At 66.2% G+C, this 115,343-nt stretch carries 98 protein-coding genes, 1 tRNA gene and 1 other RNA gene (2 of these 100 cut by a window edge); 64 read left to right on the top strand and 36 right to left on the bottom strand.

Translation table 11 applies throughout. From position 1 onward, the window contains the following. From putA to FHW94_RS23685, 6 genes are all read right to left on the bottom strand, one after another. Positions 1-2,441, bottom strand: partial view of a trifunctional transcriptional regulator/proline dehydrogenase/L-glutamate gamma-semialdehyde dehydrogenase gene (gene putA, locus FHW94_RS06925; protein ID WP_168554937.1) — the 5' portion only. 1,222 nt of this gene lie to the left of the window's left edge; only the first 2,441 of its 3,663 coding nucleotides appear in the window; it begins with the start codon at positions 2,439-2,441; its stop codon lies beyond the left edge, outside the window. A 104-nt stretch (positions 2,442-2,545) separates the two neighbouring features. Further along, on the bottom strand, positions 2,546-2,896 hold the full coding sequence (locus tag FHW94_RS06930) for a RidA family protein (protein WP_168554938.1): 351 nt from the start codon (positions 2,894-2,896) through the stop codon (positions 2,546-2,548). A 26-nt stretch (positions 2,897-2,922) separates the two neighbouring features. Continuing rightward, positions 2,923-3,340, bottom strand: an RNA gene (gene rnpB / locus FHW94_RS06935) — RNase P RNA component class A. 10 nt (positions 3,341-3,350) lie between these two features. Then, positions 3,351-4,055, bottom strand: a complete 705-nt coding sequence (locus FHW94_RS06940; RefSeq protein ID WP_168554939.1) for an N-acetylmuramoyl-L-alanine amidase — start codon at positions 4,053-4,055, stop codon at positions 3,351-3,353. Between the two features lie 15 nt (positions 4,056-4,070). After that, positions 4,071-4,712, bottom strand: coding sequence for a histidine phosphotransferase family protein (locus FHW94_RS06945; protein WP_168554940.1), 642 nt, complete (start codon positions 4,710-4,712; stop codon positions 4,071-4,073). Between the two features lie 75 nt (positions 4,713-4,787). Beyond that, positions 4,788-5,597, bottom strand: coding sequence for a Mov34/MPN/PAD-1 family protein (locus FHW94_RS23685; RefSeq protein ID WP_349237453.1), 810 nt, complete (start codon positions 5,595-5,597; stop codon positions 4,788-4,790). 58 nt (positions 5,598-5,655) lie between these two features. Here FHW94_RS23685 and FHW94_RS06960 point away from each other — a divergent pair, with 58 nt between their 5' ends. Next, on the top strand, positions 5,656-6,600 hold the full coding sequence (locus FHW94_RS06960; RefSeq protein WP_168554941.1) for an RluA family pseudouridine synthase: 945 nt from the start codon (positions 5,656-5,658) through the stop codon (positions 6,598-6,600). Positions 6,601-6,715: 115 nt separating this feature from the next. Then, positions 6,716-7,630 carry an RNA polymerase sigma factor RpoH gene (gene rpoH, locus FHW94_RS06965; RefSeq protein ID WP_349237454.1) on the top strand — a complete coding sequence of 305 codons (915 nt, stop codon included), beginning with the start codon at positions 6,716-6,718 and terminating at the stop codon, positions 7,628-7,630. 119 nt (positions 7,631-7,749) lie between these two features. On the opposite strand, the gene FHW94_RS06970 is transcribed toward rpoH, so the two are convergent. The 4 genes from FHW94_RS06970 to FHW94_RS06985 all read right to left on the bottom strand — a co-directional run bounded on the left by FHW94_RS06970 (position 7,750) and on the right by FHW94_RS06985 (position 14,823). Next, a complete protein-coding gene (locus FHW94_RS06970; protein ID WP_168554942.1) occupies positions 7,750-10,926 on the bottom strand; it encodes an error-prone DNA polymerase in 3,177 nt (1,058 codons plus the stop codon). Beyond that, positions 10,923-12,521, bottom strand: a complete 1,599-nt coding sequence (locus FHW94_RS06975; protein ID WP_168554943.1) for a DNA polymerase Y family protein — start codon at positions 12,519-12,521, stop codon at positions 10,923-10,925. The genes FHW94_RS06970 and FHW94_RS06975 overlap by 4 nt, the downstream gene beginning before the upstream one ends. Then, entirely contained in the window at positions 12,406-13,161 is a 756-nt protein-coding gene (locus tag FHW94_RS06980; RefSeq protein ID WP_168554944.1) for a hypothetical protein, read from the bottom strand. Before FHW94_RS06980 ends, FHW94_RS06975 begins: the two co-directional genes overlap by 116 nt. 159 nt (positions 13,162-13,320) lie before the next feature. After that, entirely contained in the window at positions 13,321-14,823 is a 1,503-nt protein-coding gene (locus FHW94_RS06985; protein ID WP_168554945.1) for a CoA-acylating methylmalonate-semialdehyde dehydrogenase, read from the bottom strand. A gap of 103 nt (positions 14,824-14,926) precedes the next feature. Here FHW94_RS06985 and FHW94_RS06990 point away from each other — a divergent pair, with 103 nt between their 5' ends. Further along, entirely contained in the window at positions 14,927-15,817 is an 891-nt protein-coding gene (locus FHW94_RS06990) for a LysR family transcriptional regulator (RefSeq protein WP_210425468.1), read from the top strand. Between the two features lie 74 nt (positions 15,818-15,891). Continuing rightward, positions 15,892-17,934, top strand: a complete 2,043-nt coding sequence (locus tag FHW94_RS06995; protein WP_168554946.1) for a M3 family metallopeptidase — start codon at positions 15,892-15,894, stop codon at positions 17,932-17,934. Between the two features lie 75 nt (positions 17,935-18,009). On the opposite strand, the gene FHW94_RS07000 is transcribed toward FHW94_RS06995, so the two are convergent. The 7 genes from FHW94_RS07000 to cyoA all read right to left on the bottom strand — a co-directional run bounded on the left by FHW94_RS07000 (position 18,010) and on the right by cyoA (position 25,002). Next, on the bottom strand, positions 18,010-18,603 hold the full coding sequence (locus FHW94_RS07000; protein ID WP_168554947.1) for a response regulator transcription factor: 594 nt from the start codon (positions 18,601-18,603) through the stop codon (positions 18,010-18,012). Continuing rightward, positions 18,603-19,907 carry an ATP-binding protein gene (locus FHW94_RS07005; RefSeq protein WP_246865910.1) on the bottom strand — a complete coding sequence of 435 codons (1,305 nt, stop codon included), beginning with the start codon at positions 19,905-19,907 and terminating at the stop codon, positions 18,603-18,605. Before FHW94_RS07005 ends, FHW94_RS07000 begins: the two co-directional genes overlap by 1 nt. Continuing rightward, positions 19,904-20,617 carry an SURF1 family protein gene (locus FHW94_RS07010; protein ID WP_168554948.1) on the bottom strand — a complete coding sequence of 238 codons (714 nt, stop codon included), beginning with the start codon at positions 20,615-20,617 and terminating at the stop codon, positions 19,904-19,906. Before FHW94_RS07010 ends, FHW94_RS07005 begins: the two co-directional genes overlap by 4 nt. A gap of 2 nt (positions 20,618-20,619) precedes the next feature. Further along, positions 20,620-21,027 carry a cytochrome o ubiquinol oxidase subunit IV gene (cyoD, locus tag FHW94_RS07015; RefSeq protein ID WP_168554949.1) on the bottom strand — a complete coding sequence of 136 codons (408 nt, stop codon included), beginning with the start codon at positions 21,025-21,027 and terminating at the stop codon, positions 20,620-20,622. After that, positions 21,024-21,686, bottom strand: coding sequence for a cytochrome o ubiquinol oxidase subunit III (cyoC, locus tag FHW94_RS07020; protein ID WP_168554950.1), 663 nt, complete (start codon positions 21,684-21,686; stop codon positions 21,024-21,026). The genes cyoD and cyoC overlap by 4 nt, the downstream gene beginning before the upstream one ends. After that, positions 21,683-23,728 carry a cytochrome o ubiquinol oxidase subunit I gene (gene cyoB, locus FHW94_RS07025; protein WP_168554951.1) on the bottom strand — a complete coding sequence of 682 codons (2,046 nt, stop codon included), beginning with the start codon at positions 23,726-23,728 and terminating at the stop codon, positions 21,683-21,685. The genes cyoC and cyoB overlap by 4 nt, the downstream gene beginning before the upstream one ends. A 71-nt stretch (positions 23,729-23,799) precedes the next feature. Further along, a complete protein-coding gene (gene cyoA / locus FHW94_RS07030; RefSeq protein WP_168554952.1) occupies positions 23,800-25,002 on the bottom strand; it encodes a ubiquinol oxidase subunit II in 1,203 nt (400 codons plus the stop codon). Positions 25,003-25,169: 167 nt separating this feature from the next. Between cyoA and FHW94_RS07035 the strand changes: the two genes are divergently transcribed. Continuing rightward, complete coding sequence (locus FHW94_RS07035; RefSeq protein WP_168554953.1) at positions 25,170-26,483, top strand: MFS transporter; 1,314 nt, start codon at positions 25,170-25,172, stop codon at positions 26,481-26,483. Positions 26,484-26,663: 180 nt separating this feature from the next. On the opposite strand, the gene folD is transcribed toward FHW94_RS07035, so the two are convergent. Together folD and FHW94_RS07045 are read right to left on the bottom strand one after the other, a co-directional pair. After that, the gene (gene folD, locus FHW94_RS07040; protein WP_168554954.1) at positions 26,664-27,515 is read right to left on the bottom strand and encodes a bifunctional methylenetetrahydrofolate dehydrogenase/methenyltetrahydrofolate cyclohydrolase FolD; all 852 of its coding nucleotides are present in this window, start codon (positions 27,513-27,515) and stop codon (positions 26,664-26,666) included. A 448-nt stretch (positions 27,516-27,963) separates the two neighbouring features. Next, entirely contained in the window at positions 27,964-29,601 is a 1,638-nt protein-coding gene (locus FHW94_RS07045) for an FAD-dependent protein (RefSeq protein ID WP_168554955.1), read from the bottom strand. 92 nt (positions 29,602-29,693) lie between these two features. Here FHW94_RS07045 and FHW94_RS07050 point away from each other — a divergent pair, with 92 nt between their 5' ends. The 19 genes from FHW94_RS07050 (at position 29,694) to FHW94_RS07140 (ending at position 50,424) form a co-directional block, all read left to right on the top strand. Continuing rightward, positions 29,694-30,893 (top strand): dipeptidase, encoded by a 1,200-nt coding sequence (locus FHW94_RS07050; protein ID WP_168555531.1) that lies wholly within the window; start codon positions 29,694-29,696, stop codon positions 30,891-30,893. A 69-nt stretch (positions 30,894-30,962) separates the two neighbouring features. Continuing rightward, positions 30,963-31,157, top strand: a complete 195-nt coding sequence (locus FHW94_RS07055) for a hypothetical protein (RefSeq protein WP_168554956.1) — start codon at positions 30,963-30,965, stop codon at positions 31,155-31,157. Next, complete coding sequence (locus FHW94_RS07060; protein WP_168554957.1) at positions 31,154-32,518, top strand: AtzE family amidohydrolase; 1,365 nt, start codon at positions 31,154-31,156, stop codon at positions 32,516-32,518. Before FHW94_RS07055 ends, FHW94_RS07060 begins: the two co-directional genes overlap by 4 nt. Beyond that, a complete protein-coding gene (locus tag FHW94_RS07065) occupies positions 32,515-33,840 on the top strand; it encodes an NCS2 family permease (RefSeq protein WP_168554958.1) in 1,326 nt (441 codons plus the stop codon). The genes FHW94_RS07060 and FHW94_RS07065 overlap by 4 nt, the downstream gene beginning before the upstream one ends. Continuing rightward, on the top strand, positions 33,837-34,799 hold the full coding sequence (locus FHW94_RS07070) for a 5'-methylthioadenosine/S-adenosylhomocysteine nucleosidase (RefSeq protein ID WP_246865911.1): 963 nt from the start codon (positions 33,837-33,839) through the stop codon (positions 34,797-34,799). The genes FHW94_RS07065 and FHW94_RS07070 overlap by 4 nt, the downstream gene beginning before the upstream one ends. A 5-nt stretch (positions 34,800-34,804) precedes the next feature. Further along, complete coding sequence (locus FHW94_RS07075; RefSeq protein WP_168554959.1) at positions 34,805-36,394, top strand: gamma-glutamyltransferase; 1,590 nt, start codon at positions 34,805-34,807, stop codon at positions 36,392-36,394. Beyond that, entirely contained in the window at positions 36,388-37,617 is a 1,230-nt protein-coding gene (locus FHW94_RS07080) for an allantoate amidohydrolase (RefSeq protein WP_168554960.1), read from the top strand. Before FHW94_RS07075 ends, FHW94_RS07080 begins: the two co-directional genes overlap by 7 nt. A 43-nt stretch (positions 37,618-37,660) precedes the next feature. Further along, positions 37,661-38,854: an alanine--glyoxylate aminotransferase family protein gene (locus FHW94_RS07085; protein WP_168555533.1), complete on the top strand. Its 1,194-nt coding sequence runs from the start codon at positions 37,661-37,663 to the stop codon at positions 38,852-38,854. Beyond that, positions 38,851-39,747 (top strand): allantoinase PuuE, encoded by an 897-nt coding sequence (gene puuE / locus FHW94_RS07090; RefSeq protein WP_168554961.1) that lies wholly within the window; start codon positions 38,851-38,853, stop codon positions 39,745-39,747. Before FHW94_RS07085 ends, puuE begins: the two co-directional genes overlap by 4 nt. Then, positions 39,744-40,124 carry an oxalurate catabolism protein HpxZ gene (gene hpxZ / locus FHW94_RS07095; RefSeq protein ID WP_168554962.1) on the top strand — a complete coding sequence of 127 codons (381 nt, stop codon included), beginning with the start codon at positions 39,744-39,746 and terminating at the stop codon, positions 40,122-40,124. Before puuE ends, hpxZ begins: the two co-directional genes overlap by 4 nt. Further along, on the top strand, positions 40,121-40,561 hold the full coding sequence (gene uraD / locus FHW94_RS07100) for a 2-oxo-4-hydroxy-4-carboxy-5-ureidoimidazoline decarboxylase (RefSeq protein WP_168554963.1): 441 nt from the start codon (positions 40,121-40,123) through the stop codon (positions 40,559-40,561). Before hpxZ ends, uraD begins: the two co-directional genes overlap by 4 nt. Further along, positions 40,558-42,012: an NAD(P)/FAD-dependent oxidoreductase gene (locus FHW94_RS07105; RefSeq protein WP_168554964.1), complete on the top strand. Its 1,455-nt coding sequence runs from the start codon at positions 40,558-40,560 to the stop codon at positions 42,010-42,012. Before uraD ends, FHW94_RS07105 begins: the two co-directional genes overlap by 4 nt. Then, complete coding sequence (gene uraH, locus FHW94_RS07110) at positions 42,009-42,335, top strand: hydroxyisourate hydrolase (RefSeq protein ID WP_168554965.1); 327 nt, start codon at positions 42,009-42,011, stop codon at positions 42,333-42,335. Before FHW94_RS07105 ends, uraH begins: the two co-directional genes overlap by 4 nt. A 1-nt stretch (position 42,336) precedes the next feature. Further along, positions 42,337-43,767 (top strand): xanthine dehydrogenase small subunit, encoded by a 1,431-nt coding sequence (xdhA, locus tag FHW94_RS07115; RefSeq protein WP_168554966.1) that lies wholly within the window; start codon positions 42,337-42,339, stop codon positions 43,765-43,767. After that, positions 43,760-46,075, top strand: a complete 2,316-nt coding sequence (gene xdhB, locus FHW94_RS07120) for a xanthine dehydrogenase molybdopterin binding subunit (RefSeq protein WP_246865912.1) — start codon at positions 43,760-43,762, stop codon at positions 46,073-46,075. Before xdhA ends, xdhB begins: the two co-directional genes overlap by 8 nt. Next, positions 46,072-47,025 carry a xanthine dehydrogenase accessory protein XdhC gene (gene xdhC, locus FHW94_RS07125; RefSeq protein ID WP_168554968.1) on the top strand — a complete coding sequence of 318 codons (954 nt, stop codon included), beginning with the start codon at positions 46,072-46,074 and terminating at the stop codon, positions 47,023-47,025. Before xdhB ends, xdhC begins: the two co-directional genes overlap by 4 nt. Beyond that, entirely contained in the window at positions 47,018-48,328 is a 1,311-nt protein-coding gene (guaD, locus tag FHW94_RS07130) for a guanine deaminase (RefSeq protein WP_246865913.1), read from the top strand. Before xdhC ends, guaD begins: the two co-directional genes overlap by 8 nt. After that, positions 48,321-49,334, top strand: a complete 1,014-nt coding sequence (locus tag FHW94_RS07135; RefSeq protein WP_349237455.1) for an adenosine deaminase — start codon at positions 48,321-48,323, stop codon at positions 49,332-49,334. The genes guaD and FHW94_RS07135 overlap by 8 nt, the downstream gene beginning before the upstream one ends. Continuing rightward, positions 49,318-50,424: a nucleoside hydrolase gene (locus tag FHW94_RS07140; protein WP_168554971.1), complete on the top strand. Its 1,107-nt coding sequence runs from the start codon at positions 49,318-49,320 to the stop codon at positions 50,422-50,424. The genes FHW94_RS07135 and FHW94_RS07140 overlap by 17 nt, the downstream gene beginning before the upstream one ends. Before the next feature lie 8 nt (positions 50,425-50,432). On the opposite strand, the gene FHW94_RS07145 is transcribed toward FHW94_RS07140, so the two are convergent. Next, positions 50,433-50,954 carry a phosphoribosyltransferase family protein gene (locus FHW94_RS07145; protein WP_168554972.1) on the bottom strand — a complete coding sequence of 174 codons (522 nt, stop codon included), beginning with the start codon at positions 50,952-50,954 and terminating at the stop codon, positions 50,433-50,435. Between the two features lie 94 nt (positions 50,955-51,048). After that, the gene (locus FHW94_RS07150; RefSeq protein WP_168554973.1) at positions 51,049-51,966 is read right to left on the bottom strand and encodes a LysR family transcriptional regulator; all 918 of its coding nucleotides are present in this window, start codon (positions 51,964-51,966) and stop codon (positions 51,049-51,051) included. Positions 51,967-52,152: 186 nt separating this feature from the next. Here FHW94_RS07150 and FHW94_RS07155 point away from each other — a divergent pair, with 186 nt between their 5' ends. The 7 genes from FHW94_RS07155 to FHW94_RS07185 all read left to right on the top strand — a co-directional run bounded on the left by FHW94_RS07155 (position 52,153) and on the right by FHW94_RS07185 (position 62,529). Next, the gene (locus tag FHW94_RS07155) at positions 52,153-53,247 is read left to right on the top strand and encodes a purine nucleoside permease (protein ID WP_168554974.1); all 1,095 of its coding nucleotides are present in this window, start codon (positions 52,153-52,155) and stop codon (positions 53,245-53,247) included. Next, a complete protein-coding gene (locus FHW94_RS07160) occupies positions 53,244-54,833 on the top strand; it encodes an adenosine deaminase (protein WP_210425470.1) in 1,590 nt (529 codons plus the stop codon). The genes FHW94_RS07155 and FHW94_RS07160 overlap by 4 nt, the downstream gene beginning before the upstream one ends. 109 nt (positions 54,834-54,942) lie before the next feature. After that, positions 54,943-57,435, top strand: a complete 2,493-nt coding sequence (locus tag FHW94_RS07165; protein ID WP_168554975.1) for a TonB-dependent receptor plug domain-containing protein — start codon at positions 54,943-54,945, stop codon at positions 57,433-57,435. A gap of 56 nt (positions 57,436-57,491) precedes the next feature. Next, a complete protein-coding gene (locus tag FHW94_RS07170) occupies positions 57,492-58,625 on the top strand; it encodes a purine nucleoside permease (protein ID WP_246865914.1) in 1,134 nt (377 codons plus the stop codon). Next, the gene (locus FHW94_RS07175) at positions 58,622-59,974 is read left to right on the top strand and encodes an 8-oxoguanine deaminase (RefSeq protein WP_168554976.1); all 1,353 of its coding nucleotides are present in this window, start codon (positions 58,622-58,624) and stop codon (positions 59,972-59,974) included. Before FHW94_RS07170 ends, FHW94_RS07175 begins: the two co-directional genes overlap by 4 nt. Positions 59,975-59,998: 24 nt before the next feature. Then, positions 59,999-61,378: a nucleobase:cation symporter-2 family protein gene (locus FHW94_RS07180; protein WP_168554977.1), complete on the top strand. Its 1,380-nt coding sequence runs from the start codon at positions 59,999-60,001 to the stop codon at positions 61,376-61,378. An 80-nt stretch (positions 61,379-61,458) separates the two neighbouring features. Further along, the gene (locus FHW94_RS07185) at positions 61,459-62,529 is read left to right on the top strand and encodes an aromatic ring-hydroxylating dioxygenase subunit alpha (protein ID WP_282599558.1); all 1,071 of its coding nucleotides are present in this window, start codon (positions 61,459-61,461) and stop codon (positions 62,527-62,529) included. On the opposite strand, the gene FHW94_RS07190 is transcribed toward FHW94_RS07185, so the two are convergent. Beyond that, positions 62,530-62,617: transfer RNA gene (locus FHW94_RS07190), tRNA-Ser, on the bottom strand. A 255-nt stretch (positions 62,618-62,872) separates the two neighbouring features. Between FHW94_RS07190 and FHW94_RS07195 the strand changes: the two genes are divergently transcribed. From FHW94_RS07195 to mazG, 10 genes are all read left to right on the top strand, one after another. Next, positions 62,873-63,889: a lytic murein transglycosylase gene (locus FHW94_RS07195; RefSeq protein ID WP_168554978.1), complete on the top strand. Its 1,017-nt coding sequence runs from the start codon at positions 62,873-62,875 to the stop codon at positions 63,887-63,889. Further along, positions 63,873-64,973 carry an SPOR domain-containing protein gene (locus FHW94_RS07200; protein ID WP_168554979.1) on the top strand — a complete coding sequence of 367 codons (1,101 nt, stop codon included), beginning with the start codon at positions 63,873-63,875 and terminating at the stop codon, positions 64,971-64,973. The genes FHW94_RS07195 and FHW94_RS07200 overlap by 17 nt, the downstream gene beginning before the upstream one ends. 42 nt (positions 64,974-65,015) lie before the next feature. After that, entirely contained in the window at positions 65,016-66,206 is a 1,191-nt protein-coding gene (locus FHW94_RS07205; protein ID WP_246865915.1) for a D-alanyl-D-alanine carboxypeptidase family protein, read from the top strand. 5 nt (positions 66,207-66,211) lie between these two features. Then, the gene (tmk, locus tag FHW94_RS07210; RefSeq protein WP_168555538.1) at positions 66,212-66,847 is read left to right on the top strand and encodes a dTMP kinase; all 636 of its coding nucleotides are present in this window, start codon (positions 66,212-66,214) and stop codon (positions 66,845-66,847) included. Then, positions 66,847-67,812, top strand: coding sequence for a DNA polymerase III subunit delta' (locus tag FHW94_RS07215; protein ID WP_168554980.1), 966 nt, complete (start codon positions 66,847-66,849; stop codon positions 67,810-67,812). The genes tmk and FHW94_RS07215 overlap by 1 nt, the downstream gene beginning before the upstream one ends. 17 nt (positions 67,813-67,829) lie before the next feature. Further along, complete coding sequence (gene metG, locus FHW94_RS07220) at positions 67,830-69,398, top strand: methionine--tRNA ligase (protein ID WP_168554981.1); 1,569 nt, start codon at positions 67,830-67,832, stop codon at positions 69,396-69,398. Next, complete coding sequence (locus tag FHW94_RS07225) at positions 69,398-70,183, top strand: TatD family hydrolase (RefSeq protein ID WP_168554982.1); 786 nt, start codon at positions 69,398-69,400, stop codon at positions 70,181-70,183. The genes metG and FHW94_RS07225 overlap by 1 nt, the downstream gene beginning before the upstream one ends. Continuing rightward, positions 70,180-70,947, top strand: a complete 768-nt coding sequence (locus FHW94_RS07230; RefSeq protein ID WP_168554983.1) for an MBL fold metallo-hydrolase — start codon at positions 70,180-70,182, stop codon at positions 70,945-70,947. Before FHW94_RS07225 ends, FHW94_RS07230 begins: the two co-directional genes overlap by 4 nt. Positions 70,948-70,957: 10 nt before the next feature. Next, the gene (locus FHW94_RS07235; protein WP_168554984.1) at positions 70,958-71,134 is read left to right on the top strand and encodes a hypothetical protein; all 177 of its coding nucleotides are present in this window, start codon (positions 70,958-70,960) and stop codon (positions 71,132-71,134) included. 106 nt (positions 71,135-71,240) lie between these two features. Next, positions 71,241-72,059, top strand: a complete 819-nt coding sequence (gene mazG / locus FHW94_RS07240; protein WP_168554985.1) for a nucleoside triphosphate pyrophosphohydrolase — start codon at positions 71,241-71,243, stop codon at positions 72,057-72,059. Here mazG and hflX read toward each other — a convergent pair. From hflX to dusB, 7 genes are all read right to left on the bottom strand, one after another. Beyond that, positions 72,021-73,358, bottom strand: coding sequence for a GTPase HflX (gene hflX, locus FHW94_RS07245; RefSeq protein ID WP_168555539.1), 1,338 nt, complete (start codon positions 73,356-73,358; stop codon positions 72,021-72,023). The genes mazG and hflX overlap by 39 nt on opposite strands. Next, entirely contained in the window at positions 73,355-73,957 is a 603-nt protein-coding gene (gene hfq, locus FHW94_RS07250) for an RNA chaperone Hfq (protein WP_168554986.1), read from the bottom strand. Before hfq ends, hflX begins: the two co-directional genes overlap by 4 nt. Before the next feature lie 201 nt (positions 73,958-74,158). Beyond that, positions 74,159-75,544, bottom strand: a complete 1,386-nt coding sequence (locus FHW94_RS07255; protein WP_168554987.1) for a sigma-54 dependent transcriptional regulator — start codon at positions 75,542-75,544, stop codon at positions 74,159-74,161. Positions 75,545-75,599: 55 nt separating this feature from the next. Then, complete coding sequence (locus FHW94_RS07260; protein WP_168554988.1) at positions 75,600-77,861, bottom strand: ATP-binding protein; 2,262 nt, start codon at positions 77,859-77,861, stop codon at positions 75,600-75,602. 74 nt (positions 77,862-77,935) lie between these two features. Beyond that, positions 77,936-79,381, bottom strand: coding sequence for a sigma-54 dependent transcriptional regulator (locus FHW94_RS07265; protein WP_168554989.1), 1,446 nt, complete (start codon positions 79,379-79,381; stop codon positions 77,936-77,938). A 4-nt stretch (positions 79,382-79,385) separates the two neighbouring features. Then, positions 79,386-80,492 (bottom strand): ATP-binding protein, encoded by a 1,107-nt coding sequence (locus FHW94_RS07270; protein ID WP_246865916.1) that lies wholly within the window; start codon positions 80,490-80,492, stop codon positions 79,386-79,388. An 8-nt stretch (positions 80,493-80,500) separates the two neighbouring features. Beyond that, the gene (gene dusB, locus FHW94_RS07275; protein ID WP_168554990.1) at positions 80,501-81,517 is read right to left on the bottom strand and encodes a tRNA dihydrouridine synthase DusB; all 1,017 of its coding nucleotides are present in this window, start codon (positions 81,515-81,517) and stop codon (positions 80,501-80,503) included. Positions 81,518-81,647: 130 nt separating this feature from the next. On the opposite strand from dusB, the gene FHW94_RS07280 reads away from it, so the two are divergent. From FHW94_RS07280 to FHW94_RS07290, 3 genes are read left to right on the top strand one after another with little or no spacing between them, the layout of a single operon-like run. Continuing rightward, positions 81,648-82,835, top strand: coding sequence for a bifunctional 2-C-methyl-D-erythritol 4-phosphate cytidylyltransferase/2-C-methyl-D-erythritol 2,4-cyclodiphosphate synthase (locus FHW94_RS07280; RefSeq protein WP_168554991.1), 1,188 nt, complete (start codon positions 81,648-81,650; stop codon positions 82,833-82,835). Then, complete coding sequence (locus tag FHW94_RS07285) at positions 82,832-83,386, top strand: hypothetical protein (protein ID WP_168554992.1); 555 nt, start codon at positions 82,832-82,834, stop codon at positions 83,384-83,386. Before FHW94_RS07280 ends, FHW94_RS07285 begins: the two co-directional genes overlap by 4 nt. A gap of 20 nt (positions 83,387-83,406) precedes the next feature. Continuing rightward, a complete protein-coding gene (locus FHW94_RS07290; RefSeq protein ID WP_168554993.1) occupies positions 83,407-83,934 on the top strand; it encodes a CinA family protein in 528 nt (175 codons plus the stop codon). A gap of 32 nt (positions 83,935-83,966) precedes the next feature. Here FHW94_RS07290 and FHW94_RS07295 read toward each other — a convergent pair whose 3' ends face one another. After that, positions 83,967-84,431: a type II toxin-antitoxin system RatA family toxin gene (locus tag FHW94_RS07295; protein ID WP_168554994.1), complete on the bottom strand. Its 465-nt coding sequence runs from the start codon at positions 84,429-84,431 to the stop codon at positions 83,967-83,969. Between the two features lies 1 nt (position 84,432). Beyond that, entirely contained in the window at positions 84,433-85,380 is a 948-nt protein-coding gene (gene lipA / locus FHW94_RS07300) for a lipoyl synthase (protein WP_168554995.1), read from the bottom strand. 67 nt (positions 85,381-85,447) lie between these two features. On the opposite strand from lipA, the gene FHW94_RS07305 reads away from it, so the two are divergent. Beyond that, positions 85,448-86,101, top strand: coding sequence for a carbonic anhydrase (locus FHW94_RS07305; protein ID WP_168554996.1), 654 nt, complete (start codon positions 85,448-85,450; stop codon positions 86,099-86,101). Between the two features lie 78 nt (positions 86,102-86,179). On the opposite strand, the gene FHW94_RS07310 is transcribed toward FHW94_RS07305, so the two are convergent. Beyond that, complete coding sequence (locus FHW94_RS07310; RefSeq protein ID WP_168554997.1) at positions 86,180-87,520, bottom strand: hypothetical protein; 1,341 nt, start codon at positions 87,518-87,520, stop codon at positions 86,180-86,182. 302 nt (positions 87,521-87,822) lie between these two features. On the opposite strand from FHW94_RS07310, the gene gyrA reads away from it, so the two are divergent. The 3 genes from gyrA to trmFO are packed head-to-tail and all read left to right on the top strand — an operon-like array spanning position 87,823 to position 92,299. Continuing rightward, positions 87,823-90,609, top strand: coding sequence for a DNA gyrase subunit A (gene gyrA / locus FHW94_RS07315; RefSeq protein WP_349237456.1), 2,787 nt, complete (start codon positions 87,823-87,825; stop codon positions 90,607-90,609). Next, positions 90,606-90,956, top strand: a complete 351-nt coding sequence (locus FHW94_RS07320) for a DUF952 domain-containing protein (protein ID WP_168554999.1) — start codon at positions 90,606-90,608, stop codon at positions 90,954-90,956. The genes gyrA and FHW94_RS07320 overlap by 4 nt, the downstream gene beginning before the upstream one ends. A gap of 5 nt (positions 90,957-90,961) precedes the next feature. Then, the gene (gene trmFO, locus FHW94_RS07325; protein WP_168555000.1) at positions 90,962-92,299 is read left to right on the top strand and encodes a methylenetetrahydrofolate--tRNA-(uracil(54)-C(5))-methyltransferase (FADH(2)-oxidizing) TrmFO; all 1,338 of its coding nucleotides are present in this window, start codon (positions 90,962-90,964) and stop codon (positions 92,297-92,299) included. A 111-nt stretch (positions 92,300-92,410) separates the two neighbouring features. On the opposite strand, the gene FHW94_RS07330 is transcribed toward trmFO, so the two are convergent. From FHW94_RS07330 to FHW94_RS07340, 3 genes are read right to left on the bottom strand one after another with little or no spacing between them, the layout of a single operon-like run. Next, entirely contained in the window at positions 92,411-94,201 is a 1,791-nt protein-coding gene (locus FHW94_RS07330; protein WP_168555001.1) for an acyl-CoA dehydrogenase C-terminal domain-containing protein, read from the bottom strand. A gap of 15 nt (positions 94,202-94,216) precedes the next feature. After that, on the bottom strand, positions 94,217-96,535 hold the full coding sequence (locus tag FHW94_RS07335) for a 3-hydroxyacyl-CoA dehydrogenase/enoyl-CoA hydratase family protein (RefSeq protein ID WP_168555002.1): 2,319 nt from the start codon (positions 96,533-96,535) through the stop codon (positions 94,217-94,219). Continuing rightward, entirely contained in the window at positions 96,535-97,668 is a 1,134-nt protein-coding gene (locus FHW94_RS07340; protein WP_168555003.1) for a thiolase family protein, read from the bottom strand. The genes FHW94_RS07335 and FHW94_RS07340 overlap by 1 nt, the downstream gene beginning before the upstream one ends. A gap of 322 nt (positions 97,669-97,990) precedes the next feature. On the opposite strand from FHW94_RS07340, the gene FHW94_RS07345 reads away from it, so the two are divergent. The 4 genes from FHW94_RS07345 to FHW94_RS07360 all read left to right on the top strand — a co-directional run bounded on the left by FHW94_RS07345 (position 97,991) and on the right by FHW94_RS07360 (position 102,026). Then, complete coding sequence (locus tag FHW94_RS07345; RefSeq protein WP_246866017.1) at positions 97,991-98,359, top strand: DUF2147 domain-containing protein; 369 nt, start codon at positions 97,991-97,993, stop codon at positions 98,357-98,359. Between the two features lie 46 nt (positions 98,360-98,405). Beyond that, positions 98,406-99,707, top strand: a complete 1,302-nt coding sequence (locus tag FHW94_RS07350) for an outer membrane protein transport protein (protein ID WP_168555004.1) — start codon at positions 98,406-98,408, stop codon at positions 99,705-99,707. Positions 99,708-99,844: 137 nt separating this feature from the next. Next, a complete protein-coding gene (locus tag FHW94_RS07355) occupies positions 99,845-101,482 on the top strand; it encodes a long-chain fatty acid--CoA ligase (protein ID WP_168555542.1) in 1,638 nt (545 codons plus the stop codon). 79 nt (positions 101,483-101,561) lie between these two features. Next, positions 101,562-102,026, top strand: a complete 465-nt coding sequence (locus tag FHW94_RS07360) for a MerR family DNA-binding transcriptional regulator (protein ID WP_168555005.1) — start codon at positions 101,562-101,564, stop codon at positions 102,024-102,026. On the opposite strand, the gene FHW94_RS07365 is transcribed toward FHW94_RS07360, so the two are convergent. Then, the gene (locus FHW94_RS07365; protein ID WP_168555006.1) at positions 101,992-102,930 is read right to left on the bottom strand and encodes a DMT family transporter; all 939 of its coding nucleotides are present in this window, start codon (positions 102,928-102,930) and stop codon (positions 101,992-101,994) included. The two genes, FHW94_RS07360 and FHW94_RS07365, sit on opposite strands and share 35 nt — an antisense overlap. A gap of 175 nt (positions 102,931-103,105) precedes the next feature. Here FHW94_RS07365 and FHW94_RS07370 point away from each other — a divergent pair, with 175 nt between their 5' ends. The 12 genes from FHW94_RS07370 to FHW94_RS07425 all read left to right on the top strand — a co-directional run. After that, a complete protein-coding gene (locus FHW94_RS07370; protein WP_246865917.1) occupies positions 103,106-103,417 on the top strand; it encodes an STAS domain-containing protein in 312 nt (103 codons plus the stop codon). Beyond that, entirely contained in the window at positions 103,414-103,782 is a 369-nt protein-coding gene (locus FHW94_RS07375; RefSeq protein ID WP_168555007.1) for a response regulator, read from the top strand. Before FHW94_RS07370 ends, FHW94_RS07375 begins: the two co-directional genes overlap by 4 nt. Then, positions 103,779-105,806: a chemotaxis protein CheA gene (locus FHW94_RS07380; protein WP_168555008.1), complete on the top strand. Its 2,028-nt coding sequence runs from the start codon at positions 103,779-103,781 to the stop codon at positions 105,804-105,806. The genes FHW94_RS07375 and FHW94_RS07380 overlap by 4 nt, the downstream gene beginning before the upstream one ends. Before the next feature lie 3 nt (positions 105,807-105,809). Further along, the gene (locus FHW94_RS07385) at positions 105,810-106,313 is read left to right on the top strand and encodes a chemotaxis protein CheW (protein WP_168555009.1); all 504 of its coding nucleotides are present in this window, start codon (positions 105,810-105,812) and stop codon (positions 106,311-106,313) included. Positions 106,314-106,348: 35 nt separating this feature from the next. Continuing rightward, positions 106,349-108,016: a methyl-accepting chemotaxis protein gene (locus FHW94_RS07390; protein ID WP_210425471.1), complete on the top strand. Its 1,668-nt coding sequence runs from the start codon at positions 106,349-106,351 to the stop codon at positions 108,014-108,016. A gap of 114 nt (positions 108,017-108,130) precedes the next feature. Continuing rightward, positions 108,131-110,062 carry a methyl-accepting chemotaxis protein gene (locus FHW94_RS07395; RefSeq protein WP_168555011.1) on the top strand — a complete coding sequence of 644 codons (1,932 nt, stop codon included), beginning with the start codon at positions 108,131-108,133 and terminating at the stop codon, positions 110,060-110,062. Further along, positions 110,059-110,604, top strand: a complete 546-nt coding sequence (locus FHW94_RS07400; RefSeq protein ID WP_168555012.1) for a chemotaxis protein CheW — start codon at positions 110,059-110,061, stop codon at positions 110,602-110,604. The genes FHW94_RS07395 and FHW94_RS07400 overlap by 4 nt, the downstream gene beginning before the upstream one ends. 74 nt (positions 110,605-110,678) lie before the next feature. Next, positions 110,679-112,511 carry a methyl-accepting chemotaxis protein gene (locus FHW94_RS07405; protein WP_168555013.1) on the top strand — a complete coding sequence of 611 codons (1,833 nt, stop codon included), beginning with the start codon at positions 110,679-110,681 and terminating at the stop codon, positions 112,509-112,511. Then, positions 112,508-113,005: a chemotaxis protein CheW gene (locus FHW94_RS07410; RefSeq protein WP_168555014.1), complete on the top strand. Its 498-nt coding sequence runs from the start codon at positions 112,508-112,510 to the stop codon at positions 113,003-113,005. The genes FHW94_RS07405 and FHW94_RS07410 overlap by 4 nt, the downstream gene beginning before the upstream one ends. Positions 113,006-113,009: 4 nt before the next feature. Continuing rightward, the gene (locus FHW94_RS07415; protein ID WP_248290314.1) at positions 113,010-113,879 is read left to right on the top strand and encodes a protein-glutamate O-methyltransferase CheR; all 870 of its coding nucleotides are present in this window, start codon (positions 113,010-113,012) and stop codon (positions 113,877-113,879) included. A 4-nt stretch (positions 113,880-113,883) separates the two neighbouring features. Beyond that, positions 113,884-114,990 (top strand): chemotaxis response regulator protein-glutamate methylesterase, encoded by a 1,107-nt coding sequence (locus FHW94_RS07420; RefSeq protein ID WP_168555015.1) that lies wholly within the window; start codon positions 113,884-113,886, stop codon positions 114,988-114,990. Between the two features lie 11 nt (positions 114,991-115,001). Beyond that, a protein-coding gene (locus tag FHW94_RS07425) for a hypothetical protein (protein WP_168555016.1) crosses the window boundary here: on the top strand, positions 115,002-115,343 show its 5' portion. The gene runs 1,458 nt beyond the window's last position; the window shows 342 of its 1,800 coding nt (coding positions 1-342); the start codon lies at positions 115,002-115,004; the stop codon falls past the right edge of the window.

Consider the following 115,343-nt stretch of genomic DNA (forward strand, 5'->3'; position numbering starts at 1 on the left):
TGTTCGGCCAAGGCCGAGGAATCGACGATCATCGCGTTCTGGCCGCCGGTTTCGGCGATCAGCGGGATGGGGCGGCCCATGGCGTCGCTGCGCGTGGCCAGGGTGCGCTGGATGATGCGCGCCACTTCGGTCGATCCGGTAAACAGCACCCCGGCCACGCCCGGCGCTTCCACCAGCGCGGCGCCGATTGCGCCGTCGCCGGGCACGAGTTGCACGACATCGGCCGGCACGCCGGCCTGGTGCAACAGGGCAACCATCTGCGCGGCGATCAGCGGGGTCTCCTCGGCCGGCTTGGCCAGCACAGGATTGCCCGCCACCAAGGCAGCGGCCACCTGTCCGGCAAAGATCGCCAGCGGGAAATTCCACGGCGAAATGCACACGACCGGGCCGAGCGGGCGGGTATGGGCCAGGCCGCTGCGGGCCTGCACCGCGTAATAGCGCAGGAAATCGACCGCTTCACGCACTTCGCCCACGGCGTTGGCGGCGGTTTTCCCTGCTTCGCGCATGATCAGCCCCAGCAAGGCGCGGCCTTGTTCTTCCAGCAAGGTGGCCGCGCGCTCCAGCATGGCCGCCCGCGCGGCCACGGGCGTTGCTGCCCACACCGGCGCGGCACCTTGCGCGCGCGCCACTGCGGCGGCCGCCGCCTCGGGCGTGGCTGGCCAGACATGCCCCACCACGTCGCGGCGATCGGCAGGGTTGCACACGGCCTCGCCGCCGTCCTGGTTGGCCGGGGTGCCGGCCTGCCAGGCCTGCCTGGCCGAGGCGTCCAGGCGGGGCGCCAGGTCGGCCAGCACCGCTTCGTCGGCCAGGTCCAGCCCGGCCGAATTGCGCCGATCGGCAAAGAGGGCAGTGGGCAGGGCCACCGCCGGATGCGGCGCGCCGGGATCGGCACTGGCCGCAACCAGCGCCACCGGGTCGGCAGCGAGTTCTTCCACCGATACCGCCGGATCGTTGATGCGGTTGACGAACGAGGAATTGGCCCCGTTTTCCAGCAAGCGTCGCACCAGATAGGCCAGCAGCGTTTCGTGCGTGCCCACGGGGGCATAGACGCGGCACGGGCGGTTCAGCTTGTCCGCGCCCACCACCTGGTCATAAAGCCCTTCGCCCATGCCGTGGAGGCACTGGAACTCGTAATCCCCGATGGCAAAGTCCGGGCCGGCCAGGTGCAGCACCGTGGCGACCGATTGCGCGTTGTGCGTGGCAAACTGCGGAAACACCACGTCGCGCGCCGCCAGCAGCTTGCGCGCACAGGCCACATAGGCAAGATCGGTATGTACCTTTTGCGTGTAGACCGGGAAATCGGGCAGGCCATCCACTTGCGCGCGCTTGATTTCCGCGTCCCAATAGGCGCCCTTGACCAGCCGCACCATGATGCGCCGGTTGCTGCGCCGCGCCAGGTCCACGATCCAGTCGATCACGAAGGGGCAGCGCTTCTGATAGGCCTGCACCACAAAGCCCAGTCCGTTCCACCCCGCCAGTTCAGGATCGAGCGCCAGGGCTTCGAGCAGATCGAGTGACAGTTCCAGCCGGTCGGCCTCTTCTGCGTCGATGTTGAGGCCGATGTCATGCCCCTTGGCCAGCAGGCACAGTGCCTTCACGCGGGGCAGCAGTTCCGCTTTCACCCGCTCCACCTTGGCGCGGGCATAGCGCGGGTGCAGGGCCGACAGCTTGATCGAAATGCCCGGCCCGGCGTGGATGCCGCGCCCGGCGCTGGCCTGGCCGATCGCCGCGATCGCCTGCTCGTAAGATGCGTTGTAACGGTCGGCATCGGCCGCCGTCATCGCCGCTTCGCCCAGCATGTCATAGGAAAAGGCAAAGCCCTTGGCCTCGCGCGGCGCGGCGCGGCGCAGCGCTTCCTCGATGGTTTCGCCGGTCACGAACTGCTCGCCCATCATGCGCATGGCCGCGTCCACCGCGCGGCGGATCACTGGCTCGCCCATCCGCGCGATGAGCCGCGTGAGGCTGGCACCCAGGCCTGCCTCATCTTCGGCCTGGACCAGACGGCCCGTCACCAGCAGGCCCCACGACGCCGCGTTCACGAACAGCGGGCGGTCTTTGCCCACGTGGCCGCGCCAATCGCCCGGCGCGATCTTGTCGCGGATCAGCGCGTCGCGCGTGGCCACGTCGGGAATGCGCAGCAGCGCTTCGGCCAGACACATCAACGCCACGCCTTCCGGGCTGCTCAGCGCATATTCCTGCACCAGCGACTGCACGGCGCCCGGTCGCGCGTCGGCGCGCAGGCTGGTGATCAGCGCAGAGGTGGTCGCGGCGATCGGCGCTTCCAATCCGGCCGGCACGCGCGCCTGTGGCAGCAGCGCGGCGACGCAGGCGCGCTCAGGCCGGCGCGTGGCAGCCGTGATTGCCTTGGACAACGGCGATTGTCCGGCAAGCGGCGGGGCAAAGCTGGCAAAGGGGCGGGCGGCAGGCGCGGTCTGATCCATGGCGCCATGGTATCATGGTGCTGGCAGGCCATTGGCCTTATTTCGTGCTCGCACCAATCCAGATAGCCTGAAAATGGCGGGTCAAACAGACCGCCTGGGCGCGTTCAGGCAACCGCCGCGGTCACCACGATTTCCACGCGCCAGGCTGGGTCGGCCAGGCTTGCCTGGCCCGTGGCACGGGCAGGGGGTGGCACATCGGCGACAAAGGCATCCCAGGCGCGGTTCATTTCGTCGAAATCGGCCATGTCGGCAAGCCAGATCATGGCTGACAGCATGTGTGCCTTGGTGCTGCCTGCCAGGATCAGCAGCCGTTCGATCTCGGCCAGGGCGGTGCGCGTCTGGTCGAACACGCTGTCGCCAGCCTCGCCCACCTGGCCGGCCAGATAGACGGTGCCGTTGTGCACCACGGCCTCGCTCATGCGGGGGCCCGGTTCGATGCGGATGATGGTGGACATGGCTGCGGCCCCTTGAACAAATGATACGCGCCGGGAAGCCTGTAAGCCGGGTTCTGTCGCACCGACGGTATCCCACTGGTGGACCGTATCGGCGCGGGCAGCCATTCCTCTCGGCGACCTGTTGCCAGGCCGCTCCAGCAACCAACCCGGGCAACTGGCGCGAAACCCGCCTGCATCCTTTCAGATGCGCGTTGCCCCTATTCGGTCTTGCTCCGGGTGGGGTTTGCCATGCCGCTTCCGTTGCCGGTCGCGCGGTGCGCTCTTACCGCACCCTTTCACCCTTGCCCGGGGCCCGAAGGCCCCGTCGGCGGTTTGCTCTCTGTGGCACTTTCCCTTGCCCGGCTTGCACCGGGCCGGCGGGCGTTACCCGCCACCCTTGTTTCGTGGAGCCCGGACTTTCCTCGGCATCAGACGAAGTGATGACGCGGCTGCCCGGCTCCCCGGCGCGAGGCGGTCACCTAGCATGGCCCAGATCGCGCGCCAACAGCAGTTCGAACAACAATGCGCCGATTTGTCCGTCCACCTGGCCATCGATCTTGTGCGGACGCCAGCGCCGCTGGAATGCCGCGACTGCGGCTTCCTTGTCGGTCACGTCATAGCCAAAGCGTTCCAGTGCCAGGAAAAACGCGCCTTCGTTGTCATAGAGCAGGCGCATCTTAGGGCGCGGGCGGGGCAGGGTGAGGTTGTACCGCGCCAGCATGTCCCAATCGAACAACTCACCCGGATCGGTCTTGCGCGCCGGCGCCACGTCGGAATGGCCGACCACGTTGGCGCGGGGAATGTCGTGCCGGCGGACGATGTCGCCCAGCAGCGGGACCAGGGCTTCCATCTGCGCATCGGGAAAGGGGCGATAGCCGAACTCGTGCCCAGGGTTGACCAGTTCGATCCCCACGCTCGCCGAATTGACGTCGGTGATCCCGCGCCAGAAACTGCGCCCGGCGTGCCAGGCGCGCTTGGCTTCATCGACCAGGCGCACCACCGTGCCGTCTTCGTCGATCAGATAGTGCGCCGAAACTTCGGCTGTCGGGTCCTTCAGCCGCTCCAGCGCTTCGGCCCCGCTTTGCATGCCGGTATAATGCAGCACGACCATGGACACCGGCAGCCGCCGCTCGTTGAAATTGGGCGACGGTTCTTCGCGATGGACCAGCCAGCGGTTCATGCCTGCCTGATGCGCTCAGCGAACCGGCAGCACCGCGCCCAGCACCAGGGCATCGGCAGCAACGTGGGTCTGGAAGCCGCCGCCCAGGCCCTGCGCCAATTGGTAGAGCATGGCGGCCGGTGCCGTGCGGCTGGAAAGATCGGCCGGGGCCAACGTGCCGGCCAGGGCCTGGCCGACCAGCGGATCGAAGGCGATGCGCGGCCCGCTCGCGCGGATCACCAGTTCGGTCGCGCCACCTCTTACTTCGCCCGCAATGTCCAGGTTGCCGCCGCGCACCAGCGCTTCGATCCCGATCAGCGACAGATTGAGCAGCGTCTTGACCGCCGCCTTGGGCAGCATGTCGTCGGCCAGCGCCCAAGCCACTGAAATGCGAGGGTTTGCCGCCACCAGCGCGTCAACCAGCGCGCGCGGTTCGTTCACCGGCACCATCTCGCCAAAGCCACCCGCCGCGCCGAATGCCAGGCGGAAAAAGCGCAGCTTGTTGGCCGAACTCGTCGCGCTTTGTTCCAGCAATTCCATGCACTTCTGGCGCATTTCCGGGTCGCGTTCCTCTGCCAGCAGTTCCAGCCCGTTGGTGAGCGCGCCCACCGGGCTCAACAGGTCGTGGCAAAGCCGCGAGCAGAGCAGGCTGGCAAGATCGAGGGTGGCGATGGTCATGGAACGTGGACAAGCCTTTACCAGATATGTGCGCGGGATCACGTGCCTGATGCACCCTCTCCCCGGCCAATCGCCTTAACCGTCTGCGACGCGATAGGAAAGCGCTTGAAATGCGGATGGCGCATCCCGCCACAACGTCACTTGCGCACCGGTCACGATTGCCCAGATCCGCCCGTCGCCAGCCCGGCTTGCAGAATCGGTGGCAGAAGGTTTTGCTAAGCCATTGGGGTGGCTGTGAAAATAGCCCAATATCGCGGGCCCTCCGGCGCGCGCCGTGCGGTGCGCGGCGATCAGCGCCAGGGGATCGATCTCGAAATGATGCAACGGATCTGGTGCCACATTGGTGCATTCCTGCGCCCGGCCGATGTGCAGGCCGGTACCCAGCAAGAGCCCGCACGCCTCGCTTGGGTGGGCCTGCGCCGCCGCGGCGAGCATCGTCGCGTGGGCGGCGGGCGAAAGGGTGATGTCAGGCGTTGCGCTGGCGCCCTTCGACAGGCTCAGGGCGAACGGAGGTTGGGACGCAGAAGAGGCAGACGGTTTCCCATCACTCCCACCCTCTCCGTTCGGGCTGAGCTTGTCGAAGCCCCCTCGCGCGCCGGAGCCAGCTTGCCGATTGCGCGCCAAGACCGTCAATCGATCCCAATCCCCATCGATCAAGGCCTGTTTTTTCGCCCGAGACCAGCCCTTGATTCGCAATTCGGCCGAAAGCGCTTCCTCCCGCGTGGCAAAGTCCTGCTGCCACACCAGCCGAACCGGACGGCGTTTGGCGGTAAAGCCGCCGAGCTGACCACTTTCGTGCTGCGCCATCCGCCGGGTCAGGTCATCGGTGTGCCCCGCATAAAACGATCCATCGGCGCAGCGCAGAAGGTAGGCATGGAAGGCCATCGGCCAGGCAATACACCCCCTTGTCGCAGGCCGCAATCGTTCCCATATCGGCCTTCCAATGGGGGGAACCGACGACATTCTGACCGGCACGATCGCCGCGCCCGGCCGCCTCGACAAGGCACTGGCCGACGCAAGCGGGCTTTCGCGCGAGCGGGTCAAGGCGCTGCTCGACGATGGGCGCGTGACGCTCGATGGCCAGGCCGTGTGCCAGGCCTCGCTCAAGGTTGCGGCCGGCGCCGCGTTTGCTGTGCAGGTTCCGGCGGCCATTCCGGCCGAGGCCGTGGCGCAGGACATTCCGCTGTCGGTGACGTATGAAGACGATGCGCTGATCGTGGTGGACAAGCCGGCCGGCCTGGTGGTGCACCCGGCGGCGGGCAATCTCGATGGTACGCTGGTCAATGCCTTGCTGCACCATTGCCGCGGCCAGCTTTCCGGCATCGGCGGGGTGGCACGGCCGGGCATCGTGCACCGGATCGACAAGGATACCTCGGGCCTCTTGGTCGTGGCCAAGAGCGATGCCGCGCACGAAGGGCTGGCGCGCCAGTTTGCCGACCATTCGATCATCCGGGCCTACAAGGCGGTTACGGTGGGGCAGCCGATCCCGGCCGCCGGCACGATTACCGGCGCCATCGCCCGGTCGGTGCATGACCGCAAGAAGATGGCGCTGGTGGCCGATGGGCGGGGCAAGCACGCCGTCACCCACTATCGCACGCTCGCGCGCCTCGACGGTGCGGCCCTTGTGGAATGTCGATTGGAAACAGGCAGAACCCACCAGGTGCGCGTTCACCTTGCATCAATCGGGCATTCGCTATTGGGTGATCCTGTCTATGGACGCGCGCCCGTCAAAATTCGCCCTATCCTGGCCCGGATCGGCTTTGCCCGACAGGCGCTGCATGCGGCAGAATTGGGTTTCATTCACCCGATCAGCGGCGAAGCGCTCCATTTCACCAGTTCGACGCCCGTCGATATGACGGAACTGATTGTCGAACTGGGCGGTTCTTGAGTTCGATCATGGTATAAATCGATTACTGTGTATCAAAAGGATGTGTGGCCCCACCGGGGAATGCTCGCTAGAGGTTCTCCATCGGGGAACTGACGCGACGAAAGGATGTGTTCAGGTGAGCAACAAGACAGCAGTGGCCAAAGCCCCCGCGACCGTTCCGGCCCTGGGCGGGGAAGCCAGCCTCAACCGCTATCTCTCTGAGATTCGTAAGTTTCCGGTGCTGACGGCTGAGCAGGAATACATGCTCGCCAAGCGCTACCAGGAACATGCCGATCCCGAAGCCGCCGCCCAGCTGGTGACGAGCCACCTGCGACTCGTGGCCAAGATCGCCATGGGTTATCGCGGCTATGGCCTGCCCGTGTCCGAGCTGATTTCCGAAGGGAACATCGGCCTGATGCAGGGCGTCAAGAAGTTCGAGCCCGATCGTGGCTTCCGCCTGGCGACCTATGCCATGTGGTGGATCAAGGCCTCGATGCAGGAATTCATCCTGCGCTCGTGGAGCCTGGTCAAGATGGGCACCACCGCGGCGCAGAAGAAGCTGTTCTTCAACCTGCGGCGCATGAAGAAGAACCTCGAAGCGTTCGAGGATACCGATCTTTCGCCTGAAGACGTCCGCAAGATCGCAACCGACCTCGGCGTGCCCGAGCAGGAAGTGATCAACATGAACCGGCGCATGATCATGGGTGGCGATGCCAGCCTGAACGTGCCGCTGCGCGAAGACGGCGAAGGCACCTGGCAGGATTGGCTGGCCGACGATCGTCCGCTGCAGGACGAAACCGTGGCCGACGCCGAGGAAGCCCATTTCCGCCACGACATGCTGGTGGAAGCCATGGGCAGCCTCAACGAGCGTGAGCGCCATATCCTGACCGACCGCCGCTTGGTGGACGATCCCAAGACCCTGGAAGAACTGAGCCAGGTCTACAACGTCAGCCGCGAACGCGTGCGCCAGATCGAAGTGCGCGCCTTTGAAAAGCTGCAAAAGGCGATGCAGCGCATCGCCGGTGAACGGCACCTGCTGCCGGCGGTTTGAGCCTCTTTGCCTTGAAAGCAAAAACCCGGTTATCCAGCAGGATAGCCGGGTTTTTTGTTTGAGGTTTCAAGAAGTGGGACCCCGGACTTGATCTGGGGGCCCACGCAACGCTCGCCCCCTCAATGAAAATCCCGCGACCGCGGCAATACCCGCACTTGGCGCGGATGGCGGGCCATGGCCGGATCGGGCGTGGGCGCCGCGCCATCCTCGTGCAGCTGCGCCAGGGCCTCGCTGGCATCGTGTACCAGCGCGGCCATCAAGTGCACCACGCCTTCCTTGCTGCGCTGCACTTCGCCTTCGATCACCATGAGCCGCGCGGCCATGACCTGGCGCCGCTGTTTCTCGAAATCGCGCGCCCATAGCAGCGCATTGACCACGGCGGTTTCGTCTTCCAGCGTGATGAAGATGGCATTGCCCTTGCCCGGCCGCTGGCGCACCAGCACCACGCCGGCCACGCGCACTTTCTGCCCATCCTTGCCGGCATTGACCTGCGCGCACGATAGCACCCCCTGCGCCGCGAAACGCGCGCGCAGGAATTGCATGGGGTGGCCTCTGAGCGAAAGCCGCTGGGTCTGGTAATCGGCCACCACTTCCTCCGCCATTGGCATGGCAGGCAGGGCGGCATCGGGCTCTGCCGCCAGTTCCGGCGCATCGAGCGCAGCGAACAGCGGCAATTGCCGGGGCGGCACGCGGCGCACGTCCCATCCCGCCTGGCGCCGGGAGCGGCCCAGCGATCCCATGGCATCGGCATCGGCGAGCAGAGCCAGCGCGCGCGAGGGCAGTTCCGCCCGCCGCGCCAGGTCTTCGGGAGAGGTGAAAGGCCCATCGATCCGCGCCCGTACGATGGAAGCGGCCCATTCTTCATGGAACCCGTCGATCAGGCGCAGGCCCAGGCGCAGCACGCGCTCTTCATCTAGCGTGCAATCCCACCAGCTTGCATTCACATCGGCGCCATGCACGTGCACGCCATGTTCACGCGCATCGCGCACCAGTTGCGCCGGGGCATAGAAACCCATGGGCTGGCTGTTGAGCAGGGCGCAGGCAAACACGCCGGGATAATGGCATTTCAGCCATGACGAGACATAGGCCAGCCAGCCGAACGCCTGCGCATGGCTTTCGGGAAAGCCGTATTCGCCAAAACCCTTGATCTGTTCGAAGCAACGCTCGGCAAAGTCTTCCGGATAGCCGTTTTTCACCATGCCACCGATGAACTTCTCCTGATAGTTGGTGACAGTGCCGTGGTTGCGGAACGTGGCCATGGCGCGGCGCAGGCCATCGGCCTCTGGTGGGGAAAAACCGGCGGCCACGATGGCCAGTTTCATTGCCTGCTCCTGGAACAGCGGCACGCCCAGGGTCTTTTCCAGCACGCTTTTCAATTGGCCTTCAGGGCCAGGGAAAACCACCGCCTCTTCGCCATTGCGACGGCGGAGATAGGGGTGGACCATCCCGCCCTGGATCGGGCCAGGCCGCACGATCGCTACCTGGATCACCAGGTCATAGAGCTCGCGCGGCTTCATGCGCGGCAGCATGGCCATCTGCGCGCGGCTTTCCACCTGGAACGTGCCCACGCTGTCGCCCTTGCACAGCATGTCGAACGTCGCCTTGTCCTTGCGCGGCACGGTGGCCAGCGAGAAACGACCCAACTTCAGCCGCTCCATCAGATCGAAGCTCTTGCGGATGCAGGTGAGCATGCCGAGGGCCAGCACGTCCACTTTCATCAGTTGGAGCGTGTCGATGTCGTCCTTATCCCATTCGATGAATGTGCGATCGGCCATGGCGGCATTGTGGATCGGCACCAGTTCGTCCAGCCGGCTTTCGCACAGCACGAACCCGCCGACATGCTGCGACAAATGGCGCGGAAAGGTCAGCAGCCGGTCGACCATCTCGCGCAGCCGCGCGATCTCGCGGTTCTCGGGATCGAACCCGGCCTGCGACAGGCGCTCCTCGGGCAGCGAGCCGCGCCCCCAACTGCCCCAGACCGTGCCGGAAAGCCGCGCCGTCACGTCTTCGGAAAGGCCCAGCGCCTTGCCCACGTCGCGGATCGCGCTGCGCTGGCGATAGTGGATCACCGTCGCCACGATCCCGGCGCGCGCCCGGCCATAGCGGCGATAGATGTATTGCATCACTTCCTCGCGCCGCTGATGCTCGAAATCCACGTCGATATCGGGCGGTTCATGACGCTCTTCCGACAGGAAGCGGGAGAACAGCAGGCGTTCCTGCACCGGATCGATCGGGGTGATGCCCAGCAGGTAGCAGACCAGCGAATTGGCGGCCGAGCCGCGCCCCTGGCACAGGATCGGCGGGGAAAGGCTGCGGGCATAGTGCACGACATCGTGCACGGTGAGGAAGTAATAGGCGTAATTTTTCAGTTTGATGAGGCGGAACTCCTCATCCAGAATCTTACGATAGCCCTCGGGCAGGCCAGCGGGAAACTGGCGACCCGCGCTTTCCAGCACCAGGTGCTCCAGCCAGCCCTGTGGGGTCCAGCCGGGCGGGACGGGCTCGTGCGGATACTCGTACTCGATCTGGTCGAGTGTGAAAGTGATGCAATCCAGCCAATCCTGCCCCGCCATCAGCGCTTGCGGGCACAGGGCAAACAGGCGCGCCATTTCGGCCGGCGGCTTGATATGCCGCTCGCCATTGGCGGCCAGGCGGCGCCCGGCGGCGCGCACCGTGGTGCCAAGGCGCGTGGCGGTCAGCACATCGTGCAGGGGGCGGTCTGCGGGCACGGCGTAAAGCGGGTCGTTGCTGGCAATCAGCGGCACCCCGGTTTCCTGCGCCAGGGCCATGCGCCGGGCCAGGTCGCGTCCGTCGCGCCCGGCGCGGGGCATCGTGGCGGCCAGCCACAGATGCGGCGTTGCCGCGCGCAGCCGCTCCAGCAGATCGGCGCTGCCGTCCATGGCAATCAGCGCCAGGCCCTGCGCATGGTCCAGCAGATCGGGCAACGTGAGGTGGCAATCGCCTTTTTCCACGCGGCGATTGCCCAGCGTAAGCAGGCGGGTCAGTCGCCCCCAGGCCGCGCGCGTGGTGGGATAGGCGGCAACATCGGGCGTGCCATCGGCAAAGCACAGCCGGGCGCCCACTTTCAGGGCAAAGCCGTTCGCCCGCCCGCCCACCTTCCGCCAGGCGGCATGGGCGCGCACCACGCCGGCCACGCTGTTCCTGTCGGCAATGCCGATGCCTTTCAGGCCCAGGGCATGGGCGCGCGCGACCATTTCGGCCGGATGCGCCGCGCCGCGCAGGAAGCTGAAATTGGTGGCCGCCACCGGTTCGGCAAAGAACGGCGTGTCGCTCATGGAAACAGCCCGTGGACATACCAGGACGGCGCATTTTCCATGCCGTCATAAAGCCCGCGCCGAAACACCCACAGACGGCGGCCGCGCGCATCCTCGATCCGGTAGTAATCGCGCGTGGTGCGGGCGGCGCCTTCGCCCATGTGGCCGCCGCGCTGGCGCCACCATTCGGGTGCAATGCGTTCCGGCCCTTCGGCGTGGATCACTTCATGCACTGCGCCGCGCCAGCGCAGGCGCAGCGGCGGGCCATCGGGCACCCCGGCAATCACTTCGATCCTCTGCGGCGGATCGAACAGCAGCAGGGGGCGTGGCATGGTCGGAAGATGAAATGAAACGGAGCCGTTCAATTCTGCGGCAGGCAGGCTGACTTGTGCAGCTTCGGGCATGTGCCGGTCGGCCGGGGCCAGGCGCAGAACGGCATCCTGGCCCAGCCGCACGCCCAGCCGGTCGATCAGCGCCTGCAGGCTGTCCTGCGTTTCCTCACTCTGGTCCAGCCCGGTCTGCCGCGCGTCCAGCGGATCGGCCCGCTTGACCGACAGCGTGATGGCATCGAAGCCAAAGCCGGGATCGATCGGGTCGGCTAGGCTGTCGATCCGCTCGCGCAATAGGCGCACCACCAGCGGTGGATCGCGCGTGGGCTGGCCGGTTTCCACCAGCAGACGCCGCCGCGCGCCATCGCTGCGATGCAGAGTGAGGGCAAAATGGCGCCCGCCCAGGCGGCGCTGCTCCATCTGCGCGGCCACCTGGCGCAACAGATCCTCGGCCACTTCCAGCACGTCGTCAGTGCGGGCGATGGGTTCGGCAAAGCCCGCTTCGGCCCGGATCGGGGCCTGCACCGGCTGCGGCGCCAACGGCGCAGCCACATCGCCCATCACCTGGCGCAGGCGCAGCACCAGCCCTTCGCCAAAGCGGGCAGCGAGTGTTGGCGCCGGGCGCGTGACCAGGTCACCCAGCCGCTTGAGCCCGGCGCGGCGCAAGGCGGTGGTGGCGGCCTCGCCCAGGTCCAGCGCGGAGACGGGCAGGGCGGCCACGTCTTCGGCGCGGCGCTGGGCCGGGGTGCCATGGCGGGCGAGGGCACGCGCTGCCGCCGGATTGCCGGCCAGCGCATGGATTGTGGAAAGGCCTGTAATTTCAGTTGCCTTTGCCACCATCTTCGCTTCCGATCCGAAGAGATGCGCGCAGCCGCTGATATCGAGCAGCAGGGCATCGGGCGGATCGGGCATCACGCTGGGGGTCAGCGCGTGCATCGCCTTGGCCAGGTGCGTCAGCAGCGCGGTATCAGCGGCCGGATCATGGGGCAGGGTGGCGAGATCTGGACAGCGGGCGCGGGCATCGGCCAGGGTCATGCCCGGCGCCAGGCCATGGCGGGCCGCATCACGCTCCACCGCCATCAGCCGCAACGCCTGCCCGCTGCGCGCCACCAGGGCCAGCGGCGCGCCTTCGGGCAGCGGGTCTGTTGCTGTGGCTCTAACCCGTTCGCCCCTAACCCGTTCGCAGGGCAGCCATGGGAAGTACAGCGCCAGATGGCGCCGTCCTTGCGTTTTCGTTCCGGTTGGGGGTGCCGCCAAGGGACCCGGTGGTGTCCCGGAAACCGCCATGTTGTTCATCCCATTGCAAATGCCACGTCTGCCCCGCTGGCCCACCCCGCCAGCGCAGCGCCTCAACCGCGATCATCGGCAGGCCGGGCGGGCGCACTTGCGCGCCGGGTGGCGCCTCCAGCGGCAGGGATGGGGCACTGGCCACTTGCCAGCGGGTGTGCGCCGCACTGGGCTGGGCATTTGCCGCATGGCGCAGCAAGACCAACGGCGTCTGCGTGCGTTCGGCGGCCAGCACGAAGCGGCGGCTGGCGGTCAGGTCATAGCCCTTGAGCGGCCCTTCGCTTTCCAGCAGGACCAGCGCCAGGCCGGGGCAACGCGCCCCTTCCAGCCCGGCGCGCAGCAGGGCCGCGGCATCGCGCGCTTCCACCAGCAGCAGCCGCGCGGGATCGATACCCAACCGCGCCAGCCCTTCGCCATAAAGCCCCAGCCCTTGGCGCAAGGCCCCGCGCACCACCAGCACCGCGCCTTGGCGATTCGCCGTGCCCAGTCCCAGGGCAAAGGCCAGCCCCGCCGCGCGATCATCGCCTTCCCCATGCACTTCATGCACTTGCCCCGCCGCCAGCACCGGCATCGGCCGGCGCAAGGCCGGCCTCAGACGCCAGGTGGGCGAAGAGAGGATCGGGGCGGAAGGCGTTTCCATGTTCCTATTATGTTCCATTTTGCCTGCCCTGTCGAGGCTGGCCGTTGGAACAGGTGGGGACAGCAGGATGCCTTGCCGCCCATGGCGCCGGCCAGGATCACGCAAAAAAGGCCGCACGACCATCTGGTTGTGCGGCCTTTTGTCACATGGGAGAACGGTTCACTTCATCGTGGGGATCACGAAGCTCTGGTCCACCACGCCGCCCGATGTGCTGGGCCAGCGCTGGGTCACGGTCTTGGTGCGGGTGTAGAAGCGCACGCCGTCCATGCCGTATTGGTTGAGATCGCCAAAGCCCGAGCGCTTCCACCCGCCAAAGCTGTGATAGGCCACCGGCACCGGGATCGGCACGTTGATGCCAACCATGCCCACTTCCACCTTGGCGGCGAAATTGCGGGCGGCGGCGCCGCTGCGGGTGAACATCGCCACGCCATTGCCATAGGCGTGGTTGGTGGCGAGCGCGATGGCCTGGTCCACATCCTGCGCGCGCACGATCTGGAGCACCGGGCCGAAGATCTCTTCCTGGTAGCTGCGCATTTCGGGCGTAACCCGGTCAAACAGCGTGGGCGCCAGGAAATAGCCGTTTTCATAGCCTTGCAGCGAGAAGCCACGGCCATCCACCACCAGTTCGGCGCCTTCATCCAGGCCCATCTGGATGTAGCTTTCGATGCGCGCCTTGTGCTGGGCGGTCACGACCGGGCCATAGTGTGCGGCTTCGTCGGTGGAAATGCCCACCTTGAGGCTGGCGATCCCGTCGATCAGGCGGGCGCGCAGTTCCTCGGCGGTTTTGTCGCCCACCGGCACCACCACGGGCAGCGCCATGCAGCGTTCGCCGGCCGAGCCATAGGCCGCGCCGAGAATGTCGCTGACGACCTGGTCGAAATCGGCATCGGGCAGCACGATGCCGTGGTTCTTGGCGCCGCCCATGCACTGCATGCGCTTGCCCGCCTGGGCGCCGCGCTGGTAGACATAGTTGGCGATGTCGGACGAGCCGACGAAGCTGACCGCCTTGATGCGCGGATGGTCGAGAATGGCATCGACGGCCACCTTGTCCCCATGCACCACGTTGAACAGGCCCACCGGGCCGCCGGCTTCGAGGAACAATTCAGCCAGCATATTGGGCACCGAGGGATCGCGTTCCGACGGCTTGAGGATGAAGGCATTGCCGGTGGCGAGCGCCGGGCCGCTCATCCACAGCGGGATCATTGCGGGGAAATTGAACGGGGTGATCCCCGCCACCACGCCCAGCGGCTGGCGCATCGAGAACACGTCGATCCCCGGCCCGGCGCCTTCGGTATATTCGCCCTTGAGCAGGTGGGGGATCGCGCAGACGAACTCGATCACTTCCAGCCCGCGTTGGATATCGCCCTTGGCATCGGCAATCACCTTGCCGTGTTCGGCCGAAAGCGCGTGGGCCAGCTTGTCCATGTCGCGTTCGATCAGGCGCTTGAATTCGAACATGACGCGGGCGCGGCGCTGCGGGTTGAGGGCGGCCCATTCGGGCTGCACGGCCGCGGCGAGCGCCACGGCCCGATCGACATCAGCCTCGCTCGCCAGGCCGACCTGCGCCTGGACTTCGCCGGTGTTGGGATCGAAAACGTCGCTCTTGCGGCCAGAAGTGGCGGCAACGGCGGCGCCGTTGAGGAAATGGTCGATCTGGCGCATGGCAACTCTCCCGGCAAAGTTTGATGCCTGCTTGTAGCCCGTGCGCAAATATCCTGATACTGGCATTTTCGCCAAACAGGCCGTGCAAATTTGCAGGAACACCATGCGCATTCGCCAGTGGGACGACTTGAGGATATTTCTGGAAGTGGCGCGCCATGGCCGCCTGACCGCCGCGGCCCGTGCGCTGGGGCTGGACCATTCCACTGTCTCGCGCCGGCTTGATGGGCTGGAAAGCGGGCTGGGGGCGCGATTGGTGGACCGTTCGCCCAGTGGCGCCCGGCTGACCGAGGCGGGCCGTGCCCTGCTGCTCCATGCCGAGCGGATCGAGGCGGAAACCCATGCGGCCGACAGCGCACTGGGCGGGGTGGACACCGAATTGACCGGCACGGTGCGGGTGGCGACGCCGGCGGCTTTTGGCACATACCTGGTGGCGCCGCGCATGCCGCTGTTCATGGCCCGCCACCCGCGCATCGTGCTGGAACTGGCGCCCGAAACCCGCGCCGTCAGCCTCTCGCAACGCGAGGCAGACCTGGCCGTGACGCTCAAGCGGCCGCCGCGCGGGCGGCTCTATGCCCGGCAACTGGCGCCCTTCACCGTGGGCTTCTATGCCGCGCCTGCGTATCTGGAGCAGCACGGTACCCCCGAAAGCGTGGACGATCTTTCGCGCCACCGGCTGATTTCCTATATCGACGACCTGATCGACTGGCCCGAGCTGCGCTATCTGGATGAAGTGGCGCCGGGCATGCAGGCGCAGTTCCGCTGCACATCGGCCACGGTGCAACTGGCGGCGGTCCAGGCGGGCGGGGGCATCGGCCTGTTGCACACCTTTGCCGCCGATGGCGATCCCACTCTGGTGCGGGTCCTGCCCGATGTGGCGGTGCCACGCGCCTATTGGCTGGTGGTCCACGCCGAATTGCGCCGCTTGCCGCGCGTGCGCGCCGTGGCGGAATTCCTGGAGGAAGCAGCGCAGGGCGCGGGTCTTCACACAAAATAAGCCGCTGCCGGGGCAGACAATCACGCCACGCCTTCCTATCTGGATGGGCAACGACATCTTGCCGGAGCGCCCCTTTGACCGATACCGCCACGCTCGACGCCAAGTTTCCCCTGCTTGCCGCGCATGACCAGCCACCCTTTTCCGCAATCCGTGCCGACGACATCGTGCCGGCGATCACGGCCGCGATTGCCACGCACCGGGACGCCATGGCGCAATGCGTGGCCCGCGCCGGAGCCCCGGCAATGCTGGCCTTCAAGGAAGAGGCCGACCGCCGCATCGGCGAGGCCTGGGGTGTGATCGGCCATCTGCTGGCCGTGACCAACACCCCCGAACTGCGCGCCGCCCATGCCCAGGCGCAGCCGCTGATCGCCGCGCACTTTGCCGCCGTGGGCCAGGACCGCGCGCTTTACGAAGCGATCCGTGCCATCGACCCGGCGGCGCTGGATTCGCTGGCGGCCCGTGCGCGGGAACTGGCGCTGCGCGATTTCGAGCTTTCCGGCGTGGCGCTCGATGGGCAGGACGCCAACGATTTTGCCGAGAACCAGGTGGAGCAGGGGCGCCTGGCCACCGAATATGCCAATGCCGTGATGGATGCGACCGAAGCCTGGAGCCTGCACGTGACCGACCCGGCACGGCTGGCCGGCGTGCCCGAGGCCGATCTGGCCGGCATGGCCGCTGCCGCGCAGGCCAAAGGACACGAGCAAGGCTGGCTGATCACGTTGCATGCCCCGGTGGTGGTGGCCGTGCTGACATATGCCCAGGACCGCGCGCTGCGCCAGGAAGTGAGCCGCGCCTATGCCACGCGGGCATCGGACCAGGGGCCGAATGCCGGCCAGTTCGACAACGGGCCGCGCATGGCCGCACTGCTGGCCCTGCGCGCCAGGGCGGCGCAGCTGCTGGGGCAGGGCGATGCCGCCAGCCTGTCGCTGGCCACCAAGATGGCCGAAAGCCCGGCGGCGGTGGAAGCATTCCTGACCGACCTGGCCGCCCGCACCCGCCCGCTGGCGCAGGCCGAACTGGCCGATCTGGCCACGTTTGCCCGCGATGAACTGGGCATCGAGACGCTGGAGCCGTGGGACATGGGCTTTGCCACAGAGCGCGCGCGGCTGGCGCGCCATGCGCTCGATCAGTCCGAAATCCGCCGCTACCTGCCGCTGGACAAAGTGCTGCCCGCGCTGTTCGGCCATGTCGAGCGGCTGTTTGGCGTGACCTTCCGCGAAGTGGCGGGCGAGGGGTTGTGGCACGAGGACGTGCGCCGGTTCGACCTGTTCCGCGCTGGCCAGGATGCGCCGTTCGCCCGGCTTTACGCCGATTTCTTTGCGCGCGAAGGCAAGCGCGGTGGGGCGTGGATGAACGTGTGCCGCTCTCCCAGCCGCGCGGCGGAACAGGCGCAGATGCCGGTGGCCTATCTGATCACCAATTTCGCCAAGGCGGCGCCGGGCAAGCCCGCGCTGCTCCAGCATGCCGACATGGTGACGCTGTTCCATGAAATGGGCCACTGCCTGCATCACCTGCTGGGCGAGGGCGACTTGCCCTCCATCGGCGGGATCAGCGGGGTGGAATGGGATGCGGTGGAACTGCCGAGCCAGTTCCTGGAAAACTTTGCCTATGATGCGCACGTGCTCAAGGCGGCTTCGGCCCACGAGGAAACCGGACAGCCGCTGCCCGATGACCTGATCGTGCGCCTCAACGCCGCGCGGGGCTTCATGGGGGCGCTTGCCGTTTTGCGCCAGATCGAGTTCGCGCTGTTCGACATGCGCCTGCATCGCGCCGCGGCCGATGCGCCCGATGTGCAGGGCCTGCTCGATGCGGTGCGGGCCGAAGTGGCGGTGATGCGCTATCCGGCGTGGAACCGCTTTGCCCACGCGTTCAGCCACATCTTTGCCGGTGGTTATGCCGCGGGCTATTATTCCTACCTCTGGGCAGAGCTGCTTTCGTCCGACGCCTATGAGCAGTTTGCCCAGGCACCGCAGCGCCAGGGCGAGCTTGGCGCGGCGTTCCGGCGGGAAGTGCTGTCCCAAGGCGGCGGACGCGCGGCCATGGACAACTACGTGGCGTTTCGCGGGGGCGCGCCCGATCCGGGTGCGCTGCTGCGCGTGCGCGGGCTGGCGGCCTGAGTGGAGGCCTGGTTAAGCAAATACTTGTGAAGTGCTCGTCACCCCGGACTTGATACGGGGTGACGAAGAATGAAGTCAGCGCAAAGGTCGCTTTTCCAGCTTTCGCGCCAGGGTGCGGCGGTGCATGCCCAGGCGTCGCGCGGCTTCGGAAATGTTGAAATCGCATTCGACCAGGGTGGAGTGGATGTATTCCCACTCCACCGTCTTGATCGAGGACTTGCGCGTGTCGAGCGGCACGGTGGGGTCGCCACCCACCCGGCCGAACGCTTCCTCGATATCGTCGGTGTTGGCGGGCTTGGCCAGGTAGTGCGCCGCGCCCAGCTTGATGGCTTCCACCGCCGTGGCGATGGAGGCAAAGCCGGTGAGCACCACGATCCGGGTTTCGGGATCACGTTCGGCCAGCATGTGCACGCAAGTGAGGCCTGAACCGGTGCCGAGCTTCAAGTCCACCACGGCGAACTGGAAATCGTGGTGCTCCAGCAGCGCTTCGAGTTCGTCGGGCGTGGCGGCATGCTCCACGGCATAGCCGCGCCGTTCGAACGAGCGGCGCAGGGTGCGGGCAAAGGCGGGATCGTCTTCCACGATCACCAGCGGCAGGGCTTCGTCCTGCGCGGCCAGGATCAGTTCGCCCGGGGTCGGTTCAGGTGGCGTCGGTTCGGGATCGGTCATCAGGGTTCCCCCGTGCGATAAGCCAGCGAGGCCATCGGGATTTCCAGGCGCACCATGGCGCCGCGCGCGGTGCGGTTCTTCACATCGACCCGGCCGCCCAGCTTGCGCACGACGTTGACGACCAGGAACAGGCCAAGGCCACCGCCGTCACGGCCCTTGGTGGAATTGTAGGGGCGGCCGATCGATTCCAGCATTTCCGGGGCGAAGCCGGGGCCAAGATCGAGCACGGTCAACACGATATCGCCGCCGGACATTTCCGCGCGGATTTCCACGAAATCGGGCGAGACTTCCAGGGCATTGTCGATCACGTTGCCGATGATCTGGCGCAGCGCCGGATCGGCCACGATCGGGCGATCGGTCTGCACCATGTTGCGCAGGCGGATCGCGCCGTGGCCGCGCGCGTTCCATTCGGCCGCAATGGTTTCGAGGAATTCGCTCAGCGTGGTGATCTGCGGGTTTTCGCCCCGCGCTTCCCCGGCGCTGAGCAGGATGCCCGAAAGGATCGATTTGCAGCGCTTGAGTTCGGAGGCCATGTCCTGCAACTCGTCGCGCAAGTCGGGATCGGCGATGATCGCCGGGTGGCGCTGCCAATCGCCCAGGATGACCGACATCGTCGCCATCGGCGTGCCCAGCTCATGCGCCGCGCCCGAGGCGAGCAGGCCGAGGCGGACGATGTGCTGTTCCTCCGTCGCCTGCTGGCGCAGCGCGGACAGCGCGGTTTCGCTCTGCCGGCGGTTGCGGTCCATGCGGATCACGAAGAACACCAGCAGCGCCGCGACCAGTACGAAGCAGACGAGGTTGCCCAGCTGGAACAGCTCGATCGTGCCGTCGAAGGTGCCGGCGGGCAGGTCGAGCGGGCGGTGGACGAAGGCGAGGCGAGCAACGATCAGCCCGGCCATGACGGCCACGATCGCGCTCCAGTTGGGCGGCAAAAGGATCGCCGCGATCACGATCTGCATCAGGAACAGGAAGGTGAAAGGGTTGGACGTGCCGCCGCTGAAATAGAGTTGCCAGGCCAGCGCCAGCATATCGAGCGTGAGCGCGCCGAGCAGTTCGACATGGCTGTACCCCTCGCGCCCGCGATCGAGCAGCAGGGTAAGGCCATTGATCACCACCATCAGGATCGGCACGGCCACCAGCGGCGCCACGTCGAGCCTGACTCCCAGGACCTGCACGCTGACCCAGATGGCCACCAACTGGCCCGCCGCCGCGATCCAGCGCAATTGCACCAGCAGCGCCATGTTGCGCGCGCTGGCAGCGGGGTAGATCGGGCGGGTGGGTGACTGGGTCTGGGTCGCGTTCATCGCGCCTTGCGCCATACCATGATTGCCGCGCCAAGCGAGAGGGCGCAAAGGGCAAACCAGGTAAGCGCATAAGACAGATGGTTGTTGGGAAAGGCAATCACGGTGAGGCCCGGCACTGGCACCGGGGCGGCGGTGGGCCGTGGCGTTTCGCTTTGTGCATCGAGGAAATAGCGGGTTTCGCTGGCAACACCGCGCCGCGCGGCCATGACCGGCAGATCGCGGGCATACCAGCGTTCGGCTTCGGGCTGGTTGGCGCGCAGGAACGTGCCATGCGGTTCGTTGGGGCGGACGAGGCCGACGATGGCCACCGGCCCGGCCGGCACGGCAGCGCGGGCCGTATCCAGGCGGGTGCCCAGCGGCACGAAGCCACGGTTGATCCACACCGGGGCGGCGCCGGGCGCGGCCAGCGGGACCATCACCCAATAGCCATTGCCCAGGTTGCTGGTGGCCGTGACAAGCACGGTGGCGGCGGGCAGGAAGCGGCCCGACAGGGTGACGCGGTGATAGGCGAGTGGCGCGATATCGCCCGCCGGAATGGCCGTGGGCGCGATGGGCGCGGCGTGCAGCGCGCGGTCCACATCGGCGATCAGTGCTTCTTTCCAGGCGAGGCGCTTGACCTGCCAGATGCCCAGGCCGGCAAAGGCCAGGGCCAGCACCAGCAGAATCGAAACGGGCAGCAAGCGCCGCCTGCTGCCCGTTTGCGGTGTCATGATCAGTCCATCTGCTCGGCGTGCATCGGCATCATGTTGGCGTTCATGTGGTACATCACCCACATCGAGCCGGAGATGACGATCAGCACGACCACGCCGGTGAAGATCAGGGCCAGCATGTTCCAGCCCCCTTCGGCCTTGCCGTTCATGTGCAGGAAGTAGACCATGTGCACGATGATCTGCACCACGGCGAAAGCCGCGATGACCAGGGCCGTGGTGGTCTTGTCGGCAATCGCGCCGCTCATCACCAGCCAGAACGGAATGGCGGTGAGCACCACCGAAAGCACGAAGCCGATGACGTAGTCGCGCAGCGAGCCGTGCGCTTCCTCGCCATGGTGGCCGATGGCATGGGGATTGGCGTCACCATGCGCGTGGGCATGGGCCAGGTCGTTGTAGTTCTTCGCGCTCATCGCAGCATCCCCATCAGGTAGACGAAGGTGAAGACGCCGATCCACACGACGTCAAGGAAGTGCCAGAACAGCGACAGGCACATCAGGCGGCGCTTGTTGGCCTGGATCAGGCCCTTGCGCGAAACCTGCACCACCAGGGTGAGCAGCCAGACCAGGCCGAACGTCACGTGGAGGCCGTGGGTGCCCACCAGCGTGAAGAAGGCCGAAAGGAACGCGCTGCGCTGGGGCGTGGCGCCTTCGTGGATCAGGTTGGCGAATTCATAGAGTTCGATCGACAGGAACGCCGCGCCGAACACGGCGGTGACCAGCAGCCACATCTGCGTCTGGCTGACCGAACCGCGCTGCATCGCCAGCATGGCAAAGCCATAAGTGATCGACGAGAACAGCAGCATCGAGGTGTTGAGCGCCACCAGCGGCAGCTCGAACAGCTCGCGCGGGCCGGGCCCGGCGGCATAGTTGCCACCGAGCACGCCGAACGCGGCGAACAGCATCGCGAAGATGAGGCAGTCGCTCATCAGGTAGATCCAGAAGCCCAGCATGGTGCTGTGGCCTTCGGGATGGTCGTGCTCGTTCAGGTCCCAGAACTTGCCCAGCTTGGCCAGCGAGGCCGAAGCGATGGAATCGGGCAGGGGCGCCGACGAATGGGTGGCATCGCTCATGCGGCAGCTCCCTGGGTCTGGCCAAGGCGTTCCAGCTGGGCCGTGCGCTGCGCCTCGACGGCGGCAACGTCTTCGGCCGGGATGTGGTAATCGCGCTTGTAGTTGAAGGTGTGGATGATCGCGCTGGCGATCAGGCCCACGAACGAAATGCCGGCCAGCCACCAGATGTGCCAGATCAGGCCAAAGCCAAGCACGGTGCTGATGCCCGCCAGGATCACGCCCGCGCCGGTGTTGCTGGGCATGTGGATCGGGCGATAGCCATCGAGCGGGCGGCCGACGCCAGCGCGCTTCATGTCTTCCCAGGCGTCCAGGTCATGGACGATCGGGGTGAACGCGAAGTTGTAGGCCGGTGGGGGCGAGCTGGTGGCCCATTCCAGCGTGCGGCCGTGCCACGGATCGCCGCTTTCGTCCTTGAGCTCTTCACGCTTCCAGATCGACACGCCGTACTGCAGCACCATCGCGCCGATGCCGGCGGCGATCAGCACTGCGCCGAGCAGGGCCACGACGAAGAAGGGCTGGAGGCTGGGATCGTCGAACACGCGGGTCCGGCGGGTCACGCCCATCAGGCCCATGATGTAGAGCGGGGTGAAGGCGATCCAGAAACCGGGCACCCAGCACCAGAAGCTGACCTTGCCCCAGAACTGGTTGAGCTTGAAGCCAAAGGCCTTGGGCCACCAGTAGTTGATCGCCGCGAACACGCCGAACACCACGCCGCCGATGATCACGTTGTGGAAGTGCGCGATCAGGAACAGCGAGTTGTGCAGCACGAAGTCGGCCGGGGGGACGGCGAGGAGAACGCCGGTCATGCCGCCGATGGTGAAGGTGAGCATGAACGCCACCGTCCACATCATCGGCAGGTCGAAGCGGATGCGGCCGCGATACATCGTGAACAGCCAGTTGAACAGCTTGGCCCCGGTCGGGATCGAGATGATCATCGTGGTGATGCCGAAGAAGCTGTTGACGCTGGCGCCCGAGCCCATCGTGAAGAAGTGGTGCAGCCACACCAGGTACGACAGGATGGTGATGACCACGGTGGCGTAGACCATAGAGGTGTAGCCGAACAGGCGCTTGCCCGAGAAGGTGGAGGTGACTTCCGAGAACACGCCGAAGATCGGCAGGATCAGGATGTAGACTTCCGGGTGGCCCCAGATCCAGATCATGTTCACGTACATCATCGGGCTGCCGCCGAAGTCGTTGGTGAAGAAGTTGGTCCCCACGTAACGATCGAGCGAGAGCAGCACGAGCACGGCGGTCAGCACCGGGAAGGACGCGACGATCAGCACGTTGGTGCACAGCGCGGTCCAGGTGAACACGGGCATGCGCATCAAGGTCATGCCCGGCGCGCGCATCTTGATGATCGTGGCGATCAGGTTGATGCCCGAAAGCGTGGTGCCCACGCCGGCCACCTGCAGCGACCAGATGTAATAGTCCACGCCGACCCCGGGGCTGTAGGCACGGCCCGACAGCGGCGGGAACGCCAGCCAGCCGGTCTGCCCGAATTCACCCAGGAACAGCGAAGCCATGACCAGCACGGCGCCGCCCGTGGTCATCCAGAAGCTGAAGTTGTTGAGGAACGGGAACGACACGTCGCGCGCGCCGATCTGCAGTGGCACGACATAGTTCATCAGGCCGGTGACGAAAGGCATCGCGGCAAAGAAGATCATGATCACGCCGTGGGCGGTGAACACCTGATCGTAGTGATGCGCGTTGAGATAGCCTTCGCTGCCGTTGAACGCGATGGCCTGCTGGAGGCGCATCATGATCGCATCGGCAAAGCCGCGCATGAACATCACCAGGCCCAGGATCATGTACATGATCCCGATCTTCTTGTGATCGACGCTGGTGAACCATTCCTTCCAGAGATAGCCCCAGAGACGGAAATAGGTGAGCGCACCCACCAGCGCGATCCCGCCAAGGACCACGCCGGCGAATGTTGCCGCCACGATCGGTTCGTGGAGGAAGGGTAGCTGCTCTAGGGAAATGCGTCCCAGGAGCGGGGACCACTGCGGCGGGGCAGTGGCTGGAAGGGGGACAGCGGTCATCGCGGTATCCATCGATCAGAAGAACAGGACTGGATCAAATCTGGTACGACTTGAGAATTCGGCAATCTGCCTCAAGAGGCAGGCTGCAGCAGCGGACCAGCCAGGCTGATCCGGGGGCCGCTTGCCTGGTTGATGCCGGCGCCGCGCAGGCGGTCCAGCGTCTTGGGCGGTGCGGTTTCGGCGCCGGGGGCAGCCATCGGACGGTTGTCGCTGCAATAGGCCTTCACGAAGCGGTCGGTCTGGGCAATCACGCTGCCGGGCAGGACCGGGGTTTCGGTGGCGCGGCCGCTCTTGTCATAGGTGAGCGCCGCAACGTTGAGACGGGCCGCTTCCTTGGGCACGCCGCCCTTGGCATCGAGCATGGCCATCTGGCTGGCGCAGATCTTGCCGGGCTGCACGCACAGGTCGACCACGGCGTTGAACAGGTCGGGCGCGACAGAGGTATAGTGGTGCACGGGCTCGGCAATGCTGGGCTTGTCGAGCTGGAGATAGCTGTCGCGGGTCAGTGCGCCATCGTTCTTGCCGGCCTTCACGCTGGCCACCCACTGGGCGAACTGCTGGTCGGACACGGCGCGCGTGGCAAAGTGCATGTGCGAGAAGCCGGCGCCGCTGTAGTGTGCCGAAATGCCCTGGAACGAGCCTTCGCTGTTGAACACGGCGTGCAGCTTGGTTTCCATGCCGGGCATGGTGTAGATCATGCCGGCCAGCGCCGGGACATAGAAGGTGTTCATCACGGTGGACGAAGTCAGGCGGAAGCGCAGCGGGCGACCCGCCGGCACGACCAGTTCGTTGACCGTGGCGATGTTCTGTTCAGGATAGATGAACAGCCATTTCCAGTCCATCGACACCACTTCGACATCGAACGGCTTCTCGTTCGAAACCAGCGGCGTCTGGGCATCGATGCGCGAAATCGCGCGGTAGGGATCGAGCAGATGGGTGCCCACCCAGGTGACGGCGCCCAGCGCGATGATGATCATCAGCGGCGCGGCCCAGATCAGCAGTTCCAGCTGGGTGGAGTGGTTCCAGTCCGGATCGTACTTGGCCTGCGTGTTGCTGGCGCGATAACGCCAGGCAAACAGCACGACCGTGGCCATGACGGGCACCACGATCAGCAGCATGAGCAAGGTGGCCACGATGACCAGGTCGCCCTGCTGGCGAGCGACGTCGCCCGCGGGGTTGAGCACAACCCAGTCGCAGCCGGCAAGCGGCAGGGCCAGGAGCGGGACGATGGCGCAGCGCAACAGGCGCGCCCGATTCAGGAGGTTCGCACGCATGGTGCGCACCTAGAAGCGGTGGCCTGTGCAAACGATAGGACATTTTGTCCAATCCCCTTCGCGGCTGCACAATTCCAATAGGGTATATCACAGGCAGGCTGCGCATGCGGCCGGCCATTCGGCGCGTTTGCGAGAAATGCGCGGAAGCCAAGGAGTTTGTGTCAGCCATGACTGCTGCCGTAGTCGATTACAACGCAGAGCTGGGGAGCGATTCCCACGCCGGACACGGCCCGATTTCCCCCGGCGAGATCGCCATCGGCGTGATCATCGGGCGTACGTCGGAGTTCTTCGACTTCTTCGTCTATGCGATCGCATCGGTGATCGTGTTCCCGAAGGTGTTCTTCCCGTACCTCGATCCGCTCAACGCCACGCTGGCTTCGTTTGCGGTGTTCCCGCTGGCGTTCATCGCCCGCCCGGTCGGCTCGTTGTTCTTCATGTGGCTCGACCGCGCCTATGGCCGCGGCTTCAAGCTGACGGTGGCGCTGTTCGGCCTGGGTGGCTCGACCGCGGCGATCGCATTCCTGCCCGGCTATGCCGATCTGGGCCGCAATGCCGTGCTGCTGCTGGCGCTGTTCCGCCTTGGCCAGGGTTTTGCCCTGGGTGGTACATGGGATGGCCTGGCCTCGCTGCTCGCGCTCAATGCCCCCGAAGGCCAGCGCGGCTGGTACGCCATGATCCCCCAGCTTGGCGCGCCGCTTGGCCTGATCGTGGCCAGCCTGCTGTTTGCGTTCTTCACCTCGTCGCTGCCGGCCGAAGACTTCCTGTCGTGGGGTTGGCGCTTCCCGTTCTTCGTGGCTTTCGCGATCAACGTGGTGGCGCTGTTCTCGCGCCTGCGCATCGTGGTGACGCCCGAATTCCAGCGCCTGTTCGAATCGCGTGACCTGGTGGCCGAAAGCCCGCTCGTCACCATCCGCGAACAGTGGAAGACGATCCTGATCGGCGCCTTTGCCCCGCTCGCCAGCTTTGCGCTGTTCCACATGGTCACCGTGTTCCCGCTGTCGTGGGTGTTCATCTTCACCAGCGAAGAACCCACCCGCTTCCTCACCATCGAAGCCGGCGCTGCGGCCTTGGGCGTTGCTGCCATCGTGATTTCGGGCCTGGTGGCCGATCGCGTGGGTCGCCGCACCCTGCTGGGCTTCTCGGCCGCCGCGATCGCCGCGTTCTCGGGCTTTGCCCCGCAGTTGCTCGGCATCGGCGTTGCGGGCGAGATTTCGTTCATGCTCACCGGCTTCCTGCTGCTCGGCGTTTCGTTCGGCCAGTCTTCGGGCGCCGTGGCCGATGCGTTCGAAACCCGCCACCGCTACACCGGCTCGGCCCTGACGGGCGACTTGGCCTGGCTGCTGGGCGCGGGCTTTGCGCCTTATGCGGCGCTGTGGCTCTCGGCCAACTATGGCCTGCTTGCTTCGGGTGCCTACCTGCTTTCGGGCGCGGCCGGCACGATCTTCGCGCTGTGGGCGAACCGGACGGCGGCCACCCGCTAAATCGCGGTCGCAAGACACACAAAAAGGGCGGTTCGGACAGGCTCCGAACCGCCCTTTTTTGTCTCTATCTCCCCCTCCTCTTCAGAGGAGGGGCGCGCGGGGGGTGGTGGAAGCCTTGCGCTACCCATCGCACCACCCCCAAACCCCCTCCTCTGAAGAGGAGGGGGCTTTGTTCGCAGGTCAGGATTGTGCGGCTTGCACGGTGTTGGCCAGCAGGCAGGCGATGGTCATCGGGCCAACGCCGCCGGGCACCGGGGTGACGGCGCGGGCGTGGTCCATTTCGTGCGCGGCGCAGTCGCCCACCAGGCGGGTGGTGCCATCGGGTTGGTTCACGCGGGTGATGCCCACGTCGATCACCACGGCACCGGGCTTGACCCAATCGCCCTTGACCAGTTCGGGCGCGCCGGCGGCGGCCACCACGATATCGGCCTTGCGCACGATGTCGGGCAGGCCCTGCGTGGCGATGTGGGTGACTGTAACCGTGCATTCGCGTTCCAGCAGCAGCATGGCCACCGGCTTGCCCACGATGTTGGACTTGCCGATCACCACGGCATCGAGCCCGCGATAGTTGTCGATCACGGTATCGAGCAGCATCATGCAGCCCAGCGGGGTGCAGGGCACCAGGCCGCCGGTGCCGGTGGAGAGCCGGCCGACGTTGACCGGATGGAAGCCGTCCACGTCCTTGGCCGGGTCTATCGCATCGAGCACCTTGCCGGCATCGATCTGCGCCGGCAGCGGCAATTGCACCAGGATGCCGTGCACCGTGGCATCGGCATTGAGCGCGGCGATCAGGGCGAGCAGATCGTCCTGCGCGGTATCGGCTGCCAGGCGATGCTCGATCGAATGGATTCCCACTTTGGCGCATTGGCTGATCTTGCGGCCGACATAGACCTCGCTCGCCGGATCGTTGCCCACCAGGACGACGGCCAGGCCAGGCGTGGGCAAGCCATCGGCGACCATCTGCGCCACGGCCTGGGCGGTGGTGTTCGAAAGCGCGCGGGCGATTGCCTTCCCGTCGATAAGCGTAGCCATGTTCTCTCCCCTGGCAGTTGCGGTTTGCGGCTCTTGTCGGCCCAGCCCATAGCGCAAATATTGTATGTGTTGCATACAATATTTGCGCGAACGCATGGCGCGCGGACAAAAAAAGGGCCGGTCGGAAATCCGATCGGCCCGGGAAGTTTTGGGAGAGGATGCCTGAAAGGCCTTATCCGAATGACCCATTCAGAGCCGGCAAGCAAATGCGTTTCGCGCAAGGAAACATGCATTTTTTGCAATCAAAGCCCCGGAAACGTTGGATTGACAGCGGCCGCCAACATTTGACGGTAAAAATGCAAACGATTTTATAGGTTTGTGCAGCAGTATGGTGTTAGCGCTATCTCCGGTTGGCAATAATACCAATCCCAAATGCATTGGTATGCACCTTGTTCAACGCGCATCGTTGCCGCCACCGCGAGGGCGGCAATCCCGGTTTTTGCGCGAATCACCCGGCGAGCAGGTCTGCCGCCAGCGCTTCGGCCACGCGAATCCCGTCCACTGCCGCCGAAAGAATCCCGCCGGCATAGCCAGCGCCTTCGCCGGCGGGATAGAGCCCGCGGGTGTTGAGGCTTTGCAGGTCCTTGCCCCGCGTGATCCGCACGGGAGAGGAGGTGCGCGTTTCAACCCCGGTCATCACCACGTCGGGGTGATCATAGCCAACCATCTGCCGGCCGAACACGGGCAGCGCCTCGCGCAGCGCGTCGGTGACGAAATCGGGCAGGCATTCTTCCAGCGCCGTGAGGTGCACGCCGGGCTGATAGGATGGGACGATGCTACCGAATTCGCTGCTGGGGCGGCGGGCCAGGAAATCGCCCACTTTCTGCCCCGGCGCCTGGTAGTTCGATCCGCCGGCCACGAAGGCGCGCTCTTCCCAATGGCGTTGCAGGGCAATGCCCGCCAGCGGATGGCCGGGAAAATCGCGTTCGGGCGTGATATCCACCACCAGGCCCGAATTGGCGTTGAATTCGGCGCGGGAATACTGGCTCATCCCGTTGGTCACGACGCGGCCTTCCTCGCTGGCTGCGGCGACCACGCGCCCGCCCGGGCACATGCAGAAGCTGTAGACCGCGCGGCCATTGCTGGCCTGGTGCGCCAGGGCATAGGCCGCCGGGCCGAGCACGGGGTGCTTGGCGCAGGCGCCATAGCGGGCCTGGTCGATCAGGCTTTGCGGATGCTCGATCCGCACCCCGATGGCAAAGGGCTTAGCCTCGATATGCACGCCGCGTGCGTAGAGCACTTCAAATGTGTCGCGCGCCGAATGGCCCACGGCCATGATCACGCGGCGCGCGGGCAGGAATTCCCCGTTGGACAAGTGCAGCCCGGCCAGGCGCCGCTCGCCAGCGGCGTCGGTCTCGACGGCGAAATCGTCGACGCGGGTGCCGAAGCGGTATTCCCCGCCGAGCTGCTCGATGGTCTCGCGCATCGACATGACCATGGTGACCAGGCGGAAGGTGCCGATATGGGGGTGCGCTTCGGTGAGAATGTCGTCGGGCGCGCCGGCCTTGACGAATTCCACCAGCACCTTGCGGCCCAGGTGGCGCGGGTCCTTGATCCGGCTGTAGAGCTTGCCATCGGAAAAGGTGCCGGCGCCGCCTTCGCCGAACTGCACGTTGGATTCGGGCGTCAGCACCGACTTGCGCCACAGCGCCCAGGTGTCCTTAGTACGCTCGCGCACGACCTTGCCGCGCTCCACGATGATCGGCTTCAGGCCCATCTGCGCCAGGATCAACCCGGCGAGCAGGCCGCACGGGCCCGCGCCGATCACCACGGGGCGCTCGCCTTCGCCGGCGTGCCAGCCTTCGGGCGCCTTGACCGGAAAGCGATAGGTGGTGTCGGGCGTGGGGCGTACGTGGCTGTCGCCGGCAAGGCGCGCCAGCACGTCGGCTTCATCCGCGTCACTCAGCGTCACGTCCACCGCATAGACCAGCTGGATCGCGTTCTTGCGCCGCGCGTCGTTGCCACGCTTGGCCACGGCAAAGCGCACGACCGCGCTTTCCGCCACGCCCAGGCGCGCGGCGATGGCGGGCAGCATGGCGGCGGGATCGTGATCGAGCGGCAGCTTGAGTTCGGTAAGACGCAACATGGGGTGCGCCTCTAGCCCTTGCGCGGCGCGAGGGAAAGCCGGATGAAGGGGCCATGCGTTTCCCCCGTCCCGCCGTTGCCGCGCTTGTCGCCATGTCCCTGGCATCACCGGCCCTGGCCGATGCGCCGCTGCCCACTAAGGCCGAGCGTGCGGTGCACGAGCGCGCGCTGACGCTTGACACCCATCTCGACACGCCGGCCTCGCTCGTGCTGCCGGGCTGGTCGATCACGGAACGGCACAGCGTGGCGGCCGACCGCACTCAGGTGGACGTGCCACGCATGGTGGCGGGTGGCCTCGATGGCGGGTTCTGGGCGATCTATACGCCGCAAGGGCCGCTCGATCCGGCCAGCACCCGCGCGGCGCGCGATTATGCGTTTCGCCGTGCGGTGGCGATCCACGCCATGGTGGCGGCGCACCCCGATGCCTTTGCCCTGGCGAGCAAGGCCGCCGATGCCGCGCCGATCGCCGCGGGTGGGCGCCGCGTGGTCTATCTTTCCATCGAGAATGCCTGGCCGCTGGGCGATGACCCCACCTTGCTCCAGTCCTTTTATGCATTGGGCGTGCGGATATCGGGCTTTGCCCATTTCAAGACCAACCAGTTTGCCGACAGCAGCACCGATGCGGCCAAGTGGGATGGCTTGAGCCCCGCAGGCGTGCAGCTTCTGGCGGAAATGAACCGGCTGGGCGTGGTGCCCGATCTCTCGCACAGTTCCGATGCCGCGCTCGACGATGCGCTGCGCCTGTCGAAAGCGCCGATCATCCTGAGCCATTCGGGCTGCAAGGCGGTCTATGACCATCCGCGCAATATCGACGACGCGCATTTGCGCGCGCTGGCGGCGCAGGGCGGGGTCATCCAGATCAATTCGGTCTATGTGAAGAAGCTGGCGCAAAGCCCGCAGCGCAAGGCCGCGCTCGACGCGCTGGAGCAACGCTTTCCCGAAGACCGCGTGCTGACCGTGGCCGAGCGCGCCGATTACCTCGCTGCGCGCCAAAAGATCGACCGCGAATGGCCCGAACAGCGCGCCGGGTTCGACGATGTGATGGCCAACCTGCTCCACGCGTTGAAAGTGGCAGGGGTGGACCACGTCGGCATCGGCCTGGATTGGGATGGCGGCGGCGGGGTGTCTGGCCTTGAGGACGTGGCGGACCTTCCGCGCCTGACCACCGCGCTGCTGCGCGCCGGCTATAGCGAGGCGGACGTGGCGAAGATCTGGTCGGGCAATGTGCTGCGCGTGCTGACGGCGGCGGAGGCCGAAGCGGCAAAAGAGCAGGCGGCGCTGCACCCGCTCTAATTTTTGCAACCATCCGTTCCGATCATTGCGTTGGATCGATAGGGGGGTGGTCGCTATCATCGCCCCATCATGGTCGATCAGCCCCAGCTATCTCTTCCCATCCTGCCGCCAGAGGCCTTGGCACTGCCCACCACAGAGGTTGAGGCCCAGGCCGCTGCCCAGCGCGATGGCTGGCAGATTCCGCCGGCGTGCGTGCCGGGCGTTATGGGCAACCTGGCGTTGCTGGCGCGCCATGCCGCGATCTTTGCCGGAAACGCTGCGTGATGTCCGCGCTCGAACAGGCTGCTGCTGTCCGCACTGGCAAGGCAAGCGCGGTGGACCTGGCGCAGGCCGCGCTCGCGCGTCTCGCGGCAGACCCGCATGTCGCGGTCACGCGCCTGCTGCCTGCACGCGCGCTGGATGAAGCCGCGCGGGTGGATGCCCTGGTGGCGCAAGGGCGCGATCCTGGGCCGCTCGCCGGAGTGCCCTATGGCGTGAAAGACCTGTTCGACGTGGCGGGCGAAGTGACCACGGCCGGTTCTGCCGTGCGCGCCGATGCCGCGCCGGCTGCCACCGATGCGGAAGCGGTGCGGCGCTTGGCTGCGGCGGGCGCGGTGCTGGTGGCGACGCTTAACATGGACGAATTCGCCTATGGCTTTGCTACGATCAACGCGCGCCATGGCACCACGCGCAATCCGCACGATCCCGCGCGGCTGGCCGGTGGCTCTTCGGGTGGATCGGCGGCGGTGGTGGCGGCGGGCGCGCTGGCCTTTGCCCTGGGGTCAGACACCAATGGTTCGATCCGCGTGCCGGCCAGCCTGTGCGGGCTCTATGGCCTGAAACCCACGCACGCCGATCTGCCGCTCGACGGCACGTTTCCGTTCGCGCACAGCTTTGACGATATTGGCCCCTTCTGCGGCAATCTGGCCGATCTGCGCGCGATCTGGGCGGTGCTTTCCGGGCGCGTGGATGTGGCGCCCACGGCGCTGCACCTGGGTGCACTGGGCGGCCGGTTTGCCGAAAACATCGATCCGGCCCAGGCCAGCGCCATTGCCGCGATCGTGGGCGAGGGGCCGTGGCTGACGCTGCCCGATCTGGCGCGCTATCGTTCGGCCGCGTTCCTGATCACCGCCTATGAGGGCGGGAACCTGCACCGCGCCGACCTGGCGCGCGCCGCGATGGCGTATGACCCGGCGGTGCGCGACCGGCTGATCGCCGGAAGCCTGCTGCCCCGCGCGCTCTATGATGCCGCGCAAGACTTGCGGGCCGCGGCGCGCGACCATGTCGATGCGCTGATGGAAGCGGCAGGCGTTGATGTGCTGCTGGCGCCGGCCACGCCCTGCACGGCGCCGCCGATTGCCGATCCGCGTATCCTGATCGACGGCGCCATGGTGCCCGCGCGCGCGGACCTGGGCATTCACACCCAGCCGATCACGTTCCTGGGCCTGCCCTCGCTTTGCGTGCCGCTGCGGCGGCCGGGACAACTGCCGCTGGGCTTGCAGTTGATCGGGCGCCGTTTTGGCGAAACGGCTCTTTTCGCGTGTGCACAAATGCTGGAAGAACGGGGCGTGGTCGGTGCAACTGCGCCGGGGGCAATCGCGCCGCAAGACATCGCGCCACAAGAAATTTCAGGGGAATTGCAATGACAGAGGGCGTGGCGCAGCGGATCGGCGCCTATTTCGATTTCGCGGGGCGCGGCACCAGCATGCGCACCGAAGTGGTGGCGGGCGCAACCACGTTCCTGACCATGGCCTATATCGTGCTGGTCAACCCTTCCATCCTGGGCCAGGCGGGCATGCCGGTGGCGGCGGTGGCGGCGGCCACGTGCTTTGCCGCCGCCTTCGCCTCGATCCTGATGGGCGTGGCGGCCAACACGCCGCTGGCGCTCGCACCAGGCATGGGCCTCAACGCCTATTTCGCGTTTACCGTGGTGGGGCAGATGCATGTGCCCTGGCAGGTGGGCCTGGGCTGCGTGATGATTTCGGGGCTGGTGTTTCTGATCCTGACGCTGACGGGCGTGCGGCAGCTGATCGTCTCGGTCATTCCCAATTACCTGTTCGCGGCAGTCGCCGGGGGCATCGGCCTGTTTATCGGTTTCATCGGGTTGAAGGATGCGGGCATCGTGGTAGGCAACCCGGCCACGCTGGTGGCGCTGGGTGACCTCAAGAGCGCCGGGCCGGCGCTGGCGCTGCTTGGCCTGCTGATCATCGGTGTGCTGTCGGTGTGGAACGTGCGCGGGGCCATGCTGCTGGGCATTGTCGCCACCACGCTGGTCGGCTGGTTTTCCGGCATGGTTCATGTGACGCCGCAGCCCTACTCGCTCGATGCGCTCACTGCCACGGCGTTCCAGCTCGATCTGCCCGGCGTGCTCAAGCTGTCGGGCGGGGTGATCGAGATTGTCTTCGTGTTCCTGTTCGTCGATCTGTTCGACAATATCGGCACGCTGGTCGCCGTCACCAAGCGCGCCGGGCTGATGGACAAGGCGGGCCGCATTCCCGGCCTCAACCGCATCCTGATCACCGATGCCGTGGCGACGATGGTGGGCGCCCTGGCCGGCACCAGCACGGTCACGTCCTACGTGGAAAGCGCGGCCGGCGTGCAGGCGGGTGGGCGCACGGGCCTGACCGCGATCGTCACGGGCCTATTGTTCTTCGCCACCATGTTTGTGGCGCCCTATGCACAGCTCGTTCCGCTGGCGGCGACGGCCCCGGCGCTGATCATCGTGGGCGGGCTGATGCTGCTGCCGCTGACCGAGGTGGAGTGGGAAGACCCGATGGCGGCGATCCCGGCGTTCCTGACCGTGGCGATGATCCCGCTGACCTTTTCCATCGCCAATGGCCTGGCGCTGGGCATCACTGCCCACGCCGTGCTCACCCTGCTGCGTGGCCGCGCGCGCAAAAGCGACTGGTTCCTGTTCGTGCTGGCGGCGCTGTTCGTGGCGCGGTTCGTGTGGATGGGAGCGGCATGATGGGCAAGTTCAAGACAATCCTTGCCGCAGCGGCAGCGCTGGTGGCCATTCCGCAGGCTGCGCAGGCCGCTGCCGTTACGCTCGATCCCACGCCGCGCACCTTGGTGCTGACCGCCTATGCCCCCGAATGGGAGGCCATGGCCGCCGTCATCACCCATGGCCGTCGCGTGAAAGTCAACGACCGCGAGATCGTGCTGGGTACGCTGGCCGGGCGGCCGGTGATCCTGATGTCGAGCGGCGTTTCCATGGTCAACGCGGCGATGAACACGCAGCTGGCCATCGATCATTTCAAGGTCAAGCGGATCGTCTTTTCGGGCGTGGCCGGCGGGGTGGACCCGGCGCTCAATATCGGGGACGTTTCGGTGCCCGAGCAGTGGGGCCAATACCTGGAAGTGATGTTTGCCCGCCAGACCGAAAGGCCGGATGGCACGAAGGGCTGGCAAACCCCATCGCCAAGCCCCGCTGGCGCGCCGGAAAACTGGCAGTTCATCTTCCCCAACGGCACCCGCGTGGGCAATGCGGTGGAACCGGCGAAGAACCATATCCTGCTGCCCGCCGATCCGGCGCTGGTTGCCCTGGCGCGCAAGGTGACGGCGGGCCTGACGCTCAAGCGCTGCGTGGCGCCTTCGGCGGGGATGAGCGCGGAAGCCAAGCTGTGCCTGCCGCACGATCCCAAAGTGGAAGTGGGCGGCACCGGGGTTTCTGCCGGCGTCTATGCCGACAATGCCCAGTTCCGCGAATATCTGTTCCGCGCCTGGCACGCCCGCCTGCTCGACATGGAAAGCGGCGCGGTGATCCAGGTGGCCTATGCCAACCGCGTGCCGGCCATCGTGTTCCGCTCGCTGTCTGACCTTGCCGGTGGGGACGCCGATCGCAACATGGAATATGTGTTCGATCATGTCGCTTCGGTCAATTCGGCCACCGTGGTGCGCGCGTTCATCGCCGCGCTGCCGGATTGAGCGCGATGGCCGGCATGCTTCATACGGTGCGTGGGGCGCGCGGCATCGTCACCGCGCCGCACCATCTGGCCGCGCAGGCGGGCCTGGATGTGTTGCAGGACGGCGGCAGCGCGGCGCAGGCGACGATTGCCGTCGCGGCCACGCTGGCGGTGGTCTATCCGCATATGACCGGGATCGGCGGCGACGGCTTCTGGCTGATCCGCGAGGCCGATGGCCGCGTCCATGCCGTTCACGGCGTGGGTGGGGCGGCGCAGGCGGCGACGCTCGATCGCTATGCCGGGCATGCCGCCGTGCCCTGGCGCGGGCCGCTGGCGGCCAATACCGTGGCGGGCACGCTGTCGGCCTGGGAAGCGGTGCTGGCCACCGAGCCGGCGCCGCTGCCGCTTGCGCGCCTGCTCGCCCCGGCGATTGCCCATGCCGAAGCGGGCGTGGCGGTGACCGCCGGGCATGCCGCGCTGGCGGCGAGCAAGGGCCCGGAACTGCGCGCGCAGCCCGGCGCCTATGCCCAGGTGTTCGAACCCGAAGGTCGCCCCTTGCAGGAAGGTGAGATGTTGCGCCAGCCTGCCTTGGCCCGCACCTTGCGCCGTCTGGGCGAAGCGGGACCAGCCGATTTCTACACCGGCGCGCTGGCGGCGGACGTGGCGGCGGACCTCGCCGCGCTGGGCAGCCCGGTTGCGGCGGCCGATCTGGCCGCGCATCGCGCCACGCGGCCTGAACCGCTCGCGGTCGAAACGCAGGCCGGCACGCTCTACAACAGCGCGCCGCCCACGCAGGGCGTGGCGTCGCTGCTGATCCTGGCGCTGGCCGAGCGCGCCGGGCGCAGCACGGGTGAGGGCTTTGCCCATGTCCACACGCTGGTCGAAGCGACCAAGCAGGCGTTCCTGTGGCGCGACGCGCATTGCGGCGATCCGGCCTATATGACCGTGGCGGCGCAAGACCTGCTGGACGATGCCGAGGCGCTCGATGCCATGGCGGCGCGGATCGACCCGGCGCGGGCGCTGTCCTGGCCGCAGCCCTCGCAATGGGGCGATACCTGCTGGTTCGGCGCGGCCGATGCGCAGGGGCAGATCGTCTCCGCCATCCAGAGCACCTATTTCGAATTCGGATCGGGGCTGGTGCTGCCGCAGACCGGGATCACCTGGCAGAATCGGGGCGCTTCGTTCCGCCTGGCCGAAACCGGCTGGAATGCCCTGAAGCCCGGGCGCAAGCCGTTCCACACGCTCAATCCCGCGCTGGCGGCGCTGCGCGATGGCCGCGTGATGGCCTATGGCACGATGGGCGGGGAAGGGCAGCCGCAGACCCAGGCCGCCGTGTTCAGCCGCCATGTGTGGCACGGGATGGATTTGCAGGACGCGATTTCCGCGCCGCGCTGGCTCTTGGGCCGCACCTGGGGCGAGGATAGCACCACGCTCAAGATCGAGGACGGCTTTGCGCCGGAAGTCTATGCCGCGCTGGCAGCGGCGGGGCATGTGGTGGAGCGCGTCGGGCCGATGACCGCGATGATGGGCCATGCCGGGGCGCTGGTGCGACACGCCGATGGCGCGTTGGAAGGCGCGACCGATCCGCGCAGCGATGGCGGAGTGGCGGCATGGTGACGGGTGGCGCCCGTGCGGTGGCGCGCTGCCAAGCGCTGGGCCGTGCGCCCTTTTCCGACTTGGAGGGTAGCCTCTATCGCGGCTGGCTTTCCCCCGCGCATCGCACCAGCGTGGAACAGGTGGCGGAATGGATGCGCGAGGCTGGCATGGCCACGCGCATCGACGGCGCGGGCAACCTGATCGGGCGCTATGAAGGCGCCGGCGATGGCCTGCCGCTGATCATCGCCAGCCATATCGATAGCGTGCGCGATGGCGGGTTCTACGATGGGCCGCTGGGCGTGATGCTCGGCATCGAATGCGTGGCCGCGCTGCATGAGGCCGGGCGGCGGATGCCCTTCGCCATCGAAGTCATCGCATTCGGCGACGAGGAAGGCAGCCGCTTTCCCGCCGCGATGCTGACCAGCAAGGCCGTGGCCGGGCTGCTAGGCAGTGTGCCTGAGATGGCCGATGCCGGCGGTACTTCCCTGGCGCAGGCGCTGGGCGAATGGGGCCTTTCACCCGAAACGCTGCTGGCCGCTCGTCATCCCGGCGCGTTCGCCTATCTCGAAGCGCATATCGAGCAGGGGCCGGTGCTCGAAGCCGAAGGGCTGGCGCTGGGTGTGGTGACAGGCATTGCCGCGCAGTTGCGCTATGAAGTGGACGTGGCGGGCCTTGCCGGACATGCTGGCACCAGCGCCATGCCGCTACGCCGCGACGCGCTGGCGGGCGCTGCCGAAATGATCCTGGCGATCGAGCGGATTGCCCAAGCCGACGCCAGCGATCTCGTGGCCACCGTCGGCCGGATCGAGGCGCTGCCGGGCGCGGCCAACGTGATTGCCGGCCAGGTGCGCTTTACCATCGACGTGCGCGCGGGCGAGGCGGCGCGGCGCGATCGGGCGGCCGAGGCGATCCTGGCAGACCTCGCCGTGATTGCAGCGCGGCGCGGTCTGTCGCTCAGCCATCGTCTGGTCCACGATCTGCCGCCGTCGCCCTGCGATCCGGCGCTGATGGACAGCTTGGAAGCCGCGCTGGTGGCCACTGGCCACCCGGCGCACCGGCTGGTTTCCGGGGCGGGGCACGATGCCATGATCATGGCCGCGCTGTGCCCCACAGCCATGCTGTTCATTCGCTGCCGCGAGGGCATCAGCCACAATCCTGCCGAGCATGTGGAGGCGCAGGACGTTGCCGCCGCGCTGGCCACCATGCTGGGCTTCATCGACAATCTGGGAGTGACGTGTGCTTGATCCCTTGCTCTTTGGCGAAATCGATCCGCCCCAGCGCCTGTTGATGGGGCCGGGGCCGGTCAATGCCCATCCCCGCGTGCTGCGCGCGATGAGCGCCGATCTGCTGGGCCAGTTCGACCCGGAAATGACCGGCTACATGAACCAGGTCATGGCGCTCTATCGCCCAATCTTCGGCACGCGCAACCACTGGACCATGCTGATCGACGGCACGGCGCGCGCGGGGATCGAGGCATCGCTGGTCAGCCTGATCCAGCCCGGCGAAACCGCCTTGGTGGTGAATTTCGGCCGCTTTGGCTTGCTCTTGCAGGAAATTCTCACGCGGATCGGCGCAAAGTTCGAAACCGTGGATGCGCCGTGGGGCGAAGTGGTGCCGATGGAAGCGATCCGCGAAGCCGCGCTGCGCGTACAGCCGCGCCTGATCTGCACCGTCCATGGTGATACCTCCACCACCATGGCCCAGCCGCTCGACGGCATTGGCGCGGTGGCGCGCGAAGTGGGCGCGCTGGTCTATGTCGATGCCACGGCCACGCTGGGCGGGATGGACATTGCCGCCGACCGCTGGGGCGCCGACGTGATTACCGGCGGCTTGCAGAAATGCCTGGGCGGGCCATCGGGCAGCGCGCCGATCACCATTTCCGACGCCGCGGCAGAGGCGATCTTTGCCCGCCGCCACGACGAGAAGGGCATCCGCGCCGCCGATGCGGTGGACGGCACGGGGCCGCGCATCCCGTCGAACTATTTCGACCTTGCCATGATCATGGATTACTGGAGTGAAAAGCGCCTCAACCATCATACCGAGGCGACCACGATGCTCTATGGCGCCCGCGAATGCGCGCGGGTGGCGCTGGGCGAAGGGCTGGACGCGCGCTATCGCCGGCACAAGGCAGCGGGCGCCGCGATGAGTGCAGGGCTGCGCGCCATGGGCCTCACGCTGTTTGGCGACGACGCGCACCGTATGACCAACGTGACCGGCGTCTACATCCCGAAAGGCGTGGATGGCGAGGCGGTGCGCCGGGCGATGCGCGAGCATTTCGAGATCGAGATCGGCACGGCGTTCGGCCCGCTGATCGGCAAGATCTGGCGCCTGGGGGCGATGGGCTACAACGCGATGAAGCACAAGGTCTTGCTCACGCTCGGCGCGCTGGAAGCCTGCCTGGCGGCGCAGGGCGTTGCGCTGCCGCTGGGCGCTGCCGTGCCCGCTGCGTTGGCGGCGTGGGACGCGGAGATCATGGGATGACGCGCGATCTCGTCGGCTATGGTGCCATGCCGCCCGCTGCCCAATGGCCGGGCGGGGCGCGCGTGGCGGTGAACTTCGTGATAAATTACGAGGAAGGCGCGGAAAACAGCGTCTTGAATGGCGACGAACTCTCCGAAGGGTTCCTCTCCGACATGGTCGGCGCCGCGCGCCATCCGGCGCGGGCCATGGCGATGGAAAGCCTTTATGAATACGGCAGCCGCGCCGGCTTCTGGCGGCTGCATCGCCTGTTTGCGACGCGCGGCGTGCCGGTGACGGTGTTCGGCGTGGCAGCGGCCATGGCCATGAACCCGGCGGCGGTGGACGCGATGCTCAAGGCAGGCTGGGAAGTGGCGAGCCACGGCTTTCGCTGGATCGACTACCAATACGTGCCGGAGGACGTGGAGGCCGCGCATATCGCCCAGGCCATTGCCCTGCACACACAGCTTACCGGCAGCCGCCCGCTCGGCTGGTATCAGGGCCGCACCAGCCCGCAGACCGCGCGGCTCGTCGCGCAGGAAGGCGGCTTTGTCTATGATGCCGACAGTTATGCCGACGACGTGCCCTATTGGGACGCGCAGCACGGGCGCGCGCAACTGATCGTGCCCTACAGCCTCGATGCGAACGACATGAAGATGGTGGCGCTCAACGGCTTTACCGAGGGCGAGCAGTTCTTCCGCTATCTGCGCGATACTTATGACCAGTTGGCCGAGGAAGGCGGGCGGATGATGAGCGTGGGCCTGCATGGCCGCATTGCCGGGCGCCCGGCGCGCGCGCGGGCCGTGGCGCGGTTTGTCGATCACGTGCTGGCCGATGGGCGCGGCTGGGTGGCGACGCGGCTGGACATTGCCCGCCACTGGATCGCCACGCACCCCTTTGGAGGGCCGGCGGCATGACCATCGACGATCCCGTGGCGCTGGCCGAAGTGGAGGCCGCCTTTGCCGAATACGAGCGCGCGCTGATGGCCGACGACATTCCGGCGATGGACGCGCTGTTTCACGATGCGCCCACCACCAACCGCTTTGGCGTGGGCGAGGTACTCTATGGCATCGACGCGATCCGCGAATTCCGCAAGGGGCGCGGCGGCTCGCCGCAGCGCAAGCTGGGGCGCGTGGCGATCACTGTTTATGGCGAGAATTTTGCCACCGCCGATGCCGAATTCTTTCGCGAAGGCTCGGTCCGGCGTGGACGGCAGAGTCAGGCCTGGGTGAAGTTCGCCGATGGCTGGAAAGTCGTTTCGGCCCATGTCAGCCTGGAAGGGGACAGCCATTGACCGCCCTGTTCGAACATTCGCCCTGGGTGGAAGAGCGCGCCGATGCCGCGCCATCTTCGGGCGATCGCCATGCCGATCTGATGGCCGTGGTCCATGCCGCGACGCGCGCAGAGCAACTGGCGCTGATCCGCGCGCACCCCGAGCTGGCGGGCAAGGCAGCCATCGACGGCACGCTGACGCAGGCTTCCGCCGCCGAGCAGGCCTCGGCCGGGCTGGACCGGCTGACGCCCGAGGAATTCGCGCGGTTTCATGCGCTCAACGCTGCCTATCGCGCGGCGCACGACATGCCGTTCATCATTTGCGTGCGGCTGACCGACAAGGCCGGCATCCTGGCGGCGATGGCAGCGCGCGCGCAGAACGACACCGACACCGAAATCGCCACGGCGCTTGCCGAAATCGGCAAGATCACCCGGCTCCGACTGGAGGATATGGCATGAGCGAGAAACAACCCGTCGATATCCAGGCGCTGGCCGCACTGGAAGCGGACCTGGCGCGGCAACTGGCGCTGGTGGACAGTTTCGGTCCGGACTGGACGCGCCCGCGCACGCACCCGGACGGCCCCGTATATGACGTGGTGATCGTGGGCGGCGGCCAAAGCGGCCTTGCCACAGCGTTCGGCCTGAAGCGCGAGCGGATCAACAACATCCTGGTGCTGGATGAAAATCCCGAAGGCTTCGAAGGGCCGTGGGAAACCTATGCCCGGATGATCACGCTGCGTACGCCCAAGGGGCTGACGCCGATCGACATGGGCATTCCTGCGCTGACGCCGCAGGCCTGGTTCACCGCGTGCTTTGGCGCGGCGGCGTGGGAGGCGCTCGACAAGATCCCGCGCGGGGTGTGGATGGACTATCTGCGCTGGTATCGCCGCGTGCTCAACCTGCCGGTGCGCAACGATGCCAAGGTGACCGGGATTACCCCGGCGGGCGAGGGGATATACAGCGTGGCCCTGGCCGATGGCGATGCGGTGCTGGCGCGCAAGGTGGTGCTGGCCACCGGCATCCAGGGGGGCGGCGAATGGCACACCCCGGCGATGATCCGCGAAAACCTGCCGCGCCATGCCTATGCCCACACCAGCGAGCCGATCGATCTCGCCGCGTTGAAGGGCAAGCGCATCGGCATCCTGGGCGGGGGCGCCAGTGCGTTCGACAATGCCAACCATGCGCTGGGGCAGGGCGTGGGCGAAGTGCATGTGTTCATGCGGCGCAAGGCATTGCCGCGCATCAACCCGATCCGCTTCATGGAGCGGGTGGGCTTCACCGCGCGCTATCCCGCCTTGTCCGACGCGGAAAAGTATCGCGCGATGGCCGCGTTCCTCTCGCACAACCAGCCGCCGACCAACGACACGTTCAATCGCGCCGCAAGCTGGCCGGGCTTTGGCCTGCATCTGGGCAGCCCGTGGACCGATGTGGCGTTCGAGGATGGACAGGTCATCGTCACCACGCCGCACGACCGCTTTGCCTTCGATTTCGTGATCCTCTCGACCGGCCTCATATCCGATCCGCGCCTGCGCCCCGAACTGGCCGGGCTGGCCCCGTATATCGCGCTGTGGGGCGACAAGGTGGCCATGCCCGAAGCCGAGCGCAACGCCTTGATCGACGCCCATCCCTATCTGGGCGAGGCGTTCGAGTTCACGCCCCGCACGGCAGAGGCAGCGCCGCTGCTGCACGGCCTGTTCGCGTTCAACTATTCGGCGCTGATCAGCCTGGGGCTGTCCGCCTCGGCGCTGTCGGGCATGAAGAACGCGCTGCCCCGCCTGGTGCGCGGCATTGCCGACCAGCTCTTCCTCGACGATCGCGAAGCGCTGCTGGCGCAGTTCATCGCCTATGACGAGCAGGAATTCGTCGGGGAATGGCCGCGCCCGGCCTCTGCAGTGGAGGCGGCGGCATGACCACGCTGTCCACCCACGTGCTCGATACCACCAGCGGCCGCCCCGCAGCGGGCATGCGGATCATGCTGTGGTCTGCCGATAGCCTGCTGGCCGAAGGCGAAACCGATGCCGACGGGCGTCTGCGCGATTTTCCCGCGCTGGAACCGGGCGCCTATACCCTGGCGTTCCATGTGGCCGAGTATTTCCGGGCGGCGGGGCATGATCTGCCCGATCCACCGTTCCTGGACGTCGTGCCGATCCACTTCGGCGTGGCGGACGGCGGGCATTATCATGTCCCGCTGCTCGCCTCGCCCTATGCCTATTCCACCTATCGGGGCAGCTGACATGGCCTTGCGATTTGTCTGCGATGGGGAATTGGTGGAACTCGATGGCGTGGCACCGGGCGATACCGTGCTTGATTTCCTGCGCGGCCGGGCGGGCAAGACCGGCACCAAGGAAGGCTGCGGCGAAGGCGATTGCGGGGCCTGCACCGTGCTGGTGGGCACGCCCGCGCATGGCGGCCAGCGGCTGGACTGGCGCGCGGTGAATGCCTGCATCCAGTTCCTGCCGATGCTGCATGGCAAGGCCGTGCTGACGGTGGATGGGCTGGGCGAGGGACTCAATGCCCTGCAACTGACCATGGCCTGCAACGGCGCATCGCAATGCGGGTTCTGCACGCCGGGCTTCGTCATGTCGCTGCAGGGGCGGGCGATGGGCGCCGCCGGATGCGACCTACCGGTGGGCGATGTCCTGGCGGGCAACTTGTGCCGCTGCACCGGCTATGGCCCGCTGCTGGAAGCGGGCGCGCAGCATCCCCCGGCAGAGCGCGACGATGCGCCCTTGCTGGCCATGCTGCGCGGCGCGACGGGGCCGGCCTGTGGCCATGCCACCCTGCCCGATGGGCGCACCGCGCGCTGGTTCATTCCCGACAATGCCGATGCCCTGGCCACGCTCTTGGCGCAATATCCCGGCGCGCGGATCGTGGCCGGCGCCACCGACGTGGGCCTGTGGGTGACCAAGAAGCTGGTCGATCTGGAAACCGTGATTTTCGTGGGCGACGTGCCCGAACTGGGCATAATCGAGGATGGCGCCGAGGGCGTGACGCTTGGCGGCGCGGTGCGCTATGCCGATGCCCATGCCGCGCTGGCGCGGTTGAGCCCCGAGCTTGGCGAACTGGTGCGCCGGCTCGGCGGGCTGCAAGTGCGCAATGCCGGCACGGTGGGCGGCAATATCGCCAATGGCTCCCCCATCGGCGATGGCCCGCCGGCGCTGATCGCGCTGGGCGCCACGTTGACGCTGCGCTCGGTGCGCGGGCGGCGGACGATGCCGCTGGAACAATTCTTCATCGCCTATGGCCGGCAGGACCGCGCCGCCGACGAATTCGTCGAAAGCGTGTTCGTGCCCCGTCCGCGGGCGCAGGATGTGGTGCATATCTCTAAGCTCTCCAAACGGTTCGACAGCGACATTTCGGCGGTCTGCGGCGCGTTCCGCCTGACGGTGGAGCAGGGCACGATCACGGCGGCGCGCGTGGCGTTCGGCGGCATGGCCGCCACCCCGCGTCGCGCCGCGCTGGCCGAAGCCGCGCTGACCGGCGCGCCCTTCACCGCCGAAACCATGGCCGCCGCCGCGCAAGCGATCCGCGCCGATTTCGCGCCCCTCAGCGATGTGCGCGGCAGCGCGGCCTATCGGCTGGAGGCAGCCGGCAATCTGGTCTGGCGGCTGTGGCACCAGGCACAGGGCCAGGCCGTGCGCGTGCAGGAGGTGGCCCTTGGCTGACGCCCTGACGCAGACGCCCGGCCCGGTGGTGGGCACCGGCTACCGACACGACAGCGCGCACCTGCATGTGGCGGGCAAGGCGCGCTATATCGATGATGAGCCCGAGCCGCCGCACCTGCTGCATCTGGCGTTCGGCGTATCGAGCGAGGCGCGCGCGCGGATCGTGGATATGGACCTTTCCGCCGTGCGCGCCGCGCCGGGCGTGGTGGCGGTCTATACCGCCGCCGACATTCCCCATGCCAACGACGTTTCCCCCGTGGCGGGGGACGATCGCCTGCTGGCCGATGGCGAAGTGGTCTGGCTGGGGCAGCCGGTGTTCCTGGTTGCCGCCACCAGCCGCCGCGCCGCGCGGCAGGCGGCGCGGCTGGGCACGATCCGCTATGAACGGCATGACCCGATCCTCACCGTGGAACAGGCACGCGCCGAACAAAGCCTGATCGAGCCAACGCAGCGCATGGCGCGGGGCGATGCCAAGGCCGCTCTGGCCGCCGCGCCGCATCGCCTGGCGGGCCATCTGGCCATGGGCGGGCAGGATCATTTCTATCTCGAAGGGCAGATCGCGCTGGCCCGGCCCCTGGAAGACGGGCAGGTCCATGTGCTGTCCTCCACCCAGCATCCGAGCGAAGTGCAGCATCTGGTGGCGCACATGCTGGGGCTTTCCTCTGCCGACGTGACCGTGGAAGTGCGGCGCATGGGCGGCGCGTTCGGCGGCAAGGAAAGCCAGGCCGCGCTCTATGCCGCTGCTGCTGCGCTGGTGGTCTATCACACCGGCCGCCCGGCCAAGTTCCGCGCCGATCGCGACGACGACATGGTGCAGACCGGCAAGCGCCACGATTTCCTGGTCGATTACGATGTTGGCTTCGATGCGGATGGGCGGATCGAGGGGCTGCGCCTCGGCCTGGCCTCGCGCTGCGGCGCCACGGTCGATCTTTCGCCCGCGATCAACGACCGGGCGATGTTCCATGCCGACAATGCCTATTTCCTGCCCGCCGTGGAAATCGTTTCGGAGCGGCTGAAGACCAACATGGTTTCGGCCACCGCGTTTCGCGGCTTTGGCGGGCCGCAGGGGATGCTGGCGATCGAGCGGGTGATGGATGCCATCGCCGGGCACCTCGGGCTCGATCCACTGGCGGTGCGCGTGGCCAATCTCTATGGGCCGGGCCGCGATGTGACGCCCTATGGCATGACTGTGGCCGACAATATCGCGCCCGACCTGATTGCCCGGCTGCGCGGAGAGGGCGATTACGAGGCGCGCCAAGCCGCCGTGGCCGCGTTCAATGCTGAAAACGCGATCTTCAAGAAGGGGCTGGCGCTTACCCCGGTGAAGTTCGGGATCAGCTTTACCACCACCCATCTCAACCAGGCTGGCGCGCTGCTGCATGTCTATGCCGATGGTTCGATCCAGATCAACCACGGCGGCACCGAGATGGGGCAGGGCCTCTATACCAAGGTGGCGCAAGTGGTGGCCCAGGCCTTTGGCGTGGGGCTGGAGCAGGTGCGGATCACCGCCACGCGGACCGACAAGGTGCCCAACACTTCGGCCACGGCGGCTTCATCGGGGGCAGACCTCAATGGCATGGCGGCGCTGAACGCGGCGCAGACCATCCGCGCGCGCCTGGCCGAGTTCTGCGCGCGCACCTTTGGCGGCGCGGCCGAAGATGTCGTGTTTGCCGGGGGACAAGTGCGCGCCGGCGGCGAAGCGATGCCCTGGCCAGTGCTGTGCCGCCGGGCGCACATGGCGCGGATTTCGCTGTCTTCTACCGGATATTACGCCACGCCCGATCTGCATTATGATCGCGACGCCCACCAGGGCCAGCCGTTCTATTACTTCGCCTATGGCGCGGCGCTCGCCGAAGTGGTGATCGACACGCTGACGGGCGAACATCGCGTGCTGGCCGCCGACATTCTCCACGATTGCGGCCAGTCGCTGAACCCGGCGATCGACAAGGGGCAGATCGAAGGCGGCTTCATCCAGGGGCAGGGCTGGCTGACCAGCGAGGAGCTGGTCTGGGACGATGCGGGCAAGCTGCTGACCCACGCGCCTTCCACCTACAAGATCCCCACCGCCAACGACCGGCCCGACCGGCTGACCGTGACGCTGTGGGACGGGGCCAACCACCGGCCCACGATCCACCGATCGAAAGCGGTTGGGGAGCCGCCGTTCATGCTGGCCAATGCGGTGTTTTCCGCGCTCGGCGCGGCGGTGATGGCCTGCAACCCGGCCGCGGGCTGGCCGGCGCTCGATGCCCCGGCCACGCCCGAGCGACTGCTGGCTGCGGTCGCCCGGCAACGGGGCGGCGTGTCATGACGTGGTGGGAAACGGCGCGGGCCTGGGCGGCAGACGCGCCGGTGGCGATGCTTTCCGTGCTCGCCAGCGAAGGTTCTGCACCGCGCGGGCCGGGCACGCGCATGCTGGTGGGCATGGGGCGCACCTGGGGCACGATCGGCGGCGGCGCACTGGAATTCCAGGCGATCGAACAGGCGCGTCGCACGCTGGACCTGGCCCCTGGGGCCTGGCGCATCCAGGACTATCCGCTTGGCCCCCTGCTGGGTCAGTGCTGCGGCGGGCGGGTGCGCCTGCTGGTGGAGCATCTCGATCCGCAAACCCTGGCTCCGTTGCAGGGCATGGAGGAAGGCGCGCTGCTGATCAGCCACTTTGCGCCGCACCGGATCGACCGGCACTGGACGGCAGAAGGCCAACCTTCCGCGCTGTCTGCCCGGGGCGACAAGCCCGAAGCTGGCACCCGCATTCTGGAACCGGTGGGCCAATGGCGCCGCCCGGTCTATCTGTTCGGCGCCGGGCACGTCGGCCAGGCCATCGCGCGGCACAGCCATGGCCTGCCGCTGCGGCTGTGCTGGTTCGATACCCGGCCGATGTTCGAAAGCATCGACGGGGTTACCATCGTGCCCGACGACGCAATCCTTTCATGCGTGGCACAAGCCCCGCCGGAGGCTGCGATCGTGATCCTCACCCACGATCACGCGCTCGACTATCGCCTCACCCGCGCCGCGCTGCAACGGCCGGCGGGTGGCTTTGTCGGCCTGATCGGCTCGGCGACCAAGCGCGCGCGCTTCGTTTCGCGCTTGCACGGCGATGGGCTCGATGCCACGGCGCCCGGCCGCCTGACTTGCCCGATCGGCGTGGCCGGCATCGGCGGCAAGGAGCCTGACGTGATCGCCATCGCGGTCTTGGCGCAATTGCTGCAGTTGCCAGCAGATGTGGCGGAAACAACAGAGAAAGTTTCGATCCTTGGGTAAGTTGCGTGCCTTTCGCGGCGAAATCCTGTCGGTGGGGGAAGACCCGCTCCAGGCAGGCGACGCGGTGGAATACCAGACCGATGGCCTGCTGGTGGTGGAACAGGGCGTTATCGTGGCGCGTGGCGATCATGCTGATCTGGCGCCGCACTTTGCCGATGTGCCGGTTACGTCTCTGGGCGGGCTGATCGTGCCCGGCTTTGTCGATGCGCATATCCACTATCCGCAAATGGATCGCATCGCATCGCATGGTGAGCAGTTGCTCGATTGGCTGGAACGGCACATCTTTCCCGCCGAGAAGGCCTTCGCCGATCGCGATCATGCCGATGAAGTGGCGCAGGCGTTCCTGGCCGAACTGCTGCGCCACGGCACCACGTCGGCGCTGGTCTTTCCCACCGTGCACGAAGGGTCGGTCGATGCGCTGTTCGAAGCGGCGCTGGCGCGGAACATGAGGCTGGCATCGGGCAAAGTGCTGATGGACCTGGGGCCCGAGGGGCTGAGGGACACCGTGGAGACGGCACGCGCGCAGACCGAGGCGCTGATCGCACGCTGGGCCGGGCGCGGGCGGCTGTCTTACGCGATCACGCCGCGCTTTGCGCTGACATCTTCGGACGAACAGCTTGCGCTGGCCGGGGAACTGCTGGCCGCTCATCCCGAAGTGCTGCTGCACACGCATCTGGCCGAAAACCGCCACGAATGCGCGGCCGTTGCGGCGCGGTTCACGCAGGCGGCGGACTATCTCGATGTCTATGACCGCTTTGGCCTGGTGGGCGAACGCAGCGTGTTTGCCCATGGTATCCACCTGTCGGACCGCATGGGCGCGCGCCTGGCGGAAAGCGGCGCGGGGATTGCGGTGTGCCCGTCATCCAACCTGTTCCTGGGTTCGGGCTTTTTCCACTTCGGCCAGGCCGACCGCCTGGGCGTTAAGCTGGGGCTGGGGACGGACGTGGGCGCGGGCACCAGCTTTTCGATGCTCTATACCCAGGGGCAGGCCTATCAGGCCGCCCTGGCGCGCGAGGAGCGGCTCGATCCGTTCCGCGCGCTCTACCTCGCCACCACGGGCAGCGCGCGGCTGTTGCACATGGACGCGCAGATCGGCGCGCTGGCGGTGGGGCAGGAGGCCGATTTCGTCGTGCTCGACAGCGCGGCAACGCCCCTGCTGGCGCGGCGCTGTGCCGGGGCGAGCCTGGCCGAGCGGCTGTTTGCCATGCAGATCCTGGGTGATGATCGGGTGGTTGCGCAAACCTGGATCATGGGCGAATGCGCCTGGGACAAAGACAGCGCAAAAGGAGCGAATTGTGGTTGATTTGGAAGCCTTTGTGCGCGGCCTGCCCAAGGCGGAACTGCACCTGCACATAGAAGGCAGCCTTGAGCCGGAACTGATGTTCGCGCTCGCTCATCGCAACGGCGTGGCCCTGCCCTATCCCAGCGTGGAGGCGGTGCGCGCGGCCTATGCCTTTTCCAACCTCCAGGATTTTCTCGATATCTATTACGCCGGCGCGGGCGTGTTGCTGACCCGGCAGGACTTTCACGATCTTGCCATGGCCTACTTCGCACGCGCGGCCGCCGACGGCGTGCGCCATGCCGAGATCATGTTTGATCCGCAGACCCATACCGATCGCGGCGTGCCCTTTGCCGAAGTGATCGAGGGGCTGTTGTCTGCCATGGATGAGGCGAAGGCCCGCCATGGCATGACCAGCGCCCTTATCCTCAGCTTCCTGCGTCATCTGTCTGAAGACGCGGCTTTTGCCACGCTGGCCATGGCCGAACCGTGGCTCGATCGCATTGCCGCGGTCGGCCTCGATTCATCGGAAGTGGGGCATCCGCCAGAGAAGTTCGCGCGGGTCTTTGCCGCTGCGGCGGCCAAGGGGCTCAAGCGCGTGGCCCATGCCGGGGAAGAGGGGCCGCCGGCCTATGTGCACGAGGCGCTTGACCTGTTGCAAGTGGACCGCATCGACCATGGCAATCGCGCGCTGGAAGATGAGGCCCTGGTTGCCCGTCTGGCGGCAGAGGGCATGACGCTGACGGTCTGCCCGCTGTCCAACCACAAGCTCTGCGTGGTCAACGATCTGGCCGATCATCCGCTGGACAGGATGCTGGATCTGGGCTTGGCGGCTACGGTTAATTCCGACGATCCGGCCTATTTCGGCGGCTATGTCGCCGATAATTATCTGGCCGTGGCGCGGGCACGTGGGCTTTCGCAGGATCATCTGGTGCAATTGGCCCGTAACAGCTTCACCGGCTCTTTCCTGCCAGCTGAAGCCATTGCCCGCCATCTGGAGGATATCGAGGCTTATGCTGCGGCACATTAAGATCTTGGCCGTGGCGGCGCTGCTGGCGCTGTCTGCCACGGCGCAAGCGGCGCCGGAAAAGCGCCCAGATGCACGCAAGGTGATCATCGACGACGATGGCTTTGGCCTGATGCAGGTGATGCTGCTGTCTTCGCCCGATGTCGAGGTGCTGGGTCTCACCACGGTTTCGGGCAATGCCTGGGAAAACCGGGTCAGGGCGCAGGCGCTGCGCGGGCTGGAATGGATCGGGCGCACCGATGTGCCGGTGGTTCCGGGCGCCACGTTTCCCCTGCTCAATTCCGAAGTGCTGACGGAGCGGTGGGAGAAGGACCACGGGCCCCTGGTGTTCAAGGGCGCGTTCATGAAGCGCTGGGTGGAAGACACCCAGCAGGCGCCGCCGCCCTATCACGGGCCCAACGATCCGGTGGACCTGCCGGGCGGCAACCCCACCACGCACGCCGCTGACGAGATCGCCGCCAATTTCCTGATCCGCATGGTGCACAAGTATCCCGGCCAGATCACCATCGTGGCCTGCGGGCCGATGACCAACCTGGCGCTGGCGCAGCGGCTGGACCCGGCTTTTGCCGGCCTGGCGCGCGAACTGGTCTACATGGGTGGCAGCCTGGCGCCGCGCCAGGTGATCGACAACCGCGCCGCCGCCGATTTCGCGCGGGAATTCGTCAACACCCCGCGCCGCGAATTCAACATCCGCTTCGATCCCGAGGCGGCCAGCATCATGGCCCGTGCGCCCTGGCGCAAGATCACGATGGTGCCGGTCGATCCTTCCACCGCAACGCAGCTCAGCCCCGCGTTGATCGCGCGGCTGGGCAAGGCCGCACGGCCGGGCGTGGACCGGTTCGTCACGGCGCTGGAGCCCGGTTTCCCGCTATGGGACGAGATTGCCGCTGCGGTCTGGCTCGATCCCGCGCTGGTGGCCACGCATCGCCGGCTGTATATCGATTTCGAAAGCCAGCAGGGCGCCGGCTATGGCGATACGCTCAGTTGGGACGAGGCCTATCACCCCGGCCTGGGCGAGCAGGCGCAGGACGTGATCCTGGCGATCGACGTGCCCAAGCTGGAAACGATGCTGGCGCGGCTGGTCGGGAAATAGAAGGCGGATCAGGCCAGGCGTTCGGGCACTTCGTTGGCCTGGCCGGTCAGCGTTTCGGTGGTGGCGACCGCTTCCCACGGGAACACGAACCAGCGCTTGTCGGTGGTGCGGTCGATCGTCTGCACCGCATAGTCCACGGTTTCGAGCGACACCGCGTTGTTGATCATCACCGCAAAGCGCAGGTGGTCTTCCACCGTATCGTGCGCGCGCAGGAGGCGGCGCAACTGGGCGATGGTGCGGCCGGAATCGTTGATATCGTCGATGATCAGGATGCGCTGGCCGGCCTTGGTCATCGTGGCGAGCTTGACCAGCAGTTCGTCGGCAAAGCCGGGCACTTTGGCCGACTGGTCGATCGACAGCATCGGCACATCCAGGATCTGGCTCATGTAGACCGCCGGGACCAGCCCGCCGCGCCCGATGCCGACGACGAAATCGGGCTTCCAATCGCCCGCGCCCACGGTGTGCGACAGCGTGCGCACGATCGCCAGGAAATCGTCATAGGCGATGTAATCGAAAACAGGCTGGGTCATGGCGCAGGTCCGCGTGGGATAGGGGAAAGCAGAAGGCGGGTGGCCACCCGTTCCGGCCAGTCCCGATTCGAAGTAGCCGCCCTTACAGGCTTGCTTAACTGGGGTCCATATAGTCGAGCGCGGTAAAGCTGTTCTGGATTTCCTGAAGCACGACATCGGCGGCATAGGACGTGGCGCGCGATGTGGCCGTGCACAGCGCCAGAGTCATCGGCTTGAGCACCGGGTCGGTAAGCGGGACGAATGCCAAAAGGCCGCCTCGCACTTCGTTGGCCACGTCGAGCGAGGTGAGCAGGCCCAGGCCCACGCCTTCGAGCACGAGCGACGTGATCATCTGGATATTGTCGGATGAAGCCTTGCGCTCCAGCGGCATTTTCGACGTGCCGGCCAGCACCTGGACCTGCTGCGCCACGGCCAGCGGCGGCGCGGGCAAGATCATCGGCATGCCGGCGCAGGCAGAAAACCGGGCCGAGGCGCGGGCGGCAAAGGGATGGTCCGCCGGCACGACGAAGCCCAGGCGGATATTGGCATAAGCCAGCACGGTAAGATCGCGAAAGGTCTGCGGATCGAAGCAGATGCCGAAATCGACCTCGCCGCTGGCGATGGCCCCGCGGATGTGCTCGTTGGCCATCACCCGCACGTCCACGGTGATCCCGGGATAGCGGTTCTGGATCGTGCGGATGCGCGCCGGGATATAGCCCTTGGTGAGCGCGTCCATGATCGCGATGGTCACGTGCCCGCGCTTGAGCCCGCGCAAATCCTCGATCTGGGCGCGCACGTCGATCAGGCCTTTTTGCCAGCGCGTGCCGGCGGCCATCACGATTTCACCCGCAGCGGTCAGGCGCAGGCCCGTGGGCAACCGCTCGAACAGCGGCATGCCCAGTTCGGCTTCGGCATTGAGGATCTGGCGATCGATCGCCGAGGCCGAGACATTGAGTTCGTCGGCCGCCTTGCGAATGGAGCCCAGCCGGCCAACGGTCATGAAGTAGCGGAGGAAGCGGGAGAAGGCTGGCATTTGGGGGCTCTCTAATTTTTGCAACGCTCTGTCAAATTCATTGTGATTGATTGCAACGCCATAAGTCTTTTAGCAAGCTTCAGACACAAAATATCATTCAGGGAACGTGTTTTGGGGCGCATAACGGCAGCAAGGCCCGGCAATAAGCCAGGGGCCATCAAAAGGCTTGTGACCACGGGCAGCGCGATGATCGCGGCGCTTGTACTTGCCATGCCGCTGTCTTCGCACGCGGCCGAACCCGCGCTGCCGGCCGTGCCGGCGGTGCAGGCGATCCCGGTCAAAGTCATGGTGATCGCCAATTTCGAGCCCGGCGCCGATACTGGCGACGCGCCGGGAGAATTCCAGCTTTGGGCAGAGCGCGAGCACCTGGACGAAGTGATCCCGGTGCGCGGCGCGCTGCATCCGCTGCGCCGCAACGCCGACGGGCTCTATGGCATGGTGTGGGGCGATGCCCATTCGCTGGTGGTCACGCCCGAAATCCAGTTGATGGCGCTGCTGCTCGATCCGCGCTTTGATTTCTCGCACACCTATTGGCTGTTTACCGGCATTTCCGGCGCCGATCCCAAGGCGGCCTCGGTAGGCAGCGCCGCCTGGGCGCGCTGGGTGGTGAGCGGCGACGCGCTGCGCGAGTTCGCCGAGGCCGATGTGCCCAAGGGCTGGCCTTATGGCCTCTTTGCCATTGGCGCCAAGGCACCGGGGCAATTGCCGCAATCGGCCGACAGCTTTGGCGGGATGACCGACACCAGCTCGCTGGGCATGGCCGTGCCGCTCAACCAGGGATTGGCGCAATGGGCCTTTGCGCTCAGCAAGGACACGCCGATCCCCGATACGCCCGCGCTCAAGGCCGCGCGGGCGCGCTGGAAAGGCTTTCCCCAGGCGCAGCGTCCGCCTTTCGTGCTGATGGGCGAAACGCTGGGTGCGCTGCGTTATTGGCATGGTGCCGGGCGCACGCAATGGGCACGCGATTGGGTCAAGCTGTGGACCCAGGGCCAAGGCCGCTTCGTGATGACCAACATGGAAAGCCAGTTGATGGCCGGCACCATGCTGGCTGCCAGCCGGGCTGGTCTGGTGGACATGAGCCGGGTGATGGTGCTGCGCAGCGCCAGCAACCCCTCGATGCCGCCACCGGGGCAATCGCCGCTGGCAAGCGTTGGGGACGAAGGACCTGGCCAGGTCGCAGCCTATGAAGCAAACTATCGCGTTGGCGCGGTGGTCGTGCATCGGCTGTTGGCGGATTGGCCGAGCTATCGCGACAGCGTACCGAGCGCGGGCCAGCCATGAGGCTGGGGGCTGCCAAAGCCGCGCTATTGGCGGGGGGGCTGGCCTTTGGCCTGGCCGGCGCTGCGCCGCTCTGGGCCAAGTCTGGCACGCCCGTGTTGACGCATGCAAACCGGGCACGCGAAGCGGCCATGGGCGCGATCCTGGCCAAGGCCGCGCGCGATCCGGGTGAGTTGCGCCTGCTGCTGCGATCCTTTCCCAAGGGCGGCGACCTGCACAACCATCTGTCGGGCGCACTCTATGCCGAAGACATGATCGCCTGGGCCGGGCGCAAGGGGCTGTGCGTGGCGGCGGATGGCGCCGGCTTTGCCTCTCCGCCATGCACACCCGGCAGCGATGCGGCCAGCCTGGGGGCAACCCAGCCCGCGCTCTATGCCAGGCTGGTAGACAGCCTGTCCACGCGCGCCTGGCAATCCGGGGTAGGGGCGGGTGCCACCAGCGGCCATGACCAGTTCTTTGCCACGTTCGATCGTTTTGCACCTGCCTTGGTGGGCGAAGACGCCCAGGCCATGATCGCGGCGCGGCGCCAGGCGGCCCGCGATGGCCTGCTGTATCTGGAACTGGACCACAACCCGCCCGCGCTGCTGGGCGCTGCCCTGTCTGCCCCGGCCCAGTCGCTCGACAGGGCTGGCCTGCCCGCTTTCCTGGCTCAAGAGGGGCCGCGCCTGGCCGCGCTGGTTCCGGCCATGCGCGCGCAGATCGATGCAGAGGAAGCCGAAGCCCGCGCTGGCATGGCTTGCGGCACGCCCCGGGCAGAGCCGGGCTGCGCGGTGGCGGTCCATTACCTGGCATGGGCGCTGCGCGACGTGCCGCCCGCGGCGGTGTTTCGCGCGCTGATCCTCGCCTTCGCCTTGGCCGAGCAGGACCCGCGCTTTGTTGGCGTCAATATCGTCCAGCCCGAAGACTGGCCCGTGGCCCGCGCCGATTACGATCTGCACATGGCGATGTTCCGCCTGCTGGAACAGCGCCATCCCAGCGTCGCCGTCTCGATGCATGCGGGCGAACTGGCATTCGGCCAGGTTCCGCCCGCAGACCTGGGCGATCATATCGAAAAGGCAGTCGCCTCGGGCGCGCGGCGCATCGGCCATGGTGTCGATATCGCCTTTGAAGATCACGGCCGGCAAACCCTGGCGCGCATGGCCCGCGATGGCGTGGCCGTGGAAATCAACCTCACCAGCAATGCCGTGATCCTGGGGGTGAAGGGCGCCGATCATCCGCTGGCGCTCTATCGCCGCTACGGCGTGCCGGTCGTGCTCGCCACCGATGACCAGGGCGTGCTGCGCACCGACCTTACCAACGAATACGTCCGGGCCGTGCGCGAGCAGGGCCTGGGCTATGCCGATCTCAAGGCCATCACGCGCGCCAGCCTGGAATACAGCTTCCTGCCCGGCGCCAGCCTGTGGCGCGCCCATGTGCCCGGCCAATGGGCCGCGCCCTGTGCCAACGCGGCACTGGCAACCGCCGCCTGCCAGGCCTTCCTCGCCGGCAGCGAAAAGGCCCGCCTGCAAATTGAACTGGAACGCAGGCTTGACCGGTTCGAGGCGGAAGAGATCGCACAAGCGACCCAAGTTTCGAAGAAAGCAGCATAATTACAAAGGCATAAGATCAAAGCCAGGCCCGGGAGGGGCGCGAAGGCGAAAAAACAGCAACGGACGGCGCGCCCATCGCGGCGCGGCCCGATCATGGGGGTTATTGAAAATGAGCAAGATGCAAGCACGGCCGCACCAACCCACACCCACGCGCGCCACATCCACGCGAGCAGGGCGCCGCGCCCTGGTGGCCCTGGCCCTGTTGGCCGGCACCGCCATGGCCCGTCCGGCCCTGGCCGACCAGGCCGCTCCGGCTCCCGAAGCCGATGGCGACAAGCCCGAAATCGTCGTGTCGGGTTCGCTCGGCGCGCTGCCGCTGAAGGACGTCGGCTCGGTCTTCGGGTTCGACAAGACCCTGGCCGAAACGCCGCGCGCGGCTTCGTCGGTCAGTTCCGAACAGCTCGAACGCTTTGGCATCACCCAGATCTACGATCTCGTCAGCCAGGTGCCCGGCACGTTTACCAGCTCGTTCTTCGGCACCGGCGGCGCGCTCGACATTCGCGGCACCCCCGGCGAAGTCTATTTCCGCGGCATGCTGCGCCTGGAAAACCCGGGCAACTATCCCACCCCGATCGCCGCGGCCGACCGCATCGACATCGTGCGCGGCCCCGCCTCGCCGATCTATGGTCCGTCCAAGACCGGTGGCTACATGAACTTCGTGCCCAAGACGGCGCGCGCCGCCAATGGCACCTATGCGCCCGAGGCACACGGCTTCCTCAGCTATGACACCGGCAGCTGGGCGCGCAGCGTGCTCAAGGGCAGCGTGACTGGCCCCGGTAAGATCGGCGACCACCAGTTCGGCTACAGCCTCTATGCCGAAAACGAGGATTCGGGCAGCTATTACCGCAACATCCACCCGCGCAACCTGGTGCTTTCGGCTGCGTTCGACACCGACATCACCAGCAACCTGCGCACCGAATTCGGCGGCATGTACCAGAAATTCCGCGGCCAGCAGAATGGCGGCTGGAACCGCCTGACGCAGGATCTGGTCGATAACGGCACTTACATCACCGGCAATGCCAGCACCTCGGTCGATACCAATGGCGATGGCCAGATTTCGCGCTCGGAAGCCTACGCCGCCAATGGTGGCAAGGGCTTGACCATCTTCGGTTCGTTCGGCTGCGGCGGCGGCATCGGCGCTTCGGGCTGGACCGACGCCTGCCTCAAGGCGAACTATCCCGATCTGGCGCTGGTCAACCCCGGCACCACCAAGCTGAGCAAGCGTGACACGCTGACCGGCCCCAACGACAAGCTCAACAATGACCAGAAGACGTTCTATTTCGACCTGATCTGGACCGGGCCGGGCAAGCTCGAGATCAAGAACCAGGTCTTCTACGACGGCACCAAGAATCTCAACGAGAACTATTACGGCTTCTCGCAGATGATCGATTCCTACGTGCTGGAAGACAAGGTGGTGATCAGCGACAGCTTCACCACCTCGGGCGCCAAGATCTCGGTCCAGGCGGCACCCTCGCTGCGCTATACCAAGTTCAAGTTTGCGGACGACTTTGGCGTGGAGCTGTGGAACCGGCCCGATATCACCACCGGCTATACCGCCGCGTCCACGCGCCAGCTTTCGACCGACTGCGATTGCGATTATTCGGATTACCTGAAGGGCCACTATCTCGATGTCGGCCTCGCCGGCCTCGTCGATGTCGATTTCGATTTCGGGCTGGACCTGATCGGCGGCCTGCGCTGGGACCATGTCCACGCGACGTCCACCGCGATCGTGTCCAAGTATGACCCCACCGGCCTCCCCGCCGTGCCCAAGGCGACCGGCAACGACAGCGGCCTGTCGTGGAACGGCAGCATCTCATATCGCACGCCGATCGGCCTGATCCCCTATTTCACCGCGTCGCGCCAATCGACCGTGGTGGCCGGGGAAGGGGCTGAAATCCAGCCGGCGGCAATCGCTTCGGGTACGTTCCTCTCGGCTTCGCGCCTCTACGAAGCCGGGGTTAAGGGCGAATTCCTCGACAAGCGGCTCTATGCGGCGGTCTCGGTCTACAAGCAGGAGCGCACCGACGTCGTTTCCGACAGCCCGCTGACCAATCAGTCGATCCGCACCAAGGGCGTCGAAGCCGAAGTGCGCTGGTCGATCGATCGCCACGCGCTGGTCACCGCCAACTACACCTATATCGACGTGGTCAATATCTCGGCGCTCTCCAGCGGCGGCTATTTCAACTACTTCGGCATCGGTGACCTGGTGAACGTCAAGGATGCCTCGCTCTATCTGGGCGGCAGCCAGATCGGCTACCTGTTCCCCAGCACCAATTCCGAGGCCCGCCGCCCCGGCATTCCGCACAACGTGGTTTCGGCCACCGGCACTTATGCGTTCGACAATGGCCTCGCGGTCAATGCCGACGTCAGCCACGTGGACTCGGTGTTCTCGGGCTATAGCCAGAAGGTGCGCCTGCCGGCCTATTGGCTGGTCAATGCCGGCGCTTCGTTCACCACGGGGCCGTGGCTGTTCCGCGCCGTGGTCAAGAACCTCAACAACGCCCGCTATTTCCGCGCGGGTGGCCAGGATCTGTTCGGGGCCGACATCGCTCTGCCGCAACAGCCGCGCAGCTTCCAGGCGACCATTCAGTACAAGTTCTGATCCCTCGGGCAGGGCGGCGGTGTTCTGCCGCCCTGCCAACCTGTTATCGGATAAAGATGATGTTTGATATGAAGGGCCTGCGCCGCGCCGCCACCGCCTTGGCTTTGTTGGCAGGGGTTACCGGCACCATGGCCCAAGCTGCGCCGACGCCTTCGGTGCCCCCCGCTGTCTCGGCCGCACTGCGCTGCGCACCCGGCGGGCCTTGCGCTGCCAAGATTCCGGTCAAGGTCGTGATCGTGACCATGTTCGAGGTTGGCCAGGACACCGGCGACGCACCGGGCGAATTCCAGTTCTGGCGCGAGCGGCGCAAGCTCGACGTGCGTATTCCGTTTCCACAATCGCACCACGATCTCTATTACAACCCGCAGAGCCAGATCCTGGGCATGGTAACCGGCATGGGCTCGATCCGCTCGGCGACCGCCACGCTGGCCCTCGGGCTCGACCAACGGTTCGATCTTTCCCACGCCTATTGGCTGGTGGCGGGTATCGCCGGGGTCGATCCACACCAGGCCACCATCGGTTCCGCCGTCTGGGCGCATTACCTCGTCGATGGCGACCTGGCGCATGAGATCGACGCCCGCGAAATTCCCGCCGACTGGAAAAGCGGCTACTTTGCGCTGCATTCCAATGGACCTGGTGACAAGCGTCCGCAGCAGGCGGACGAGGGCGAGATGTTTGCGCTCAATCCCAAGTTGGCGGATTGGGCCTATGGCCTGACCAAGGACATCAAGCTGGCCGACAGCGCCGAACTGGCATCGGCCCGCGCGCCTTATGCCGGCATGGCGCCCGCGCAATCGCCACCCAAGGTCATGACCGGCGACAACCTGGCGGCCATGACGTTCTGGCACGGCGCCAAGATGACCGATTGGGCGCACGATTGGGTAGACTTCTGGACCGCAGGCAAGGGCGTGTTCGTCACCTCCGCGATGGAGGAAACCGGCACGTTCCAATCGATCGACTATCTCGCGCGCATCGGCCGGGCCGATCGCAACCGCGTGATGGTGCTGCGCGGGGCATCCAATTTCACGATGCCGCCACCCGGAGAGGCGCCGGCGGAATACCTGCTCAAGGAAAACCAGAACTATTCGGGCATGCGCGCCTCGCTCGAAGCGCTTTACACGGTGGGCTCCAAGGTCGTCGACACGCTGCTGGCCGATTGGCCGCGCTATGCCAAGGCGCCGCCGCAATGAGCCGTCTGGCCGTCATCCATGCCGATATCGTGGCCACGATGGATGATGCGGCAACGGAAATCGCCGATGGCGGCGTGGTGTGGCGCGATGGCGCGATCGTGGCAGTGGGTAGCACGGCCGATTTGGCCCCGCTGCTCGATGGCATCGAAACCATCGATGCGCGGGGCTGCGTGGTTACGCCGGGCCTCGTCAACACCCACCACCACCTCTATCAGTCGCTCACCCGCGCGGTGCCGGGTTGCCAGGACGCCTCGCTGTTCGGTTGGCTCAAGACGCTGTATCCGATCTGGGCGCGCTATACCCCCGACGACGTGTTTGCAGCGACGCAACTGGGGCTGGCCGAACTGGCGCTGTCGGGCTGCACGCTGTCTTCGGACCACCTCTATCTCTTTCCCAATGGTGTGCGCCTGGAAGACACCATTGCCGCCGCGCAAGGCGTCGGCATCCGCTTCCACCCCACGCGCGGGGCGATGAGCGTGGGCGAAAGCCTGGGCGGCCTTCCGCCAGACAGCCTTGTGGAAGCCGAACCGGCGATCCTGGACGACATGGTGCGCGTGATCGATGCGTTCCATGATCCCGCCGATGGCGCGATGGTCCGCGTGGGCGTGGCGCCATGCTCGCCGTTTTCGGTCAGCCGCGAACTGATGCGCGATGCCGCGATCCTGGCGCGCGACAAGGGTGTGATGATGCACACCCACCTGGCCGAAGACGCTGACGACGTGCGCTACAGCTTGGAGAAATTCGGCTGCCGGCCGGGGGACTATGCCGAAAGCCTGGGTTGGACCGGGCCAGACGTGTGGCACGCCCACTGCGTGCAGCTCGATACGGCCGAAATCGCCCTGTTTGCCCGCACCCGCACGGGCGTGGCCCATTGCCCGTGCTCCAACTGCCGCCTTGGCTCGGGCATCGCACCGGTGCGCGCCATGCTGGATGCGGGGGTGCCGCTTGGCCTCGGCGTCGATGGCTCCGCCTCCAGCGACAGCGGCAACCTCTTGGCCGAAGCGCGCCAGGCCATGCTGCTCCAGCGCGTGAACGGCGGGGCAGGCGCGCTATCCGCGCGCGAAGCCTTGCGCATGGCGACGCGCGGCGGCGCCCAGATCCTGGGCCGGCACGATTGCGGGCAACTGGCCGCGGGCAAGCGCGCCGACCTGGCGATCTGGCCTGTGGACGAGATCGCATCGAGCGGCAGTTGGGACAAACTCGCTGCGCTGGTCCTCGCGCCACCACCGGGGCCGCGCGACGTGTTCGTCGAAGGCCGCGCGGTCGTGCGTGATGGAGAACTGGCGCGGGTTTCGCGCCAAAGCGTGGTGGCCGGCGCGCAGGCCGCGCTCGCTCGGTTGATGGCATAGGCACAGGAAGCGAAGGCAGCAGCGATGGCATCAGCAGCATTACCCGAAGCGGCACCGGCCGATGCCGCCACCGGCGACGGTCTCACGCTCGAGCAGCGCCGCGATCCTGCCTATGTGCCGCCGCTGCCGATGGCGGTGGCGCTGGGCGTGCAGCATGTGCTGGCCATGTTCGTTTCCAACATCACCCCGCCGATCATCGTGGCAGGTGCGGCCGGCTTCGGCTTTGGTTCGGCCGATCCTTCCGCACTGATCTACATGATCCAGGCCGCCATGCTGTTTGCTGGCGTGGCCACGCTGTTGCAGACCATAGGCCTGGGGCCGATCGGCGCGCGCCTGCCGCTGGTGCAGGGAACCAGTTTCGCGTTCATTTCGGTGATGATCCCGATCGTTGCCGGCAAGGGCGTAGAGGGCATGGCGGCGCTGACCACGGCGGCGTTCCTGGCCGGGTTGCTTCATGCCGGGCTCAGCCGCCTGGTCGGCCCGATTCGCTTTGCCCTGCCGCCGCTGGTCACCGGCCTTGTCGTGCTGATGATCGGCCTGTCGCTGGTGCGCGTCGGCGTGGAATATGCCGCTGGCGGCGTCACTTTGCGCGGGCAGCCGGCCTATGGCGCGCCGGCCAGCTGGTTCCTGGCCGGGGTGGTGGTCTTCGTGACCCTGGGCCTCAAGTTCTTTGGCAAGGGCGTGCTGTCCACTGCGGCGGTGCTGCTCGGCCTGCTCGCCGGCTATGGCGTGGCCCTGATCATGGGGCGGGTGGATTTCGCGCCGGTGGCCCAGGCGCACTGGGCCATGCTGCCGCGCTTCCTCGCGTTTGGCTGGGAACTGTCCCCATCGGCGATCCTCGGCTTCTGCCTGATCGGCTTCGTCTCCTCGATCGAATCGATCGGCGATGTCGAGGCGATCTGCGAAAACGGGGCGGGGCGCCGGGCGACGGACCGCGAAGTGATGGGTGCGGTGGCTGCCGATGGCGTGGGCACCGCGCTCTCCGCCCTGTTCGGCGCCATGCCCAACACCACCTTCAGCCAGAACGTGGGCCTGATCGCCATGTCGGGCCTGATGAGCCGCTTCGTCGTCACGCTGGGCGCCGTGTTCCTGATCGTCTGCGGCCTCTTGCCCAAGATCGGCGCGGTGATCACCACCGTCCCGATCGAAGTGCTGGGCGGCGGGGTGATCGTGATGTTCGGCATGGTCGCATCCTCGGCGCTCGCCATGCTCTCGGGCGTATCCTGGAACCAACGCAACATGCTGGTGGCCGGCACCGCGCTGTCTGTTTCGCTCGGACTTCAGCTGGAGCCGGAGGCGCTGGGCCATTTGCCCGAAACCGCGCGCATCCTGCTGTCTTCGGGGGTTTTGCCGGTGGCGATAATTTCGGTGGTGCTCAATCTGGTGCTGCCAAAAGAGATCTGACTGCGCGGATTTTTGCAACGCTGCGTCAGAATCAATGCGTTTGATCGAACGCGCGCTCGACAGCATCATGGCTGCATCGCATGGAATTCAACGAGGTATCGCCCATGGCCACCGCCCTGATCGCGCCAGATGAACCGGCCCTGCCGCACGGCTGCACTTTCGCACCAAAGGACTGGGCGATCCTGGCGCAGCACTGGTACCCCGTCGCCCTGGCGCGCGAAGTGGGCGAGGCGCCGCTTAAGGCCAAGCTGCTGGACCAGCCTCTCGTGCTCTACCGCGCGCAAGGCGGCATCGTCATCGCGCCCGATCGCTGCCCGCATCGCGGCGTGCCGTTGAGCATGGGGCGTGCCAACGGGCAGGGCGTGGAATGTCCGTATCACGGGCTGACGTTCGGCGCCGCTGGCCGCTGCGTACACATTCCTGCCCAGCCGCAGCGTTCGATCCCGGCGCAATTCCACCTGGCCACCTATCCTGCGGTTGAACGCTATGGCTTGGTGTGGACATGCCTTGATCCCGCGGCGGGGGAGCCCGGCCCAGACTCGATCATCGCCGTGCCGCATTGGGACGAGCCTGGCTTCCAGCAGATTGTCTGCCCATGGATCGACATTCACGGTTCTGCCGGGCGGCAGATGGAAGGCTTCCTCGACGTTGCCCATTTCGCCTTCATCCACACCGAAAGCTTTGCCGATCCCGACAATGCCCAGGTGCCGGACTATCGCCCCCGGCGCACGTTCCAGGGGTTCGAGGCAGAATATTGGAGCAACGTCGCCAACTATCCCAAGGGGGTGGACAAGGCGCCTGCCGGCTTCCGCTGGCTGCGCCATTTCCGCTGCCACGCGCCGTTCACTGCCACGCTGGAAGTGCATTTCCCCGGCAGCGACCGCCTCGTGATCCTGAATGCCGCCTCGCCGATGTCGGCCACGCAGACGCGTCTGTTCGTGCCGATCGCACGCAATTTCGACACCGACCAACCGGTGCAAGGCGTCTATGATTTCAACCGCCAGGTGTTCGAGGAAGACAAGGCCATGGTCGAAGCGCAATGGCCCGCGCGCCTACCGCTCGAACCTACCGCCGAAGCGCACCTGGCCGCCGACATGAGCTCGATGTTCTACCGCCGCGCGCTGCGCGACATGGGGCTGAGCGGGGGGTAATGGCGGAAGGGGTGGGATTCGAACCCACGGATGCTTGCACATCGGCGGTTTTCAAGACCGCTGCAATCGACCACTCTGCCACCCTTCCTGGCGCGCCGCCGATAGCGGTTGTCACGCGATGCGCAAAGAGGTTTTGCACGGGCCATCCACGCAAAATGCGCTGGCGGGCCGATTTTCGGCGGCCTTGGGGCATCACCCCGGCGCGCGGGTGTTCCATTGTCGGGCAAGGCATGCAAGACAGCCTGCAATGATGGCCCAATCGATCCCTTTCGTTTCAAGCGTTAACCTTTCTCGTGCCGCACCGTGGCGCGCGGCCACCCGCAAGGCCTGGCGGCGCCTGGCCATGGGGGCGGCCCTGGTGCTGGCGGCGTTGGGTGGCCCAGCCGTGGCGCAAGACAGCGAGGAGGCCGGTTTCCAGGGGTATCTGCAACTGCTGGCGGCCAAGGCGCGCGGGGCCGGCGTGCGTGAACAGACCATCGGCAGCGTCCTGCCGGGGCTCACGTTCAACCCACGCGTGATTGCGTTCGATCGCAGCCAGCCCGGCGGCGGACCGTCCACCGGCGGAATCCCCTCGTTCGAGCCCTATCGCCGCCGCCATGTCGATGCCGGGCGCATTGCCAAGGGGCAGCGCATCTATGCCGAATCGGGCCAGCAGATTGCCCCAATCAGCCGCCGTTATGGCGTGCCCGGGCCGGTGATCCTGGCGATCTGGGGCCATGAAAGCAATTTCGGCAGCTATACGGGCGATTTTGATCTGCCGCGCTCGCTGGCCTCGCTGGCCTATGAAGGGCGTCGGCGCGATCTGTTTGCCGATGAATTCATCGCCGTGCTCAAGATGATCGATCGCGGCGTGCCCCGGCAGAAACTGGTGGGCAGCTGGGCCGGCGCCTTTGGCAATCCGCAGTTCCTGCCCAGTGTCTATCTGCGCGTGGCGCAGGATGCCGACGGCGATGGGCTGGCCGATATCTGGTCCAGCCGGGCCGATACATTGGCCTCGATCGCCAACTATTTCCGCGATGCCGGGTGGCGGCCGGGCGAGCCCTGGGGATTTGCCGTCACCGCGCCGGCCGGGCTCGACCGCGCGAGCCTGGGCACCACGTTGGCCAGCCCGCGTTGCCCGCAGGTCTTTGCCCGGCACAGCCGGTGGCGGACGGTGCGCGAATGGCGCGCGCTGGGCATGATGCCCCAGGCGGGATATTGGCCCGCCGGAGACGATACGCTGGCGACGTTTTTCGAGCCGGACGGGCCAGGGCGGACTGCCTATTTGCTAACCGGAAATTATCGGGTCATCCTCGATTACAACTGCTCGAACTTCTACGCCCTTTCCGTGGGATTGCTCGCCGATGAAATCAGCCGCTAGCCGCCCGGCCTTGTTGAGGACCGCCCTGATCGCCGCTGCCTGTGCCACGCCGTTGCTGGCTTTTGGCGGCCTGGTTCACACTGCTGCGGCCCAGCCGCTCTCTGGACCGGCGGCGGATTATCCGATGGTGCTGGGCGCGCCTTTCGCCGTGGACGGCGTGACCTATACGCCCGCCGACACGCTCAATTACGATGCCGTCGGCTATGCCGTGCCCGATAGCGCGGGCGAGGGTGGGATCAGCGGGTCGCACCGCACGCTGCCTTTGCCCTGTTATGTGGAAGTGACCGCGCTCGACAGCGGGCGCACGATCCTGGTGCGCCTGGAACGGCGCGGGCCGATGCAGGGCGATGGACTGGTGGCCTTGTCGCCCGGCGCCCTCGCGCAGCTTGGCCTCACCGGCGCGCATGCGCCCGTGCGCGTGCGGCGGGTAAACCCACCCGAAGTGGAGCGCGCGCTGCTCCGCACCGGGCAGCATGCCCCGCAGCGCATGGATACGCCGCCAGGCCTGCTCACCGCGCTCAAGCGCAAGCTGGGCATCCTGCCACCGGCAGACCCGCGGCCGGAAGTGCTGGCCGCCGCTTTGGCCGGCACGGCGCCGACAGCGCAACCGCCCGTGCCCACGGCGCCGCGGCCGGTGGGCACGGCCAGCGCGCCACAGGCCCGTCCGGTTACGACCCGCAATACCACGCCGATGCCGGCACCCCGCCCGCCATTGCCGAGCCCGGTGGCGAGCCCGCCCAAGGTGGCCGCGCCGCCAAAGCCGGCTGCTTCAGCGCCGGTTCCGCCCAAGCCAGCCGTTGCCAAACCCGCTCCGGCGGCAAAGCCCGAGCCCAAGCCGGCGCCGAAACCGGAAGCCAAGCCGGCCGCCGCCAGCACGGGTGGGGGCTATGCCGTTCAGGTCGGCGCCTTTTCCACCCGTGCCAATGCTGAAAAGGCCGCGCGTGAAGTGGGCGGCACCGTCTTGCCCGCCGGCAAGTTCTTCCGGGTCCGTATCGGTGCGGCTTCGCAAGACCAGGCCAAGGCGGCACTGGGCAAGGCGAAGCGGGCGGGCTATGCGGATGCGCAGATCCAGCGCGCGCCATAGGCTGCCTGGTTTTCTGGCCCATTCGTAAACTCGGGGTTTTGCTTGCGCCGTCTGTTTTCCGTTGCTGCTGCCGCCGCCACTGTCGCTGCGGCGTTCGCGGCCGTGCCCGCCCAGGCGATCCGGTCTCCCCATGTGGAGGTTTCGGCCGATCCGGCGCGTCCGCCTGAAGTGGTGGCGCCGATCGCACTGCTGATCGACGTCAATTCCGGGCGCGTGCTGTTCGAGCGGCAATCGCACCGCCGCTTTGTGCCCGCCTCGCTCACCAAGATCATGACCAGCTATGTCGCGTTCGAACTGGTAAAGCAGGGCAAGCTCAAGCTTGACGCCAGCTTTCCCATGCGGCCCGAAACGTTTCGCCAGTGGCACCGCGTGGGCAGCACGATGTTTTTGGAAAACAACAGCCAAACGCGCGTGGCCGATCTGCTCGAAGGGATCGTGACGGTTTCGGCCAACGATGCCTGCGTTGTCCTGGCCGAGGGTGTTTCGGGCAGCGTGCCGGGCTTTACCGCGCTGATGAATGCACAGGCCCGCGCGCTGGGCATGCGCGACACGCACTACAACACACCCAATGGCTGGATGGACGAGGGCCGCACGTATGTTTCGGCGGCCGACCTGGCCACGCTCAGCACCGCGCTGATCACCCGCCACCCGGATTTCTACCGGCGCTTCTATGGCCATGAAACCATGATCTGGAACGGCATCGAGCAGCGCAACCACAACCCGCTCTATGGCGCGGTGCCGGGCGCCGACGGGGTGAAGACCGGCTTCACCAACGAGGCCGGCTATGGCCTGGTCGGCTCTGCCCAGCGCGGCGGCCGCCGGTTGATGATGGTGGTTGGCGGCTATGACCGTCCGCAGGACCGCGCGCGCGATGGTGCCGCGTTGCTCGAATGGGGCTTTGCCGCGTTCGACGAGACGCCGTTGTTCGCACCCGGCGCGCATCTGGGCAGCGCGCGGGTGCAGGGTGGCACGGTGGCGAGTGTTGGCCTGGTGGCGGCGCGTCCGCTCGCCATGCTGGTGCCGCATGGGCAGAAAGTGCGACCCACGCTGTCGATACGCTACAAGGGGCCACTGCGTGCGCCGATCGCCAAGGGGCAGGACGTGGCTCTGCTGATCGTCCGCGCTCCGGGCCAGCCCGAAGCGCGGCTGCCGCTGGTCGCGGCCGAGGCGGTGCCGGCGGGCGGCATGCTCGACCGTCTGCGCGACGGGTTCACCGCGATGGTGGGCCGGTGAACGCGATGTCTTCCACCGGCCGCTTCATCGTCTTCGAAGGTGGGGAAGGGGCGGGCAAGTCCACCCAGGCGCGCCTGCTGGCCGCTGCGCTGACGGCCCATGGCATCGAGGTCGTGCTTACCCGTGAGCCTGGCGGCACGCCGGGTGCGGAGGCGATCCGCGGCCTGCTGCTCAGCACCCAAGGCGCGGATTGGGGGCCAAGGGCCGAAGCATTGCTGTTCGCCGCGGCGCGGGCCGACCATGTCGAGCGGTTGATCCGCCCGGCGCTGGAACGCGGCGCATGGGTGATCTGCGACCGCTTCATCGACAGCAGCCGCGCCTATCAGGGCGGCGGCAACGGGCTTTCAGATGCGGAGGTCATGGCCCTGCACGCGATCGGCAGCGAAGGCCTGTTGCCCGATTGCACCATCCTGCTCGAACTGCCGGCGCAAGAAGCCGCCGCGCGCTGTGCCCTGCGCGATCAGGGCGTATCCGACCGCATCGGCGGGCGCGAGGCGGCCTATCATGCCCGTGTGGCCGAGGCGTTCGATCGCTTTGCCCAGGCAGAACCGGCGCGCTTTGCCCGCATTTCCGCGCTCGGCACGCCCGATCAGGTCGCCACGCGCATTCTGGTGGTGCTGGCACCGTGGATGGCGGCGTGATGCTGATCGGGCACGAGCATCCGTGGGAAACCTGGCGCGCGGCGATGGCCGGGCAGCGCATGCACCATGGCTGGCTGCTGGCCGGGCGCGAAGGGCTGGGCAAGGCCAGCTTCGCGCTGGAAGCAGCGGCCGAACTGGTGGCAGAGCCGGGCGTGAGCCAACCACCCGCGCATCAGCATCCCGATATCCTACTGCTGGAGCCGCTGCCCGCCAACGATGACGAGGCCAAGAAGCGCGACGAAGGCCGCCCCTATGCGCGCAAGCGCAACATCAATGTCGACCAGATCCGCACGATGCTCCATCGCCTGCACACGCGGCCGACGCTCGGCGCGCGCCGAGCGGTGATCGTGGACGCGGCCGACCACCTGGAGAAAGGCGCAGTCAACGCCCTGCTCAAGGGTTTGGAAGAACCACCCCAGGGTACGTTCTTCCTGCTGGTGGTCCATCAGCTCGGTCGCCTGCTGCCCACGGTGCGCTCGCGCTGCCAGGTCTTGCGGTTCCGGCCGCTCGATCCCAAGGAATTGAACGAAGCCGTTTCATTGGCCGCGCCGGAACTGGACGCAGAGACGCGCAGTGCGGCGATTGCCGTCGCGCATGGCTCGCCGGGGGCGGCATTGATGTTTGCCGCCCACGATCTGGGCCGCCCGCTCGCGCTGCTGCGCCGTATCCTGCGCGAGGGCGATCCCGATCTGGCTCTGCGCGGCGAACTGGGCGCGGCACTGGGGGCAAGGCCGGATCGCGAGCGGCTGCTGGCAACCATCGAGGCGGCGCGGACAGTGTTGGGCGAGGCTGTGGTGGAAGCAGGCGCAGACAATCGCCTCAAGATCATTGCCGCGCACCAGCATCTGGTGGAGCTGGCGCGCGAAGTGCCGACGCACAACTTCGAGCCCGCACTGCTGGTTATGGAAATCGGCGGGTTGCTGGCGCGCGCTGCTCGCACTAGAGCGGGGGCAACATCCCGCTGAAGGAAGCGACTGTCGCCATGGGCGAACCTTATTACATCACCACCGCCATTTCCTATCCCAACGGCAAGCCGCACATCGGCCATGCCTATGAAGCGATTGCCGCCGACGTGATCGCCCGGTTCCACAAGGCGATGGGCCGCGACGTGCGCCTGCAGACCGGAACCGACGAACATGGCCTGAAGATGGCGCAGAAGGCGCGCGACCTGGATCTGACGCCGGCGCAGCTGAGCGACCAGATGTCGCAGCATTTCATCGATATGGCGCACGCGCTTAACGTCAACTATGACGTATTCCTGCGCACCACCGAACCGCGCCACCACACCGCGAGCCAGGAAATCTGGAAGCGGATGGAAGCCAACGGCGATCTCTATCTCGATCGCTACGAAGGCTGGTACTCGGTGCGGGACGAGGCCTATTACGACGAGAGCGAGCTGGTCGAAGGGGAAGGGGGAGCCAAGCTTTCGCCCCAGGGCACGCCAGTGGAATGGACCGTGGAGGAAAGCTGGTTCTTCCGGCTATCCAAGTACCAGGACAAGCTGCTCGCGCTCTATACCGAAAACCCCGATTTCATCCGACCCGAGGCGCGCCGCAACGAGATGATCGCGTTCGTCTCGCAGGGGCTGCGCGATCTTTCGGTGTCGCGCACGAGCTTTGACTGGGGCGTGAAGGTTCCGGGCAGCGACAACCATGTCATGTACGTGTGGGTCGATGCGCTGACCAACTATCTCACCGGCCTGGGCTGGCCGGAAGAAACCGATGCCTTTGCAAAGTATTGGCCGGCAAACCTGCACCTGATCGGCAAGGACATCGTGCGGTTCCACACGATCTACTGGCCCGCCTTCCTGATGAGCGCCAACTTGCCGGTGCCGCACCAGGTGTTCGGCCATGGCTTCCTGCTCAATCGCGGGCAGAAGGAATCCAAGTCGCTGGGCAACGTGACCGATCCCATCGCGCTGGCGGAGACGTTTGGCGTGGACGCGGTGCGCTATTTCTTCATGCGCGAAGTGGCGTTCGGGCAGGATGGCTCGTGGTCGCCCGATGCGATCGTGACGCGCTGCAATGCCGAGCTGGCCAACAGTTATGGCAACCTGGTGCAGCGCGTGCTTTCCATGATCTTCAAGAACATGGATGGCAAACTCGACACGTTTTCGAGCACCGAGGCCGATGACACGCTGTTGGCGACCGTATATGGTGCGGCCGCCGAGGATTTGCCGCGCGAGTTTGCCGCGCTCAACTTCTCGGCCGGGATCGAGGCCTGGATGCGCGCGGTCTTTGCCTGCAACGCCTATATCGACGAGCAGGCGCCGTGGACGCTGCGCAAGACTGACCCGGAACGGATGCGCGCCGTGCTGCTTACCTTGTTCATGGCCATTCGCGACTTGACCATTGCCATTGCCCCGGTGGTGCCGACTGCTGCCGGCAAGGTGCTGGACCAGCTCGGCATTCCGGCCGAACAGCGCGGCTTTGGCGCCCTCGGCCATGCCGGGTGGTACATGGAGCGCGTGGCGACCGGCGAAGCGCTGGCGCAGCCCGTGGGCGCATTCCCGCGCCTGGAACTGCCGGCCGAGGAAGGCGCAAGCGCCTGATGCTGATCGATTCCCACTGCCATCTGATTTACGAAGGGCTGGTCGACCGGCAGGCCGAGGCGCTGAAGGCAGCGCGCGCGCGCGGCGTGCGCGGGTTCCTCAACATCTCCACCCGGCAACGCGAATGGGAGGCGGTCGTGGCCGTCGCCCATCGCGAGCCGGATGTCTGGGCGAGCGTCGGCATCCATCCACACGAAGCCGATGGCCATGCCGATCTCGGCGCGGCCGTGCTGGCGGCGGCGACCGACGATCCGCGGGTGATCGGTATCGGCGAAACCGGGCTCGACTATTATTACGATCATTCCGACCGCCAGGTTCAGCAGGATCTGTTCCGTGTGCATATCGGCGTGGCCCGCGACACCGGGTTGCCGCTGATCATCCACACGCGCGATGCGGAAGATGACACGCTGCGCATCCTGACCGAGGAGATGGGGAAGGGGGCCTTCCCCGCGCTGATCCACTGTTTCACCGCCACGGCCGAATTTGGCCGGGCGGTGCTGGATCTGGGCCTGACCATCTCGATTTCCGGCATCGTGACGTTCAAGAACGCAAAGGACTTGCAGGCTTTCGTTGCGACGATACCCGCCGATCGGCTGCTGGTGGAAACCGATGCACCGTTCCTGGCGCCGATTCCGCATCGGGGCAAGAAATGCGAACCGGCGTTCGTGGCCGATACCGCGGCCTTCGTGGCCGGCCTGCGTGGCGTTTCGCTGGAACAACTCGGCGCGCAGACCACCGATAACTTCTTCAAGCTGTTTGCGAAGGCGGAAAGGCCGGCGGCATGAAGCTGGTGATGCTGGGTTCGGGCACGTCAACCGGCGTGCCACGCATCGGCAACGACTGGGGCGATTGCGACCCCGGCGAACCGCGCAACCGCCGCACGCGTGTGGCCATCGTGGTAGAGGGTGCGGACGGTTCGCGCATCCTGGTGGATACGCCAACCGATTTGCGGCATCAGTTGCTGGCCACCGAGATCGACCGTATCGACGGCGTGGTGTGGACGCACGATCACGCCGATCACACACACGGCATCGATGATCTGCGCCCGCTGCGCATGGGCCGCGGCGCGCCGATCCCGGGCTATGCCGCCGATGAAACCGTGCGGCGGCTGCGGCAGCGCTTTGGCTATGTCTTTGCCGGGCAGCACGGCTATCACACGATTTGCAATCTCGATAACCTCGATCGCGTGCGGATGGTGGCGGGCATCGGCATCAGCCATTGCCAGATGGCCCACGGACCTGCGCAATCGACCGCATTCCGGTTCGACCAGAATGGCAAATCCATTGGTTATGCCACGGATTTTTCAGAAATAAATGCCGAGATGATCAACCTGTTCTATCGGGTTGACGTGCTTGTGGTCGATGCCCTGCGGCGCCAGCCACATCCCACGCATGCGCATCTGGCCATGGCGTTGGAACTGGTGGAAGCATGCCGTGCCAGCCAGGCGGTGCTGACGCATCTCGACAAGTCGATGGACTATCGCGCGCTGTGCGCAGAAACGCCCGATCACGTCCAGCCTGGCTATGACGGATTGGAGATCACCCTGTGAGCGCCATGCCATGATCACGCCAGATCGCATCGTTGCGTTGATCGGTTTGGCCATGGCTTTGGTCCTCGTGTCTCGCCACGGCGCCTTTCGCCGTGTGGCATGGGGCGCCAGGGCGCAGATGGCGTTGATCTGGATCGTGATCATCGTGCTGACGGCTTTGGCTTATGACTGGGTGACCCAGCGTTGACACGCATAATGGCTGTCCTTCATTTTACATAATACATCTTATCCATCATAAGGAACCCAGTGCGCATGGGTGACATCGGCCGCCCTTCGCAGTAGGATTTGCACCCATGACGACGCTCTCCAAACCGGTCACCAATAGTTCTCCCGCGCTCGATCGCCTGCTGGCAATCATGGCCCGCCTGCGCGATCCGCAGCAAGGCTGCGAGTGGGATCTCGCTCAGGATTTCGCGACGATCGCGCCGTACACGATCGAAGAAGCCTATGAAGTGGCCGACGCCATCGCGCGTGGCGACATGGCGGCTTTGCGCGAGGAACTGGGCGATCTGCTGTTGCAGGTGGTGTTCCACAGTCGCATGGCGCAGGAGGCCGGCCTTTTCCGCTTTGATGACGTAGCGGCCGCCATCGCCGAAAAGATGGAAGCGCGCCATCCCCACATCTTTGGCGGTGAAGACGATGAAGGCCAATCGCGCGAGGAGCGCTGGGAAAATCGCAAGGCGGCCGAGCGCGCCGCCAAGGGCGAGCAGAGCGCGATGGACGGCGTAGCCCTGGCGCTGCCGGCACTGATGCGCGCGGAAAAGCTGCAGAAGCGTGCCGCCCGCGTCGGTTTCGATTGGCCTGATCTGGCAGGCCCGGCAGCCAAAGTCATCGAGGAACTGGACGAACTGGCCGCCGCACAGAGCGAGGCGCACAAGTTGGAGGAAGCCGGTGACCTGCTGTTTGCCGCCGTCAACGCAGTGCGCGCCCACGGCATCGCACCCGAGGACGCGCTGGCCCGCGCCAATGCCAAGTTCGAGCGTCGCTTTCGCGCGATGGAAGCCCTGGCCGGCGGCCAGTTCGCGACACTCGACCTCGACCGCCAGGAAGCCTTGTGGCAGGCGGTTAAAGCCTCAGAGCGTGGTGAAACGGCCGATATCAGCCAGGCTTAGCCGCACCGTCAGGCGCAGCGCCGATTGGTCCTCGTTCGCTTCCTCGCTCAGCACTTCGCCATGGGCGTGAAGCCACGCCAGGCGCTGGCCATCGGCCACTGGCACGGTCAGTTCCAGCACTTGCGCGCCACCGGTGAGCAGTTCGCTCAAGACGTCGAGCAGCGCATCGACGCCTTCCCCGGTCACCGCCGAAATCGGCACGACGGGCTGTTCGGGCACGGCATGGGCAATGATCGCCTCGCGCGTCTCGCGGTCCTCGGTCGATAGCAGGTCCCACTTGTTCCATGCCTCGACGATGGGGATATTGCTGCCCCCTTCCCCGATAACGCCCAGATCGGCCAGGATATCTTCCACTTCGGCTTTCTGCTGGGCGGCTGCCGGATTGGCGATATCGCGCACGTGCACGATCACGTCAGCGGCGGTCACTTCTTCCAGCGTTGCGCGAAACGCGGCGACAAGCTGGGTCGGCAGATCGGAAATGAAGCCGACGGTGTCGGACAGGATGGCCTTTTCCACGCTCGGCAAGCGGATCGCCCGCATCGTGGGATCAAGCGTGGCGAAGAGCAGGTCTTCCGCCATCACCGTTGCCCCGGTCAACCGATTGAACAACGTGGATTTGCCGGCGTTGGTATAGCCAACCAGGGCAATCACCGGCCAAGGCGCGCGTTGGCGCCGCTCGCGGTGCAATCCGCGCGTGCGGCGCACTTGCTCAAGTTCGCGGCGCAGGCGGCCCATGCGGTTGCGGATCATCCGCCGGTCCGCCTCGATCTGGGTTTCGCCGGGACCACCCAGGAAGCCGAAGCCGCCGCGTTGCCGCTCAAGGTGAGTCCACGAACGCACCAGACGGCCGGCCTGGTAATCAAGGTGCGCAAGCTCAACCTGCAGGCGCCCTTCGGCCGTGGCGGCGCGTTCCCCGAAGATTTCGAGGATCAGCCCGGTGCGGTCGATCACCTTGCGCTTGAGCTTGTCTTCCAGGTTGCGCTGCTGGATTGCCGACAGCGAGCCATCGACGATGACCAGCTCGGCCTCGTTCTGCGCGATACTGACGGCCAGGCGTTCCACCTGCCCTTCCCCGAACAGCGTTCCGGGGCGCACGGCGCGGATCGGCACGATAAAGGCATCGACCACGTCGATACCGATGGCGCGGGCCAGGCCCTGCCCTTCTTCCAGGCGCGCTTCGGCGTCTTCGCCCAAGCCGCCGCGCTGGCGAATATCGGGCAGAACGACAATGGCGCGCGCACCGCGGCTGACTTCGCCTTCGATGTCACCCGCGTTGCGACCAAATTCAAACGTGCTCAGTTCGCTTCGCCTTCCCAGTCACCCGTCAGATCGACGTGGCCGGCAGGCTGGATCGTCGAGACGGCGTGCTTGTATGCAAGCTGCACATAGCCTTCGCGTTCCAGCAACATGCAAAAAAGATCATAGGCGGCAACCTTGCCCTGCAACATCACGCCGTTGACCAGGAACATCGTGACCTGCACGCCGGCATCGCGCACGCTGGACAGAAACACCTCCTGCAGGAGGCGCTTCTTGCCGTTGTCGTCCCCGCCGCTCTGGAAGTGCGCGACCGATAGCTGCTGGCCCGGCATGATCGTGGAGATCGCGTGCTTGTAGACCAGCTGCGACTGGCCATCGCGGCGCAGCAGGATCGAGAAGTTGTCGAACCAGGTGACGATACCCTGCAGCTTGACGCCCTTCACCAGGAACATGGTGACGGGAATCTTGTTCTTGCGCAGGTGGTTGAGGAACACGTCCTGAAGGTTCTGGCCCTTCACTGCGCCACCCGAAGAAGCGGGGGCCGATGCAGCGGGCGCCGATGCAGGCGCGCTGGCTGTGGTCTCGGCCGGGGCGGCTTCTGCCTTGGCGCGGGGACGTGCGGAGAGTGTCTTTCCGGTCATTTCGCGTGACTCCGTTATATTGGCGGGCCTCTTCTTGAGGCTGCGCGATCTGGCCCATGATCATTGCGGTGCAAGATGACACCACAATGGCCACAAGCCGGGTTCGATCCTTGTCTTATGGCCGCTTCGCGTCCGCGTAAACCGGGTTTTTGTCGCAAACCTTCGCTTATGCGTAAAAGCCGCGAGCGACAGAACCGAAATTCAGTCTTCGTCCTCGTCGTCGCGCCGCTCGGCCATGCCCAAGAGCTTGAGCTTGCGATGCAGGGCCGAGCGTTCCATCCCGATGAAGCTGGCGGTCTTGGAAATGTTGCCGGAAAAGCGGCGGATCTGCACCTTGAGGTACTCGCGCTCGAAATTCTCGCGCGCCTCGCGCAGCGGCACGCCCATCAGCGCAGACGTGCCGGTTTCGTTGCCCAGGCGGGTCGAAACGATTTCGGCAGGCAGCATGTCAGCCTCGATCCGGGCCAGGCGCTCGCGCGGGGTGAGGATGATCGTGCGTTCCACCACGTTGCGCAGCTGGCGCACGTTGCCGGGCCAATCATAGCTTTGCAGCGCGGCCATCGCCTCTGGCGTGATGCCCGGCGGAGAAACGCCCTGCTCGCTGGCATAGCGGGTGAAGAAATGGTCGACCAGCGCGGGAATATCGTCGCGCCGCTCGGTCAGTGGCGGGATCGTCACGGGAACGACATTGAGGCGATAGAACAGGTCTTCGCGGAAACGCCGCTCGGCAATTTCCTTTTCCAGCGGGCGGGACGAGGACGAAACGACGCGCACGTCCACGCGGATCTGGCGATGCCCACCCACGCGCACAAAGGCCTGCTCGGTCAGCACGCGCAGGATGCGGGCCTGGCTCGACGGCGGCATGTCGGCCACTTCGTCGAGAAACAGGGTGCCGCCATCGGCCATTTCCAGCAGGCCGGCGCGCACCAGCTTGCCATCGGCTTCCTCGCCGAACAGTTCCTGTTCAAAGCGTTCGGGCGTGATGCGGGCGGAATTGACCGTGATGAATGCGTTCTGTGCGCGCGGGCTCCAACTGTGCAACAGGCGCGCGGCCACTTCCTTGCCCGATCCGGCCGGCCCGGTGATCAGCAGGCGGCTGCCGGTATTGGCCACGCGCTTCAGCGTGGCGCGCACCTGGTTGATGGCGGCGGAATTGCCGGTGAATTCCTCCGAAGCGACGAAGCCTTGGCGCAGGCGCTGGTTTTCGCGGCGCAGGCGCTCGGTTTCGGTCGCGCGTTCCACCAGCAGCAGCAGACGCTCTGCCTCGAACGGCTTTTCCAGGAAATCCATGGCACCCCGGCTGATTGCCGAAACGGCGGTATCGATGTTGCCGTGGCCCGAGAAGATGATCACCGGCAGTTCCGGCTCGCGCTTCTTGATTTCGTCCAGCACTTCCAGGCCATCCATCGGGCTGCCGTGCAGCCACACGTCGAGCAGCACCAAGCTGGGCCGCCGTTCGTCAACCGCAGCGAGCGCAGAGGTGCTGTCGGCGGCCAATCGGCAGCCATAGCCTTCGTCGCTGAGCACCCCCGCAACCAGTTCGCGGATGTCACGTTCATCGTCGACGATGAGGATATCGAGAGCCATGGGAAGTATTGGTCCTGTGGAAAAGTCTGGTGGAATCCTGTGGTCTGGCAGGGGATCAGTGTTGCGTGGCGGTCACCGTTTCGCCTGGTGGCGCCGTCGCGGGGATTGTGGCCTGGGCCACGGGATCGCGGGCGAAGCGCATGGTGACGCGCGTGCCGCCCGCCGGTTCGGCGGCAAAGGCCATGTCGCCGCCATGTTCCTCGACAATCTTGTTGACGATTGCGAGGCCAAGGCCCGTGCCCTTTTCACGGGTGGTGACATAGGGTTCGAGGATGCGTTCCCGCTCCACCGGCAGGCCCACGCCATTGTCGATCACGGTGACCGTGACCGATGTGGCATCGTCATCGAGCAGCACCGCGATGCGACCGCGATAATCGAGATCAGCGGCTTTGGCACGCTGCTGCTCGATCGCCTCGACCGCGTTCTTGAGCACGTTGGTCATGACCTGGCCGAACTGGTGCCGGTCGCACTGGAACGGGACGGAAGCGGCCTCGCTGGAGAACGTGAACGTCACGTCGGCATGGGCCACTTCCTGCAGGAACAGGGCTTGGCGCACAAGGTCGCTGGCGTCCTCGCTGCGGAACACCGGCTTGGGCAGGCGCGCGAAGGAGGAGAACTCGTCCACCATCTTGCGCAAGTCACCCACCTGGCGGATGATCGTCGCGGTCAGTTCCTCGAACAGTTCGGGATCGGTCAGGATCTGGCGGCGATAGCGACGCTTGAGGCGCTCGGTGGCCAGCTGGATCGGAGTGAGCGGGTTCTTGATTTCGTGCGCGATGCGGCGCGCCACGTCCGACCAGGCCGCGCGGCGCTGGGTGATCAACTGGCGGGTGATATCCTCGAAGGTGATCACGTGGCCGTGGCGATCGGCCCGCGCCTTGACCGCCAGGGTGAGCAAGTCCCCCTGGCGCGCATATTGCACGATGCCGCTGCTTTCGCCGTTCGCCACCAGTTGCGCGATCTGTGGCGCGATTTCGGCCAGGGGGCGGCCGTCGGCCGAAACGCCGGGGTCTTCGAGCAGCAGCTTTTGCGCCGAGGAATTCATCAGCTGGATCGTGCCGTCCGGGCCGACCGAAACGATGCCGGCGGTGATCGATTCCAGCACCGTTTCGATGAAGACGCGGCGCACGTCGAGCTGGGCATTGGCGTTGACCAGAGCCTGGGTCTGCCCTTCGAGTTGCGCGGTCATGCGGTTGAACGCGCGGGTCAGCATGCCGACTTCGTCCACGTCCTTGCCCGGCGCCACGCGCATGGCAAAGTTGCCGCTGCCCACGCTGCGCGCGGCCTTGACCAGTTCGATCAACGGGGCAACCTGGCGATCGGCAAAACGCAGCGCAACCCACACCGCCAGCACCACCAGCGCGAGGCTGATGATGAACAGCGCCACGTTGAAGCGCAGCTGGATGGCGCGCGCGCTGCGGGTGAGCACGTCATAGGCGCTCAGCACGCTTTTGGCGCGCTCGAACTGGTTGAGGGCCAGCTTGTCGGAATTGCGGGCGACGTAAAGGTAGATGCCGCGCTGGTGATCGATCGTGGTGACCGCCTCGATGCGCTCGGCCGAAGCCTTGACCACCACCTGCTCGCCGGCGTCGAGCTTCTTCAACTCGTCGGGGGTGATGCGCTCGCGATCGTCCTTGACGTTGGGATCGACGATGGCGGCGGTGCGCAAGGTGCCGTCGCGGGCGCGTTCGATAATCGCGCTCTCGTCCATCTTGCGGCTGTAGACCTGCCAGGAATAGCCGGCGAGGAAATCCTGGCTGGTGATCGGGGCCTGGTCGAAATAGCCGCGCACGTCGCCAGCCATCGCCACGCTTTCGCGGCCCACGTCGCGCAGCTTGTCGGCATAGTAGCCCCGCGCCAGGCTGCTGGCATTTTCCAGCATCCCACGAGAATCGTTGGAAAACCAGAATTCCACGCCCGATTGGAACAACAGCGACGCAAAGATCACCACCAGCAGGGTGGGAATGGCCGCGATCAGCGAGAACAGCCAGACCAAGCGTACATGCAGGCGCCCGCTGGTGCCAAGGCCGCTGCGCGCCGCGCGGGCGAGCGCCAGGCGGCGTCCGGCCAGCACGATCAGCGCCATGGCCGGCACGAGCGAACCGATCAGCAAGACCGAAGTGAGCCGCGCGGGCAGCAACTGGTTGGCCGCACCATTGGCACTGACCGTCTGCCACGATACCGCAAGCATCGTGATCAGCGCCGTTCCGGCGGTCATTTCCAATAGCAGGAACACGTTGGCACGCCGCAGGGCGACCAGCAGCCGGCGCCACCAGCGCGGCAGGCGTTTGCCCGAACGTGTTGCAATTGCGACCATCGTGGCGCCTTTACAACGCCGCTGTTGCAAAATTGCAAGTGTTTTTGTGACAGCTTGCCCCGCCGTATCGCCGCTCAGCGGCCACCCAGCGCATCCTCGGGCGCGATGCCCAGATCGACCAGGCGCTTGCGCAAGGTGTTGCGGTTGATCCCCAGCAATTGCGCGGCGCGCAGCTGGTTGCCGCCGGTCTGCGCGAGCGCATGGAGGAACAGCGGCCGCTCGAACGCGGCCAGCGCGGCATCATAGAGCATGCCCGGCTCCGGCCGCGCCTGGGCCAGGTAAGCCTCAAGCGCGGCGGCGAAATCGGCCGGGGCGCTGGCCGGGTTGCCCCCTTCCCCTTCTGCCGTGCGGGCAGCACCACTATCGGCCGCAAGCAAGGGCTCGATCGTGGCTTCGTCGATTACGTCGTCGCGCGCCAGCAGGGCCAGGCGGAAGATGAAATTGCGCAGTTCGCGCACGTTGCCGCGCCAGGGCTGTCGTGCCAGCAAGGCGGCGCCGGCTGCCGAAAGCTGCCGACGGGGCAGGCCTTCCGTGGCGGCGCGGGCCAGGAAATGGCGCGACAGCGCCTCCACGTCGTCTGCCCGGTCACGCAGCGGGGGCAGCTCGATCGGGACCACGGCAAGGCGGTAATAAAGGTCTTCGCGGAACGTGCCGGCGGCGATCATCGGCACCAGATCGCGGTTGGTGGCCGCGATGATCCGGCAATCGAGGGCAATTTCCTCGGTCCCACCCACGCGGCGGATGCGCCCCGATTGCAGCGCGCGCAGCAGGCGGGTCTGCGCCTCAAGCGGCATGTCGCCGATTTCATCGAGGAACAGGGTGCCGCGCGCAGCCTGTTCGAACTTGCCGATCTGGCGCGCCACCGCGCCGGTGAAGGCGCCCTTTTCGTGCCCGAACAGCTCGCTCTCGATCAGTTCGTGGGGAATGGCGGCAGTGTTGACGGCCACGAACGGGCCGTCGCGACGATTGCCCAACTGGTGGATCGCCTCGGCCACCAGTTCCTTGCCGGTGCCGGATTCGCCCAGGATCAGCACGGTCAGATCGTTGCGCAACACGCGCGTGATCATGCGATAGACCGCCTGCATGGCCGGGCTGCGGCCCACCAGCGGCAGGCCCTGCCCCAGGTCGTCCGCCGCATCGGGCAGGTCGCCACCGTCGAGCGCGCCGAGCGCCTGGCGCACCGTGCGCACCAGTTCTTCCAGGTCGAACGGCTTGGGGAAATACTCGAACGCCCCGGTGTCGCTGGCGCGCACCGCGGTATCGAGCGTGTTCTGGGCCGACAGGATGATCACCTGCATGCGCGGGAACGCCGCGCGCACCGGTGGCAAGGTTTCGATCCCATCGCCATCGGTAAGCATCACGTCGGTCAACATGAGGCCATAGGCCTTGCCGGCCAGCAGGCAATCGCGCCCGGCAATGCTATCGCAGCGATCGACGTGAAAGCCCTCCGCCTCCAGCGCGGCGGTGATGACGATGGCGATCGAGGAATCGTCCTCAACCAGGAGAATGGATTCTTTCATGGCCTCAATCGCTCTGGACGGTGCCCGCAACGGGCAGGTGCAGGCGGAAGTGAGTCCATCCGCCAGCCTCGTCGCGATCGTGGGTGATGCGGCCGTTCATTTCGCGCACCAGTTTCTGCACCAAGGCCAGGCCCAGCCCTTGCCCGTTCTTCTTGGCCGTGACGAAGGGTTCGAAAATGTGATCGCGCAGCGCGGGGTCGATGCCGGGGCCATTGTCGCTGACGCGCACTTCGATCGGCAGGCGCAGCGGCTTGCCGGCACGGGAATGCACCTGGATGCCGCTGGCAAAGCGGGTGCGCACGACAATTCGGCGGTTGGCCTGGCCTTCGCACGCCTCGCGCGCGTTGGTCATGAGGTTGAGCAGCACTTGCACCAGCGCATCGGGATTGGCCGTGACGGGCGGCAGCGAAGGATCGAATTCCTCGTGCACCAGCACCGCGCCGGGATCGCTGGCCGCGATCACCGCCTGGGCGCGGCGCACCGCCTCGTGCAGGTTGCACGGCACCGCCGGTTCGCGAATGCGGCGGGAAAGTGATTGCATGTGATCGATCAGCTTGGCGACGCGGTCTACTTCGGCCGTGATCAGCCCGGTCAGCGCGCGATCGGCCTCGCCCAGCTTGCGATCCAGCAACTGCGCCGCGCCACGGATGCCGGCCAGCGGGTTCTTGATTTCGTGCGCCAAGACCTCGGGCGCGCGCAGGGCGCCGGTCTCGCCGCCGCCAACGCCTGGCACGTCGTCGCTAAGGCCTTCGACCCCGCTCATTTCATGCAGCACCAGCATCTGCCAACCGGGATGATGCTGCACCGGCGCGGTCATGACATCAAGCGCCCGTGGGCTTTTCCCGCCAAGGCCCACCCGCACGCGCCGCGCCACCAGATGCGTTTCGGCATCGGCCAGGCGGCTCATGATCAAGGGTTCCTCGAACGCGAGAATGTCGGCCAGGGCCTTCCCCACCACGCGCCGCGCGCCTTGCCCCAGCAACTGTTCCGCCGCCGGGTTGACCGCCGAAATCGTCATGTCGGGCGCCAACAGCAGCACGGCCAGCGGAAAGCTGGCGATCATGCGCTTGGGATCGGGCCGCACCAGATGTTCGGCACGGGTGCGGTCCATGCCTTGGGTCATGCCGCTTCGCGGGTGTGGAGCGGCGCGTAGAACGCTTCGAGATTGTCCAGCACGTCGGCCGCGTCGTCGATGAAATTGACGCGATTGCGGAATTCAGCCGAGCCCGGCAGCCCCTTGGTGTACCAGCCCAGGTGCTTGCGCGCCATGTTGACGCCGGTCACCGGGCCATAGTGTTCGAGCATCATCCGGTAATGCTCCACGATCAGGCGGTATTGCTCCTCGATCGTGGGATCGGGGCGCACTTCGCCGGTCTGCAGCCAGTGCATGACCTGGCCGAGCAGCCAGGGCCGGCCATAGGCGCCGCGCCCGATCATCACCCCGTCGGCGCCGCTTTGCGCCACGGCCTGCGCCACGTCCTCGATCCCGCAGATATCGCCGTTGACGACCACGGGGATCGTCACCGCGTCCTTCACCTTGCGCACGAAAGCCCAGTCGGCGCTGCCCTTGTACATCTGGTTGCGGGTGCGCCCGTGGACGGTGATCATCTGCGCGCCCAGATCCTGCGCGATGCGCGCCAGTTCGGGGGCATTGAGGCTGTCATGGCACCAGCCCATGCGCATCTTGACCGTCACAGGCACCTTCACAGCCTTGACCGTCGCCTCGATCAGGCGGGAGGCGAGCGGCACTTCGCGCATCAAGGCAGAGCCGGCATAGCCGTTGACCACCTTGCGTACCGGGCAACCCATGTTGATGTCGATGATGGCGGCGCCACGATCTTCGGAAAGCTTGGCCGCCTCGCCCATCTGTTCGGGATCGCAGCCGACCAGTTGCATCGAAACGGGTTCTTCCGTCGGGTGCCAGGCCCATTTCTGGATCGACTGGCGTGTTTCGCGGATCGCGGCGGGGCTGGCGATCATTTCCGTTACGTTCAGGCCCGAACCGAAACGCCGCACCATCAGGCGGAACGGCAGATCGGACACGCCCGTCATCGGCGCCAGCACCACCGGGCAGCCGATGCGCACGGGGCCGACGTCGAGCGGGGCAAGAACGGGGGGAACGGGAACCTGGGTCATGATCTGCGTATAACTGCCTAAAAAACAGGCAGCCCATAGTCCAAGACGACCCGCCGGGCAAGCGGGCTATCCGGGCGAGCGCAAGCGCCGCTTGGCTTCGCTCCGCCCTGCTGGTAGAGGCGCACCTCGCATGAACCCTGCCCCTCCCCTTTCAACCGATACCAAAGCACCTGCAACCGCCGCAATCGTGGTGGCGGCGGGTAAGGGCCTGCGCGCGGGCGGCAGCGTGCCCAAGCAGTTCGCTGTTTGGCACGGCAAGCCCCTGGTGCGCCATAGCGTGGAATCCCTGATCCGAGCCGGCGTGGCGCCGATCGTGGTGGCGATCCCGCAGGGCTGGGAAGAGGCGGCAGGCAATGCCCTGCAGGGCTTGCCCGGCGTCGCCCTTGTCCAGGGTGGAAGCACCCGCCGGGAATCGGTGGCGCTGGCGCTTGAAGCGCTGGCGGACGATGCACCCGCGCGCGTCCTCATCCACGATGCGGCCCGGCCTGTCCTGCCCCACGCCGTGATCCATGGACTGTTTGCGGCGCTGGAGAACGTGGCCGGGGCGATTCCCGTGCTGCCCGTGGTCGACAGCGTGGTGCGCGGCGCCGATGGCCTGCGCCACGCGGCGGTGGAGCGTGACGGGCTCTATCGCGTGCAGACGCCGCAGGCCTTTCATTATCCTGCCATCCTGGCCGCGCATCGTGGCTGGACCGCCAACACCGGGGGTGACGCCGCCGAAGCGGGCGACGATGCGCAAGTGGCCGATGCCGCCGGCCTGCCCGTCGCGCTGGTGCCGGGAGACGAGGCGCTGCGCAAGGTGACCTTTGCCGCCGATCTGGAGAGTGCCGACATGTCTGTTCATCCGCGCGTTGGAATGGGCTTTGACGTCCACCGCCTGGTCGCGGGCGAGGAACTGTGGCTGTGCGGGGTGAAGATCGACCACGACAAGGGCCTGGCGGGGCATAGCGATGCCGACGTGGCGATCCACGCGCTGGTCGATGCCTTGCTGGGCGCGATCGCGGCGGGCGACATCGGCGATCATTTCCCGCCGTCCGATCCGCAATGGAAAGGCGCCTCGTCCGATCGCTTCCTGGCCCATGCCGCCACCCTTGTGGCGCAGAGCGGCCAGGCCATCGCCCATGTCGACGTGACGATCATCTGCGAAGCGCCCAAGATCGGCCCGCACAAGGCCGCAATGCGCGCCCGCTTGGCGGAAATCCTCGCCCTGCCGATAGACCGCGTAAGCGTGAAGGCCACCACCACCGAACGCCTGGGTACCACCGGGCGCGGTGAAGGCATCGCCGCCCAGGCCGTGGCCACCGTGGTGCCGCAATGATCCGCGCCGCTTCCGCAACCCTGGCGCTGGGCGCGCTGCTGGCCGGCCAATGTGCGCAGGCGGCCGCGCCGGCTTGCCTCGAAACCGCTGATGTCAATGCCATGGTATCCTATGCCCTGCCCGCAGTCATGGACAGCGCGATGACTTATTGCGCGCCGCACCTGGCGCCGCAGGGGTTCTTTGCGCGTGAAGGCCAGGGCATGGTGCAGCGCTATGCCCAGGCCAAGCCCGCGGCCTGGCCCCGCGCCAAGGCCGCGCTGATCAAGCTGGCGCAGACCGACCAGGACAAGACCATCGCCCAAATGGCCAACCTGCCCGACAAGGCGCTGCAACCCTTTGCCGATGGCATGCTGGGGCAGATGGTCACCGAGGCGCTCAAGCCCGAGAATTGCCGGCCGCTGGAACAAATGACGCGCTTGCTCGCACCCCTGCCGCCCGAAAACACCGCAGGATTGTTTACCTTCATTATCCGCATGGTGGATACGCCATCGCGCAAGCCGGGCGCCCAGCCCCGCAAATCCGGGCTGCCGCTGTGCCCGGAAACCCCGTAAGAACTGAAAGCACCCCTATCATGCCCCCGGAAACCGATTGCCTTCTCCCGCCCGATATCGTGGCGCTGGCCCAGCGCGTGATCGATGAAAATCGCCGCCTGGGCCGGACCGTGGCCCTGGCGGAAAGCTGCACCGGCGGCATGGTGGCAGCGGCGCTGACCGAGATTGCCGGCTCGTCGGCCGTGCTCGATCGTGGCTTCGTCACGTATTCCAACGAGGCCAAGCACGAAGTGCTGGGTGTTTCGATGGACGTGATCGATGCCGTGGGGGCGGTTTCGGTGGCCACAGCATGGTCCATGGCGCAAGGCGCCCTTGCCCATTCGCGCGCCGACGTGGCCGTGGCCATCACCGGCATTGCCGGGCCCGATGGCGGATCGGAACAGAAGCCGGTGGGCACCGTGGTGTTCGCGCGCGCGCAACGCGGGCAGAACCCGGAAGACATCATGGCCGAGACGCGGCTGTTCGACCAATGCCGCACGCGCAGCGCCGTGCGCCACCAGGCAACGCTGTGCGCGCTGGATTTGTTGCTGCCGCCGGGCGAGGAATGAGGGGCTAGCGCCCTCCTCCCCTCTCGCGGCGGTTATGCGGGTTGTTCGGTGCCGTAGAGTTTGGCAGCGCGGGTTTCGAACGCGGCGACCATCTTGCGGAACGCGCGATCGAGATATTGGCCGGCGAGCTTTTCGAACAGCGCGTTGCGGAACGTGAAATCCACGTTGAAATCGATCACGCAGCCGGTGCCATCTTCGCCTGGGCGAAAAGCCCAGGTGTTGGACAGGCTTTTCATCGGACCATCGAGATATTCCACCTCGATCCGGGCGTTATGGGCCTGGTCGGGCGCGACCTTGCGCACGCGCGAGGTGAACTTTTCGCGCAGCGCGTTGAAGCCGACGAGCATGTCGGCCACCATTTCGGTTTCGCTGTCCGTCTTGATCCGCGTGGCCACCACCCAGGGCAGGAACTCTGGGTAGCGGCGCACGTCGGCAACCAGGTCGAACATCTGCTCCGGCGACCATTGCAGCCGCCGCTGTTCGGCAATGCGCGGCATTTCAGGCCCCGGTACGTGCCGCCGCCTTGGCCAACTGCGCCTCGCGCGCGGCGCGCATCTGGGCAAAGTCTTCGCCGGCGTGATAGCTCGACCGGGTAAGCGGGCTCGATGCCACCTGCAGGAAGCCCTTGGCCCGCGCGATCGCGCCATAGGCATCGAAGGCCTTGGGCGTGACGAATTCCATCACCTTGGTGTGCTTGGGCGTGGGCTGGAGATACTGGCCCATGGTGAGGAAGTCGATCTGGGCCGAGCGCATGTCGTCCATCACCTGGTGCACTTCCAGGCGTTCCTCGCCCAGGCCGAGCATGATGCCCGACTTGGTGAAGATCATCGGATTGAGCCGCTTGACCTGCTCGAGCAGGCGCAGCGAAGCGTAATAGCGCGCGCCGGGGCGGATCGTGGGATAGAGCCGGGGCACGGTTTCCAGGTTGTGGTTGTAGACGTCCGGCCCCGCTTCCACGATGGCGGCGACGGCGCTTTCCATCTTGTTGCGGAAATCGGGCGTGAGGATTTCGATCGTGGTCTGCGGCGTCTGCTCGCGCAGCGCCTTGATCACCTTGACGAACTGGCTGGCGCCGCCATCGGGCAGGTCATCGCGGTCGACCGAGGTGATCACGATATGCTCAAGCCCCATGCGCGCGGCGGCTTCGGCCACGTGGCCTGGTTCGGATGCATCGACCGCGCGGGGCATGCCGGTCTTGACGTTGCAGAACGCGCAGGCGCGGGTGCACACGTCGCCCAGGATCATCACCGTCGCGTGTTTCTTGGTCCAACACTCGCCAATGTTGGGGCACGCGGCCTCTTCACACACCGTGTTGAGCTTCAAGTCGCGCATCAACTGGCGCGTCTCGCCATAGCCCTTGCTGGTGGGCGCCTTTACGCGAATCCAGTCAGGCTTGCGGGTGCGCTGCGGCTGGATGGGCTCTCGGTTGCTGGCAGTGTCGGTCATGCCAGCGCAGATAGGCGCATCTTGGGGCACTTGAAAGTGTCAAATGAACACGGCATGCCCTTTGGCCATGGCAAACCCGACTTCCCCCGAGCTGGAACAGCTTATCGCCGGCTATCGCCGCTTCCGTGACAATGGTTGGACCCCGCATCGTGAGCGCTGGGAGCGCTTGCGCGAAGGGCAGGAGCCCAAGGTGATGATCATCGCCTGCTCCGACAGCCGCGTCGATCCTGCCCAGGTGTTCGACACCGATCCTGGCGAGATGTTCGTGGTGCGCAACGTGGCGGCCATGGTGCCCCCCTTCGAAACCACGCCCGGGCACCACGGTGTTTCGGCCGCCCTGGAATTTGCGATCCAGGTGCTCAAGGTCAAGGAAGTGGTGGTGATGGGCCACGGCATGTGCGGCGGCTGCCGCGCCGCGCTGACCCAGGAAATGGCCGGCACCGCACGCGGCCAAGGCGGCTTCGTGGCCGACTGGATCTCGCTGCTGGACGATGCGCGCAAGCCCGTGGTGGCCGAGCACGGCACCACCGGCCGCACTGCGGAACGGGCCATGGAACTGGCCGGCGTCAAAGCCAGCCTGGCCAACCTGCGCACGTTCCCCTGGGTGCAGGAAAAGGAAGCCGCCGGCGAATTGACCTTGCGCGGCGCGTTCTTCGCCATTTCCGACGGCATCCTGCACCTGCTGGACGAGGAAACCGGCGCGTTCACCCCTGCGGCCTGAAGCGATCCATTCCCGCAACGAAAAAGGGCGGCCCCGCAAGGAGCCGCCCTTCTCGTTTCGGGTAATCCCGAAGGACGCTTACTTGGCGCCCTTGGTGATCACATACTGGGTCCACAGCTGGGCCAGCGGGGCGCGCACGCCGCCGGTGACGGTGGCAAAGGCGGCCTTGGCTTCATCGTACTTGCCCTGGTCGGACAAGGCGATACCCAGGCGGGTTTCCACGCGGTCCTTGTCGGCCTGGGCGGGAATGCCCTTGGCCAGCGCGGCCTTGTAAAGCGCTTCGGCCTTGGCCGCTTCGCCATACGAGAGGTAAGCGTCGGCGGTGATGGCCGAGAGCTTGCCGTCGGCGGCCTTGGCCGCGTCACGCTCCAGCGCGCCCAGCGAGGCCTTGTCGCCTGCGGCGATACGGGCCTTCGCCTGGCTCAGCGCGTCGGACACGAACGGGTCGGAAGCCGAGATCGCGCCTGCGGCCACGCCCTGCTCGGCAATCTTCTGCACTTCGCCGGGCAGGCGACGCGGGTCGGCGGCCTGGATGTATTCGACATATTCGCGGCCGGTGTACTGCTTGTCCACGCCAAGCGCGCCGGTGCGCTGGAACAGACGGCCCAGGTCGACCGATTCTTCCTTGCCGAACTGGCTGAATTCACGGGTCAACTGGCCAGCGCCCAGCCAGTTGATCGGGGTGGGATCGGCGGTCACCGAGAGCAGGCCCCATTCGATCGCCTGCGGGCCAAGCTTGGCGTTATAGGCAATGACCTGGCCACGCTTGTACCAGCTGACCGGCACGGTGCCGTTGGCCGCCTTGCGGGTGGCCACAGCGGCCTTGAGCGCGTCGAGCGCCTGCGTCGGCTGGTTCTGCTGGACATAGGAATCGGCCAGCAGTTCGGCCGCGTTGTCTTCGCTGTAGTTGGCGTCAACCGCTGCCTTGAGCGCCTTGGTTGCGGTGGCATAGTCCTTGTTCTGGTAGGCCGTGGCACCCAGGAAATACTGCACCATCGGCTGCTTGTCGGCGCCGAGCTGGCCGCTGTCGGCCATGTTCTGCAGGCCCTTCTGCTGCAGGGCGCCGTCGCCCAGCGCACCGCCGAGGATCTGCTGCCACTGGCCCAGGATCAGGCGGTCGAGCGGCGTCTTGGCGCCGGTTTCCACCGGACCGAGTTCCGACACCAGCTTTTGCGCGCCGGCCTTGTAATCGGCATCGGCGGCCTTGCCCTTGGTGGCCTGCCAATCGTTGAACGACTTCTGGAACGGCGCGGCAGCTGCCGCGAATTCCTTGGAATTGCCGCCGCCTTCTTCCTTCTTGGCTTCCTTGGCGATCGCGGGGGCGACCATGGCGCCCATGCCAAGGCCACTCGCCAGCGCAACGGCCACAGCCGCGCGCGCAATCGTGCCCTTACCCGAATTCCACAAAGAACCGCGCATCTTGTATCTCCTGTTCGACCCCGACATTGCCCGTGCCGTTTGGCAAACACAGTCCAATGCCGCTTACCCTGGTCGGCCCTGCGCTAGTGGCGCGGAATGACGCCCTTGGCAACACTTGGCACATTAGGTGCCACGCCGTGAACGCGGATTGAATGGCAATTCGTCCTGCCGTTCAGGCAGCTTGTCGCATGTGTGGAAAACTGATCGCAAGATATGTCGGAAACGGCATGCTTGCTGGCCTTTTGCGCGAAAGGCGCCTAGGGGCAATTCTTTCCAGACAACGAAACGACAAAGCCACCATCGTGAGCGACGACACACCCAATCTCGATCCCACCCCCGGCACGCCGGAACACGAATTCCAGCGGATCGACATCGTCGACGAAATGAAGACCAGCTACCTCGATTACGCGATGAGCGTGATCGTGGCGCGTGCGCTTCCCGATGTGCGCGACGGCCTCAAGCCGGTCCACCGCCGCATCCTGTGGACCAGCCACGAGAACGGCTTCACTTCGACCAAGCCCTATCGCAAGTCCGCCCGCATCGTGGGCGATACCATGGGTAAGTATCACCCCCATGGCGACAGCGCGATCTATGATGCGCTGGCGCGCATGACCCAGGATTGGTCGATGCGCCTGCCGCTGATCGACGGCCAGGGCAACTTCGGCTCGATGGACCCCGATCCGCCGGCCTCGATGCGCTATACCGAAGCGCGCCTGGCCAAAGTGGCGGACTCGCTGCTGGCCGATATCGACAAGGACACGGTCGACTTCCAGCCCAACTACGACGGCGCGGAAAACGAACCGCAGGTTCTGCCGGCGCGCTTCCCCAACCTGCTGGTCAACGGCGCGGGTGGCATCGCGGTGGGCATGGCCACCAACATTCCGCCGCACAACCTGGGCGAAGTGATCGATGGCTGCCTGGCCTATATGGACAACCCGCTGATCTCGATCGACGAGCTGATCCAGATCATCCCCGGCCCGGATTTCCCCACTGCCCCGCTGATCCTGGGCGCTCACGGCGCGCGCAAGGCCTATACCGAGGGCCGCGGATCGATCATGATGCGCTGCTGTCACGAGGTGGAGGAAGGCCGCGGACGCGACGCCAACCGCCGCTCCATCGTGCTGACCTCGATCCCCTATCAGGTGGGCAAGTCCAACCTCGTCGAAAAGATTGCCGAAGCCGCCAAGGACAAGCGGATCGAAGGCATTTCCGACATTCGCGATGAATCCAATCGCGAAGGCGTGCGCGTGGTCGTGGACCTCAAGCGCGATGCCTCGCCAGAGGTGGTGCTCAACCAGCTGTGGCGCAACACCCCTGCCCAGTCCAATTTCCCGGCGAACATGCTGGCCATCCGTGGCGGCCGCCCGGAAATCCTGACGCTCAAGGACATCATCGAAAGCTTCGTGCGCTTCCGCGAGGAAGTGATCACGCGGCGCACCAAGTTCGAGCTGAGCAAGGCGCGCGATCGCGCCCATGTGCTGCTTGGCCTGGTCGTGGCGGTGACCAACCTGGATGAAGTGGTCAAGATCATCCGTGGTTCGGCCAACCCGGCCCTGGCGCGCGAGGCGCTGCTGGCGCGCGAATGGCCGATGGGCGAAATCGCGCCCTATATCCGCTTGGTCGAAGCCATCGAAGACGATGCCGTGGCCGGCGAAGGCACCTATCGCCTGTCGGAAATCCAGGTCCGCGCCATCCTCGATCTGCGCCTGCACCGCCTGACGGCGCTGGGCCGTGACGAGATCGGCGACGAACTGGAAAAGCTTTCCACCGCGATCAAGGAATACCTGGCGATCCTGGCCGACCGGCAGAAGCTCTATGCCGTGATGCGCCAGGAACTGGTGGACGTGCGCGCCGCCTATGCCACGCCGCGTCTGTCGCAGATCATGCCGGCGGCCGATGGCATCGACGATGAAGACCTGATCGAGCGCGAGGACATGGTCGTGACCGTCACGCTCGACGGTTACATCAAGCGCACCCCGCTTTCCACGTTCCGCGCCCAGGCCCGTGGCGGCAAGGGCCGCTCGGGCATGGCGACCAAGGAAGAGGATGCGGTTGCCACGATGTTCGTGGCCAGCACCCACACCCCGGTGCTGTTCTTCTCCACCGCCGGCAAGGTCTATCGCCTGAAAGTGTGGCGCCTGCCCGAAGGCGGCGCTGCCACGCGCGGCCGCCCGGTGGTCAACCTGCTGCCCGCGCTGGACCAGGGCGAGACGATTGCCGCCGTGCTGCCCTTGCCGGAAGACGAGGCGGAGTGGGGCAACCTCAACGTCATGTTCGCCACGGCCAAGGGCAACGTGCGCCGCAACGCCATGGATTCGTTTGCCAATATCCCGTCGAACGGCAAGTATGCGATGAAGTTCGAGGAAGACGGCGAGGACCGCCTGATCGGCGTGGCGCTGCTGTCCGAAGGTGACGATGTGCTGCTGGCAAGCCGCGCGGGCAAGGCAATCCGCTTCCCGGCGGACGATGTGCGCGAATTCCAGAGCCGCACGTCCACTGGGGTGCGCGGCATGGCGCTGAAGGACGGGGACGAAGTGATCTCGCTCTCGATCCTGCATCGTGCCGGCGTGAAGGACCAGGACGAGCGCGAGGACTACTTGCGCTTTGCCCCGTGGAAGGCCGAGAAGGAAGGCGAACCGCAGATGAGCGCCGAACGCTACCAGGAACTGGTGGCCAAGGAGCAGTTCATCCTGACGGTCTGCGCCAACGGCTATGGCAAGCTCTCTTCGGCCTATGAATATCGCCGCACCGGGCGCGGTGGCCAGGGCATCACCAATATCGACAATATCGGCCGCAACGGGCCGGTGGTCGCCAGCTTCCCTGCCAGCCAGGCCGACCAGCTCATGCTGGTGACCGACCAGGCCAAGCTGATCCGCCTGCCGCTTTCCTCGCTGCGGGTGATCGGGCGCGGTTCCGCCGGGGTGCGCCTGTTCAACGTGTCGGGCGACGAGCACGTTGTGGGCGCGGTGCGCCTCGCCGAGCAGGACGCCGAGGAAGGTGCGGAAATCGCCGATGTCGAAATCGACACCGGCGAAGCGGACGGCAATGCCGGGCCGGCTGCTGCCGATGAAGGCGGTGCGGACGAATGAGCACCCATGATCCCATTGCCTACAAGGTTTTGACCGCCGAGCAGCGCGCGCAGCTGGAAAGCGGCATGTTCGGCGGCGCGCCGGTGGACCTGGCCGATGGCTATATCCACATGTCCACGGCCGGTCAGTTGACCGAGACGGTGGACAAGCACTTTGCCGGGCAGAGCGACCTGCACGTGGCGGCCGTCGATCTGCTGGCCCTGGGCGAAGCCGTGCGCTGGGAAGTCTCGCGCGGCGGGGCACATTTTCCGCACCTTTACGCTCCGCTGCCGCTGGCGGCGGTGGTGGCGCTGGAGCCCTTGGCGCGCCAGGCCGACGGCAGCGTGGCGCTTCCCGACGCGACGTAACGGCGATGACGCATCAGATTCACATCATCGGTGGCGGCATGGCCGGCAGCGAGGCGGCCTGGCAACTGGGGCGGCGTGGCTTTCGCGTGCGGCTTTCCGAAATGCGCGGCAGCGGGGAAACCACCGCCGCGCACCAGGGCGACGGCCTGGCCGAGCTGGTCTGCTCCAACTCGTTCCGGTCTGACGACGACGAGAAGAATGCGGTTGGCCTGCTGCATCACGAGATGCGCCGCTGCGACAGCCTGATCATGGCCGCCGCCGACAAGGCGCGCGTGCCCGCAGGCTCTGCCCTGGCGGTGGACCGCGATGTGTTTTCCGCTGCGGTCGAAGCAGCGCTGGGCGAACTGCCCAATGTCGAGGTGGTGCGCGAGCGGGTGGACGCCCTGCCCGCAGACGGCATGACCATCGTCGCCACCGGGCCGCTGACCGCTGCATCGCTCGCCAGCAGCATCGGCACGGCCACGGGCGCGGAAAGCCTGGCGTTCTTCGATGCCATCGCGCCGATCGTCTATCGTGATTCGATCGACATGGACGTGTGCTGGATGGCGAGCCGGTGGGACAAGGCCGCCGGACCGGAAAGCACCGGCAAGGATTACATCAACTGCCCGATGAACAAGGAGCAGTACCAGGCGTTCCGCCAGGGCCTGCTCGACGGCGAAAAGACCGTGTTCAAGGAATGGGAGGCCAACACCCCCTATTTCGATGGCTGCATGCCGATCGAAGTGATGGCCGAGCGCGGCGAGGACACCTTGCGCTTTGGCCCGATGAAGCCGGTGGGGCTGGACGATCCGCGCACCGGGCGCTGGCCCTATGCCGTGGTGCAGCTGCGCCAGGACAACAAGCTGGGCACGCTGTGGAACATGGTGGGCTTCCAGACCAAGCTCAAGCATGCCGAGCAGGTGCGCCTGTTCCGCACCATTCCCGGCCTGGAAAACGCCGAGTTCGCGCGACTGGGCGGCCTGCACCGCAACACCTTCATCCATTCGCCCACGCTGCTCGATCGGCAATTGCGCCTCAAATCGGCCCCGCGCATCCGCTTTGCCGGGCAGATTACCGGCTGCGAAGGCTATGTCGAAAGTGCCTCGGTCGGCATGCTGGCGGGGCTGATGGCGGCAACCGAACTGGCGGGCCGCGACTGGACGCCACCGCCCGCCACCACGGCGCTGGGCGCGCTGCTGGGGCACATTACCGGCGATGCGGAAGCCGAGACTTATCAGCCAATGAACGTGAATTTCGGCCTGTTTCCGCCGGTCGATCCGTCGGTGAAGAAGAAGGTGCGCAAGGAAGCCTATACCGCGCGCGGCAAGGCGGATTTCGGGCCTTGGCTTGAGGCGTTGGTTTAAGGTTTCCACCACCCCCAACCCCCTCCTCTAAAGAGGAGGGGGCTTTTTATCAGGGCCTTACTCCCCTCCTCTTCGCAAGGAGGGGTTGGGGGGGCGAAGCCTAGCGCAACCTCAGAACGCTTCCTCGGCGAAGTCCATCACCGAGCCCTTGCCGGCCTTGATCGCCAGGAACAACGCGGCCGACTGCGGCAGCAGCTTTTCATAGAAGAAGCGCGCGGTATCGATCTTGGCCTTGTAGAACGCCGGTTCACCCGTGCCCGACATGAGCGCGCGCGAGGCGATCTTGGTGGCCTTGGCAAAGCAATAGGCCATGGCGACCAGACCCATCAGGCGCAGGTAATCGGTGGCAGCGGCGCCGCCTTCTTCGGGATCCTTCATGCCGCGCTCGGCGATCATCGCCGTGGCGCCTTGCAGCGCCTCGAACGCACGCTTGAGGCCAGCGACCATCTTGCCGATCGCGGGATCTTCCGCGTTCGCTTCGATGAAGTCGCTGATCGGGTGGAACAGGCTGCGCAAGTAGCGGCCCATTTCGGCCGGCATCTTGCGGCCGACGAGGTCGAGCGCCTGGATGCCGTTGGTGCCTTCATAGAGCATGGCGATGCGCGCATCGCGCATGTACTGCTCCACCCCGCTTTCGCGGATGAAGCCGTGGCCGCCATAGCATTGCACCGCAAGGCTCGCGCTTTCGAGGCCGAGGTCGGTGAACATCGCCTTCACCACCGGGGTCATCAGCGCGACGAAGTCAGACGCGCGCTGGCGCTGTTCCGGCTCTGCCCCGTGCTTTTCAGCGTCGAGCGCACGGGCCACCCAGGCCGAAACGCCCCGGCAGCCTTCGTTCCAGGCGCGCATGGTCAAGAGCATGCGGCGCACATCGGGATGCACGATGATCGGGTCGGCCGGCTTGTCCGGGTGCTTGGGGCCAGACAGCGAGCGCCCTTGCAGGCGGTCCTTGGCATACCACACGGCGGACTGGTACGCCGCCTCACCAATGCCCAGGCCCTGGATGCCGACGCCGACGCGCTCGGCGTTCATCATCGTGAACATGGCTTCGAGCCCGCGATGGGGTTCGCCGATCAGCCAGCCCTTGGCATCCTCGAACAGCATCTGGCAGGTGGCCGAAGCCTTGAGGCCCATCTTGTGTTCGATCGCGGTGCACTTGGCGCCGTTGCGCACGCTGGGATTGCCATCGGCATCGGGCAGGTACTTGGGCACCAGGAACAGGCTGATGCCCTTCACGCCCTTGGGCGCATCGGGCAGGCGGGCCAGCACCAAGTGGACGATGTTGCTGGTCAGGTCGTGCTCGCCGGCGGAGATGAAGATCTTGGCGCCGTTGATCTTGTAGCCGTCATCGCCATCGGGGTCGGCGCGGGTGCGCAGCAGGCCCAGATCGGTGCCGCAATGCGCCTCGGTCAGGCACATGGTGCCAGACCATTCGCCGCTGACCATCTTGGGCAGGTAGTCCTGCTTGAGCGTGTCGTTGGCATAGACCGTGAGCGCCGCGATCGCGCCATTGGTGAGGCCGGGATAGAGGCTGAACGACACGTTGGTGGCGCAGATCATTTCCTCGACCAGCTTGCCAACTGCCTCGGGCGCGCCTTGACCGCCCCATTCGGGCGGCAGCACCAGGGCGTTCCAGCCGCCTTCGGTAAAGGCCTTGTAGGCCTCGATGAAGCCCTTGGGCGTGCGGACCACGCCGTTTTCCAACGTGCAGCCCTCTTCGTCACCGCTGCGGTTGAGCGGCAGGAGCACGTCCTGGCACAGCTTGGCCGCCTCGGTCAGCACCGCTTCGGTCAGGTCAGGGGTGAAATCGGCCAGGGCGGGAATGTCGCCATAGCCATCGTCGGTGTGCAATTCGTTGAGCACGAAGCGCATGTCGCGCAGGGGAGCGGTATAGATCTGCATGGCAAATCTCCTCAATCAGTTGCGAAGCGGCTTGCCGGTCTTGAGCATATGCTCGATCCGGGCCTGTGTCGCGGGATTGCGCACCAGGCTGGTGAATTCGCGACGCTCGGCCGCCAGCAGGTCGTCTTCGGTCACGGTATCGATCAGGTCAGCATCGCCACCCGTCAAGATGCGCGCAAGGGCACCGGATACCACTTCGTCGTGCGGGGTGGCGAGGCCTCGGGCGCGGAAGCCCTGCACCGCCATGTCGAGCGCGGTCTTGCCACCGGCACCGGGCACAAGGAACACCGGCGGTTCGGGCGGGCGATAGCCTTCGGCCAAGGCCAGCGCGCGGGCTTTGGCATCGGCCAACAGGCGATCGCGGTTCATCGTCACCTGGTCGGTGGGGCGCAGGAAACCATGCTCGATCGCCTCGGCCGCCGATTTCGAGACGGTGGCGGTGGAGACGGTTTCGAACACCTTCGCCACGGCCGGCATCGGCCCCTTGGGCAGGGCCGGATTGTGGCGCCAGCGATCGAGCATTTCGCCGTTGCCGCCCCAGCCCGGCACCAGGCCGACGCCGCATTCGACCAAGCCGATATAGCTTTCGGCATGGGCCTGGATGGCATCGCAATGCAGCAAGACTTCGCAGCCCCCGCCCAGCGCCATGCCCGAGGGCGCACCGACCACCGGGAACGGCGCGTATTTCAGCGCCTTCAACGCCTGTTGCCCGCCGGCCACCAGCTTTTCGATCTCGCCCCAGGCGGCGATGTTCATGGCGAACAGCGCGAGGCCCAGGTTGGCGCCGGCCGAGAAGTGGCTGCCTTCGTTGTAGATGACCAGGCCCTTGAACTTTTCGGCCACCAGCGGGATCGCCTGGCCGATCAGCTTCATCACCTCGCCATCCAGGGCATTCATCTTGCCGGTGAATTCGAGCGCGGCGACGCCATCGCCCACATCCCACAACGCGGCCGAAGCGGTCTTGAGCAGCGGCTTGGCCGAGAGCTTGATGTCTTCGAGCAGGACCACGCCTTCGGGGCGGGCGACATCGTGGTATTCGCCATCCAGCCCCAGCGCCTGGCGCTTGCCGCCTTCGACACGATAGAACGGGCGGCCGGCAGCCAGATCGACAATGGCGGGCACCGGCTTGCCTTCGGCCTTGAGCCGATCGGCAAACGCGGCGGTGCCGAGCTTGTCGATCAGTTCGAACGGGCCGAATTTCCAGTTGTAGCCCAGCTTCATTGCCACATCGATGGCGACGATATCGTCAGACGCCTGCGGCACGAGGCTGGCGGCATAGGACAGCGTGGGGCTGAGAACGGCCCAGGCATAGGCGCCCAGCTTGCCCGAGAGGCCGACGAGCGCGCGCAAGTCCTTGAGCGCGGCGCCCGGAATGGTCGGCGGCTTGGCGGCGGGGCGGTATTCGCCGTTCACCAGGTCGATGGTTTCCTTGCGCTTTCCGGCTTCGCGGTTGAGGCGGTAGAACCCGCCCTTGCCCTTGCGGCCGGTATAGCCATCGGCGATCATCTTGGTGATCAGCGGATGATCGACGGCAATCGCGCGATAGGCGTCGTCCGCCGGCAGCGTGGCGGTTAGGCTCGCCTTCAGATGCGGCATCAGGTCGATGCCGACGAGGTCCACCAGGCCGAACACCCCGGTCTTGGGCACGCCCATCGGCTTGCCCACCACGGCATCGGCTTCTTCCACCGTCAGGCCCAGGTCCAGCGCGGCGTTGATCGCCTGCTGGATCCAGAACGTGCCGACACGGTTGGCGAGGAAGCCTGGCGTGTCCTTGGCGCGCACCACCGTCTTGCCCAGGGCGCGATCGGCAAAGTCGCTGACCTTGGCGACCAGCGCCGCGTCGCTGGCCGGACCGGCGACGACTTCGAGCAGGCGCATGTAGCGCGGCGGGTTGAAGAAGTGGGTAATCAGGAAATCGCGGGCAAAGCCCTCGCTGCGCCCGGCGACGAGCTGTTCGAGCGGGATCGTCGAGGTGTTGGACGACACCGCCGTGCCGGGGCGGCGCACGGCCTCCAGCTTTTCATAGAGCGCGTGCTTGAGGTCGAGCCGCTCGACAATGGCCTCGATCACCCAGTCGCATGTCGCAACGCGGGCGAGATCATCCTCGATATTGCCCACTTCCACCAGCTTGGCGGCGCGCTTGCTCATGAAGGCGGCAGGTTCGGCCTTGCGCAGGCGTTCCAGCGCACCCTGTGCCACCGCGTTGCGGTTGGCCGGATCGCGCACGATATCGAGCAGCAGGACCGGCACGCCGGCATTGGCCACCTGGGCGGCGATGCCCGCGCCCATGGTGCCCGCGCCGATCACGCAGACTTTCTTGATGGCTTCTGGCATCAGATCGCCTCCAGAACCGTGGCGATACCCTGCCCGCCACCGATGCACTGGGTGGCCAGGGCATATTTGCCGCCGGTGCGCTGCAGCAGGCTGGCGGCCTTGCCCACGATGCGCGCGCCGGTGGCGCCGAGCGGATGGCCCAGCGCGATGGCGCCGCCATCCAGGTTGATCTTGGCGGTATCGAGCCCAAGATCGGCGATGCAGGCCAATGCCTGGCTGGCAAAGGCTTCGTTCAGTTCGATCACGTCGAGATCGGCAACCGAAATGCCCGCGCGGGCCAGGGCCTTGCGGCTCGACTCGACCGGGCCGATGCCCATGATTTCAGGCGCACAACCGGAAATCGCCATCGACTTGATGCGCGCCAGGATCGGCAGGCCATGGGCGCGGGCATAGTCTTCGCTCGCCACGAGCACGGCGCTGGCGCCGTCGGTCAGCGGGGAGGACGTGCCGGCCGTGACCGTGCCGGTGGCGCTGAACGCGGGCTTGAGGCTGGCGAGCGCCTCGGCCGTGGTGCCGGGCCGCGGGCAACCGTCGGTATCGACCACACCGGCCTTGGTCTCGATTGGCACGATCTCGTCCTTGAGCTTGCCCGCAGCGATCGCGGCGGCGGCCTTCTGCTGGCTGGCCACGGCGAACGCTTCCTGCGTTTCACGCGAAAGGCCGTACTGGCTGGCGAGGTTTTCTGCGGTGTCGCCCATGCCGATATAGGCCTGGCTGGCCTTGGCCAGCGCCGGGTTGGGCAGCGGGTTGAAGCCCATCATCGGCACGCGGCTCATCGACTCGACGCCGGCGGCGATGAACACTTCGCCCGATCCAGCGGCGATCTGGCCCACGGCATAGTGGATGGCACTCATCGAAGAGCCGCAGAACCGGTTGACCGTCATCCCGCCGACCGAGCGGGGCAAGCCGGCGATCAGGCCGATCAGGCGCGCCACGTTGAAACCCTGTTCGCCTTCCGGGAAAGCGCAGCCGACGATCAGATCCTCGATGGCATCGGAGGCAAGGCCGGTGCGTTGCACCAGTTCCTTGATGACGGCGGCAGCGAGATCGTCGGGCCGAGTGCGGGCGAGCGCACCCTTGCCGGCAAGGTGGAACGGCGACCGGGCATATCCGGCGATGACCGCATTTGGCATGATTTTCGGCATCCTCGTCAGGTGGGGCAGCTACCCCGAGCACTTCCGATAGCACGGAATCACCCTTGGCGCTGCTTTCGTCCGTAATGGTGCTCAACTTTCCCTATACGTCAACCAAAATTTGGGGCATAGAGTGAGTCGCACACCGGCCAGGCAAGAAAGGCTGGGTGGAAACCGGATATCGAAACGCACGGCCGCCTGTTTGGTTCTGGGCTTTCGGTTGTTGGGTCGAGGATGAAGAATGATGAAAGGAAAGCCGTTGTTGGCGATCACCGTAGTGTCCCTGATAGGGGCAACGGTGGGCGCCTATGCCACCCCCGCCATGGCGGCACCGGAACAGGCCATCGGCCGCTGGTCCACGCCCACCAAGCACGGTGTCGTCGAAATTGCGCCTTGCGGCCCGTCGATCTGCGGCCGCCTGGTGGAATCTGACAGCATACGCGCCAATCCCGCCTTTGCCGACGGCAACAACAAGAACGCCGCGCTGCGCAGTCGCCCGCTCAAGGGGCTGACCATTCTGCAAGGTTTCACGCGCAGCAACGACGGTTGGCAAGGCGGATCGATCTACAATCCCGAGGACGGCGGGACATACAAGGCGACGATCACGATCGCCGATCCCGACACGCTCAAGCTGAAGGGCTGCATCGTGTGGCCGCTGTGCAAGACGCAGACCTGGAAGCGGCTGCGCTGACGTGAAGAAACCACAAGCAACAAGAATTTGCATGGGAGTGAGAGAGATGAACCTGAACAACCGCCGCACCCTGGCCTGCGCCATGCTTCTGGCGGGCACGGCCGGCCTGGCCAGCCCTGCCCTGGCTGGCGGCTTCTATCTTCAGGACCAGTCGGCCAAGGCCACCGGCCGCGCCTATTCGGGCGAAGTGGCCGATACCGGCGTCGACAGCCTGTGGTGGAACCCTGCCAGCATCGCCGGGATGACCGGCGGCGAGGCTGCGCTCAATGCGACGGGCATCCTGCCTTCGGGCGACGTGGTGAACAACGGCACCCTTATCAAGCGCCCCGGACAGCCGGCGGCCGCCGTGGGTGGCGACAGCGTGGCCCACAATCCGATCCACAAGGGCGTCGTGCCCTCTGGCGCGATCGCCCATGCCCTGGGCCGTGACCTGGCCGTGGGCCTGGCGGTGACCGCTCCCTACAACTTCACCACCGAATATTCGGGCACCAGCTGGGCGCGCTACACCGCGCTGACCACCAAGCTGCGCACGATCGACATCCAGCCGAGCGTGGCATTGCAGCTTACCCCGGTGATTTCGATCGGTGCTGCGGTCAACGTGGAACACGCCGACGCCACGCTGGGCAATGCCCTGCCCAACCTGCTGGCCGCGCTGCCCGATGGCAGCCAGACCTTGAAGGGCAAGGGTTGGGACGTGGGCTATTCGGCCGGCGTGCAGTTCCGCGGCAAGGCCGTGACCGTGGGTCTCAGCTACAAGTCTGCCATCACGCACAAGCTCAACGGCGACGTGGTGATTGCCGGGCTGCTGGGTCCGCTGGCCGCCAACAACGGGACGATTTCCACGCAGGCGGAATTCACCACGCCCTGGCAGCTGACGTTCGGCGGGCGCTGGAAAGTGAGCCCGGTCTTCACGCTCAACGCGCAGGCCACCCGCTTTGGCTGGGCCGAATTCGATTCGATCAAGCTGGGCAGCCCGCTCAACACCGCCATTCCCGAAGACTATCGCAACACCTGGGCGGTTTCGGTGGGCTTTGACGCCGATCTGAGCCCCAAGTGGACCGTGCGTGGCGGCGTGCAGCGCGACGTTTCGCCCGTGCAGCCGACCGATCGCGATGCCCGCGTGCCCGATAGCAATCGCTGGAACTTTGCCCTGGGCGCGACTCACTCGCTCAGCCGCGCGTTCAAGATCGACGTGGCCGCCAATTACCTCACGCTGGCCAATGCGCCGATCAATCGCGTGACCGCCGCTTATGCCGGCACGGCCGCGCAAACGCCGATCCTGGTCAACGGCGAATTGCAGAAGGCCCACGTCGTGGTGCTCTCGCTGGGTGGACGGATCGCGTTCTGATCACCCAAGGCGCCGGAACCCCCGTGGGTTCCGGCGCCATCCTTTCCCTCCAGCCGGAAGCTGTCATGGTCGCTGCCCCCCCTACCAAGGCTATTTCGCAAACCGACGCCCTGCCGCCCGACTGGTCCCCGCCGGTGATGCTGCTGGGCGACCTGATCGACAACGCCGTACGCGATCACGGCGATCGGCCAGCGGTGGATTTCATGGGCCGCACCTGGACCTATCGCGCGCTGGGCCGCATGGTCGAGCGCGCTGCGCGGGGTTTCCAGGATCTCGGGCTGGGCAAGGGAGACCGGGTGGCGCTGTGCCTGCCCAACACACCCTATTACATCGTGCTCTATTTCGCCGCGCTCAAGATCGGCGCGGTCGTCGTCAATCTCAACCCGCTCTACACGCAAAGCGAGATGTGCCACCTGTTGAAGGACAGTGGCGCGCGCGTGGTGGCCGTTCCCGATCTGCGCGAGATCCACGGCAAGGTTCTGGCGATCGCCGATGAGTGCCAGCTTGCCACGATCCTGGTCTGTCCGATGGCCGGCATCCTGCCGCGCGTGAAAGCCTGGGGCTGGCGCCTGTTCAAGCGCCGCGATCACGCCCGCTATGCCCACGATGCGCTGCACATGCGCTTTTGCGACCTGATCGCGCGGGGCGATCCGCCCAAGCCGGTGGCACTGGCGCCCGATGACCTCGCCGTGCTGCAATATACAGGCGGCACCACCGGCACGCCCAAGGGCGCGATGCTGACCCATCGCAATCTCACGGCCAATGCCTTGCAGCAGCAGGCGCATATCCACGGCGATCTGCCCGCGCCGCAGCGCACCCTGGCGGTGCTGCCGTTCTTCCACGTCTTCGCGCTGACGGCGGTGCTCGATTTCTCGATCCTGGTAGGATCGGAACTGGTGCTGATGCCGCGGTTTGAAATGGGCGCGATGCTGGCGACGATTAAGCGCAAGCCGCCCACGCTGTTTTTCGGCGTGCCCACGCTGTTCATCGCCATGAACGCGCTCGACGATGCCAAGGTGCCCGATCTGTCCGCCCTGCGCGCGTGCATTTCGGGCGGGGCGCCGCTGCCGCTGGAAGTGCGCCAGACGTTCGAGCAGCGCACCGGCGCGCGGGTGTGCGAAGGCTATGGCCTGACCGAAGCCTCGCCCATTGTCACGTGCAATCCCGTGGATGGCGACATTCGCGCCAACAGCTGCGGACAGGCCTTCCCAGGCACCGTGATCGAGATCCGCGATCCCGAAAATCCCGAAACCATCCTGCCACTTGGCACCAATGGCGAAGTTTGCGTGCGCGGGCCGCAGGTCATGGCCGGATACTGGCAACGCCCCGAGGATACCGCCAAGGTCTTTGTCGATGGCGCGCTGCGCACGGGCGACGTGGGCCATCTGGACGAGGACGGCTATCTCTACCTGGTCGACCGCCTGAAGGACCTGATCCTGAGTGGGGGATACAATGTCTATCCGCGCGTGATCGAGGAAGCTGCCTATCTGCACCCGGCGATCGAAGAAGCCATCGCGATCGGCGTTCCCGATCGCTATCGCGGGCAAAGCGCCAAGCTTTTTGTCAAGCTGCACGCCGGCACCAGCGTAGCGCCCGAGGCGATTCTGGCTTTCCTGGCCGAGCATCTCAACAAGATCGAGGTGCCGCGGGCCGTGGAAATTCGCGACAGCCTGCCCAAGACGATGGTGGGCAAGCTGTCGAAGAAGGAACTCGTGGCCGAAGAGCGCGCCAAGGCCGAAGCCGAAGCTGCGGCGGCCGCCACCAGCCCCGCCTGATCGGGCAGCGATCAGGCCGTTGCAATCCGCGTGTTGCGGCGCAATAGGTAAAGCCATTTTGGGGGGAACTTTGGCCACCATGATAGACACTCTGCCCGATCCGCCCGAGGCGGCAGCAGAACCGCCGCCACCCGCACCCGAGGATGGGCTGCAGGGAATCCAGGACGTGGCCAAGCGCCTTGGCGTTACGCATCGCACCCTGCGCTTCTACGAGGACAAGGGCCTGATCGAGCCGGCGCGCGTGGGCAACACGCGGATCTATTCGCACCGCGAAGTGGCGCGGATGCAGTTGATCCTGCGCGGCAAGCGACTGGGCTTCACCATCCGCGAGATCAAGGAATTCCTCGATCTCTATGATGTCGATCCCACCCGGCTGGAACAATTGCAGCATCTGGTGGCGCATATCCGCAGCCGGTTGCGCAAGCTGGAAAGCCAGCATAGCGCCTTGCTCAAGACCATGACCGAGCTTCAGGCGATGGAAGCCGAAGCGATCGACAAGATCGGCGAGCTTACCGGTTCAAGGCGGGGCGCGGCCGCCACTTGAGCAGCCGCGCCGGCAGCGCTTCGGCCGTGCTGACGATGATGATCCCAGCAAGGATCATCAGGGACCCGGTGATGAACGCTGCATCGAGGCTGTCACCCAGCACGAAGACGCCGGCCGCCACGCCGAACATCGGCGTCATGAAGCTGAGCACGCCAAGCCGCGCGGCGCTATAGCGGCGCAGCAGCGCATACCATGTAAGGTAGCTGAGGAACGCGACGATCACGACCTGGAAGCCCAGGCTCGCCAGCAGGCCCGGCGTGACATGCACGGCAGTTTCGCCGAGCACCGGCGCCGCCAGGGTGCACAGCAGGAACGCGCCCATCAACTGGTAGAACAGCGTGACCGACGCCGGGGCATTGGCCAGCGTCGAGTTGCGCAGCACCAGCGTGGTGCAGGCCCAGCCGCACGCACCGCCCAGCGCCAGGGCATCGCCCAGGCTGCCATGGGGATACCCCGCGCCCTCGCCCCCGCCGCTGAACGCCAGGACGACCCCGGCAAATGAGAGGGCAATCCCCACCCACTGCCCGGCGCGCAGGCGCTCGTCGGGTCGCAACAGGCCCAGGCCCAGCGCAGCCCCGATCGGCGCGGTATAGAGGTAGATCGTCACGTGCGAGGCGCTGGTAAAGCGCAAGGCTTCGCCTGCCAGCAGGAATTCGGTGCCGAACAGCATGCCGATGGCCAGCCCGGGCAGCACCGTGCCGCGATTGATCGCATGCCCTTCCCCGCGCCACAGCACCACCGCCAGCGTGGCGAGGCCCGCAAGGCCCGAGCGCAGACCCATCTGCAGCAGCGGGCTCATCGCGCTGGCCACCAGTTTGATGGCAACCTGCTGCGATCCCCAGATCGCGCAAAGCACGACCATGATGGCAACGGCAGCGGCATCGACAGGCTTGCGATCGGTCACGAAACGTCCGGTATGATGAGGGGAAATGGCCGGCGCGCCTTAGTCGATATTTCGCCCCGGGGCCAGTGTCGCGCAGCTGGCTATAATTCCTGCCCCTAGGGGAAATGCCGCAGGGCCACCTTACTGCGATTTCAGGCTGCTACCGTAATTCATGGCCCGTTCTGCGGAGTGTGCCATGAGTTTTACCCTCAGTCTGGGCCCGAAGGCCAACATGCAAACCATCGCCGACGCGTGGGCCAGCCTGGCTGACGCGCTGGAATCGCACGCTTCGCTCGTGCTCGATCTCTCGGACGTGGCCGATGCCGATCTTACGCTGGTGCAACTGGTGGAAACCGCGCGCCAACATGCCGTGCGGGACAGCCGCGCGCTGCGCCTGTCCGCCCCGGCCAACCCGGCTGTGGCCGCGCTGCTGGCCCGTGCCGGCTTTCTGACCGAGCCGAGCCCAGAAACCCTCGAATTCTGGTTCCACGGAGAACTTCCGCAATGACGGCCTCGATCCTCACCGTTGACGATTCCAGCAGTCTGCGCCTGGCCACCCGCATCGCGCTGACCGGCGCGGGCTACACCGTGACCGAGGCCTGCGACGGCCTGGAAGGCCTGGGCAAGGCGCAGGGCCAGAAGTTCGACATGATCATCACCGATCTCAACATGCCCAACATGGATGGCCTGTCGATGATCCGCGAGATCCGCAAGCTGCCTATCCAGATGGGCACGCCGATCATCTTCCTGACCACCGAGTCGGACGATGCCATCAAACAGGAAGCCCGCGCTGCCGGCGCCACCGGCTGGCTGGTCAAGCCATTCCAGCCCGACCAGCTGCTGCGCATTGCCAAGAAGGTGTTGGGCCGATGAGCGATTCTGACCCGATAGCCGCGTTTCGCGTGGAAGCCGGCGACCTGCTCGACCAGATCGAACAGGCCCTGCTCGACTTGTCCAACCGCCTCGACGATCGCGGGTTGATCGATGCCGTGTTTCGCGGCCTGCACACCCTCAAGGGTTCGGGGGCGATGTTCGGCTTTGATGCGCTGGCGACGTTCACGCACCATTGCGAAACTGCGTTCGATCGCGTTCGCAAGGGCCTGTTCCCGGCAACGGCGGAACTGGTCCACGTGATCCTTTCGGCCATGGACCACATGCGCGCGCTGGTCGATGGCGATGGCGCCGGGCTGGAAGCGACCGGCGACGCGATCCTGGCGCGCCTGCAGGCGGCCTTGCCCGAAGGCGGCGCCACGGTTCAGGCGCCCTTGGCCCCCGCGCCGGCCGCCACGGCGGACGAGCCCCCCGCCACCGGCTGGCATCTCGTCTTCCGGTTGCCGGCAACGGCGATGGCCAATGGGACCAACCCGTTGAGCCTGCTGGACGAGCTGCGCGAGCTTGGCGATTGCCGGGTGGTGGCGCTGTGCGACCGCCTGCCCGCGCTGCCCGACCTGATCCCCACCGAATGCATGATCGGCTGGGACATCACGCTGACCGGCAATGTCAGCCGCGACGCGATCGAGGACGTGTTCATCTTCGTGATGGATGACATGGAAATGTCGCTCACCCCGTTTGCCATAGCGCAGGAAGCCGCCCACGCGCCGGGTAGCGTCGATGCGCCCTCCCCCGCGTTGCCTGGCCCCGTCGCCATGCCGCAGGCTGTCGCCGCGCCGGCCGCTGCCGAAGGTGCTGCGCGCCAGGCGCCGCGCGCGGGCGAAAGCGTGCGCGTGCCGGCCGAACGCCTCGACGTGCTGATGGACCGCGTGGGCGAACTGGTCATCGTGCAAAGCCGCCTGTCGCAATTGGCCAACAGTGGTCTGATCGGCGCGACCGGCGAAGTGGCACTGCGTTCGATTTCCGAAGAAATCGAACGGCTCGTCAGCGAAATGCGCGACACCATGATGGTCTTGCGCATGGTGCCCATCGCCAACCTGTTCGGCCGTTTCCGCCGCCTGATCCACGATCTGGCGCGCGACACCGGCAAGGCGATCGAACTGCTGACCGACGGCGAGGCCACCGAGGTGGACAAGACCGTAACCGAGCAATTGGCCGATCCGATCGTCCACCTCATCCGCAATGCCTGCGACCACGGCCTGGAAGCGCCCGATGAACGCCTTGCCGCTGGCAAGCCGGTGACCGGGCAGGTCATGCTTACCGCCGCCCACGCCGGGGGCGAAGTGCTGATCACCATCACCGACGATGGGCGGGGCATCAACCGCGAGCGGGTGCGCGCGAAGGCCGAGGGCAACGGGCTGATCCAGCCGGGCCAGGCGCTTTCGGACCATGAACTGCTGCAACTGATCTTTGCGCCGGGATTTTCCACCGCCGCGCAAGTGACCAACCTATCAGGGCGCGGCGTGGGCATGGATGTGGTCAAGCGCACGATCGAGGGCCTGCGCGGCACGATCGATATCGCCAGCCAGGAAGGTAAGGGTTCCACCTTTACCCTGCGCATCCCGCTGACCCTGGCGATCATCGAGGGGCTGCTCGTGCGGGTGGGCACGGGTTGCTATGTCATTCCGCTGGCCGCCGTCGAAGAGTGCATCGAGCTTTCCGCCGACGAGGACCTGCGCACGCGCGGACGCAGCATGATCCGCCTGCGTGACGCACTGGTGCCATTCCTGCGCCTGCACGATCTGTTCGAAACCGGGGCAGAGCCCGATCCGCACCAGAAGATCGTGGTGATCTCTGCCGCGGGTGAGCGCGTGGGCCTGGTGGTGGACCAGATCATCGGCAGCCACCAGACCGTGATCAAGTGGATGTCCAACGTGCATCGCGCGGTCAACAGCTTTTCCGGCGCAACGATCCTGGGCGATGGCAGCGTCGCCCTGATTCTCGACATCATGCAACTCGTGGCTTCGGGCCAACAGCGGGAGGCACGGCTCCGCGCCGTGGGCTAAGCGATGACCGACACCCCCAAAACGCCGTGGGACGACCATGGCCAGCTTGAAGTCCTCACGTTCGACGTGGGCACCGAGCAACTGGCGATCGAAGCCACCGATATTCGCGAAATCGTCGATCTGCTGCCGGAAACACGCGTGCCCGGTGCCGCGCCGCTGGTGGCCAGCATCGTCAACTATCGTGGCAAGATCATTCCGATCGCCGATCTGCGCGTGGCGTTCGGCATGCCGATCACCCCACCCACGCCCGACAGCCGCATCGTGGTGATCGAAACGCCGATCGATGGCGAAGCGACGCATATCGGGCTGCGCACCGACAAAGTGCACGAAGTGGCGATGCTGTCGCGCAGCGACAGTTCGGAACCGCCGCAGGTGGGCCTGCGCTGGCGCCGCGAATTCGTGCGCGAATTCGTGCGTCGCGCCGACGGGGTCATCGTGCTTCCCGCCCTGGGCGCCATTTTCGACGCCACGCCAAGACAATCGAGCAGGGGCGCAGGCCATGAATGATTGCTGCCGCTCTGCCAAGGGAAAGGCCTGAAACCATGTCACTTCACGCGCTATTGACCGGATTTCCGGACCACACCCTGCACGAAATCGCCCGCGTCGAGGCCGCCATCGCATCTGGCGATCTTGACGCGCGGTTGATCGGCAACAGCGGTGGCCGCCAGGTACGCGTTCTGGCCGATGCCATCAACCACCTGCTCGACACCGCCACGCGCCCGATGGGCGAATTGACCGCCAGCGTGCGCACGATGGCGGCCGAACACGATCGTGGGGATATCGACATCGCCTTGCCGGTGGACCGCTTCAACGGCGACTTGAAGGAAGCTGCGACCGCGATCAACGACATGGTCGGCCAGCACATTGCCGTGAAGAAAAAGGCGATGGCCTGCATCAAGGCTTTCGGCCAAGGCGATTTCGATGCGCCGATCGAACAGTTTCCCGGCAAGAAGGCGTTCATCAACGACAATATCGAGGATCTGCGGCGCAACCTGCGCGAGATCACCGGCGAAATCCAGCGCCTGATCAAGGCATCGACCGCCGGGGAACTCGAACAGCGCGGCGAAGCGCACCGCTTTGCGGGGGATTTTGCCGGCCTGGTGCGTGGCATCAACAGCATGCTCGACGCGATCCTTGTGCCCATTGCCGAGGGCAATCGCGTGCTGGCCAAAGTCAGCGACGGGGATCTGCGCGAGAAGGTGGAGATCGTCTGTGATGGCGATCACCAGCGCATGAAGAACGCGATCAACCGCCTGGTCGACAACTTGCGCGAATTTTCTAACCAGGTTGGCGAAGCGGCTGAAAACGTGTCATCCGGCAGCCAGCAACTCGCCGCCAGTTCGCAACAGGTTTCGGAAGGCGCTTCCGAGCAGGCCGCCGCAGCCGAGCAGGCCTCTTCCGCGATGGAAGAAATGGCGGCCAACATCAAGCAGAACGCCGACAACGCCGCACAGACCGAAAAGATCGCGCGGCAGTCTTCGCGCGATGCCGAAAGCTCGGGCGCGGTGGTGAACCGCGCGGTGGAAGCCATGCGCACGATCGCCGACAAGATCGGCATCGTCCAGGAAATTGCCCGGCAGACCGACCTGCTGGCACTCAACGCTGCGGTAGAAGCCGCGCGCGCCGGTGAGCACGGCAAGGGCTTTGCCGTGGTGGCCAGCGAAGTGCGCAAGCTCGCCGAACGCAGCCAGACCGCTGCATCGGAAATCGGCGCGGTTTCGGCCGACACGGTCAAGGCCGCAACGGAAGCGGGCGACATGCTCACGCGCCTGGTGCCCGATATTCGCCGCACCGCCGAGCTGATCAGCGAGATCAGCGCCGCCTGCCGCGAACAGGATATCGGCGCGGCGCAGATCAATGAAGCGATCCAGCAGCTTGACCAGGTGACCCAGCAGAACGCCGGCGCGTCTGAGGAAGTTTCGGCCACGTCGGAAGAGCTCGCCGCCCAGGCAGACGAGCTGCAGGCCAGCCTTGCGTTCTTCCAGCGGGAAGACGCCCTGCGCCAGGTTACGCGCAGCGCCAAGCGCACTGCAACGCGCACTACCTCCAGCAAACCGGTGGCGAAAGCGGTCCGCCGGCCAAGCAGGTCCGTCCCTTCCCGGCTGGGTTCGCTTGCCGACCAGCAGACCCGATTGAAGGGCTTTGCGATCGATCTCTCGGCCGGTGGCGAGGACGACGACGACGATGACTTCAGGCAGGGCGTCGGATGATCGCCGCGATGCCCTGTTGCCACGCGGCAGCCTGTTTTCCCTGACCTGAAACCGACCAACGGCGGCCCTTGCGATCTTGGCCGCACCCAGATGCAAAAGCGAGGACCCGTCGCCATGCGTGCAACAATCAAGTTGAAACTGGGGGCCACCTTCGTGGCTCTGATCCTGATGATGACGGCCATTGCCGGCCTTTCGATCAATTCCCTCGGCTCGCTCAACAGCGCCATGAGCGATGTCATCTCCGGCCCCGCTGCGCGCCTGTCGCTGGCGCAGGAGACGTCCATCGAGATGAGCAAGCTGGTGCGCTTTGAAAAGAACATGGCGCTTACCGATGATCTTGGCCTTACGCGCGATTGGAACACCCAGTCGGAAAACACCATACGCGCGATCGAAGACCTGATCGACAAGGGCGCCCAGACTTCCACCGAAGACGTGCGCCCGCTGTGGAACCGCGCCGACGAACAGTGGAACGCGCTGAAGGAAGCGAATACGCGCATGCGGGCGCTGGCCATGCAAAACGACAACGATGCTGCCGCCAAGATTTCGATCACCGATGGCCGTCGCGCTGCGGTGGAAATGGAAAAGACCTTGAGCGACATCGTGGCGGGCCAGAGCAAGGCCATGCGCGAAGCGGCAAGCCGGACGGCCTCGCTCTATGGCAGCGTGCGGACGATCGTGGTGGTCGTTACGCTGCTGGCGTTGCTGGTCGCGGTGGGTGGCGCCGTGTGGATCGGCCGCATGGTTGCGCGCGGCCTGCGCCAGATCAACGCGGCGGTCAGCACCGTTGCCGAAGGCGATCTCGATCACCTGGTCGAAATCACCTCCAACGACGAGATTGCCGAAGTCATGCGCGCGCTCAACGCCATGATCACCAACTTGCGGGCTACGGCCGACATCGCCGACGAAATCGCCCTTGGCGACCTGGAAACCCAGGTCAAGCTGCTGTCTGACCGCGACCGCCTGGGCAAGGCGCTCATCGCGATGATCGACAACATGCGGGCCGCGGCCAATGTGGCCAACAGCCTGTCGGAAGGCGACCTGACGGTGAACCACACCGCCTCGTCCGAGCGGGACCGTCTGGGCAATTCGCTGGTGTCGATGATCAACCGCCTGCGCGACGTGGTTTCGGAATCGACGGCTGCGGCGGAAAACGTCTCGGCCGGCAGCCAGCAACTCGCCGCCAGTTCGGAACAGCTTTCGCAAGGCGCGACGGAACAGGCCGCCGCGGCCGAGCAGGCCTCTGCCTCAATGGAGGAGATGGCGGCCAACATCAAGCAGAACGCCGACAACGCCGCGCAGACCGAAAAGATCGCGCGCCAGTCGTCCAAGGATGCCGAAAGCTCGGGCGTGGTGGTCAACCGCGCGGTCGATGCGATGCGCACGATCGCCGAGAAGATCGGCATTGTCCAGGAAATCGCCCGGCAGACCGACCTGCTCGCGCTGAATGCCGCGGTCGAGGCCGCGCGCGCGGGCGAACACGGCAAGGGCTTTGCCGTGGTGGCCAGCGAAGTGCGCAAGCTGGCCGAACGCAGCCAGACCGCCGCATCGGAAATCGTGGCAGTGTCGTCGGACACGGTGAAGGCTGCCGCCGAAGCGGGTGAAATGCTGGGCAAGTTGGTGCCCGATATTCGCCGCACCGCCGAGCTGATCAGCGAGATCAGCGCCGCCTGCCGCGAGCAGGACATCGGCGCCACGCAAATCAACGAGGCGATCCAGCAACTCGACAAGGTGACGCAGCAGAACGCCGGCGCATCCGAACAGATTTCGGCCACGTCGGAAGAACTTGCCGCCCAGGCCGAAGAGCTTCAAGCCAGCATCGCCTATTTCCGCATCGAGGAACATGGCCGCGCGGCGGGGCGCGCGACTGCGCCCAAGCCTTTGGCCAAGGCGGCCAAGACCGCAGTGCGCACGCCCAAGGGCCCGGTGCGCAAGGGGCGTCCCGGCTCGATCGCCGAGCAGAAGGCACGCCTCAAGGGCTTTGCCCTGGACATGGCGCCTGGCAGCGCCGACGAAGACGACGCTGATTTCGGCCAGGCCGTGGCATGACCGCGCCCGCCCCTTGCGCCACGCTCGCCCGCGATGATCTCCAGGTCGTGACGTTCGGCCTGGGGCGGGAAGTCTTTGCCGTGCCGGTCGTGCTGGTGCGCGAAATCCTCGATTACCAGGCACCCAGCCATGTGCCCGGCGGCCCGGCCCATTTCCTCGGCCTGACCGACGTGCGCGGGCTGGGCGTGCCCACCGTGGATTTCCGCCGCCGCCTGGGCCTGCCACCGGCCGAGCCCACGCTGGCTACGCGGATCATCATTCTGGACGTGCCGCTGCCCGATCGCACCCTTGCGCTGGGCATCGTCATCGACCGGGTGCTCGCCGTCGTCACGCTTTCGGGCGAACGGATCGAGCCGGCACCCGACATCGGCACGGAATGGAGCGCACAGTTCGTCCACGGCGTGGTTCGCGATGCCGACGGTTTCGTGGTGGTGCTGGATCTGCCGCGCATCTTTGCGGGCGAAGATCCGGTGCTGGCCAACCCGCCCATTTCCCCCGGGGACGCCGATAGCGGGAGGCTGCCCATGTCCGTGTTGATCTGAAAGGCGCCAGGCCGCCCGTCGATCCGCGAGCGCCACCAGACCGAATTGCCCCCAACAGCTTCAGGGGAATAGCCATGCGTCCCACTATCAAGATCAAACTGGCGGCTACCTTTGCCGTTCTCATCATCGTCATGGCGGCCGTGATCGGCCTGTCGATCAGCCGCCTCAACACGCTCAATTCCGCGATCACCGAGGTGATCGCCGGCCCGGTCGTGCGCCTCAGCCTGGCGCAGGAAGAAGTGATCGAGGTCAACCGCCTGTTGCGCCGTGAAAAGAACATGGCCCTGACTTCCGACCTTGCCCTGACCGCCAAGTTCAACACCGAATCCGATGCCACAGTCCAAAAGATCGAGGGAATCCTGGCCAAGGGCACCGAGCTTGCCAGCGAAGAAGGCAAGCCGTTCTGGGCCAAGCTTGCGCAGCAGTGGCAGGTGCTCAAGGATGCCAACCGCCGCATGCGCGCGCTGGCCATGGAAAACCGCAACGAAGAAGCCGGAACGCTTTCCATCACCGAATCCCGCACCGCGGCCTCGGCGATGGAAGACACGCTGGAGCAGCTGGTGCAGATCCAGCAGAAGCAGATGAAAAAGGCGGATTCGGATACCAACGATCTCTATAATGCGGCGCGCTCGCTGCTGATCGCGGCGGGGGTGATTGCCCTGCTCATCGCGCTTGCCGGGGCGTATTGGATCGGTCGGGTCGTTTCGCGTGGCCTGGGCAAGATCACCAGCGTGGTCGACGCGGTGGCAGTGGGCGACCTTGACGTGACAGTAACGGCCGACAGCGACGACGAGATCGCCGACCTGATCGCCCTGGTCAACCAGATGACCGCCAACTTGCGCAAGACGGCCGAACTCGCCGACCTGATCGCCAATGGCGACCTGACGGTGAACCATGTTGCCCTGTCGGAGCGTGACAGGCTGGGCCTTGCGCTGGTCGCCATGATCGATCGCCTGCGCGACGTGGTTTCGGATGCCAGTGCGGCTTCGGAAAATGTTTCGGCCGGCAGCCAGCAACTCGCCGCCAGCTCGGAACAGGTCTCGCAAGGCGCGACCGAGCAGGCCGCCGCGGCCGAGCAGGCCTCTGCCTCGATGGAAGAGATGGCGGCCAACATCAAGCAGAACGCCGACAACGCCGCGCAGACCGAAAAGATCGCGCGCCAGTCGTCCAAGGATGCAGAAGCCTCGGGCGTGGTGGTCAACCGCGCGGTGGAAGCCATGCGCACGATCGCCGACAAGATCGGTATCGTCCAGGAAATCGCCCGGCAGACCGACCTGCTCGCGCTGAATGCCGCGGTCGAGGCCGCGCGTGCGGGTGAACACGGCAAGGGCTTTGCCGTGGTGGCCAGCGAAGTGCGCAAGCTGGCCGAGCGCAGCCAGACCGCCGCATCGGAAATCGGCGCCGTCTCGTCTGACACGGTCAAGGCCGCGGCCGAAGCGGGCGAGATGTTGACCCGCCTGGTGCCCGATATTCGTCGCACCGCCGAGCTGATCAGCGAGATCAGCGCTGCCTGCCGCGAACAGGACATCGGCGCAGCCCAGATCAACGAGGCGATCCAGCAGCTTGACCAGGTGACGCAGCAGAACGCCGGCGCCTCCGAAGAGATTTCGGCCACCTCGGAAGAACTCGCCGCCCAGGCCGAGGAGCTGCAGGCCAGCATCTCGTACTTCAAGGTGGATGCCAATGCCCGCCCGGCCGTGCGTGCCGCCGCGCCTGCGGCCAAGCACAAGCCGCATGCCGCCAAGCCCGCCAAGGCCAAGGCCACAGCGGCGAAACCGGCAGCCCGCAAAGGCGCGCGCCCTGGCTCGATCGGAGACCAGCAGGCACGCCTCAAGGGCTTTGCCATCGACATGACCGCTGGCGCCGCCGACGAAGACGACGCCGATTTCGGCCAGGCCGTGGCATGACCGCGCCCGCCCCTTGCGCCACGCTCGCCCGCGATGATCTCCAGGTCGTGACGTTCGGCCTGGGGCGGGAAGTCTTTGCCGTGCCGGTCGTGCTGGTGCGCGAAATCCTCGATTACCAGGCACCCAGCCACGTGCCCGGCGGCCCGGCCCATTTCCTGGGCCTGACCGACGTGCGCGGGCTGGGCGTGCCCACCGTGGATTTCCGCCGCCGCCTGGGCCTGCCACCGGCCGAGCCCACGCTGGCCACGCGGATCATCATCCTGGACGTGCCGCTGCCCGATCGCACCCTGGCGCTGGGCATTGTCATCGACCGCGTGCTCGCCGTCAGCACGCTGTCGGGCGAACGGATCGAGCCGGCACCCGACATCGGCACGGGATGGCGCGCGGAATTTGTCGATGGCGTGGTGCGCGAGGCCGAGGGCTTTGTCGTCATCCTGGATGTGGCGCGCATTTTCGGCAGCGAAGACAGCGTTGTGGCGCAAGTGGAGTATTGATCACGTGGCATCGTCCCCCCTTGCAACCATCCCCCTGGCGCCGCCCGGCACCAACGATGGCATCACGCCGCGCACGTTCAAGCACCTGTCCACTTTCATCTATGACCAGTGCGGCATCCGCATGCCCGCCGCCAAGCAGACCATGGTGGAAGGCCGCCTGCGCCGCCGCGCGCGGGCGCTGGAATTCGACACGCTGGAAGCCTATTGCCGCTTCGTCCTGGGCGAAGGCGCGGACAGCGACGAAGTGGTCCACCTGATCAACGCGGTGACCACCAACAAGACCGATTTCTTTCGCGAACCGCGCCATTTCGAATACCTGGGCCGAACGATCCTGCCCGCGATGGCGGCCAAGCGGCGCCAACTGATACGCGCGTGGAGCGCGGCGTGCTCCACCGGGGCGGAGCCTTATACCATCGCGATGGTCATGGAGGATTTCGCGCAGAACAACGGCGGCCCCGATTATGCGATCCTTGCCACCGACCTCGATACCAACGTGCTCGCCACCGCGCGCAAGGGCATCTACCCCCGCGACATGATCGAGGCCGTGCCGGCAACGCTGCGCCAGCGCTTCGTCGGCATGGGCCAGGGGGCACGCGGCAACGAGGCGCGGATCCATCACCGGCTGCGGGCCAAGGTCGGTTTCGCCCAGCTCAACCTGATGGAGCAGGCCTATGCCATCGGCCATCCGGTTGACCTGATCTTTTGCCGCAACGTTCTGATCTATTTCGACAAGCCCACGCAGAAGCAAGTGGTGACACGGCTGATCGATTGCCTTGCGCCGGGTGGCTACCTGTTCGTGGGCCATTCGGAATCGATCGCCGGGTTCGATCTGCCGCTGACCTCTGTCGGCAATACGATATTCCAAAGGAGATAGACCGATGCCGGCTCGAAGAATCCGCGTCCTGGTCATCGACGACAGCGCCAGCGTGCGCCAGACCATGAAGGCGATCCTCGAAGAAGATCCTGAACTGGAAGTGGTGGCCACCGCGGCCGATCCCTTTGCCGCGGCGCGCCACATCCAGGAGCAGGTGCCCGACGTGATCACGCTGGATGTGGAAATGCCGCGCATGGATGGCATCACGTTCCTGCGCAAGCTGATGCAGCAATGCCCGGTTCCTGTGGTCATGTGCTCCTCGTTGACCGAGGAAGGCTCGGAAACCTTGCTCGAAGCGATGCATGCCGGCGCGGTGGACGTCATCCTCAAGCCGCGCATGGGCGTGGCCGATCATCTTTCCGAAAGCCGGCTGATGATCCGCGACACGGTCAAGGCTGCGGCGCGCGCCAAGGTGCGGCCGGGCGGGCGTGGCGGCGCGAGGTCGGCGCCGGCGCTGGGCACCCAGCCCAAATTGACGGCCGATGCCGTTCTGCCGCCCCCGCCCAGCCGTGCACCGGGCAGCAAGGCGATGAGCCGAACCACCGAGATGGTCGTCTGCGTCGGCGCTTCTACCGGCGGGACCGAGGCCTTGCGCGAAGTGCTGGAAGCCTTGCCGGCCAATGCACCGGGCATCGTCATCGTCCAGCACATGCCCGAGCACTTCACCCGCGCCTTTGCCCGCCGGCTCGATGGGCTGTGCGCGGTGACGGTGAAGGAAGCCGAAGATGGCGACACGGTGATGCGCGGCCACGTGCTGATCGCGCCGGGCGGCAAGCACATGCTGCTCGAACGCCAGGGCGCGCGCTATCTCGTATCGGTGCGCGATGGGCCGTTGGTCAGCCGCCACCGACCCTCGGTGGACGTGCTGTTCCGCTCTGCCGCGCGTTGCGCCGGATCGAATGCGGTGGGCATCATCATGACCGGGATGGGTGATGACGGCGCACGCGGCCTGCTGGAAATGAAGCAGGCCGGCGCGCGCACGATGGCCCAGGACGAAGCGACGTCGGTGGTGTTCGGGATGCCCAAGGAAGCGATCGCGCGCGACGCGGCCGACAAGATCGTGCCACTGGGGGCCATCGCCCAGGAACTGTTGCAGGCCACGGCCCGGTAAGGAGAGCCGCGATGCAGGCAGAACCCGTGATGCACCCCATGACAGAAAGCCAGCCACCGCCGGCCGATGGCGCGCTGACCGCGCCGCTGCGCCTGCGCCTGGCAGACATCCTCCATGGGCTGGACGATCACTTCACCCGCATCGGCACCACGCTGGAACGCACGGTGGAGGCGATCTCTGCCGTGGTGGGCACGCTGGGGCAGATCAGCGCGGCGCTGGGTGCCAGCGACGGCACCGGGGCGGTCGGCAACCTGACGCGCGCCGCCAAGCGCCTCTATCGCGTGGCAGAGCAGGCCAACCGGCGCGCCGAACAGGTGGGCCATATCCGCGCCGTTTCGGCCCGGCTGACGGCG

This window comes from Novosphingobium sp. SG720, assembly GCF_012275365.1.
GTDB lineage: Bacteria > Pseudomonadota > Alphaproteobacteria > Sphingomonadales > Sphingomonadaceae > Novosphingobium > Novosphingobium rhizosphaerae.

Bases quoted from the DNA above. Each gene is read 5' to 3' on its own strand.
- FHW94_RS06930 (WP_168554938.1), bottom strand. From the start codon at position 2,896: ATGTCCACCATCATCCGCATCGAACCGGGCCCCCGCATGAGCGAGGCC.
- FHW94_RS06940 (WP_168554939.1), bottom strand. From the start codon at position 4,055: ATGAACCGCTGGCTGGTCCATCGCGAAGAACCGTCGCCCAATTTCAAC.
- FHW94_RS06945 (WP_168554940.1), bottom strand. From the start codon at position 4,712: ATGACCATCGCCACCCTCGATCTTGCCAGCCTGCTCTGCTCGCGGCTT.
- FHW94_RS23685 (WP_349237453.1), bottom strand. From the start codon at position 5,597: ATGGCCTTCCATGCCTACCTTCTGCGCTGCGCCGATGGATCGTTTTAT.
- FHW94_RS06960 (WP_168554941.1), top strand. From the start codon at position 5,656: ATGGGGGGAACCGACGACATTCTGACCGGCACGATCGCCGCGCCCGGC.
- FHW94_RS06970 (WP_168554942.1), bottom strand. From the start codon at position 10,926: ATGAGCGACACGCCGTTCTTTGCCGAACCGGTGGCGGCCACCAATTTC.
- FHW94_RS06975 (WP_168554943.1), bottom strand. From the start codon at position 12,521: ATGGCGGTTTCCGGGACACCACCGGGTCCCTTGGCGGCACCCCCAACC.
- FHW94_RS06980 (WP_168554944.1), bottom strand. From the start codon at position 13,161: ATGGAAACGCCTTCCGCCCCGATCCTCTCTTCGCCCACCTGGCGTCTG.
- FHW94_RS06985 (WP_168554945.1), bottom strand. From the start codon at position 14,823: ATGCGCCAGATCGACCATTTCCTCAACGGCGCCGCCGTTGCCGCCACT.
- FHW94_RS06990 (WP_210425468.1), top strand. From the start codon at position 14,927: ATGCGCATTCGCCAGTGGGACGACTTGAGGATATTTCTGGAAGTGGCG.
- FHW94_RS07000 (WP_168554947.1), bottom strand. From the start codon at position 18,603: ATGACCGATCCCGAACCGACGCCACCTGAACCGACCCCGGGCGAACTG.
- FHW94_RS07005 (WP_246865910.1), bottom strand. From the start codon at position 19,907: ATGAACGCGACCCAGACCCAGTCACCCACCCGCCCGATCTACCCCGCT.
- FHW94_RS07010 (WP_168554948.1), bottom strand. From the start codon at position 20,617: ATGACACCGCAAACGGGCAGCAGGCGGCGCTTGCTGCCCGTTTCGATT.
- cyoD (WP_168554949.1), bottom strand. From the start codon at position 21,027: ATGAGCGCGAAGAACTACAACGACCTGGCCCATGCCCACGCGCATGGT.
- cyoC (WP_168554950.1), bottom strand. From the start codon at position 21,686: ATGAGCGATGCCACCCATTCGTCGGCGCCCCTGCCCGATTCCATCGCT.
- cyoB (WP_168554951.1), bottom strand. From the start codon at position 23,728: ATGACCGCTGTCCCCCTTCCAGCCACTGCCCCGCCGCAGTGGTCCCCG.
- cyoA (WP_168554952.1), bottom strand. From the start codon at position 25,002: ATGCGTGCGAACCTCCTGAATCGGGCGCGCCTGTTGCGCTGCGCCATC.
- FHW94_RS07035 (WP_168554953.1), top strand. From the start codon at position 25,170: ATGACTGCTGCCGTAGTCGATTACAACGCAGAGCTGGGGAGCGATTCC.
- folD (WP_168554954.1), bottom strand. From the start codon at position 27,515: ATGGCTACGCTTATCGACGGGAAGGCAATCGCCCGCGCGCTTTCGAAC.
- FHW94_RS07045 (WP_168554955.1), bottom strand. From the start codon at position 29,601: ATGTTGCGTCTTACCGAACTCAAGCTGCCGCTCGATCACGATCCCGCC.
- FHW94_RS07050 (WP_168555531.1), top strand. From the start codon at position 29,694: ATGTCCCTGGCATCACCGGCCCTGGCCGATGCGCCGCTGCCCACTAAG.
- FHW94_RS07055 (WP_168554956.1), top strand. From the start codon at position 30,963: ATGGTCGATCAGCCCCAGCTATCTCTTCCCATCCTGCCGCCAGAGGCC.
- FHW94_RS07065 (WP_168554958.1), top strand. From the start codon at position 32,515: ATGACAGAGGGCGTGGCGCAGCGGATCGGCGCCTATTTCGATTTCGCG.
- FHW94_RS07070 (WP_246865911.1), top strand. From the start codon at position 33,837: ATGATGGGCAAGTTCAAGACAATCCTTGCCGCAGCGGCAGCGCTGGTG.
- FHW94_RS07075 (WP_168554959.1), top strand. From the start codon at position 34,805: ATGGCCGGCATGCTTCATACGGTGCGTGGGGCGCGCGGCATCGTCACC.
- FHW94_RS07080 (WP_168554960.1), top strand. From the start codon at position 36,388: ATGGTGACGGGTGGCGCCCGTGCGGTGGCGCGCTGCCAAGCGCTGGGC.
- FHW94_RS07085 (WP_168555533.1), top strand. From the start codon at position 37,661: ATGGGGCCGGGGCCGGTCAATGCCCATCCCCGCGTGCTGCGCGCGATG.
- puuE (WP_168554961.1), top strand. From the start codon at position 38,851: ATGACGCGCGATCTCGTCGGCTATGGTGCCATGCCGCCCGCTGCCCAA.
- hpxZ (WP_168554962.1), top strand. From the start codon at position 39,744: ATGACCATCGACGATCCCGTGGCGCTGGCCGAAGTGGAGGCCGCCTTT.
- FHW94_RS07105 (WP_168554964.1), top strand. From the start codon at position 40,558: ATGAGCGAGAAACAACCCGTCGATATCCAGGCGCTGGCCGCACTGGAA.
- uraH (WP_168554965.1), top strand. From the start codon at position 42,009: ATGACCACGCTGTCCACCCACGTGCTCGATACCACCAGCGGCCGCCCC.
- xdhA (WP_168554966.1), top strand. From the start codon at position 42,337: ATGGCCTTGCGATTTGTCTGCGATGGGGAATTGGTGGAACTCGATGGC.
- xdhC (WP_168554968.1), top strand. From the start codon at position 46,072: ATGACGTGGTGGGAAACGGCGCGGGCCTGGGCGGCAGACGCGCCGGTG.
- FHW94_RS07140 (WP_168554971.1), top strand. From the start codon at position 49,318: ATGCTGCGGCACATTAAGATCTTGGCCGTGGCGGCGCTGCTGGCGCTG.
- FHW94_RS07145 (WP_168554972.1), bottom strand. From the start codon at position 50,954: ATGACCCAGCCTGTTTTCGATTACATCGCCTATGACGATTTCCTGGCG.
- FHW94_RS07150 (WP_168554973.1), bottom strand. From the start codon at position 51,966: ATGCCAGCCTTCTCCCGCTTCCTCCGCTACTTCATGACCGTTGGCCGG.
- FHW94_RS07155 (WP_168554974.1), top strand. From the start codon at position 52,153: ATGATCGCGGCGCTTGTACTTGCCATGCCGCTGTCTTCGCACGCGGCC.
- FHW94_RS07160 (WP_210425470.1), top strand. From the start codon at position 53,244: ATGAGGCTGGGGGCTGCCAAAGCCGCGCTATTGGCGGGGGGGCTGGCC.
- FHW94_RS07165 (WP_168554975.1), top strand. From the start codon at position 54,943: ATGAGCAAGATGCAAGCACGGCCGCACCAACCCACACCCACGCGCGCC.
- FHW94_RS07170 (WP_246865914.1), top strand. From the start codon at position 57,492: ATGATGTTTGATATGAAGGGCCTGCGCCGCGCCGCCACCGCCTTGGCT.
- FHW94_RS07175 (WP_168554976.1), top strand. From the start codon at position 58,622: ATGAGCCGTCTGGCCGTCATCCATGCCGATATCGTGGCCACGATGGAT.
- FHW94_RS07180 (WP_168554977.1), top strand. From the start codon at position 59,999: ATGGCATCAGCAGCATTACCCGAAGCGGCACCGGCCGATGCCGCCACC.
- FHW94_RS07185 (WP_282599558.1), top strand. From the start codon at position 61,459: ATGGAATTCAACGAGGTATCGCCCATGGCCACCGCCCTGATCGCGCCA.
- FHW94_RS07195 (WP_168554978.1), top strand. From the start codon at position 62,873: ATGGGGGCGGCCCTGGTGCTGGCGGCGTTGGGTGGCCCAGCCGTGGCG.
- FHW94_RS07200 (WP_168554979.1), top strand. From the start codon at position 63,873: ATGAAATCAGCCGCTAGCCGCCCGGCCTTGTTGAGGACCGCCCTGATC.
- tmk (WP_168555538.1), top strand. From the start codon at position 66,212: ATGTCTTCCACCGGCCGCTTCATCGTCTTCGAAGGTGGGGAAGGGGCG.
- FHW94_RS07215 (WP_168554980.1), top strand. From the start codon at position 66,847: ATGCTGATCGGGCACGAGCATCCGTGGGAAACCTGGCGCGCGGCGATG.
- metG (WP_168554981.1), top strand. From the start codon at position 67,830: ATGGGCGAACCTTATTACATCACCACCGCCATTTCCTATCCCAACGGC.
- FHW94_RS07225 (WP_168554982.1), top strand. From the start codon at position 69,398: ATGCTGATCGATTCCCACTGCCATCTGATTTACGAAGGGCTGGTCGAC.
- FHW94_RS07230 (WP_168554983.1), top strand. From the start codon at position 70,180: ATGAAGCTGGTGATGCTGGGTTCGGGCACGTCAACCGGCGTGCCACGC.
- FHW94_RS07235 (WP_168554984.1), top strand. From the start codon at position 70,958: ATGATCACGCCAGATCGCATCGTTGCGTTGATCGGTTTGGCCATGGCT.
- mazG (WP_168554985.1), top strand. From the start codon at position 71,241: ATGACGACGCTCTCCAAACCGGTCACCAATAGTTCTCCCGCGCTCGAT.
- hfq (WP_168554986.1), bottom strand. From the start codon at position 73,957: ATGACCGGAAAGACACTCTCCGCACGTCCCCGCGCCAAGGCAGAAGCC.
- FHW94_RS07255 (WP_168554987.1), bottom strand. From the start codon at position 75,544: ATGGCTCTCGATATCCTCATCGTCGACGATGAACGTGACATCCGCGAA.
- FHW94_RS07260 (WP_168554988.1), bottom strand. From the start codon at position 77,861: ATGGTCGCAATTGCAACACGTTCGGGCAAACGCCTGCCGCGCTGGTGG.
- FHW94_RS07265 (WP_168554989.1), bottom strand. From the start codon at position 79,381: ATGAAAGAATCCATTCTCCTGGTTGAGGACGATTCCTCGATCGCCATC.
- FHW94_RS07270 (WP_246865916.1), bottom strand. From the start codon at position 80,492: ATGGACCGCACCCGTGCCGAACATCTGGTGCGGCCCGATCCCAAGCGC.
- dusB (WP_168554990.1), bottom strand. From the start codon at position 81,517: ATGACCCAGGTTCCCGTTCCCCCCGTTCTTGCCCCGCTCGACGTCGGC.
- FHW94_RS07280 (WP_168554991.1), top strand. From the start codon at position 81,648: ATGAACCCTGCCCCTCCCCTTTCAACCGATACCAAAGCACCTGCAACC.
- FHW94_RS07285 (WP_168554992.1), top strand. From the start codon at position 82,832: ATGATCCGCGCCGCTTCCGCAACCCTGGCGCTGGGCGCGCTGCTGGCC.
- FHW94_RS07290 (WP_168554993.1), top strand. From the start codon at position 83,407: ATGCCCCCGGAAACCGATTGCCTTCTCCCGCCCGATATCGTGGCGCTG.
- FHW94_RS07295 (WP_168554994.1), bottom strand. From the start codon at position 84,431: ATGCCGCGCATTGCCGAACAGCGGCGGCTGCAATGGTCGCCGGAGCAG.
- lipA (WP_168554995.1), bottom strand. From the start codon at position 85,380: ATGACCGACACTGCCAGCAACCGAGAGCCCATCCAGCCGCAGCGCACC.
- FHW94_RS07305 (WP_168554996.1), top strand. From the start codon at position 85,448: ATGGCAAACCCGACTTCCCCCGAGCTGGAACAGCTTATCGCCGGCTAT.
- FHW94_RS07310 (WP_168554997.1), bottom strand. From the start codon at position 87,520: ATGCGCGGTTCTTTGTGGAATTCGGGTAAGGGCACGATTGCGCGCGCG.
- FHW94_RS07320 (WP_168554999.1), top strand. From the start codon at position 90,606: ATGAGCACCCATGATCCCATTGCCTACAAGGTTTTGACCGCCGAGCAG.
- trmFO (WP_168555000.1), top strand. From the start codon at position 90,962: ATGACGCATCAGATTCACATCATCGGTGGCGGCATGGCCGGCAGCGAG.
- FHW94_RS07330 (WP_168555001.1), bottom strand. From the start codon at position 94,201: ATGCAGATCTATACCGCTCCCCTGCGCGACATGCGCTTCGTGCTCAAC.
- FHW94_RS07335 (WP_168555002.1), bottom strand. From the start codon at position 96,535: ATGCCAGAAGCCATCAAGAAAGTCTGCGTGATCGGCGCGGGCACCATG.
- FHW94_RS07340 (WP_168555003.1), bottom strand. From the start codon at position 97,668: ATGCCAAATGCGGTCATCGCCGGATATGCCCGGTCGCCGTTCCACCTT.
- FHW94_RS07345 (WP_246866017.1), top strand. From the start codon at position 97,991: ATGGCGGCACCGGAACAGGCCATCGGCCGCTGGTCCACGCCCACCAAG.
- FHW94_RS07350 (WP_168555004.1), top strand. From the start codon at position 98,406: ATGAACCTGAACAACCGCCGCACCCTGGCCTGCGCCATGCTTCTGGCG.
- FHW94_RS07355 (WP_168555542.1), top strand. From the start codon at position 99,845: ATGCTGCTGGGCGACCTGATCGACAACGCCGTACGCGATCACGGCGAT.
- FHW94_RS07360 (WP_168555005.1), top strand. From the start codon at position 101,562: ATGATAGACACTCTGCCCGATCCGCCCGAGGCGGCAGCAGAACCGCCG.
- FHW94_RS07370 (WP_246865917.1), top strand. From the start codon at position 103,106: ATGAGTTTTACCCTCAGTCTGGGCCCGAAGGCCAACATGCAAACCATC.
- FHW94_RS07375 (WP_168555007.1), top strand. From the start codon at position 103,414: ATGACGGCCTCGATCCTCACCGTTGACGATTCCAGCAGTCTGCGCCTG.
- FHW94_RS07380 (WP_168555008.1), top strand. From the start codon at position 103,779: ATGAGCGATTCTGACCCGATAGCCGCGTTTCGCGTGGAAGCCGGCGAC.
- FHW94_RS07385 (WP_168555009.1), top strand. From the start codon at position 105,810: ATGACCGACACCCCCAAAACGCCGTGGGACGACCATGGCCAGCTTGAA.
- FHW94_RS07390 (WP_210425471.1), top strand. From the start codon at position 106,349: ATGTCACTTCACGCGCTATTGACCGGATTTCCGGACCACACCCTGCAC.
- FHW94_RS07395 (WP_168555011.1), top strand. From the start codon at position 108,131: ATGCGTGCAACAATCAAGTTGAAACTGGGGGCCACCTTCGTGGCTCTG.
- FHW94_RS07400 (WP_168555012.1), top strand. From the start codon at position 110,059: ATGACCGCGCCCGCCCCTTGCGCCACGCTCGCCCGCGATGATCTCCAG.
- FHW94_RS07405 (WP_168555013.1), top strand. From the start codon at position 110,679: ATGCGTCCCACTATCAAGATCAAACTGGCGGCTACCTTTGCCGTTCTC.
- FHW94_RS07410 (WP_168555014.1), top strand. From the start codon at position 112,508: ATGACCGCGCCCGCCCCTTGCGCCACGCTCGCCCGCGATGATCTCCAG.
- FHW94_RS07420 (WP_168555015.1), top strand. From the start codon at position 113,884: ATGCCGGCTCGAAGAATCCGCGTCCTGGTCATCGACGACAGCGCCAGC.